At 70.1% G+C, this 115343-nt stretch carries 91 protein-coding genes and 1 riboswitch (1 of these 92 running past the window's edge); of the genes, 37 read left to right on the top strand and 54 right to left on the bottom strand.

Going from position 1 to position 115343, the window contains the following annotated elements:
- The 3 genes in view from ACH4YP_RS35555 to ACH4YP_RS35545 are tightly spaced (each overlapping or abutting the next) and all read left to right on the top strand, a layout consistent with a single transcriptional unit that may run on beyond the window.
- A protein-coding gene (locus tag ACH4YP_RS35555) for an ABC transporter permease subunit (protein ID WP_398495007.1) crosses the window boundary here: on the top strand, positions 1-233 show its 3' portion. The gene continues 1561 nt to the left of window position 1, outside the view; only the last 233 of its 1794 coding nucleotides appear in the window; its start codon lies beyond the left edge, outside the window; its stop codon occupies positions 231-233.
- Positions 230-1273 (top strand): ABC transporter ATP-binding protein, encoded by a 1044-nt coding sequence (locus ACH4YP_RS35550; RefSeq protein WP_398495005.1) that lies wholly within the window; start codon positions 230-232, stop codon positions 1271-1273. Before ACH4YP_RS35555 ends, ACH4YP_RS35550 begins: the two co-directional genes overlap by 4 nt.
- On the top strand, positions 1270-1959 hold the full coding sequence (locus tag ACH4YP_RS35545) for an ATP-binding cassette domain-containing protein (protein ID WP_398495004.1): 690 nt from the start codon (positions 1270-1272) through the stop codon (positions 1957-1959). Before ACH4YP_RS35550 ends, ACH4YP_RS35545 begins: the two co-directional genes overlap by 4 nt.
- On the opposite strand, the gene ACH4YP_RS35540 is transcribed toward ACH4YP_RS35545, so the two are convergent.
- Positions 1937-2587 (bottom strand): TetR/AcrR family transcriptional regulator, encoded by a 651-nt coding sequence (locus ACH4YP_RS35540; RefSeq protein WP_398495002.1) that lies wholly within the window; start codon positions 2585-2587, stop codon positions 1937-1939. The genes ACH4YP_RS35545 and ACH4YP_RS35540 overlap by 23 nt on opposite strands.
- Before the next feature lie 123 nt (positions 2588-2710).
- Here ACH4YP_RS35540 and ACH4YP_RS35535 point away from each other — a divergent pair, with 123 nt between their 5' ends.
- Entirely contained in the window at positions 2711-4258 is a 1548-nt protein-coding gene (locus ACH4YP_RS35535) for an MFS transporter (RefSeq protein ID WP_398495000.1), read from the top strand.
- 271 nt (positions 4259-4529) lie between these two features.
- Here the strand turns inward: ACH4YP_RS35535 and serA are convergent, their stop codons facing one another.
- From serA to ACH4YP_RS35505, 6 genes are all read right to left on the bottom strand, one after another.
- Positions 4530-6119 (bottom strand): phosphoglycerate dehydrogenase, encoded by a 1590-nt coding sequence (gene serA, locus ACH4YP_RS35530; protein WP_398494998.1) that lies wholly within the window; start codon positions 6117-6119, stop codon positions 4530-4532.
- Positions 6120-6413: 294 nt separating this feature from the next.
- A complete protein-coding gene (ilvC, locus tag ACH4YP_RS35525) occupies positions 6414-7412 on the bottom strand; it encodes a ketol-acid reductoisomerase (RefSeq protein WP_361070677.1) in 999 nt (332 codons plus the stop codon).
- 123 nt (positions 7413-7535) lie between these two features.
- Positions 7536-8063, bottom strand: coding sequence for an acetolactate synthase small subunit (gene ilvN / locus ACH4YP_RS35520; RefSeq protein WP_361070680.1), 528 nt, complete (start codon positions 8061-8063; stop codon positions 7536-7538).
- 25 nt (positions 8064-8088) lie between these two features.
- Positions 8089-9942, bottom strand: a complete 1854-nt coding sequence (locus tag ACH4YP_RS35515; RefSeq protein WP_361070683.1) for an acetolactate synthase large subunit — start codon at positions 9940-9942, stop codon at positions 8089-8091.
- Between the two features lie 240 nt (positions 9943-10182).
- Positions 10183-13155: a putative bifunctional diguanylate cyclase/phosphodiesterase gene (locus ACH4YP_RS35510; RefSeq protein WP_398494996.1), complete on the bottom strand. Its 2973-nt coding sequence runs from the start codon at positions 13153-13155 to the stop codon at positions 10183-10185.
- Between the two features lie 405 nt (positions 13156-13560).
- Entirely contained in the window at positions 13561-14502 is a 942-nt protein-coding gene (locus ACH4YP_RS35505; RefSeq protein ID WP_361070688.1) for a 2-hydroxyacid dehydrogenase, read from the bottom strand.
- Between the two features lie 75 nt (positions 14503-14577).
- Here ACH4YP_RS35505 and ACH4YP_RS35500 point away from each other — a divergent pair, with 75 nt between their 5' ends.
- Entirely contained in the window at positions 14578-15585 is a 1008-nt protein-coding gene (locus tag ACH4YP_RS35500; protein ID WP_361070691.1) for an aldo/keto reductase, read from the top strand.
- Positions 15586-15772: 187 nt separating this feature from the next.
- A complete protein-coding gene (locus ACH4YP_RS35495; protein WP_398495158.1) occupies positions 15773-16915 on the top strand; it encodes a PQQ-dependent sugar dehydrogenase in 1143 nt (380 codons plus the stop codon).
- A gap of 20 nt (positions 16916-16935) precedes the next feature.
- Here the strand turns inward: ACH4YP_RS35495 and ACH4YP_RS35490 are convergent, their stop codons facing one another.
- Together ACH4YP_RS35490 and ACH4YP_RS35485 are read right to left on the bottom strand one after the other, a co-directional pair.
- The gene (locus ACH4YP_RS35490; protein WP_398495156.1) at positions 16936-17205 is read right to left on the bottom strand and encodes a DUF6191 domain-containing protein; all 270 of its coding nucleotides are present in this window, start codon (positions 17203-17205) and stop codon (positions 16936-16938) included.
- Positions 17206-17309: 104 nt separating this feature from the next.
- Positions 17310-20360 (bottom strand): AAA family ATPase, encoded by a 3051-nt coding sequence (locus ACH4YP_RS35485; protein WP_398494993.1) that lies wholly within the window; start codon positions 20358-20360, stop codon positions 17310-17312.
- Positions 20361-20688: 328 nt separating this feature from the next.
- On the opposite strand from ACH4YP_RS35485, the gene ACH4YP_RS35480 reads away from it, so the two are divergent.
- Positions 20689-20898 carry a hypothetical protein gene (locus tag ACH4YP_RS35480; RefSeq protein ID WP_398494991.1) on the top strand — a complete coding sequence of 70 codons (210 nt, stop codon included), beginning with the start codon at positions 20689-20691 and terminating at the stop codon, positions 20896-20898.
- A 43-nt stretch (positions 20899-20941) separates the two neighbouring features.
- Here ACH4YP_RS35480 and ACH4YP_RS35475 read toward each other — a convergent pair whose 3' ends face one another.
- The 14 genes from ACH4YP_RS35475 to ACH4YP_RS35410 all read right to left on the bottom strand — a co-directional run bounded on the left by ACH4YP_RS35475 (position 20942) and on the right by ACH4YP_RS35410 (position 37060).
- The gene (locus tag ACH4YP_RS35475) at positions 20942-21136 is read right to left on the bottom strand and encodes a hypothetical protein (protein ID WP_361070706.1); all 195 of its coding nucleotides are present in this window, start codon (positions 21134-21136) and stop codon (positions 20942-20944) included.
- A 175-nt stretch (positions 21137-21311) separates the two neighbouring features.
- A complete protein-coding gene (locus tag ACH4YP_RS35470) occupies positions 21312-21923 on the bottom strand; it encodes a hypothetical protein (RefSeq protein ID WP_361069073.1) in 612 nt (203 codons plus the stop codon).
- 144 nt (positions 21924-22067) lie between these two features.
- Complete coding sequence (locus tag ACH4YP_RS35465) at positions 22068-22634, bottom strand: GNAT family protein (protein ID WP_361069076.1); 567 nt, start codon at positions 22632-22634, stop codon at positions 22068-22070.
- Positions 22612-24867: an MMPL family transporter gene (locus tag ACH4YP_RS35460; protein WP_361069079.1), complete on the bottom strand. Its 2256-nt coding sequence runs from the start codon at positions 24865-24867 to the stop codon at positions 22612-22614. The genes ACH4YP_RS35465 and ACH4YP_RS35460 overlap by 23 nt, the downstream gene beginning before the upstream one ends.
- A gap of 329 nt (positions 24868-25196) precedes the next feature.
- Entirely contained in the window at positions 25197-26708 is a 1512-nt protein-coding gene (gene gatB / locus ACH4YP_RS35455; RefSeq protein ID WP_361069083.1) for an Asp-tRNA(Asn)/Glu-tRNA(Gln) amidotransferase subunit GatB, read from the bottom strand.
- A 16-nt stretch (positions 26709-26724) separates the two neighbouring features.
- Entirely contained in the window at positions 26725-26967 is a 243-nt protein-coding gene (locus ACH4YP_RS35450; RefSeq protein ID WP_361069086.1) for a hypothetical protein, read from the bottom strand.
- Positions 26964-28469, bottom strand: coding sequence for an Asp-tRNA(Asn)/Glu-tRNA(Gln) amidotransferase subunit GatA (gene gatA / locus ACH4YP_RS35445; RefSeq protein ID WP_398494987.1), 1506 nt, complete (start codon positions 28467-28469; stop codon positions 26964-26966). The genes ACH4YP_RS35450 and gatA overlap by 4 nt, the downstream gene beginning before the upstream one ends.
- Before the next feature lie 5 nt (positions 28470-28474).
- Positions 28475-28771, bottom strand: coding sequence for an Asp-tRNA(Asn)/Glu-tRNA(Gln) amidotransferase subunit GatC (gatC, locus tag ACH4YP_RS35440; RefSeq protein ID WP_003966094.1), 297 nt, complete (start codon positions 28769-28771; stop codon positions 28475-28477).
- 264 nt (positions 28772-29035) lie between these two features.
- The gene (locus tag ACH4YP_RS35435) at positions 29036-31339 is read right to left on the bottom strand and encodes a putative bifunctional diguanylate cyclase/phosphodiesterase (RefSeq protein ID WP_398494985.1); all 2304 of its coding nucleotides are present in this window, start codon (positions 31337-31339) and stop codon (positions 29036-29038) included.
- A gap of 260 nt (positions 31340-31599) precedes the next feature.
- Positions 31600-33816: an NAD-dependent DNA ligase LigA gene (gene ligA, locus ACH4YP_RS35430; RefSeq protein WP_398494983.1), complete on the bottom strand. Its 2217-nt coding sequence runs from the start codon at positions 33814-33816 to the stop codon at positions 31600-31602.
- Positions 33817-33831: 15 nt separating this feature from the next.
- On the bottom strand, positions 33832-34851 hold the full coding sequence (locus ACH4YP_RS35425; RefSeq protein WP_398494981.1) for a methionine synthase: 1020 nt from the start codon (positions 34849-34851) through the stop codon (positions 33832-33834).
- Between the two features lie 94 nt (positions 34852-34945).
- Positions 34946-35644 carry an SDR family oxidoreductase gene (locus ACH4YP_RS35420; protein ID WP_361069101.1) on the bottom strand — a complete coding sequence of 233 codons (699 nt, stop codon included), beginning with the start codon at positions 35642-35644 and terminating at the stop codon, positions 34946-34948.
- 53 nt (positions 35645-35697) lie between these two features.
- Positions 35698-36237 (bottom strand): TIGR00730 family Rossman fold protein, encoded by a 540-nt coding sequence (locus ACH4YP_RS35415; protein WP_361069104.1) that lies wholly within the window; start codon positions 36235-36237, stop codon positions 35698-35700.
- Positions 36238-36265: 28 nt separating this feature from the next.
- Positions 36266-37060 carry a class I SAM-dependent methyltransferase gene (locus ACH4YP_RS35410; RefSeq protein WP_361069107.1) on the bottom strand — a complete coding sequence of 265 codons (795 nt, stop codon included), beginning with the start codon at positions 37058-37060 and terminating at the stop codon, positions 36266-36268.
- Positions 37061-37198: 138 nt separating this feature from the next.
- Between ACH4YP_RS35410 and ACH4YP_RS35405 the strand changes: the two genes are divergently transcribed.
- Positions 37199-37531 carry a DUF427 domain-containing protein gene (locus tag ACH4YP_RS35405; RefSeq protein WP_361069109.1) on the top strand — a complete coding sequence of 111 codons (333 nt, stop codon included), beginning with the start codon at positions 37199-37201 and terminating at the stop codon, positions 37529-37531.
- 37 nt (positions 37532-37568) lie between these two features.
- Complete coding sequence (locus tag ACH4YP_RS35400; protein WP_361069112.1) at positions 37569-38351, top strand: alpha/beta hydrolase; 783 nt, start codon at positions 37569-37571, stop codon at positions 38349-38351.
- Between the two features lie 45 nt (positions 38352-38396).
- Here the strand turns inward: ACH4YP_RS35400 and mnmA are convergent, their stop codons facing one another.
- On the bottom strand, positions 38397-39521 hold the full coding sequence (gene mnmA, locus ACH4YP_RS35395; RefSeq protein ID WP_398494978.1) for a tRNA 2-thiouridine(34) synthase MnmA: 1125 nt from the start codon (positions 39519-39521) through the stop codon (positions 38397-38399).
- 60 nt (positions 39522-39581) lie between these two features.
- Here mnmA and ACH4YP_RS35390 point away from each other — a divergent pair, with 60 nt between their 5' ends.
- On the top strand, positions 39582-40292 hold the full coding sequence (locus tag ACH4YP_RS35390) for a peptidoglycan recognition family protein (protein WP_361069119.1): 711 nt from the start codon (positions 39582-39584) through the stop codon (positions 40290-40292).
- Positions 40293-40421: 129 nt separating this feature from the next.
- Here ACH4YP_RS35390 and ACH4YP_RS35385 read toward each other — a convergent pair whose 3' ends face one another.
- The 3 genes from ACH4YP_RS35385 to ACH4YP_RS35375 all read right to left on the bottom strand — a co-directional run bounded on the left by ACH4YP_RS35385 (position 40422) and on the right by ACH4YP_RS35375 (position 42278).
- Positions 40422-41591, bottom strand: coding sequence for a cysteine desulfurase family protein (locus tag ACH4YP_RS35385; RefSeq protein WP_398494976.1), 1170 nt, complete (start codon positions 41589-41591; stop codon positions 40422-40424).
- Positions 41592-41710: 119 nt separating this feature from the next.
- Complete coding sequence (locus ACH4YP_RS35380; RefSeq protein ID WP_398494974.1) at positions 41711-41986, bottom strand: DUF4190 domain-containing protein; 276 nt, start codon at positions 41984-41986, stop codon at positions 41711-41713.
- Positions 41987-42065: 79 nt separating this feature from the next.
- A complete protein-coding gene (locus ACH4YP_RS35375) occupies positions 42066-42278 on the bottom strand; it encodes a hypothetical protein (RefSeq protein WP_361069131.1) in 213 nt (70 codons plus the stop codon).
- A 144-nt stretch (positions 42279-42422) separates the two neighbouring features.
- Here ACH4YP_RS35375 and ACH4YP_RS35370 point away from each other — a divergent pair, with 144 nt between their 5' ends.
- A complete protein-coding gene (locus tag ACH4YP_RS35370; RefSeq protein WP_361069128.1) occupies positions 42423-43040 on the top strand; it encodes a TetR family transcriptional regulator in 618 nt (205 codons plus the stop codon).
- A gap of 264 nt (positions 43041-43304) precedes the next feature.
- The gene (locus ACH4YP_RS35365; protein WP_361059931.1) at positions 43305-43517 is read left to right on the top strand and encodes a hypothetical protein; all 213 of its coding nucleotides are present in this window, start codon (positions 43305-43307) and stop codon (positions 43515-43517) included.
- 243 nt (positions 43518-43760) lie between these two features.
- Here ACH4YP_RS35365 and ACH4YP_RS35360 read toward each other — a convergent pair whose 3' ends face one another.
- The 10 genes from ACH4YP_RS35360 to ACH4YP_RS35315 form a co-directional block, all read right to left on the bottom strand.
- On the bottom strand, positions 43761-44621 hold the full coding sequence (locus tag ACH4YP_RS35360; protein WP_361059929.1) for a thioesterase family protein: 861 nt from the start codon (positions 44619-44621) through the stop codon (positions 43761-43763).
- Positions 44622-44698: 77 nt separating this feature from the next.
- Positions 44699-45361 (bottom strand): trimeric intracellular cation channel family protein, encoded by a 663-nt coding sequence (locus ACH4YP_RS35355; RefSeq protein ID WP_306937764.1) that lies wholly within the window; start codon positions 45359-45361, stop codon positions 44699-44701.
- A 63-nt stretch (positions 45362-45424) separates the two neighbouring features.
- Positions 45425-46723, bottom strand: a complete 1299-nt coding sequence (locus ACH4YP_RS35350; RefSeq protein WP_361059926.1) for a dipeptide ABC transporter ATP-binding protein — start codon at positions 46721-46723, stop codon at positions 45425-45427.
- Entirely contained in the window at positions 46720-47817 is a 1098-nt protein-coding gene (locus ACH4YP_RS35345) for an ABC transporter ATP-binding protein (RefSeq protein WP_361059923.1), read from the bottom strand. Before ACH4YP_RS35345 ends, ACH4YP_RS35350 begins: the two co-directional genes overlap by 4 nt.
- Positions 47814-48812, bottom strand: coding sequence for an ABC transporter permease (locus ACH4YP_RS35340; protein ID WP_361059939.1), 999 nt, complete (start codon positions 48810-48812; stop codon positions 47814-47816). The genes ACH4YP_RS35345 and ACH4YP_RS35340 overlap by 4 nt, the downstream gene beginning before the upstream one ends.
- Positions 48813-48929: 117 nt before the next feature.
- A complete protein-coding gene (locus tag ACH4YP_RS35335) occupies positions 48930-50720 on the bottom strand; it encodes an ABC transporter substrate-binding protein (protein ID WP_398494970.1) in 1791 nt (596 codons plus the stop codon).
- A gap of 61 nt (positions 50721-50781) precedes the next feature.
- Positions 50782-51795 (bottom strand): ABC transporter permease, encoded by a 1014-nt coding sequence (locus ACH4YP_RS35330; RefSeq protein WP_361059917.1) that lies wholly within the window; start codon positions 51793-51795, stop codon positions 50782-50784.
- Between the two features lie 384 nt (positions 51796-52179).
- Positions 52180-52971, bottom strand: a complete 792-nt coding sequence (locus ACH4YP_RS35325; protein ID WP_361059914.1) for an enhanced serine sensitivity protein SseB C-terminal domain-containing protein — start codon at positions 52969-52971, stop codon at positions 52180-52182.
- A gap of 211 nt (positions 52972-53182) precedes the next feature.
- A complete protein-coding gene (locus ACH4YP_RS35320) occupies positions 53183-53971 on the bottom strand; it encodes an enhanced serine sensitivity protein SseB (protein WP_398494968.1) in 789 nt (262 codons plus the stop codon).
- 116 nt (positions 53972-54087) lie between these two features.
- The gene (locus ACH4YP_RS35315; protein WP_361059907.1) at positions 54088-54774 is read right to left on the bottom strand and encodes an AAA family ATPase; all 687 of its coding nucleotides are present in this window, start codon (positions 54772-54774) and stop codon (positions 54088-54090) included.
- Between the two features lie 233 nt (positions 54775-55007).
- Positions 55008-55113, top strand: a riboswitch (glycine riboswitch).
- Positions 55114-55276: 163 nt separating this feature from the next.
- On the opposite strand from ACH4YP_RS35315, the gene gcvT reads away from it, so the two are divergent.
- The 5 genes from gcvT to ACH4YP_RS35290 all read left to right on the top strand — a co-directional run bounded on the left by gcvT (position 55277) and on the right by ACH4YP_RS35290 (position 62327).
- The gene (gcvT, locus tag ACH4YP_RS35310) at positions 55277-56404 is read left to right on the top strand and encodes a glycine cleavage system aminomethyltransferase GcvT (RefSeq protein WP_361059904.1); all 1128 of its coding nucleotides are present in this window, start codon (positions 55277-55279) and stop codon (positions 56402-56404) included.
- Positions 56405-56536: 132 nt separating this feature from the next.
- Complete coding sequence (gene gcvH, locus ACH4YP_RS35305) at positions 56537-56914, top strand: glycine cleavage system protein GcvH (RefSeq protein WP_398494966.1); 378 nt, start codon at positions 56537-56539, stop codon at positions 56912-56914.
- 13 nt (positions 56915-56927) lie between these two features.
- The gene (gene glyA / locus ACH4YP_RS35300) at positions 56928-58205 is read left to right on the top strand and encodes a serine hydroxymethyltransferase (protein ID WP_398494964.1); all 1278 of its coding nucleotides are present in this window, start codon (positions 56928-56930) and stop codon (positions 58203-58205) included.
- A gap of 140 nt (positions 58206-58345) precedes the next feature.
- The gene (locus tag ACH4YP_RS35295) at positions 58346-59713 is read left to right on the top strand and encodes an L-serine ammonia-lyase (protein WP_361059898.1); all 1368 of its coding nucleotides are present in this window, start codon (positions 58346-58348) and stop codon (positions 59711-59713) included.
- Between the two features lie 328 nt (positions 59714-60041).
- Positions 60042-62327 (top strand): ATP-binding protein, encoded by a 2286-nt coding sequence (locus tag ACH4YP_RS35290; protein WP_398494962.1) that lies wholly within the window; start codon positions 60042-60044, stop codon positions 62325-62327.
- 80 nt (positions 62328-62407) lie between these two features.
- Here the strand turns inward: ACH4YP_RS35290 and ACH4YP_RS35285 are convergent, their stop codons facing one another.
- Both ACH4YP_RS35285 and ACH4YP_RS35280 read right to left on the bottom strand, forming a co-directional pair.
- Positions 62408-64681 carry a LamG domain-containing protein gene (locus ACH4YP_RS35285; RefSeq protein ID WP_398494960.1) on the bottom strand — a complete coding sequence of 758 codons (2274 nt, stop codon included), beginning with the start codon at positions 64679-64681 and terminating at the stop codon, positions 62408-62410.
- A gap of 87 nt (positions 64682-64768) precedes the next feature.
- On the bottom strand, positions 64769-65809 hold the full coding sequence (locus ACH4YP_RS35280; RefSeq protein WP_398494959.1) for a hypothetical protein: 1041 nt from the start codon (positions 65807-65809) through the stop codon (positions 64769-64771).
- A gap of 258 nt (positions 65810-66067) precedes the next feature.
- On the opposite strand from ACH4YP_RS35280, the gene ACH4YP_RS35275 reads away from it, so the two are divergent.
- Complete coding sequence (locus ACH4YP_RS35275; protein WP_361059888.1) at positions 66068-66211, top strand: hypothetical protein; 144 nt, start codon at positions 66068-66070, stop codon at positions 66209-66211.
- Between the two features lie 323 nt (positions 66212-66534).
- Here the strand turns inward: ACH4YP_RS35275 and ACH4YP_RS35270 are convergent, their stop codons facing one another.
- On the bottom strand, positions 66535-68379 hold the full coding sequence (locus tag ACH4YP_RS35270) for a sensor histidine kinase (RefSeq protein WP_398494958.1): 1845 nt from the start codon (positions 68377-68379) through the stop codon (positions 66535-66537).
- A complete protein-coding gene (locus ACH4YP_RS35265; protein ID WP_361059881.1) occupies positions 68376-69092 on the bottom strand; it encodes a response regulator transcription factor in 717 nt (238 codons plus the stop codon). The genes ACH4YP_RS35270 and ACH4YP_RS35265 overlap by 4 nt, the downstream gene beginning before the upstream one ends.
- Before the next feature lie 108 nt (positions 69093-69200).
- On the opposite strand from ACH4YP_RS35265, the gene ACH4YP_RS35260 reads away from it, so the two are divergent.
- The 4 genes from ACH4YP_RS35260 to ACH4YP_RS35245 all read left to right on the top strand — a co-directional run bounded on the left by ACH4YP_RS35260 (position 69201) and on the right by ACH4YP_RS35245 (position 75619).
- Positions 69201-70469, top strand: coding sequence for an Ig-like domain-containing protein (locus tag ACH4YP_RS35260; RefSeq protein ID WP_398494956.1), 1269 nt, complete (start codon positions 69201-69203; stop codon positions 70467-70469).
- Positions 70466-71263 carry a L,D-transpeptidase family protein gene (locus ACH4YP_RS35255; protein WP_398495154.1) on the top strand — a complete coding sequence of 266 codons (798 nt, stop codon included), beginning with the start codon at positions 70466-70468 and terminating at the stop codon, positions 71261-71263. The genes ACH4YP_RS35260 and ACH4YP_RS35255 overlap by 4 nt, the downstream gene beginning before the upstream one ends.
- Before the next feature lie 168 nt (positions 71264-71431).
- Positions 71432-74848: a S8 family serine peptidase gene (locus ACH4YP_RS35250; protein ID WP_398494954.1), complete on the top strand. Its 3417-nt coding sequence runs from the start codon at positions 71432-71434 to the stop codon at positions 74846-74848.
- 213 nt (positions 74849-75061) lie between these two features.
- Positions 75062-75619 (top strand): glycoside hydrolase family 25 protein, encoded by a 558-nt coding sequence (locus ACH4YP_RS35245; protein ID WP_361059873.1) that lies wholly within the window; start codon positions 75062-75064, stop codon positions 75617-75619.
- Between the two features lie 67 nt (positions 75620-75686).
- Here the strand turns inward: ACH4YP_RS35245 and ACH4YP_RS35240 are convergent, their stop codons facing one another.
- The gene (locus tag ACH4YP_RS35240; protein ID WP_398495153.1) at positions 75687-76349 is read right to left on the bottom strand and encodes an NADPH-dependent F420 reductase; all 663 of its coding nucleotides are present in this window, start codon (positions 76347-76349) and stop codon (positions 75687-75689) included.
- 183 nt (positions 76350-76532) lie between these two features.
- Positions 76533-76745: an EF-hand domain-containing protein gene (locus ACH4YP_RS35235; protein WP_361059867.1), complete on the bottom strand. Its 213-nt coding sequence runs from the start codon at positions 76743-76745 to the stop codon at positions 76533-76535.
- 243 nt (positions 76746-76988) lie between these two features.
- Between ACH4YP_RS35235 and ACH4YP_RS35230 the strand changes: the two genes are divergently transcribed.
- Positions 76989-77627: a GNAT family N-acetyltransferase gene (locus tag ACH4YP_RS35230; RefSeq protein WP_398494952.1), complete on the top strand. Its 639-nt coding sequence runs from the start codon at positions 76989-76991 to the stop codon at positions 77625-77627.
- Between the two features lie 67 nt (positions 77628-77694).
- On the opposite strand, the gene ACH4YP_RS35225 is transcribed toward ACH4YP_RS35230, so the two are convergent.
- From ACH4YP_RS35225 to ACH4YP_RS35205, 5 genes are all read right to left on the bottom strand, one after another.
- The gene (locus ACH4YP_RS35225) at positions 77695-78342 is read right to left on the bottom strand and encodes an ADP-ribosyltransferase (protein ID WP_361059861.1); all 648 of its coding nucleotides are present in this window, start codon (positions 78340-78342) and stop codon (positions 77695-77697) included.
- A gap of 118 nt (positions 78343-78460) precedes the next feature.
- Complete coding sequence (locus ACH4YP_RS35220) at positions 78461-79069, bottom strand: ATP-binding protein (protein ID WP_361059934.1); 609 nt, start codon at positions 79067-79069, stop codon at positions 78461-78463.
- A gap of 284 nt (positions 79070-79353) precedes the next feature.
- Positions 79354-80121 (bottom strand): enoyl-CoA hydratase/isomerase family protein, encoded by a 768-nt coding sequence (locus ACH4YP_RS35215; RefSeq protein ID WP_398494951.1) that lies wholly within the window; start codon positions 80119-80121, stop codon positions 79354-79356.
- A gap of 131 nt (positions 80122-80252) precedes the next feature.
- Positions 80253-81500 (bottom strand): Ig-like domain-containing protein, encoded by a 1248-nt coding sequence (locus ACH4YP_RS35210; protein ID WP_361059856.1) that lies wholly within the window; start codon positions 81498-81500, stop codon positions 80253-80255.
- Between the two features lie 235 nt (positions 81501-81735).
- Positions 81736-82968, bottom strand: a complete 1233-nt coding sequence (locus ACH4YP_RS35205; RefSeq protein ID WP_398494949.1) for an Ig-like domain-containing protein — start codon at positions 82966-82968, stop codon at positions 81736-81738.
- A 202-nt stretch (positions 82969-83170) separates the two neighbouring features.
- Between ACH4YP_RS35205 and glgX the strand changes: the two genes are divergently transcribed.
- The 4 genes from glgX (at position 83171) to ACH4YP_RS35185 (ending at position 90282) form a co-directional block, all read left to right on the top strand.
- Positions 83171-85471 carry a glycogen debranching protein GlgX gene (glgX, locus tag ACH4YP_RS35200; protein WP_361059850.1) on the top strand — a complete coding sequence of 767 codons (2301 nt, stop codon included), beginning with the start codon at positions 83171-83173 and terminating at the stop codon, positions 85469-85471.
- A gap of 754 nt (positions 85472-86225) precedes the next feature.
- Positions 86226-86396, top strand: coding sequence for a hypothetical protein (locus tag ACH4YP_RS35195; RefSeq protein WP_361059847.1), 171 nt, complete (start codon positions 86226-86228; stop codon positions 86394-86396).
- A 112-nt stretch (positions 86397-86508) separates the two neighbouring features.
- Positions 86509-89556, top strand: coding sequence for an RHS repeat-associated core domain-containing protein (locus ACH4YP_RS35190; RefSeq protein ID WP_398494946.1), 3048 nt, complete (start codon positions 86509-86511; stop codon positions 89554-89556).
- A gap of 297 nt (positions 89557-89853) precedes the next feature.
- Positions 89854-90282 carry an RHS repeat-associated core domain-containing protein gene (locus tag ACH4YP_RS35185; protein WP_398494945.1) on the top strand — a complete coding sequence of 143 codons (429 nt, stop codon included), beginning with the start codon at positions 89854-89856 and terminating at the stop codon, positions 90280-90282.
- 422 nt (positions 90283-90704) lie between these two features.
- Here the strand turns inward: ACH4YP_RS35185 and ACH4YP_RS35180 are convergent, their stop codons facing one another.
- The 4 genes from ACH4YP_RS35180 to ACH4YP_RS35165 all read right to left on the bottom strand — a co-directional run bounded on the left by ACH4YP_RS35180 (position 90705) and on the right by ACH4YP_RS35165 (position 94483).
- Positions 90705-91385 carry a response regulator gene (locus tag ACH4YP_RS35180; protein WP_398494943.1) on the bottom strand — a complete coding sequence of 227 codons (681 nt, stop codon included), beginning with the start codon at positions 91383-91385 and terminating at the stop codon, positions 90705-90707.
- Positions 91375-92640, bottom strand: a complete 1266-nt coding sequence (locus ACH4YP_RS35175) for a sensor histidine kinase (protein WP_398494941.1) — start codon at positions 92638-92640, stop codon at positions 91375-91377. Before ACH4YP_RS35175 ends, ACH4YP_RS35180 begins: the two co-directional genes overlap by 11 nt.
- A 104-nt stretch (positions 92641-92744) precedes the next feature.
- Complete coding sequence (locus ACH4YP_RS35170; protein ID WP_361059831.1) at positions 92745-93524, bottom strand: ABC transporter permease; 780 nt, start codon at positions 93522-93524, stop codon at positions 92745-92747.
- Positions 93521-94483: an ABC transporter ATP-binding protein gene (locus ACH4YP_RS35165; RefSeq protein WP_361059828.1), complete on the bottom strand. Its 963-nt coding sequence runs from the start codon at positions 94481-94483 to the stop codon at positions 93521-93523. The genes ACH4YP_RS35170 and ACH4YP_RS35165 overlap by 4 nt, the downstream gene beginning before the upstream one ends.
- Before the next feature lie 182 nt (positions 94484-94665).
- On the opposite strand from ACH4YP_RS35165, the gene ACH4YP_RS35160 reads away from it, so the two are divergent.
- The 7 genes from ACH4YP_RS35160 (at position 94666) to ACH4YP_RS35130 (ending at position 107190) form a co-directional block, all read left to right on the top strand.
- A complete protein-coding gene (locus ACH4YP_RS35160) occupies positions 94666-96555 on the top strand; it encodes an ABC transporter ATP-binding protein (protein ID WP_398494938.1) in 1890 nt (629 codons plus the stop codon).
- The gene (locus ACH4YP_RS35155; protein WP_398494937.1) at positions 96552-98408 is read left to right on the top strand and encodes an ABC transporter ATP-binding protein; all 1857 of its coding nucleotides are present in this window, start codon (positions 96552-96554) and stop codon (positions 98406-98408) included. The genes ACH4YP_RS35160 and ACH4YP_RS35155 overlap by 4 nt, the downstream gene beginning before the upstream one ends.
- Before the next feature lie 94 nt (positions 98409-98502).
- A complete protein-coding gene (locus ACH4YP_RS35150; protein WP_398494935.1) occupies positions 98503-100284 on the top strand; it encodes an ABC transporter transmembrane domain-containing protein in 1782 nt (593 codons plus the stop codon).
- Positions 100281-102053 carry an ABC transporter ATP-binding protein gene (locus ACH4YP_RS35145; protein WP_398494934.1) on the top strand — a complete coding sequence of 591 codons (1773 nt, stop codon included), beginning with the start codon at positions 100281-100283 and terminating at the stop codon, positions 102051-102053. The genes ACH4YP_RS35150 and ACH4YP_RS35145 overlap by 4 nt, the downstream gene beginning before the upstream one ends.
- 446 nt (positions 102054-102499) lie before the next feature.
- Positions 102500-104539 (top strand): M4 family metallopeptidase, encoded by a 2040-nt coding sequence (locus ACH4YP_RS35140; protein ID WP_398494932.1) that lies wholly within the window; start codon positions 102500-102502, stop codon positions 104537-104539.
- Between the two features lie 376 nt (positions 104540-104915).
- The gene (locus ACH4YP_RS35135; protein WP_398494930.1) at positions 104916-106568 is read left to right on the top strand and encodes a M4 family metallopeptidase; all 1653 of its coding nucleotides are present in this window, start codon (positions 104916-104918) and stop codon (positions 106566-106568) included.
- Positions 106569-106677: 109 nt separating this feature from the next.
- Positions 106678-107190 carry a DUF1990 domain-containing protein gene (locus ACH4YP_RS35130; RefSeq protein ID WP_361072452.1) on the top strand — a complete coding sequence of 171 codons (513 nt, stop codon included), beginning with the start codon at positions 106678-106680 and terminating at the stop codon, positions 107188-107190.
- 48 nt (positions 107191-107238) lie between these two features.
- Here ACH4YP_RS35130 and ACH4YP_RS35125 read toward each other — a convergent pair whose 3' ends face one another.
- Together ACH4YP_RS35125 and ACH4YP_RS35120 are read right to left on the bottom strand one after the other, a co-directional pair.
- Entirely contained in the window at positions 107239-107919 is a 681-nt protein-coding gene (locus ACH4YP_RS35125) for a hypothetical protein (protein WP_398494928.1), read from the bottom strand.
- 178 nt (positions 107920-108097) lie between these two features.
- The gene (locus tag ACH4YP_RS35120) at positions 108098-110716 is read right to left on the bottom strand and encodes a glycosyltransferase family 1 protein (RefSeq protein WP_398494927.1); all 2619 of its coding nucleotides are present in this window, start codon (positions 110714-110716) and stop codon (positions 108098-108100) included.
- A gap of 566 nt (positions 110717-111282) precedes the next feature.
- Here ACH4YP_RS35120 and ACH4YP_RS35115 point away from each other — a divergent pair.
- From ACH4YP_RS35115 to ACH4YP_RS35105, 3 genes are all read left to right on the top strand, one after another.
- Positions 111283-112482 (top strand): S8 family peptidase, encoded by a 1200-nt coding sequence (locus ACH4YP_RS35115; RefSeq protein ID WP_398494925.1) that lies wholly within the window; start codon positions 111283-111285, stop codon positions 112480-112482.
- Between the two features lie 238 nt (positions 112483-112720).
- Positions 112721-114931 (top strand): maltotransferase domain-containing protein, encoded by a 2211-nt coding sequence (locus ACH4YP_RS35110; RefSeq protein WP_398494923.1) that lies wholly within the window; start codon positions 112721-112723, stop codon positions 114929-114931.
- Positions 114928-115343: alpha-amylase family glycosyl hydrolase (locus tag ACH4YP_RS35105; RefSeq protein WP_398494922.1), on the top strand; the 416-nt coding region annotated here is incomplete at its 3' end. The genes ACH4YP_RS35110 and ACH4YP_RS35105, both read left to right, overlap by 4 nt.

Raw genomic sequence — 115343 nt, 5'->3', positions numbered from 1 at the left:
CGCCCGCACCGGAGTGGGGACTCCTCCTGGACGAGTCACGGGCGTACGTGGAACGCGCCCCGTGGGCGGCCCTGGCCCCCGCGGTAGCCCTGGCCCTGCTGGCGGGCCTCGCGGTGTCGTCGGCGGCGTACGCGGAGGCCGGCCCCGGCAGAACGGCCGCGCCGCCCCGCTCCGGCCCCCGCTCCCGTGTCGCCTTCTACGCCATCCGCCCCCACAAGGAGCCGACCCGTTGAACCCCGAAGTCCTCCTCTCCGTCCGGGACTTGCACGTCTCCCTCGGCACGGTCGAAGCCGTACGCGGCCTCTCCTTCGACGTGCGGAGGGGTGAAGTCCTCGCCGTGGTGGGCGAGTCGGGCGCGGGCAAGTCCCTGACGGCCCGCGCACTGCTCGGCATGCCGCCCCAGGAGGCGACGGTGACGGGCAGCGTGCGGACGGGGTCGTACGAGCTGGTGGGCGCCCCCCGCTCCGTACGCGCCGCGCTCTGGGGCCGCCGACTCGCCCTCGTCCCGCAGGACGCGCTCTCGGCGCTCTCCCCCGTGCACCGGGTCTCCGACCAACTCGCCGCCGCCGTACGGTCCGTGGACGGGGTCTCCCGCAAGGAGGCGCGGGCCCGGGCGGTCGCCGCGCTGGAGGAGGTCGGCATCCCCACGGACCGGACGCGGGCCTACCCGCACGAGTTCTCGGGCGGTATGCGCCAACGGGCCGTCATCGCCATGGCGTTGCTCCACTCCCCCGCCCTCGTGATCGCCGACGAACCGACCACGGCCCAGGACCCGGAGACCCGGCGCCGGCTCCTCGACCTCCTGACCCACCGCACCGAGGCCACGGGCACGACGCTGGTCCTGATCACCCACGACCTCTCCCTGGTCCGCGAACACGCCGACCGAGTACTGGTCATGTACGCGGGCCGCCTGGTCGAGGAGGGCCCGGTGGAGGAGGTGTTCACCCGTCCCCGGGCGCCGTACACGGCGGGCCTACTGGCATCGGCGCCCCCCAAGGGGCTCGCGGCTGTGCCGACTTGCGGCTCCGCAACGAGGAGCGACCGGCCACAACGAACCCGCAGACGTCGACTCCCCTCGATCCCCGGCACCCCACCCAACCCCACCACCCTCCCCCCGGGCTGCGCCTTCGCGCCCCGCTGCCCGCTCGCGGACCCACACCGGTGCTCTACCGCTCACCCCGAGCCGGAGACGCACGACGACCACACCGTCGCCTGCCACCGCTGGCGCGAACTCCCCGACCACCCCGCCGAGTTGTTCCTGGAGTCGGTGTGAACCCCCTGCTGGACGTACGAGACCTGGTCGTCCGCCACGGCCTCCGCACCACCGTGGACCACGTCTCCTTCGACATCGCTCCCGGCGAGACCCTCGGCCTCATCGGCCCCTCGGGCTGCGGCAAGTCGTCCACCGCCATGGCCGTACTGCAACTGCGCCGCCCCGACAGCGGCGAAGTATGGTTCGACGGGCGCGAGTTGACCTCGCTGAACGAGAAGCAGCTACGCCCGCTCAGACCGGCGATGCAGCCCGTGTTCCAGGACCCGTACGGATCACTCGGCCCCCGGCACCGCATCCGCGACGCGATCGCGGAACCCCTGCGCGTGCAGGGGAGTTGGAACCGGACGACCGGCCCCGAGCGCGTGGCCGAGCTGCTGGAGCGGGTCGGCCTCGACCCGTCACTCGGCGACCGGCGTCCGCACGAACTCTCCGGCGGTCAGTGCCAACGCGCCGGAATCGCCCGCGCGTTGGCCTGCGAGCCGAAGCTCCTGGTGCTCGACGAACCGGTCTCCGCACTCGACCCGTCCCTGCGCGCCGGCATCCTCAACCTCCTGGCCGAGCTGCAGGAGCGCCTCGGCCTCGGCTACCTGTTCATCTGCCACGACATGGCGCTCGTACGCCATTTCTGCGACCGCGTGGCGGAGATGCGCGAGGGCAGGATCGTCAGGACGACTCCTCTGCCGTAGACCCGGCCGCCGAACCCGCCGCGGCCACCGAACCCAGCGCCCCCGTCCCCTCCCCCGCCTTCGCGAGGACCCGCCGCAACCCCTCGGTGAGTTCCTCCGCGCTGGCCGCGGTCTCGGGATCGAAGGTCCACTGCGCGATGAGCCCCATCATCAGGGTCATGTAGAACTTGCCCAGCGTGTCGACGTCCCGCTCCGGCACGTCCTCCTCCAGCCCGCCCATCAGCAGCGGGATGATGCCCCGCGCCCCTTCGCGCTGAGCCTTCACAAGGTGGTCGCGCACTCCGGGGACCTTGTCGCCCATGACCACGATCTCCATGCTGAGATGCCATATCGAACCGGGCCTCTGCATCGTCCCGATGACGTTCGACCACACCTCCTGGAACCGCTCCAGAGATCCGGGGTCGGTGCTCGCCGTGGCGCTCCCACCCGCGTCGAAGTCGTCGGACAGCCCCTCGACGATGGAGACGTACGCCTCCGCGAGCAGCGCGTCCTTCGACCCGTAGTGGTAGCCGATGGACGCCAGGTTCGTCCCCGACTCCTTGACGATGTCGCGGGCCGTCGTGCGCACGAAGCCCTTGTCCAGCAGGCAGCGCTTGGCGCCTTCGAGCAGATCCTCACGGTGTCCCATGCGGCTCAGCGTACCTCCGCGACAGACAAGCGTCCCAGACTGACGTCTAAGACAGTCGTCTTGTACGCCAGTTTTATACGCACGTACTAGACACTCGTTTAATACGCCCGTACATTCCTCGGCATGACGAATCCCAGCAGGCCCGCCCCGGGCGCTCCCACCCGTGCAGGACGCCGCGAATGGACCGCGCTCGGCGTCCTGATGCTGCCGCTGCTCCTGGTCTCCATGGATGTCTCGGTCCTCTACTTCGCGATCCCGCAGATCAGCGCGGACCTGGAGCCGACCGGCACTCAGCAGCTGTGGATCTTCGACATGTACGCGTTCGTGCTCGCCGGGCTGCTGATGACGATGGGCTCGCTCGGCGACCGCATCGGCCGCCGCAGGCTGCTCCTGGTCGGCGCCGCCGCCTTCGGCGCGGCCTCGCTGGTCGCCGCGTACGCCGACAGCGCCGAGACGCTGATCGCGGCCCGCGCGGTGCTCGGCATCGGCGGCGCGACGCTGATGCCGTCCACGCTGGCGATCATCCGTACGCTCTTCACGGACCAGGCCCAGCGCTCCAAGGCGATCGGCCTGTGGTCCGGCGTGATGACGGCCGGCGTCGCGCTCGGCTCGGTCATGAGCGGAGTCCTCGTGGAGCACTTCTGGTGGGGCTCGGTCTTCCTGGTGAACCTGCCCGCGATGGTGCTCCTGCTGATCCTCGGCCCGATCCTGCTCCCCGAGTCGAGGAACCCGGCGCCGGGCCGCTTCGACCTGCTGAGCGTGCCGCTGTCCCTGGCCGCCGTCCTGCCGGTGATCTACGGCCTCAAGGAGATCCCCTCGGAGGGCTGGAACGTCCGCTACGTCCTGTCGGTGACGATCGGTCTCCTGTTCGCCGCACTCTTCGTCCACCGCCAGCGCACGATCGAGTCGCCGATGATCCCGCCCTCGCTCTTCCGCGGCCGCGGCTTCGCACCGGCCGTCTCGCTGAACCTGCTGTCCTCGTTCGGGATGATGGGCTCGGCGCTCTTCACCACGCAGTACCTGCAGTCGGTGCTCGGCAAGAGTTCCATGGAGGCCGCGCTGTGGGGCCTGCTGCCCACCGTGCTGGTCGGCGTCGCCGCACCGGTCGCCGCACAGCTGGTCCAGCGGGGAGTCAACCGGGCGTACGTCGTCTCCGGCGGCTTCGTCCTCGCGGCCTGCGGTTACGGGATGCTGACGGCCGCCGGTACGGACTCGCTGTGGCTGGTCCTCGCCGGGGCCGGCGTCATCGCCGCCGGGATCGTCACCGTGATGTCCCAGATAATGGACCTCGCGCTGGGCACCGTACCGGTGGAGAAGGCGGGCACCGCGTCCTCGGTCCTGGAGACCGGCGCGGAGTTCGGCGGGGCGCTGGGCATGGCGCTCCTCGGCTCCATCGGCACCGCGGTGTACCGCCACGACATCCCGGACGCGGCTCCCGCCGCGGCCCACGAAACCCTCGGCGCGGCCCTCGCCGTCGCCCCGCAGCTTCCGGGCCGCGCGGGCGACGCCCTGGTGAGCGCGGCCCGAGAGGCCTTCACCAGCGGAATGCAGGCGGCCGCGGTCGCGGGCGCGGTGCTCCTTCTGGGCGCGGCGGTACTGGCGGCGGTGAGCCTGCGCCAGGTCCGCGTCCGGGAGGCGGAGACCGCCGAGCCGGAAAAGGTCTGCGTCTGACCCACAGGTTTCGCCCCCGCCGCCCCTACCCATTCCCGTCCCTTTTCAGGGGCTCCGCCCCCGAACCCCCGCTCCTCAAACGCCGGAGAGGCTGAAATGCGCAGTTCCCCGCGCCCCTGAATAGGGGCGCGGGGAACTGCGCAATCTTTTAACGCGACCAGCCACACCCAACCCGCAGCCGAAGAGCCTCTCAGCCCGTCCGGCGTTTGAGGACGAGGCCGCTAGGCCGAAGCGGGGGCCTGGGGGCGGCAGCCCCCAGTGGCGGGCATCCTCACACGAGGTTGACCGACCGGGCCTGAGTGGCCCCGATCTCCTCCGCCAGCTCCGTCAGCACCGTCTGCGGAACCGTGTCGTCCACGGTCAGCACGGCAAGCGCCTCGCCACCCACGTCCGCACGGGCGACCTGCATGCCCGCGATGTTGATACCCGCCTCGCCGAGGATCCGGCCGAGCGTGCCGACGACACCGGGACGGTCGGTGTAGTTGAGGACGACCATGTGGTCGGCGAGCGCCAGATCCACGTCGTACTCACCGACCGCGACGATCTTCTGGTGGTGCTTGGGCCCGGCGAGCGTGCCGGAGACCGAGACCTCCTGGCCGTCGCCGAGGGTGCCGCGCACGGTCACCACGTTCCGGTGGTCCGAGGACTCAGAGCTCGTGGTCAGCCGCACCTCGACACCGCGCTCCTGCGCGAACAGCGGAGCGTTCACGTACGACACGGTCTCGTCGACGACGTCCTCGAACACGCCCTTGAGCGCGGAGAGTTCGAGCACCTTGACGTCGTGCTGGGTGATCTCGCCGTACACCTCGACGTCGAGGCGGACCGCGACCTCGCCCGCGAGGGCGGTGAAGATGCGGCCGAGCTTCTCGGCGAGCGGCAGACCCGGCTTGACGTCCTCGGCGATGACGCCACCCTGGACGTTCACCGCGTCCGGGACCAGCTCACCGGCGAGCGCGAGGCGCACCGAGCGGGCGACGGAGATACCGGCCTTCTCCTGCGCCTCGTCCGTGGAGGCACCGAGGTGCGGGGTGCAGACGACCTCGTCGAGCTCGAAGAGCGGGGAGTCCGTGCAGGGCTCCTTCGCGTAGACGTCGAGGCCGGCGCCGGCGACGCGGCCCTCCTTGAGCGCGGAGTACAGCGCGGCCTCGTCGACGATCCCGCCGCGCGCGGCGTTGACGATCCGCACCGACGGCTTGACCTTGTGCAGCGCCTCGTCGCCGATGAGACCGACGGTCTCGGGCGTCTTGGGCAGGTGCACGGTGATGAAGTCGGAGACCTCGAGCAGCTCGTCCAGCGAGAGGACCTTGACGCCCATCTGCGCGGCCCGCGCGGGCTGTACGTAGGGGTCGTAGGCGACGACCTTCATGCCGAAGGCCGACATGCGCTGCGCGACGAGGGCGCCGATGCGGCCCAGACCCACGACACCGAGGGTCTTCTCCGCGAGCTCGACGCCGGTGTACTTGGAGCGCTTCCACTCACCGTTCTTCAGCGCGGTGTTGGCCTGCGGGATGTGGCGCGCGGAGGCCAGGAGCAGACCACAGGCCAGCTCGGCGGCGGTCACGATGTTCGAGGTGGGGGCGTTGACGACCATCACGCCGGCCTTGGTGGCGGAGGAGACGTCGACGTTGTCCAGGCCGACGCCGGCTCGTGCGACGACCTTCAGCTTGCGCGCCGTGGCGATGGCCTCGGCGTCGACCTTCGTCGCGGAACGGATCAGGATCGCGTCGACGTCAGCGATGGCGGGCAGCAGTTCGGCGCGGTCTCCGCCGTTGCAGTGCCGGATCTCGAAGTCCGGGCCCAGGGCGTCCACGGTCGCGGGCGACAGCTCTTCAGCGATGAGTACGACAGGTTTCGAGCTCACGTGAGTCCTCACAGGTCCAATGCGGACGGCCGTCCCGACGGCCGCATGCGGTGGAGGGGTTGCCGCGTGGAAGACGCACGACGCTGTGGGCCCGACGCGTATTTAGTGGAGCAGTCTAGTGGCGCGGCGGAGGTCGTCTTACGCCTCCGCGGAAGGATCACCCGCACGTGGATAATCCAGCCTCTCCGGCGTTTGAGGAGCGGGGTCCGGGGCGGAGCCCCGTGGCAGCACCCCGGGCAGACGGGCACGGCCGTGGCGCCGGGCAACCCCGGCACCACGGCCGAACCGACGGAGTCACTCGTCGTCGTTGACCCACGACATCAGCTTGCGCAGCTCCTTGCCGGTCGTCTCCAGGAGAGACTCGGCGTCCTGCTGCTTGTACTCGTTGTACTTCTTCAGACCGCCGTGGTACTCGTCCATCCACTGCTGGGCGAACGTGCCGTCCTGGATCTCGCCGAGGATCTTCTTCATCTCGGCCTTGGTGGCGTCCGTGATGATGCGGGGGCCGGTGATGTAGTCGCCCCACTCGGCGGTCTCGGAGACCGACCAGCGCATCTTCTCCAGGCCGCCCTCGTACATGAGGTCCACGATCAGCTTCAGCTCGTGGAGGCACTCGAAGTACGCGATCTCCGGCTGGTAGCCGGCCTCGGTCAGCGTCTCGAAACCGGCCTTGACCAGCGCGGCCGTACCACCGCAGAGAACGGCCTGCTCACCGAACAGGTCGGTCTCGGTCTCCTCGGTGAAGGTCGTCTTGATGACGCCCGCACGCGTGCCACCGATGCCCTTGGCGTACGAGAGCGCCAGCGGGAAGCCGCTGCCGGTCGCGTCCTGCTCGACGGCCGCGATACACGGAACGCCGCGGCCCTCCTCGTACTGGCGGCGGACCAGGTGGCCCGGGCCCTTCGGGGCGACCATGCAGACGTCGATGCCGGCCGGGGGCTTGATGAAGCCGAAGCGGATGTTCAGGCCGTGGCCGAAGAACAGCGCGTCGCCGTCGTTGAGGTTGTCCTTGATGGACTCCTCGTACACCTGGGCCTGGATCGGGTCCGGGACGAGGATCATGATGACGTCGGCCTCGGCGGCGGCCTCCGACGGGGTCACCACGCGCAGGCCCTGCTCCTCGGCCTTGGCCTTGGACTTGGAGCCCTCGTGCAGACCGACCCGGACGTCGACACCCGAGTCACGGAGCGACAGCGCGTGGGCGTGGCCCTGGCTGCCGTAGCCGATGACAGCGACCTTGCGGCCCTGGATGATGGACAGGTCGGCGTCGTTGTCGTAGAACAGCTCGGCCACTGGGTTCTCTCCTATGTGTGCTGGGTGTTGCGTCCCACCGTACGGCGGGAGGGGAAAGGGAGGTTTCGGGGTCTCGGAATACGGTCGCGTACGACTTCGCGTATCCGACTTCGTGTACGAGTCCTACGCGGAACGGTCAAGGGCGCGCAGGGAACGGTCGGTGATCGACCGGGCGCCGCGGCCGATGGCGATCGTGCCGGACTGGACGAGCTCCTTGATGCCGAACGGCTCCAGCATCTTGAGCATGGCCTCCAGCTTCTCGCTGCCGCCGGTGGCCTCGATGGTGACGGCCTCCGGGGAGACGTCCACGGTCTTGGCGCGGAACAGCTGGACGATCTCGACGATCTGGGAGCGCGTCTCGTTGTCGGCCCGCACCTTCACCAGAACGAGTTCGCGCTGAACGGCCGCGACCGGCTCCAGCTCGACGATCTTCAGGACGTTGACGAGCTTGTTGAGCTGCTTGGTGACCTGTTCGAGCGGCAGCGCCTCGATCACGTTCACCACGATCGTGATGCGCGAGATGTCGGGGTGCTCGGTGACGCCGACGGCGAGCGAGTCGATGTTGAAGCCGCGCCGGGAGAACAGGGCGGTGATCCGGGCGAGGACACCGGGCTTGTTCTCCACCAGGACGGAGAGCGTGTGCTTGGACATGATCTGCTTCCTTTACCTACGGCTCTCAGTCGTCTTCGTTGTCGCCGAAGTCGGGGCGGACGTCCCGGGCGAACATGACCTCGTCGTTGGAGGTGCCGGCGGCGACCATCGGCCACACCATGGCGTCCTCGTGGACGATGAAGTCGATCACGACGGGACGGTCGTTGACCGAGTTCGCCTCCTCGATGCACTTGTCGAGGTCGTCCGGGGACTCGCAGCGGATCGCGTAACAGCCCATGGCCTCCGACAGCTTGACGAAGTCGGGGACGCGGGTGCCGGCGCTCGGCTGCTTTCCGTCGGCGTCGGGGCCGGAGTGCAGCACGGTGTTGGAGTACCGCTGGTTGTAGAAGAGGGTCTGCCACTGGCGGACCATCCCGAGGGCGCCGTTGTTGATGATGGCGACCTTGATCGGGATGTTGTTCAGGGCGCAGGTGGTGAGCTCCTGATTGGTCATCTGGAAGCAGCCGTCGCCGTCGATCGCCCAGACCGTACGGTCCGGGGCGCCGGCCTTGGCACCCATCGCGGCCGGGACCGCGTAGCCCATCGTCCCGGCGCCGCCGGAGTTCAGCCAGGTCGCGGGCTTCTCGTACTGGATGTAGTGCGCGGCCCACATCTGGTGCTGGCCGACGCCCGCCGCGAAGATCGTGCCCTCCGGGGCGAGCTGTCCGACGCGCTCGATGACCTGCTGGGGTGAGAGCGAGCCGTTGTCCGGCTGGTCGTAGCCCAGGGGGTAGGTCTCGCGCCAGCGGTTGAGGTCCTTCCACCAGGCGGTGTAGTCGCCCCGGTGACCCTCGCTGTGCTCCTTCTGCACGGCCTGCACCAGGTCGGCGAGGACCTCGCGGGCGTCGCCGACGATCGGCACGTCGGCGGCCCGGTTCTTGCCGATCTCGGCCGGGTCGATGTCGGCGTGGACGATCTTGGCGTGCGGGGCGAAGCTGTCCAGCTTGCCGGTGACGCGGTCGTCGAAGCGGGCTCCGAGGGCGACGATCAGGTCGGCCTTCTGCAGCGCGGTGACGGCGGTGACCGCACCGTGCATGCCCGGCATTCCCACGTGCAGCTCGTGACTGTCGGGGAATGCGCCGAGCGCCATCAGGGTGGTGGTGACGGGCGCTCCGGTGAGTTCTGCGAGGACCTTCAGCTCGGCGGTGGCACCGGCCTTGAGGACGCCGCCGCCGACGTACAGGACGGGCCGCCTGGCCTGGGTGATCAGCCGGGCCGCCTCGCGGATCTGCTTGGCGTGCGGCTTGGTCACCGGGCGGTAGCCGGGCAGGTCCTGGGTGGGCGGCCACTGGAAGGTGGTGCGCGCCTGGAGGGCGTCCTTGGCGATGTCGACCAGGACCGGGCCCGGGCGGCCGGTGGAGGCGATGTGGAAGGCCTCCGCGATCGTCCGCGGGATGTCCTCGGCCTTGGTGACGAGGAAGTTGTGCTTGGTGATCGGCATCGTGATGCCGACGATGTCCGCCTCCTGGAAGGCGTCCGTACCGATCGCCTTGGACGCGACCTGGCCGGTGATCGCCACGAGCGGCACCGAGTCCATGTGCGCGTCGGCGATCGGCGTCACCAGGTTGGTGGCGCCGGGGCCGCTGGTCGCCATGCAGACGCCGACCTTGCCGGTGGCCTGCGCGTAGCCGGTGGCCGCGTGGCCCGCGCCCTGCTCGTGACGGACGAGCACGTGGCGCACCCGCCGGGAGTCCATCAGCGGGTCGTAGGCCGGAAGGATCGCACCGCCGGGAATGCCGAATACCGTCTCGGCCCCGACCTCCTCAAGAGAGCGGATGAGGGACTGCGCTCCCGTCACCTGCTCGGGGGCGGACTGCTGTCCTCCGGAACGGGGCCGCGGCTGCGGGTGGGCCCCGGTGGCCTGCTCGGTCATCGGCATTCTCTTCTCGATGCTGAGGGTTTTTGCGAGGTTTGTGCGGTGTTCAGTTGCTGCTCGGCAGGCACCGGTGCAACAAAAAACCCCTCGTGCCGTGAGGCAAGCGAGGGGAGCGCGCCGGGTGCGGTCGCCGGGAGTTCCGGATCATCGATCCGGTGCCTTCCCAGCTCAGCCGACGCGCTTTCCAAGTACGAGAATTCGGGTGCGCATGGCACAGACCCTCCCCCCGGCACACAGTGCGTGTCAAGTGGGTGGGACGGGAGTCTCATCATGTGAGCGGAGGGCCGTACCGGTTCCGTACGAGGCCGAGGACACTCCGGCCACGTACGCACTCGTGCTCCCACCTGTGTAGACACCGCTGCTGCCGCCTCCCACGAAGATCGGTTCGACGGGGCCGTGGGGCACGGGGTAGGCGCCTGCCGCGAGGGCGCGGCGCAGTCGGTACTCGTCCAGCGGTGCGGAGAACGCGTTGCCCTGTCCGTGTGTGCAGCCCATCGAGCGCAGGGCGACGACCTGCTCGGGCAGGTCCACTCCGGCGGCCACGGTCTGCAGGCCCAGATCGTTCGCGATACGCAGCAGCCCGCTGGTGATCTTGTGGAGCCGGGCGGACTCGACGACGCCTTCCACCAGACCGCGGTCCAGTTTCAGTATGTCGACGGGGAGGCGGCGCAGTGCGGTGATCGTGGCGTAGCCGTTGCCGAAGCCGTCCAGGGCGATTCGGACGCCCAGCCGCCTGAGTGCGTTGAGGCGGCGCTCCAGCTCGTCGAGGGAGATCTTGGGATCGGTTTCGGCCAGTTCGATCACGAGGGCACCGGACGGCAGGCCGTGCCGGGTCAGCAGGGCCTCGACGGAGCCCAGCGGCATGGACCGGTCGAGGAGCCGACGGGCGGTCATCCGGACGGCGACGGGCACGGCGAGCCCCGTGGCGGCACGCTCGGCGGCCTGCTCGACGGCCTCCTCCAGCATCCAGCGGCCCAGCTCGGCGGTGCGGTCGCTGTCCTCGGCGACGCGCAGGAACTCGGCGGGGGTGAACAGCACGCCCTGGGCCGAGCGCCAGCGTGCCTGGGCCGCGACCGCCGTGATCCGGCCGGTGTCGAGGGAGACCACCGGCTGGTGCAGCAGCGCGAACTCGCCGTCGTGCAGGGCGGCCCGCAGCCGGGTGGCGAGCTGGGCCTTCCGTACGACGTCCTGCTGCATCTGTGGCGCGTACAGCTCGACGCGGCCCTTGCCCGCGGCCTTCGCGCGGTACATCGCGAGGTCCGCGTTGCGCAGGAGCTCGCCCGCACCGAGGCCGGGCTCGGAGAAGGCGACACCGATGGAGGCGGCGACCCGGACATCGTTGCCGTCGATGGTGTACGGCTGCGAGAGGGTCACGCGCAGCCGGTCGGCGAGTTCGAAGATCTGGTGCTCGCGCGCGGTGCGGTCGCGGCCGCCGTCACCGACGATCAGGGCCGCGAACTCGTCGCCACCGAGACGGGAGGCGGTGTCGCTCTGCCGGACGGCGTCCTGGAGCCTGCGGGCGGCCTGGACGAGCAGCTCGTCGCCGGCCTGGTGCCCGATGGTGTCGTTGACGGCCTTGAAGCCGTCGAGGTCGATGAAGAGAACCGCCGTGTTGCTGAGGGCGGCGCGGTCGGAGGACCGGCGGCCGGAAAGTGCCTGTCCGACGCGCTTGGTGAACAGGGCGCGGTTGGGCAGGTCGGTCAGCGGGTCGTGCTCGGCGTTGTGCTGCAACTGCGCCTGGAGCCGGACCCGTTCGGTGACGTCACGGCTGTTGAAGATGAGGCCGCCGTGGTGGCGGTTGACGGTCGACTCGACGTTGAGCCAGCCTCCCGTACCGCCGGACTTGAAGCGGCACTCGATGCGGGTGGTGGGTTCGTCGCCGGGGCTGGCGGCGAGGAAGCGGCGCACCTCGTGCACCACGCAGCCCAGGTCCTCCGGGTGGATCAGCGAGGCCAGTTCGGAGCCGACGAGTTCCTCTGCGGGCCGTCCGTAGACCCCGGCCGCGGCCGGGCTGACGTACCGGAGGATGCCGCTCGGAGCGGCGATCATGATGACGTCGCTGGAGCCCTGCACCAGGGAGCGGAAGTGGTTCTCCTTCTGGGCCAGTTCCTGGGTGAGGGTGATGTTGTCGATGAGCATGATGCCCTGGCGCACGACGAGGGCGAGCACGACCGTGCCGCCGGTGACGAGCACCACGCGGTCGACGCTGCGGCCGTTGAGCACGTTGTAGAGGATGCCCAGTGTGCAGACGGCGGCGGCCAGGTAGGGAGTGAGTGCCGCCAGTGAACTGCTGATGGGCCGGCTGGCCGGATACCGACTGTGACCTCCTTCCTGGAGGGGCACGTGTGCCGGTTGTCCCTGTTGGGGCCTGGGCACGTAGCCGTACACCACGCGCGTGTGCCCCTCTTCTTCCGTGTGTCCGTGTCGTTGCCCCACCCAGGGGGCGTACGCGAGCAGTAGTGATCCGGCGAACCAGCCCGCGTCGAGCAGTTGCCCGGAGCGGTAGTCGTTGTGCATCAGGGGTGAGGTGAACAGGGCGTCGCACATGACCGTCAGGGCCAGGGCGCCGATCGCGGTGTTCACCGCGGAGCGGTTCACCGCCGAGCGCCTGAAGTGCAGTGCGAGCACCATGCTCACCAGGGCGATGTCCAGCAGCGGATACGCGAGCGACAGCGCGGTGTGCGGGACGCTCGGCCCCTCCGCCTTCGCCGCCTGGGCGAGCGCGAGGCTCCAGGAGAGCGTGAGCAGCGAGCCGCCGATCAGCCAGGCGTCCAGGCTCAGACAGACCCAGCCGGCCTTGCTCACCGGCCGTTTGGCGAGGACGAGCAGTCCCACGATGGCCGGTGGCGCGAAGCACAGGAAGAACACGTCGGCGTAGCTCGGGCTGGGCACCGGGGCTTGCAGTACGACCTCGTACCAGCCCCAGACGAAGTTGCCCGCCGCCGCCATGGCGGAGGAGAGCGCGAAGAGCAGCCATGCGGGTCGAAAGCGGCTGCGACGGGTGCGGGCGCAGAGGAAGCAGGAGACGGCCGCGGTGGCGGCCGCCGCGCTGAGCCCGAAGTCGCCCATGATCAGGGCGAGTCGGGGTGAGCCCCAGCCGAGCGCGGAACCGACGGCGTATCCCGCGCACACCAGGGCCAGCACGAGTTGCGGTACGACACCCACTCCGCCCCCGGGGACCGGACGGCGGGCCGGCAGTGCCGCCGGGGAGCTCACTGTGTCTCTCCGGACCGTGCCGCCCCCGAGTCCCTCTGGTCCCGGCGTGCCGGATGTGCGTGCCTCCTGCGGCCGCCGGGCCTTCGGTGCTGATGGCCGCCGTGACCGCGTCTGTGCGTCGGTACGCGCCAGGGTCGCCGTCGGCGGCCCCGCCGCGTCGGATCGTTGGTCCATAGACCGTGCATCGCCCGTCGCCCCCCTCGCTGTTGCTGTCTCTCGCTCCCCGGCGCCGAACGTGCGCGGCGCAGCCCCTGTCGGGACGATACACCAGTCTCGTCACTCAGGGACATAGTCTCTCTACGCTCCGTGACGACCAGCGGGAATGCGGCCACGGCCCGCATTCGGAGGACTGCGGAGGGTGCCCGTCGGGGTGCCCGCCCGGGCGCGGCCGAGGGTGGAGGAGGACTAGGAGCCCGTCGTAAGGACCACGTTCCGCAGCGGCTCCCGGTTCACAAACCGGTTCAACTGGTCACTCAGGAGCCGCTTGGCGCGCGGGAAGAACGCGGAGGTCGGGCCGCCCACGTGGGGGCTGATGAGGACGCCCGGCGCATGCCACAAGGGGTGCCCCGGGGGCAGCGGTTCGGGATCGGTGACATCGAGGGCGGCCCTGATGCGGCCGCTCTCCAGCTCGGCGAGGAGTGCCTTGGTGTCGACGACTCCGCCGCGGGAGACGTTCACGAGCAGGGCGCCGTCCTTCATCCGGGCCAGGAAGTCGGCCCCGGCCAGGCCTTTCGTCTGCTCGGTGAGGGGCGTGATGAGGACCACCACATCGGCCTCCGGGAGTAGTTCGGGCAAGGCGGTGATCGGATGCACGGGACCGCGCGCCGTCTCACGTGCGGAGCGCGCGACGCGCGCCACCCGCGCGAGCTCGAAGGGAACGAGCCGGTCCTCGATGGCCGAACCGACCGCTCCGTAGCCGACGATCAGTACGGACCTGTCCGCGAGCGCGGGACGGAATCCGGACCGCCACTCCTCGCTGTCCTGCCCACGCACGAAGTCGGGGATGCCTCGCAGCGAGGAGAGGATCAGGGTGAGGGTGAGTTCGGCGGTGCTCGCGTCGTGCACCCCGCGCGCGTTGCACAACTTCACGCCCTCGGGGAGCAGTTGCAGGCCCGGCTGTACGTGGTCGATACCGGCGGACAGGGTCTGCACGACCTGGACGGACGTCATTTCGGCCAGCGGCCGTACCGAGATGTCGCTGCTCTTCATGTAGGGCACGACATAGAAGGCGCAGTCGGCGGGATCGGCGGGAAAGTCCCGCTCACCGTTCCAGTAGCGGTAGTCGGGGCCGCCGGGAAGGCCGTCGAGGTCGTCTGCGTGAAAGGGAAGCCACACTTCGTACGTCATGGTCAGGAGGCTATGCGAAGCACCTGGGGACGCAGAGGTTAGTTTGGGGTGCCAGGAAAGGGAGGGCACGGCCAGGTGGAGCGCAGGACGATCGGGGCGGCGGCGCTCGAGGTGGGGGCTGTCGGCCTCGGGTGCATGCCGATGAGCTGGGCGTACTCGGGTTCGCGGCAGCGGGGCGACGAGTCGCTGCGGACCGTGCACACGGCCCTCGACCGGGGCGCGACGCTCCTGGACACCGCCGACATGTACGGACCGTTCACCAACGAGCTGCTGGTGGGACGGGCACTGAGGGAACGGCGTTCCGAGGCCTTCGTGTCGACCAAGGTCGGCCTCCTGGTGGGCGAACAGCACATCGTGGCCAACGGCCGCCCCGGCTATGTGAAGCGGGCGTGCGACGCCTCGCTGCGCCGCCTCCAGACGGACGTCATCGACCTGTACCAACTGCACCGCGCCGACCCGGAGGTGCCGGTCGAGGAGACATGGGGCGCGATGGCGGACCTCGTCTCGGCCGGCAAGGTGCGGGCGCTCGGGCTGTGCGCGGTGGGCGCGCGTGCCCACCGCCGTTCGGGAGCGAGCCTGCATGACGGAACGATTCGGCAGCTGGAGCGGGTGCAGCAGGTCTTCCCGGTGAGCACGGTGGAGGCCGAGCTGTCGGTGTGGTCGCCGGAGGCGCTGGAGGGTCTGCTGCCGTGGTGCGAGGCGCGCGGCGTCGGCTTCCTGGCGGCGATGCCGCTCGGCAACGGCTTCCTGACCGGGACGCTCACCCCCGGCGAGGGTTTCGAACCCGACGACGTACGGGCCCGGCATCCCCGCTTCACCGCCGAGATGATGGCCGCGAACCAGCCGATAGTCGCCGGTCTGCGGCGGATAGCCGCCCGGCACTCGGCGCGGGGAGCGGACGTCACTCCCGCGCAGGTGGCGCTCGCGTGGGTGCTCGCGCGAGGGCGGCACGTGGTGCCGGTGCCGGGGACCAAGCGGGAGTGCTGGGCCGCGGAGAACGCGGGGGCGGCCGGACTGCGGCTGACGACGGAGGATCTCGCGGAGGTGGCGGGTTTGCCTTCGGCACGGGGATCCTGGGACTGAGAGGGTCCCGCCCGGCACCGATCGGGGCACTTGGGACCCAATGGCACGGTTCGCGCGGCCCGGCGTTTCGGAGTTCGTCGCTTCGGGGTTCGGTGATCGGGAACCCATGAGGCGCGAGCGGTGTATGAAAAGTAGAACCTGCCGCGTCGAAGGGATCCAGATCGTGCAACGTCGAGCTGTGACGGCCATGTTGGCCGCGGCCACGCTCCTGGTGACGGCCGGGTGCTCCTCGGGGGACGGGGAGGAGTCGGGCGGCGGCAGAAGCACGCCTCCGGGCAGCTCGGAGTCCGGTGCCTCGGCCCCGGCCTCCGGGCAGGCCGCCGAGGAGACCCCGCCCGCCAAGGGCTCCGTGAAGGTCGTGCGGACCGTCACCGAGGGTCTGAAGAGCCCCTGGGGCCTGGCGCCACTGCCCGAGGGCGGCCTTCTGGTGTCCTCGCGGGACGAGGGGACGATCACCCGGGTCGACGAGAAGACCGGCAGGAAGACCGAGCTGGGCTCAGTGCCCGGAGTCGCCCCCGCCGGCGAGGGCGGCCTGATGGGCCTGGCCGTCTCTCCTTCGTACGCGTCGGACCACATGATCTACGCGTACTTCACCTCGGACTCGGACAACCGCATCGTGCGCATGCTGTACGACGCGAAGAAGCCGGCCGGCGAGCAGCTGGGCGCGCCCGACACGGTGTTCCGGGGCATCCCGAAGGGCACCAACCACAACGGCGGCCGGATCGCCTTCGGCCCGGACAAGATGCTGTACGTGGGCACGGGCGAGACCTACGTGACCGAGCTGGCCCAGGACAAGAAGTCGACCGGCGGCAAGATCCTGCGGCTGACCCCGGAGGGCGAACCGGCCCCGGGCAATCCCTTCAACTCGCCGGTCTACTCGTACGGCCACCGCAATGTGCAGGGCCTCGCCTGGGACTCCAAGCAGCGGATGTTCGCCTCCGAGTTCGGCCAGGACACCTGGGACGAGCTGAACCACATCAAGCCGGGCGACAACTACGGCTGGCCGGAGGCGGAGGGCCAGTCCGACGACTCCAAGTACCACAACCCGATCGACCAGTGGAGCACCGACGAGGCCTCCCCCAGCGGCATCGCCTACGCGGAGGGCTCGATCTGGATGGCGGGGCTGCGCGGCAAGCGGCTGTGGCGCATCCCGCTCAACGGCACGGAGGAGTCGGCGGACCCCCAGGCCTTCCTGGAGGGCGACTACGGCCGCCTGCGCACGGTGGTCTCGGCGGGCGGCAACAAGCTGTGGCTCATGACGAGCGAGACGGACGGCCGGGGGACCCCGGAGTCGGGGGACGACAGGATTCTGGAGCTGGAGGTCACATAGGACACCCGAAGCAGGGGCAGCTATTCGGGAGCTTCCGCGGGGGCGGGGGCTGGGTCCGGAGCCGTGGCCTGGTCCCGAGTCGGGGGCGGAGTGGCACCCGGGTCCGACTCCGCCTCGGGCCCGGGCTCGTCCCCGGGCTGCGTCGGCAGGCGGACGACCACCTTGCCGGACGCGAGGTCTATCGGGCCTCGTCCGGGGTCCCCGTCGTTCAGGTCGACGCGGGTCAGTTCCAGCCGCTTGCGTTCCTCGTCGGTGTGCTTGCGGCCTGGTGCGAAGAGCTCCTCGATCATGTTGAACACGGTGCCTCCCTCGACCCGGGGTCTCTTACAGCGTAGACCTCACGGCGTGGATCCCACTGGGCGGATCTGTCCACGCCGATCTGTCCGCGTGGATCTCACCCGGCCGTCCGGGCGCCGGCCTGGTGCGGCGGGAAGAGCCGCAGCCGGTGTGCGAGCGCGGCCGCCTCGCCGCGGCCCGAGACGTTGAGCTTGGCGAGGATGTTGGAGACGTGGACGCTGGCCGTCTTCGGGGAGATGAAGAGTTCCTCGGCGATCTGGCGGTTGCTGCGACCGGCGGCGACCAGTCGGAGGACGTCGCGCTCGCGGCTGGTCAGACCGAGTGCCTCGACCGGATCGGCGGGAGCGGAGGCGGACCGCTCGGAGGCGCGGGCGAGGGTGAGGCGGGCGCGCTGGGCGAGCAGGGCGACGGCGTCGGCGAGCGGGTGCGCGCCGAGGTGGTCGGCCACGGCGCGGGCCAGCCGCAGCAGTTCCGTGGCGCGATCCCGCTCCTCCTCGCCGCCTCCGGAGGCCAGCAGGGACTCCGCGAGCCGGTGCCGCACCCGGGCGAGGTCGTACGGGCGCTCAAGCGGCTCGAAGGCGGTGACGGCCTCGGACCACTCGTCCAGGGCGTCCCGGCCCTCGGCGCGCAGCAGTTCGGCGCGCACCCAGTGCTCGTGGGCCTGCCAGACGGGCACGTTCGTGGTGAGGGACTTGGCGGCCTTGCGCAGGCGTTCCAGGACATCGGCGCGGCCGTGTTCGGCGACGGGCAGTCCGCGGGCGTCGGCCTCCGCGGTCGCGGCGGCGAGCAGCAGGGGCCAGGCGTAGCGCTGGGTGCCCGGCGGGAAGCCGGTGTTCAGAGCCTCGTCCAGTTCGGCACGGGCGTCGAGGAGCCGGCCCTCGGCGGCGGCGATGCCGATCGCGAGGGTGGTCAGCGGCAGCGCGTGCTGGGGCACGGTGTCGTGGGTGCCGAAGTGCTCGCGGGCGGCGGCCAGTTGGCGGCCCGCCTCGGGCAGGTCGCCCCGGGCGCGGGCGAGATGGGCGTGGAGGGTGGTGCGGAAGCCGCGGGGCTTGGCGCTCTGGCCGACGCGGTCCGAGTTGAAGCCTGCCGCACCGGCCTCGTCCCAGCGGCCAAGTGAGAAGAGGGACTCGGCGAGATTGCCCCACACCCAGGCCTCGGTGTCCAACAGGCCCAGTCCGCGGGCCAGTTCGACCCCTTCCTCAAGGATCGGGACGGCGTCCCGGGAGCGGCCTATGCCCTCCAGATGGGAGGGCAGGTTCACATGGGCGCGGCCCACCACATAGGCGGCACCGACCTTCCCCGCCCGCTCCTTGACCTCGTGCACCTCGGCGAGCCCCGCCTCGATGTCGCCCGACTCGACGAGGAGGCCGCCCAGAGTGAGCCGCGCGTTCAGCTCGATGTCGCGGGCGCCCACCATCCGGGCGTACTCCACGGCGCGCTCGGCGGCCTGGAGGGCTTCCGGTCCCGGCCTGTGCGTCATCGACCAGTTGGCGACGTTGGCGAGGACGTCGGCGTGCACCTCGGACGGCGGCAGCCCCCGGACCAGTTCCTGGGCGGTGGCGAGTTCCTTCCACCCGTCACCGCGGGCGACCGCCTCGATGAGCCGGGAGCGCTGGATCCAGAACCAGGCCGCGCGCAGCGGATCGCCCTCGTCCCCCAGGAGGTGCAGGGCCCGCTTGGTGATCTTCAGGGCGCGCTCGCGCTCCCCGCAGAACCGGCCCGCGACGGCGGCCTCGGCCATCAGGTCGAGGTAGCGCAGCGGCGTGGTGGCGGGGTCGCAGCCGCACGGGGGATAGACCTCGGTGTAGTCGACGGGCCGCAGTTCGGCGCGTACGGACTCGGGGGCCGTGTCCCAGAGCTCCATCGCCCGTTCCAGGAGCCGCAGTTGCTCCGAGTAGGCGTGCCGGCGGCGGGCCGCGACTGAGGCGTCGAGGACGGCGGGGAGGGCCTTGGCCGCGTCGTGCGCGTGGTACCAGTGGCTGGCCAGGCGGGCGGCGCGCTCGTCGGCCGGGACGAGCGTGGGATCGGCTTCCAGCGCTTCCGCGTACCGGCGGTTGAGGCGGGAGCGCTCGCCGGGGAGCAGGTCGTCGCCGACGGCCTCGCGCACCAGGGAGTGGCGGAAGCGGTAGCCGTCCCCGTCGGGCGTCGCGAGCAGGATGTTGGCGCCGACGGCGGCCCGTAGCGCCTCGATGAGGTCGTCCTCGGAGAGCCGGGCCACGGCGGCGAGCAGCCGGTACTCCACGGTGGAGCCGCCCTCGGCGACGATCCGGGCGACCCGCTGGGACTCCTCGGGCAGGCTCTCGACGCGGACGAGGAGCAGATCGCGCAAGGAGTCGGTGAGGCCGGTGCGGCAGCCGTCGTGGGCGGCCACGGCCAGTTCCTCGACGAAGAACGCGTTGCCGTCGGAGCGCGTGAAGATCTCGTCGACCCGGGTCGGGTCGGGTTCGGAGGCGATGATTCCGGCGATCTGGCAGCCGACCTCCGCCCGGCTGAAACGGCCGAGCTCGATACGGCGGACAGTGCGCAGCCGGTCGAGTTCGGCGAGCAGTGGGCGCAGCGGGTGGCGGCGGTGGATGTCGTCGGCGCGGTAGGTGGCGACGACGACGAGGCGGCCGCTGCGGAGCGTACGGAAGAGGTAGGCGAGGAGGTGGCGGGTCGAGGCGTCGGCCCAGTGCAGGTCCTCCAGGAGGACGACGACCTGGCGGTCGGCGGCGACGCGCTCCAGCAGCCGGACGGTGAGTTCGAAGAGGCGGGCCATGCCGTCCTCGTCGTGCCGCCCGCGCGAGGTGTCGCCCAGCTCGGGCAGCAGCCGGGCCAGTTCCTCCTCCTGCCCCGCGGCCGCGGCGGCCAGTTCGTCGGGCAGGTGGCGGCGAAGCGCGCGCAGCGCGGTGGAGAAGGGCGCGAAGGGCAGGCCGTCGGCGCCGATCTCGACGCAGCCGCCGAGCGCCACGACGGCCCCCTCGCGACAGGCCGCGGCGGCGAACTCCTCGATGAGCCGGGTCTTTCCGACGCCGGCCTCACCGCCGAGCAGCAACGCCTGCGGCTCGCCCGCGGCGGCACGGGCGAGCGCGTCGTTCAGCACGCCCAGTTCGTCGGCCCTGCCGACGAAGACCGGACTGACGGACCTGGTCTCCACAACGCCGAGCATCGCACAGCGCTCTGACACAACGGCACTGGTTATCGAGGGCAGGCCCGCCACTTCGGACGTGCCGAGGACCTCAATCCTGCCCCGGGCCCCAGTCCTGCCCAAGGCCTCAATCCTGCCCAAGGCCCCAGTCCTGTCCGGTGTCTCGGACCTGCCCACGTCCGCGAGCCCACCGACGACCTCGGGCCTGCCCACGGCTGCGGCCCCGCCCACAGTCTCGGACCGGCCGACGGCGACGAGCCTGCCCACGGCCTCGGACCGGCCCGCCGCTCCGAACCTGCCCGCGTTCTCTGGCCCGTCCAAAGCCTCGGGCTCATCCACGACCTCGGAGGTGCCCACGACCTCGGACCTCTCAGCGGCCGCAGGCCCGTCCACCGTTCCGGCCCCGCCCACGCTCTCGGGCCTGCCCACGGTCCCGGCCCCACGCACCGCGTCAAGCCCGTTCAAGACCTCGGGCCCGGCCGCGGCTGCGGACGGGCCCGAGGGCTCGGAGGAGGTGTTCACGGCCGGGAGGGCGGTCACGGTGGTGCCGTCCCGGTGAGGGCGGCCGACCCCCGTACGGCCACCCTCACCCGCTCCGGCGCTCACGCGACGCGTGCGGACCGGGACCTGCGGTGGTGGCGGCTATGCACCCGCCCCTCGCTTTCGTCGTGGCCGGATCGCGCGGCCTCGCGCCTGGCGGCACGGCGGCCGCGGACGGCCTCGCGGGCCAGTCGGTAGTTGTCGGCCTCGCGGATCATCTCCGCGGTGCGGATCTGCTGGAGCTCGTACTCGAACATCTCGTACCCCTCGTGAAGTGTCGTTTCCGGCTTCGCTCTGTTGCGATGCCTCAACCTTCGTCTCCAAGGGGGGTGCGCCACATCGGGAGAGTTCCGCATCTTGAACGCAGGAAGGGCCTTAGTTCCGCCGTAAGTGGCTTACGGCGGAACTAAGGCCCCTCAGACGTGCGGTTCGTCAGCTCGGGGACGGCATGTCGAGCAGGATGTTCGAGTACTTGAGCACGGCCAGCAGCAGGCCGATGACACCGAGCGTGACACCCGCCCAAGCGACCGACTTGACCCACGGGGCCTGGGCCGGGATCCGGTCGGGGTTGCCGAACGCGGGCCGGGCCAGCACCACGACGCCGACGATCAGCGCGGTCAGCGCGAAGAGCCCGGCGACCAGCGCGTTGGCGTTCCAGGAGTCGGAGTAGACCTGCTTGATCTGCTCGGCCACACCGGCGCTCTGCGCGGTCTCCAGCTGGCCGAACAGCCCGTCGCGCGCCTGCGCGATGGTGCCGACCCAGCTGCCGGTGAGCGAGACGACGCCCAGTCCGGCGGACACGACGGCGGCGGCACCCAGGCCCACGCCGGAACCGCGCTCGGCCGCGACCACGGCCTCGTCGTCCTCGTCCTCGCCGATGACCTCGGAGTCGTCCTGGTCGTCAGCCGCCTCGGCGGCCCCGGCCTCCTCGACCTCCCCGATCGCGGCCGGCTGGTCGCCCTTGCTGAGCTCCACGGCCTCCTCGTCGCGCTTTACCTCGGTGCCGGTCTTGGCTCCGGCTTCGTCCTCTGTCTTGGTTCCCATGCTCCGCACCGTACGGACGCTGTCTGAGAATTTCTTTAAGATCCCAAGATCCTCACGCGCCGGGCGGCCTTCCGCCCTACTCGGCACCCGTACGCCATCGCCCCGACGGCCGACGTCATCGCCGGGAGGCCACCGGTACGGACGTCACTTCCAGGCACGCGCGCGTGCGGCACGCCACTCGGGCGCGAGCACCGACCACACTTCCAGGTTCTGGCGTACGCCCCGGTAGGGGAAGCTCTCCCTGAGCACCCCGTCGCGGTTCATGCCCAGCCGCCGCGCCACGTTGACGCTCGGTTCGTTGGCGGACGACGCCTGCCACTCCACGCGGTGGATGCCCCGCTCCTCGACCGCCCAGTCGATGATGATCCGCATGGCGCGCGTGACAAGGCCGCGTCCCACGCCGGACGGCTCCAGCCAGCAGCCGACCTCGCAGGTGCCCCGCTCGGCGTCGAAGTGGAGGAAGAGCACACCGCCGACCAGCTTCCCCTCCAGCCACAGCCCGTGCAGGCCGCCGGTGTCGGTGGCGCGCTTGTCGGCGTACGCCTGGAGGAGTTCCCTCGCGGAGTCGACGTCGACGGCCTTGGTCCCGAAGGGGATGTGCTGTCCGATGAACTCGCGCCCCCGGTCGAGATGCGCCAGGAACTCCTGCGCGTGCCACGGCTCCAGGGGCCGCAGTTCGGCGCCGTCGTCACCCAGGGATATCGCGTACATCCTGCTGTTGCTCCTTCACGAGAACCTCCACGAGCGCGTCCTCGCGCGCCCTCGGGATCCTCGCACGGCCCTCGGCGTCGACGGTACGGATTTCCGGCGGCTCGATGCTGATGCGCGGCAGGCGCCGGTCGAGCCAGCTCGGCAGCCACCAGTTGGCGCCGCCCAGCATGTGCATCAGGGCCGGCACCAGGAGCGTACGCAGCACGAAGGCGTCGAGGGCGACGGCCGCGGCGAGCGCTATGCCGAACATCGCGATGACGCGGTCGCCGCTGAGCACGAAGGCCAGGAAGACCGAGATCATGATCACGGCGGCGGAGTTGATCACCCGGCCGGTCTCGGCTAGGCCCACGCGGACGGCCCGCCGGTTGTCTCCGGTCTCCAGCCACTCCTCGTACATCCTGCTGACCAGGAACACCTGGTAGTCCATGGAGAGCCCGAAGAGTACGGAGACCATGATCACGGGCAGGAAGGGTTCGATCGGGCCCGCGCGGCCGAGGCCGAGGAGTTCGCTGCCCCAGCCCCACTGGAAGATCGCGACGACGACTCCGAAGGAGGCGGTGACGGCCGCGATGTTCATCGCGGCGGCCTTCAGGGGGATGCCGATGGAGCGGAAGGCGAGCAGCAGCAGGACGCAGCCGAGGCCGATGACGACGCCCACGAAGAGGGGCAGTTTGCCGACGATGACATCGGCGAAGTCGTCGTACGAAGCGGTCATGCCGCCGACCTGGAGGTCGAGCGTGGTCCCGGTCTCGGCCCGCGGCAGTACGTCGTCGCGCAGCCGGTCGACGAGGTCGCTGGTCCGCTCGGACTGCGGCGAGGACGTCGGTACGACACTGAGGTAGGCGGTGTCACCGGCGTTGTTGTACGTCACCGGGGTCGCCGCCTTGACGCCCTCGGTCGCCCTGAGCGTGGCGTCGAGGTTGTCGAGGGCTACCCGGTCCTGGGCCCCGCCGACGTGGGTGACGAGGGTCAGCGGCCCGTTCAGTCCGGGTCCGAAGCCGTCCGCGAGCAGGTCGTACGCCTGTCGTGTGGTGGCCGTCTCCGGGTTGTTGCCCTGGTCGGAGGTGCCCAGGTGCAGGGAGAAGGTCGGGATCGCGAGCAGGGCCATGACGGCCAGGGCGACGCCGCCGAGGAGCTTGGGGTGCTTCTCGACGAAGGCGGACCAGCGGGCGGCGAGCCCGGTGGGGATCTCCGGCTGGGGGCCGTGCTCCTCCAGGCGGCGGCGCTCTCGGCGGCTGAGGGCGCGCGTGCCGATGAAGGAGAGCAGCGCGGGCAGCAGGGTCACGGAGGCCGCGACGGTGAGGACCACGGTGAGGGACGCGGCGATCGCAACGCCGTTGAGGAAGCCGAGCCGCAGTATCAGCATGCCGAGCAGGGCGATACAGACGGTGGCGCCCGCGAAGACGACCGCGCGCCCGGTGGTGGCCACCGCGTTCCGTGCCGCCTCCTCGACGGAGAGTCCGCGTTTCAGGCCGCGTCGGTGTCTGGTGACTATGAACAGCGCGTAGTCGATGCCGACGCCGAGCCCGATCAGCATGCCGAGCATCGGCGCGAAGTCGGCCACGGTCATCGCGTGCCCGAGGAGCGCGATCCCGGCGTACGCCGTGCCCACGCTGACCAGGGCTGTGGCGATGGGCAGCAGCGAGGCGGCAAGGGAGCCGAAGGCGAGGAAGAGGACCACGGCGGCGACGATCACGCCGACGACCTCGGCGATGTGGCCGCCCGACGACTCGGTGAGGGCGACGGCCTGGCCGCCCAGCTCCACCTGGAGTCCGTCCGTCGCGGCGGCCTTCGCGGTGTCGACGACGGCCGTCGCCTCGCCCTGGTCGATGTCCTCGGCCGGGTCGTCGAAGGTCACGGTGGCGTAGGCCGTACGTCCGTCGCCGCTGATCTGGCCCGCGCCGTGTCCCTTGTACGGGCTGTCGACCGCGGCCACTCCGGGCAGGCGGGCGATCTCGTCGAGGGTGTGGCTCATGGTCTGCTCGACGTCCGCGGCACGGACCGTGCCGGAGGTGGTGTGCCAGACAACGGTGTCGCTGTCACCGCCGAGACCGGGGAAACCGTCCTGGAGGAGCTGACTGGCGCGGCCCGATTCGGTGCCCGGCGCCTCGTAGTCGTTCGAGTACGCGGTTCCGGTGACGGCAGCGGCGGCGGTGATCCCGCCGAAGGCGAGGAGCCAGAGCAGTACGGCGACGAGGCGGTGCTGGACACACCAACGTGCTAGAGCTGCCACGGACGAGCTCCCCTGGGTGTTTTGTGGATCTTTATCGGGAACTGCCCGCAAAGAACGCATGACCAATTCGTTATCACTCTTGCAGCCAAGAGTGATCGTTGGCCTCATTCGTGGGTTTACTCACAGGAATGCGAGGCAGTTCACACGACAATCCAATGAACTCTGTCGCCCCGCACGGCGTCCGCGGGCACGCCAATGGGGGGTACACCGTTCCCGATGCACCCCCCGATTGACCTACACGCGGTAGGAGCGAGCGGCCTCAGCCACTTGTACGCACAAGACCTCGGCGGCGTTCAGCTCGCCCCCTCGGCGAGGAGAAGAGCCGGGGCTCAGCCCTCGACGCCCAGCTTCTCCAGGATGAGCTCCTTGACGCGGGCCGCGTCGGCCTGCCCCCGCGTGGCCTTCATGACCGCGCCCACAAGGGCGCCGACGGCGGCGACCTTGCCGCCACGGATCTTGTCCGCGATGGCCGCGTTGCCGGCGATGGCCTCCTCGACGGCCGTCGTCAGGGCGCCCTCGTCGGAGACGACCTTCAGACCGCGCTTCTCGACGACCTCGTCCGGGGTGCCCTCGCCCTTGAGGACGCCCTCGATGACCTGGCGGGCCAGCTTGTCGTTCAGGGAGCCCTCGTTGACCAGGGCGGTCACCCGGGCGACCTGCTCGGGCGTGATGGCCAGCGCGTCCAGCGACACACCCGACTCGTTGGCCGTGCGCGACAGTTCGCCCATCCACCGCTTACGGGCGGAGGCCGCGTCGGCGCCCGCCGCGATGGTGGCGACGATCGGGTCGATGGCACCGGCGTTGAGGATCGACTGCATGTCGTGGGCGGTGATGCCCCACTCCTCGCGCAGCCGGTTGCGGCGGGCCAGCGGCTGCTCGGGCAGGCCCGCTCGCAGCTCCTCGACCCACTCGCGGGACGGGGCGACCGGCACGAGGTCCGGCTCGGGGAAGTAGCGGTAGTCCTCCGCCTCCTCCTTCACGCGGCCCGAGGTCGTGGACCCGGTGTCCTCGTGGAAGTGGCGGGTCTCCTGGATGATCGTTCCGCCGGAGTTCAGCACCGCGGCGTGCCGCTGGATCTCGAAGCGGGCCGCACGCTCCACGGAACGCAGCGAGTTGACGTTCTTGGTCTCGCTCCGGGTGCCGAACTTCTCGCGGCCGTGCGGGCGCAGCGACAGGTTCACGTCGCAGCGCATCTGGCCCTGCTCCATGCGGGCTTCGGAGACACCGAGCGCCTTGATGAGCTCGCGCAGCTCGGCGACGTACGCCTTGGCGACCTCGGGAGCTCGCTCGCCGGCGCCCTCGATCGGCTTGGTGACGATCTCGATGAGCGGGATACCGGCGCGGTTGTAGTCGAGCAGCGAGTGCGAGGCGCCGTGGATACGGCCGGTCGCGCCGCCGACGTGCAGCGACTTGCCGGTGTCCTCCTCCATGTGGGCGCGCTCGATCTCCACGCGGAAGACCTCGCCGTCCTCCAGCTGGACGTCCAGATAGCCGTTGAAGGCGATCGGCTCGTCGTACTGGGAGGTCTGGAAGTTCTTCGGCATGTCCGGATAGAAGTAGTTCTTCCGGGCGAAGCGGCACCACTCGGCGATCTCGCAGTGCAGCGCGAGGCCGATCTTGATCGCGGACTCGACACCGACCGCGTTGACGACCGGCAGCGCGCCCGGCATGCCCAGACAGGTCGGGCAGGCCTGCGAGTTGGGCTCGGCGCCCAGCTCGGTGGAGCAGCCGCAGAACATCTTGGTCTTGGTGCCGAGTTCGACATGGACTTCGAGGCCCATGACGGGGTCGTACGACGCCAGCGCGTCCTCGTACGACACCAGGTCAGTCGTGACAGTCACGGTGAAACTTTCCCTCTCAGCCCAGCAGGACGTCGTCGTCACCGAGGCGCTTGAGCTCCCGGTAGATGATCGCAACGCCGGTGACGATGGCGGCGGCGGATACGGCCGCGTCGATGAGCCTCAGGGTGTCCCCGTCGCTGCGGGCCAGCTTGGCCTGCTTGGCGACGCTGAGCGCGCCGAACGCCGCACTGCCGAGCGACAGGTACAGCCCCTTCTTCGACTTCTTGAAGTTCTTTGCCTTGTCGGCCCTGGTACTCACAGCGACGGAGCCTCCTCGATCAGCGGGTGCCCCCAGCGTTCCACGAACGCGGCTTCCACAGCAGCACCAACCTTGTAAAGACGGTCGTCCTGCATCGCGGGGGCGATGATCTGCAGGCCCACCGGGAGGTTGTCCTCCGGTGCGAGACCGCAGGGCAGCGACATCGCGGCGTTGCCCGCGAGGTTCGTCGGGATGGTGCACAGGTCCGCGAGGTACATCGCCATCGGGTCGTCGGCGCGCTCGCCGATCGGGAAGGCGGTGGTCGGCGTCGTGGGCGAGACGATCACGTCCACCTGCTCGAACGCCTTCTCGAAGTCGCGCGTGATGAGCGTACGGACCTTCTGGGCGCTGCCGTAGTACGCGTCGTAGTAGCCGGAGCTGAGCGCGTACGTGCCGAGCATGATGCGGCGCTTGACCTCGTCGCCGAAGCCCGCCTCACGGGTGAGGGCGGTGACCTCCTCGGCGGAGTGCGTGCCGTCGTCGCCGGTGCGCAGGCCGTAGCGCAGGCCGTCGAAGCGGGCGAGGTTGCTCGAACACTCGGACGGCGCGATCAGGTAGTACGCCGAAAGGGCCAGGTCGAAGGACGGGCAGTCCAGCTCGACGATCTCGGCGCCCAGTTCCTTGAGAAGCGAGACGGACTCGTCGAAGCGCTGCACGACACCGGCCTGGTAGCCCTCGCCGCGGAACTGCTTGACGACACCGACGCGCATGCCTTCGACGCTGCCGTTGCGGGCGGCCTCGACGACGGCCGGGACGGGCGCGTCGATGGAGGTGGAGTCGAGGGGGTCGTGTCCGGCGATGACCTCGTGGAGGAGGGCGGCGTCGAGGACCGTACGGGCGCAGGGCCCACCCTGGTCGAGGGAGGACGAGAACGCGACCATGCCGTACCGCGAGACGGCGCCGTACGTCGGCTTCACGCCGACCGTGCCGGTGACGGAGGCGGGCTGGCGGATGGAGCCGCCGGTGTCCGTGCCGATGGCGAGGGGCGCCTGGTAGGAGGCGAGCGCGGCGGACGAACCGCCGCCGGAGCCGCCGGGGATCCTCGTCAGGTCCCAGGGGTTGCCGGTGGGCCCGTACGCGCTGTTCTCGGTGCTGGACCCCATGGCGAACTCGTCCATGTTGGTCTTGCCGAGAATGACGACGTCGGCCACCTTCAGCCGCTTGGTGAGCGTGGCGTCGTACGGCGGGATCCAGCCTTCGAGGATCTTCGAGCCGACGGTCGTCGGGATGCCCTCGGTGGTGAAGATGTCCTTGAGCGCGAGCGGGACGCCGGCGAGCGGGCCGAGCTTCTCGCCCTTCGCGCGCTTCTCGTCGACGGCTCGGGCCTGGGCGAGCGCCCCGTCCCGGTCGACGTGCAGGAAGGCGTGCACCTTCTCGTCGACTGCCTCGATGCGCGCGAGGTGGGCCTCGGTGACCTCGACGGCGGTGAGTTCACCGGCGGCGATCTTCCCGGCGATCTCCGCGGCGGTGAGCTTGATGATGTTGACGTTGCTGTCCGTCATGGTGGTTAGTCCTCCCCCAGGATCTGCGGCACCTTGAAACGCTGCTGCTCCTGGGCCGGGGCGCCGGAGAGCGCCTGCGCGGGGGTGAGCGACGGACGGACCTCGTCCGCGCGCATGACGTTCGTCAGCGGCAGCGGGTGGGAGGTCGGCGGTACGTCTTGGTCGGCGACCTCGCTGACGCGGGCGACCGCGCCGATGATGTCGTCGAGCTGGCCGGCGAAGTGGTCGAGCTCTTCGCCCTTCAGCTCCAGACGCGCCAGCCGGGCGAGGTGGGCGACCTCCTCGCGCGTGATGCCAGGCATGCAGCGATCCTCAGGGGTGAGTGAGTGTGGTGTGGCCCAATCCTATGGGTCGCACGGGAATCCCCGTACATCGGTTTCCCGGGCACGGCTCGGTGGGGGACGCATGGGGGTGGTATGAGCCGTACGGGCTGTACGGGGCTTATACACCGCACGACGAACGGAGGGCCGCCGACGGCGAGTACCCCGACGGGAAACCTTCACGTGTCAGGTGTGCCAGAAACGGGTGGTGCGGGCGGGAAAGAAATAACTACCGACCGCACCCAACTACTCCTCAGCTGCCGCAGGCAACGCCGCGGGCAAGGCGGCCTTCGGCCGCTGCCACCCCCGAGACCCCCGCGCCAGCAGCCACGCCGTGGCCTCCTCCGGCGGCATCGCCGCCGCGACGAGCCACCCCTGAACCGCGTCGCACCCGAGATCCCGGAGCCGCTCCCACGTCTCGTCGTCCTCGACACCCTCGGCGACGACCACCAGCCCGAGCGAGTGAGCGAGATCGATGGTGCACCGGACGATCTCGGCATCCTCGGTGTCAAAGGCGAGCCGGGCCACGAAGGACCGGTCGATCTTCAGCTCGCTCACGGGCAGCCGCCGCAGATGCACCAGCGACGAATACCCGGTCCCGAAGTCGTCGAGCGACATCTTCACGCCGTGCCCGGTCAGCCCCGCCAGGGTGTCCGCGGCGCGCTGCGGGTCCTCGAGCAGCACGTGTTCCGTTATCTCCAGCTGGAGCGACCCCGCGGGAACCCCGTGCCGAGCGAGCCGCGCGGCGACCGACCCGGCGAACCCGGGCGTGTGCACGTCCCGCGGTGACACATTGACGGCGACCGGCACCCGCAGCCCCCGGGCCCGCCACCGCGCCACCTGGGCGAGCGCCGTCTCCAGCACGTACTCGGTGAGATGCGGCATCAGCCCGGACGACTCGGCGATGGCTATGAACTCGTCCGGCGGCACCTTCCCGCGCTCGGGATGCACCCACCGTACGAGCGCCTCAAGGCCCGCCACCTGTCCGTCGAAGCGGACCTTGGGCTGGTAGTGCAGTTCGACGTCTCCCGCGTCGAGCGCCCGCCGCAGGTCCCCCAGCAGTCCGAGCCGGTCGGGGGTGTTGGAGTCCCGCTTGGACTCGTACACCTCCACGCCCGTGCGGTCGCGCTTCGCCTGGTACATCGCGACGTCCGCCCGCCGCAGCAGCCCCTCCGCGTCCAGCGCGTGATCGGGGAAGACGGCGAGCCCGGCGCTGGCCTCCAGGACGAGCGTGAGTCCGTCGAGGTCGAGCGGTGACCCGAGCGTAGCCACGAGATTGCGGGCGACCCGCGTGGCGGACGTCGTCGAGTCGACGATGGGCAGTAAGACGGCGAACTCGTCCCCGCCGAGCCGCGCGGCCTCCGCCCCGCGCGGCAGCGCCACCCGCAGCCGGTCCGCTATCTGCAACAGCAGCCGGTCTCCGGCGAGGTGGCCGAGCGTGTCATTCACGGCCCTGAAGCGATCGAGATCGATCAACATCAGAGCGGAACGTGCACCGATTCGTTCGGCGTCGTCCAGCGCCCGCCAGGTCCGTTCGAGCAGCCACTGCCGGTTGGGCAGTCCGGTGAGGGGGTCACGCAGTTGCTCCTCGGCCCGCGCCCGCGCTATCCAGAGCGTGGAGTCGAGAGCGATGAGCGGGACCGCGAAGAGCGGCAGCAACACGGGGAGGGCGATCGCGACGACACAGATCAGCGGGGCGATGCCGAGCAGCGCGACGGCGACCAGCCCCTGTCTGACCAGGGCCGTTCGGGCCACGGTCGGCAGTCCGGCCGTACGCGGCGCGTGGAGGTACCAGAGCAGCGCGCGGGAGACCACGAGATACGCCCCTGCCACCAACACCACCGAAGGTGCCGTGTAAACAGTCCAAGTCTCCGGTTTCCAGGGCGTCTCGACGGACGGCACCCGGCCGAACACGGCGAGCACCAGCGCCCCGGCGCCGATGCCCAGGATGTCCACCGCGCCGTGCAGCACGCCCTGCCGCCAGCGATGACGACGGGCTATGCCGACGAGGACGACGACCGTGAGGCTGACCATCCCGGCGGGCACCCAGCCGTACAGCATCAGGACGGAGAGGGTGAGGGCCCCGCCGGAGCCCGTACCGCCCCACCAGCGGGAACGGCCGAGCGCCACCAGGTGGCCGACGATGACGCCGACCAGGACCGCGAGCGCCCAGCCGGTGGAGCCGGACGGAAAGAGCGCGTGGTTCCCGGTGAACGCCCGGTAGAAGCCCGCGCCCAGGACGAACGCCGCCGATGTGACGACCGTCGTGGGCAGCGCGGGCCAGGACACCTGCTTGTCGGACTCGTGGCCCGGCATGTGGGACGGGGATCCGGGGACGGAGGTGAGGCGGCCGGGGCCGTGCCCGGCCGCCGCGCTGTACTGTCCGGCGGCGCGCACCTGCCCGCCCGGACGCCCTGTCGGCCGTGTGACCCTGAGGCCCGCTCCGAACTCCCGGCTTCGCTCCAGCAAGGGGTGCCCCCATCGCCGCACGCCGGTCACCCAGCGCGGGCGCAGCCGTGAGTCCGGGGCGGCGCTCTCGGTCGGTTCCATTCCCGTCCCTCTCACAGCCGGCGGTGCCCACGCCACGCGGCCCGATGCCCGACTAACCCTCAACGGCACCGCGTCTGATAACCCTTCCCCAGAGCTCCTGAAGAGCAGGGGATGCCCCAACCGCAGCTGGGCACGGCAGGCGCACACCTCAACAGTAGGCCGCAGAAGGCTTCCACGGGCAGCGGTCGACGACGGTTGCCCGAATGCGACCCGGCCACCCGTATGCATCTGGTATGCGCCGAACGGGTGGTCTTCAACCGCTACTCCTCGATCGGAAGCGCGACTTCGGCCGCCGCCTCCGGTCCTTGTTCGAGCAGGACGGCGAAGCCCTCCTCGTTCAGAACCGGCACTTTGAGCTGCATTGCCTTGTCGTACTTCGATCCTGGATTGTCACCCACGACAACAAAAGCCGTCTTCTTCGAAACCGAACCGGTCACTTTCGCTCCCCGGCTCTGGAGTGCCTCTTTCGCTCCGTCGCGGGTGTGATGTTCCAGGGTGCCGGTGACGACGACGGTGAGCCCTTCGAGCGGGCGGGGTCCCTCGTCCTCGCCGGAGCTCTCCTCCTCCATACGGACGCCCGCGGCCTTCCACTTGCGGAGGATCTCCTGGTGCCAGTCCACCGTGAACCACTGCTTCAGGGAGGCGGCGATGGTGGGCCCGACGCCCTCCACGGCGGCCAGCTCCTCCTCCGTGGCCTGCTGGACGCGGTCGATCGAGCGGAACTCGCGGGCCAGGGCCTCGGCAGCGACCGGCCCCACGTGCCGGATGGACAGGCCGGTGATGATCCGGGCCAGCGGACGCTCCTTGGCGGCCGCGATGAAGTCCAGCATCGCGAGCGCGTTCTTCTTCGGAGCGCCCTCCTGGTTGGCGAAGACCGTGGCGATCTTCTCCTCGCCGGTCTTCGGGTCCCGCTTGGGCAGTCCGCTGTCCTGGTCGAGGACGTACGCCTTGATGGGCAGCAACTGCTCGATGGTGAGGTCGAAGAGGTCGCCCTCGTCCCTCAGGGGCGGCTCGGCCGGCTCCAGGGGCTTGGTGAGCGCGGCGGCGGCCACGTAACCGAAGTTCTCGATGTCCAGGCACTTGCGGCCGCCGAGGTAGAAGAGGCGCTCGCGCAACTGGGCGGGGCAGGTCTGGCCGTTCGGGCAGCGGAGGTCGATGTCGCCCTCCTTGGCGGGCGCCAGCGGTGTGCCGCACTCGGGGCACTCGGCGGGCATCACGAACTCCCGCTCGCTGCCGTCCCGCAGGTCGACGACCGGGCCGAGGATCTCCGGGATGACGTCTCCGGCCTTGCGGAGCACCACGGTGTCGCCGATGAGGACGCCCTTGGCCTTCACCACGTCCTGGTTGTGCAGCGTGGCGAACTCGACCTCGGAGCCAGCCACCGTGACGGGCTCCACCTGCGCGTACGGAGTGACGCGGCCCGTGCGGCCCACGCCCACGCGGATGTTGACCAGCTTGGTGTTGACCTCCTCAGGCGCGTACTTCCAGGCGATCGCCCAGCGGGGCGCGCGGGAGGTCGAGCCGAGGCGGCCCTGGAGGGGGATCTCGTCGAGCTTGACGACGACGCCGTCGATCTCGTGCTCCACGGAGTGGCGGTTCTCTCCGTAGTAGGCGATGAACTCCCGTACGCCGTCGAGGTCGTCGACCACCTTGCCGTAGCGGGTCGTCGGCAGGCCCCACGCGTGCAGCAGTTCATAGGCCTGTGAGAGGCGGCTCATGCCGTCGAAGCCCTCAAGGGCGCCGATGCCGTGGACGACCATGTGCAGCGGCCGGGTCGCGGTGATGCGGGAGTCCTTCTGGCGGAGTGAACCCGCCGCCGCGTTGCGCGGGTTGGCGAAGGGCTTGTCACCCGCCTCCACCAGACGGGCGTTGAGCTCCTCGAACTTCTCCATCGGGAAGTAGACCTCGCCGCGGATCTCCACGAGGTCCGGGATGCGGTCGCCGTGGAGGCGGTCGGGGATCTCCGTGATCGTACGGACGTTGGGCGTGATGTCCTCGCCCGTACGGCCGTCGCCGCGGGTCGCCGCGCGCGTGAGACGGCCCTGCTCGTACGTGAGATTGACCGCGAGGCCGTCGACCTTCAGCTCGCACAGGAAGTGGTACGTGGACGTGCCGACGTCCTTGGCGACGCGGTCGGCCCAGGCGGCCAGCTCCTCGTCGTCGAAGGCGTTGTCGAGGGAGAGCATGCGCGAGCGGTGCTGGACGGCCGAGAACGTCGTGAAATCGCCCGCGTACGCCCCCGCGACCTTCTGGGTCGGCGAGTCCGGCGTGCGCAGCTCGGGATACTCGTCCTCCAACGCCTCCAGGGCGCGCAGGAGTTTGTCGAAGTCCGCGTCGCTGATGACCGGCGCGTCATTCCTGTAGTACCGGAAGCGGTGCTCCTCGATCTGCTCAGCGAGCTGCGCGTGCTTCTCCCGAGCCTCGGCGGGCACGGGCCCCGCAGCCGAGGCCATCTGTGCGTCCTTGTCGCCGGCCACCGTTTCGTCCTCCCGTTACTCTGGGTTGTCCGCGAGGGATCTCGCCGCCCGGACGCAGTGGGCGAGTGCCCCGCGCGCGTACTCGGGGGAAGCGCCCGCGAGTCCGCACGACGGGGTGAGTGTGACCGCGTCCGTGAGAAGCCCCGGATTCAGCCCCAGCCTGCGCCACAGCGTCCTGACACCCATGACGCTACCGGCAGGGTCTGACAATGCGGCATCCGTCCCCGGGACGACACCGGCGAAGAGCTTGGTCCCCCCTTCCACCGCTTCCCCGATCGTGTCGTCGTCACGCTCGGTGAGGAGTGCGAAGTCGAAGGAGACGGCGCTCGCTCCGGCTCTGCGCAGCAGCGCGAACGGGACGTCGGGCGCGCACGAGTGCACGACGACCGGGCCGCCGGCCTGTACCGACACGACGTCCCGCAGTGTGGCCTCGACGAGCTGCCGGTCGACGGCCCGGTGGGTGCGGTAGCCGCTCGCGGACCTCACCCGGCCGCTCAGTACGGCGAAGAGGGACGGTTCGTCGAGCTGCAGGACGACGTCGGCGCCGGGCACGCGACGGCGTACCTCGGCGAGGTGGTCACGCAGTCCCTCGGCGAGCGATCCGGCGAGGTCCCGGCAGGCGCCGGGGTCGGAGAGCGCCACCTCGCCGCCCCGCAGCTCCAGCGCGGCGGCGAGCGTCCAGGGACCCACCGCCTGGACCTTCAACGGGCCTTGGTAGCCCTGGGTGAACTCCTCCAGGGCGTCGAGGTCCTCGCCGAGCCAGGACCTGGCCCGCTTGGTGTCCCGCCCCGGCCGGTCCCCGAGCCGCCAGCCGCTGGGCTCCACGCGCGCGTACAGCTCGGCGAGCATCCCGGCGGTCCGCCCGATCATGTCGGCGCCGGGGCCCCGCGCGGGCAGTTCCGCCAGGAACGGCATGCCCGTCTCGGGGCCCTCGAAGGTCCCGGCCACGGTCTTGGCGGCCTCCCGGGCGTCCCCGCCCGGCATCGACCCGACACCGGTCGCGGGGCCGGGCCTGAACTCGCTGTTTTCGCTCACCCGGGCAGCCTACGGAATGCCCGCGGAAGGGGACGCCACAGTCCGTGTCCGAGGTCGGTGCGGGGGCGGGTCCGGCTCCGGGTTCGGGTCCCGGTCAGCGGCCGGGGCGTACCGTCAAGTCGTTGATCTCGGCGTCCCGGGGCAGGTCGAGGGCCATGAGGATGCTCGTCGCGACGGACTCGGGGTCGATCCACTTCGAGGCGTCGTACTCCTTGCCCTCCTGATGGTGGACCTTGGCCTGCATCGGGCTCGCGGTGCGGCCGGGATAGACGGTCGTGACGCGGACGCCGTTCGCGTGCTCCTCGTTGCGCAGAGAGTCGGCGAGGGCCTTCAGACCGTGCTTGGAGGCGGCGTACGCGGACCAGCCGGCGGAGGCGCTGAGGCCGGCGCCGGAGTTGACGAAGATCACATGGCCCTGGGTGACGCGGAGTTGGGGCAGGAAGTGCCGGGTCAGCTCGGCGGGCGCGATCAGGTTCACATCGAGCTGGTGACGCCAGGTCTTGGGGGTCAGCTCGCCGACCGGGCCGAGGTCGACGACACCCGCGATGTGCATCAGCGAGTCGATCCGGTCCGGCAGCGTCTGGTGCGAGAACGCCCAGGAGAGCCGGTCCGGGTCCGCGAGGTCACCGACGAGCGTCCGGGACCCGGGGAACTCGGCAGCCAGCTCCTTCGCGCGGCCCGCGTCGCGCGCGTGCAGGACGAGTTCGTCCCCGCGCGCGTGGAGGCGGCGGGCGACGGCCGCGCCGATGCCGGAACCGGCCCCGGTGATCAGATGAGTAGGCATGCCCGCCATGCTCGCACGCGCGTGTCCCTCCCCCGCCGGGCCCTGTCGCCGCTGCCGACGGCTCACTGCGTGCCCTGGCTCTCCTCCAGGTAGGCCAGCGCTCCGACGGGCTCCTCGGCGAAGAACACGAGCTCCGTGAGGGGCAGCGGCAGGAAGCCCTCGTCCTCCATGCGGCGGAACTGCTCCTTGAGACCGTCGTAGAAGCCCGCGGTGTTGAGCAGGACGACCGGCTTGTCGGTGTGCCCGTGCTTCTTCAGCTCCAGGATCTCCGTCGCCTCGTCGAGCGTGCCCGTACCACCGACCATGATCACGACGGCGTCGGCCTTCTCCAGGAGCAGCGCCTTGCGCTCGGCGAGGTCGGCCGCGACGACCATCTCGTCGGCGCCCGCGCGCGCCTTGGCCGCCAGGAACTCCACGGAGACGCCCAGCAGCCGTCCTCCCGCCTCCTGCACGCCGTCGGCGACCACCTTCATGAGACCGACGTCCGAACCGCCCCACACGAGGGTGTGCCCGCCCTTGCCGAGCAGCTCGGCGAACTCGCGGGCGGGGCGGGTGTAACGCTCGTCGAGGTCGGCGGCCGAGAGGAAGACGCAGATATTCATGGCTCCACGCTACGACCCGGCACCGACATCACGGGCCCGGATCCGGCGTCGCCGTCACCCGCATCCTCGACTGGCGGTGGGGCAGAGCCTCCCAGTCGGCCATGAAGCGGGCCGACAGGCCGTGGGAAGCGGCGAGCTCGACGAGGGTCTCCGTGCGGTAGTAGAAGTCCTCGTGCAGGACCTGGTGTTCCCTGCCCTCGGTCCGGTCGAAGGTGAAGTCGAAGAAGCCGCCGGGAGCGAGGATCCGGCCGACGTGCGCGAAGCACTCCTCGATGAGGTGCGGCGGCGAGTGCGAGAACACGCTGTGCGCGTGCACCACGTCGAAGTGCGCGTCCGGCAGGAACGCGAACGTCAGGTCGTCGGTGAGCGTCAGATGCGGCAGCCGGTCCTGCAGCCCCTCCCGTACGAGGGTGTCCTGGGCCGCGATGAGGATGTCCGGCGAGATGTCGATCCCGTAGTAGTGGCCGCTCTCCAGGTGGTCGATGAACAGCCGCCCGGCGCGCAGGTTCCCGCAGCCGATCTCCAGCATCCGGTGCTCCGGCTTCAGCCCGTGCCCCACCAGGTAGTCGAACTGCATCCGGCCGATCTGCGTCCACCGGTCGCGTGACGGGTTGTGGCCGACGGCCGACTCGGCGCCGCGCGCGGTGTCCGAGGCCATCACGGCCCGGTAGTACGCGATGTGGTCGTGGCCGTACCGCAGCCGCAGCCAGGCGTCACGCGTGGCCCGGCGCGCGTGCGCGGGGACCCTGTCGGGATACCGCAGGGCGTAGCGCACCTGGTGGGCGAGGGTCTTGCGGTTGCGGGTCAGGCGTGTGGCTCCCATGAGGACCTCCGCCGGAGAGAAGCCGAAGAGAATGAGAAAGAAGAAGAGACGGACGAAAAGCCGGGGACGAAGGGGAAGAACACGACAGCAGCCTGCGCTGTAGAGGGCGAGACCGCTACCTGAGGAGGCCGAAAAGCCGTGACGCAAGGCCACCGCATCACCATCGAGCAGGGCACCGAGCACGTCCGTGTCGTGCGTGGCGGAGAGGTGCTCGCGGAGAGCACCCGCCCGCTGCTGCTGCGCGAGACGGGCCTGCCCGTGCGCTACTACCTCCCCGCGGAGGACGTACGCCTCGATCTGCTGACGCCGTCGGAGACCCGCACCCACTGCCCCTTCAAGGGTGACGCGTCCTACTGGTCGCTGCCGGACGCCCCCGACCTTGTCTGGACATACCCCGACCCCAAGCCGGAGGTCGCCGAGATCAAGGACCACCTGTGCTTCTACGAAGTAGAAGCGGTGGAAGCCGTCTGACCGATGAGTTCCGGGCCGTCCGGCAGTCCTCACAGGCATGGAGAAGAAGACGATCTCGCGCGACGGCACGCCCATCGCGTACGAAGTCAGTGGTGAGGGCCCGGCGGTCATCTTCGTGACCGGGGCGATGGCCACGGGCGCTTCCGACGCGCCCCTGGCCTCGCTCCTGTCGGACCGGTTCGGCGCGGTCGTGTACGACCGCAGGGGCCGCGGCGACAGCGGTGACACACAGCCCTTCGCGGTGGCCCGGGAGGTCGAGGACATCGCGGCTCTCATCGAGGCCATGGGCGACGGCAGCGCGGCCCTGTACGGCATGTCGTCGGGCGCCGCGCTCGCCCTGGAGGCGGCGGCGAGCGGGCTGCCGATCAGCAAGGTCGCTGTCTACGAGCCGCCGTTCGCCGTCTACGAAGGGGGCGAAAAACAGCGCGCGGAGTACACCGAGCGCCTCACCCAGCTGCTGGCGCAGGACAGGCGCGGAGACGCGGTGGAGCTGTTCATCGCCCTGACCGGGGCACCCCCCGAGGTCATCAGGGGCATGCGGCACTCCGCCGTCTGGCCGGCCCTGGAGGCGGTCGCCCCGACCCTCGCGTACGACAACGCCGTGATGGGCGACGGGCTGGTGCCCCGCAAGCGCCTCGCCTCCGTCCCCGTGCCCGTGCTGGCCCTGGCGGGCGGCGCGAGTCCCGAGTGGATGCGCGAGTCCGCCCGGGCCACCGCGGAGGCGGCGCCGGACGGGACGTACCGCGTGCTGGAGGGCCAGACCCACGTGGTGGATCCGGGGGTACTGGCTCCGGCGCTGGCGGATTTCTTCGCCGAGTAGCCGAGTAAGCCGTGCAGCCGCTGTGTCGGCCGGTGAGCGGCCGTCTCAGGCCAGTGCGGTCGCCGCGCGCGTGGTCGTCGCGATCGTCGCCGAGCCGACCACGCGGGTGTCGTCGTAGAGGACGATCGCCTGGCCGGGGGCGACGCCGCGGACGGGCTCGGTGAAGTGCACCCGGAGCTCGCCGTCGACGAGTTCGGCGGTGACCGTGGTCTCGCCGCCGTGGGCGCGGAGCTGAGCCGTGTACGTGCCCGGGCCGGCCGGAGCGGCACCGCACCAGCGGGGCTTGATCGCAGTGAGCGCGGAGACGTCCAGGGCGGCCGCCGGGCCGACCGTCACGGTGTTGTCCACGGGCGAGATGTCGAGGACGTACCGCGGCTTGCCGTCGGGGGCCGGGGTGCCGATGCGCAGGCCCTTGCGCTGGCCGATCGTGAAGCCGAACGCGCCCTCGTGGCTGCCGACGACCGAGCCGGACTCGTCGACGATGTCACCCTCCGCCTTGCCGAGGCGGTTCGCGAGGAAGCCCTGGGTGTCGCCGTCGGCGATGAAGCAGATGTCGTGCGAGTCCGGCTTCTTGGCGACGGCGAGGCCCCGCTGCTCGGCCTCCGCGCGGATCTCGTCCTTCGTGGTGAGCGTGTCGCCGAGCGGGAAGAGCGCGTGCGCGAGCTGACGGTCGTCCAGCACACCGAGGACGTACGACTGGTCCTTGGCCATGTCCGAGGCGCGGTGCAGCTCGCGCGTGCCGTCGTCGTTCACGATGACCTTGGCGTAGTGGCCGGTGCAGACCGCGTCGAAGCCGAGAGCGAGGGCCTTGTCGAGCAGGGCCGCGAACTTGATCTTCTCGTTGCAGCGCAGACAGGGGTTCGGGGTGCGGCCGGCCTCGTACTCCGCGACGAAGTCCTCGACCACGTCCTCGCGGAAGCGCTCGGCGAGGTCCCACACGTAGAACGGGATGCCGATGACGTCCGCGGCGCGGCGGGCGTCGCGCGAGTCCTCGATGGTGCAACAGCCACGCGCGCCCGTGCGGAACGATTGCGGGTTCGCCGAGAGGGCGAGGTGGACTCCGGTCACGTCATGCCCTGCTTGCGCGGCACGGGCGGCGGCGACGGCGGAGTCCACACCACCGGACATGGCGGCCAGTACGCGAAGGGGGCGCTGCGAGGTCTCAGTCATAACCCTTCCAGGGTACGGGTCCGCGGGAACCGGAGCCCACGAGTATCCGTTCGACTAGACATGCACGATCAGGGTGGGGACACGGCAAGGGACACGGACCGGCGCATCGGGCGCCGTGCGTTGCTGATCGGCGGGGCCACGGCCGTGGCCGGCGTGGGCACGGCCGTGCTGGCCCAGGACGAGCTGAAGCGCATGTGGTGGCGGCTGCCGAGCGTGGAGAAGCCGCGTGAGGAGGGTGCGGTCGACTTCCGGGGCGCGCGCTGGGTGGCGGCGTCCTCGTCGAACTGGCGGATGGCCGACCGGCCCGACGACTTCGGCATAGACCGCGTGATCATCCATGTCACACAGGGCAGTTACGAGAGCGCGGTGAAGGTCTTCCAGAATCCCGCGCACGGCGCCGCCACGCACTACATCGTCCGCCAGGACGGCCGCGTCACACAGATGATCCGCGAGCTGGACGTCGCCTTCCACGCGGGCAACCGCGATTTCAACGAGCGGAGCGTCGGCATCGAGCACGAGGGTTTCGTGGACCGCCCGAAGGACTTCACGGACGCGATGTACGAGGCCTCGGCCCGTCTGACGGCCCGTATCTGCGCCCGGTACGACATCCCGGTCGACCGGGAACACATCATCGGCCACGTCGAGGTACCGGGCACGGACCACACGGACCCGGGCCCGCACTGGGACTGGAAGAGATACATACCCATGGTGCGCGAGGCCGCCGTGCGGTCGGCCTCCCCGTCGGCCAAGCCGTCCACGCGCAGCGCGTAGGAGGGGCACGCCCCTTCAGGGGCGCGGGGCAGTGACATTGTGCGGCTCCGCCGCGCGGGCGCGACCAGCCACAGCCGGCCCGCGGCTGCGAGCGGCCCGCACCCGGGAACCGCACATCCAGCGGAGCGCTCAGCTCAGCCCCGCCGTCCGCGCCCTCTCCACCGCCGGCCCGATCGCCTTCGCGACCGCCTCGACGTCCGTCTCCGTCGAGGTGTGGCCGAGGGAGAAGCGGAGGGTGCCGCGGGCGAGGTCGGGGTCGGTGCCCGTGGCGAGGAGGACGTGGCTCGGCTGGGCCACGCCCGCCGTGCACGCGGAGCCCGTGGAGCACTCGATGCCCTGCGCGTCGAGCAGCAGGAGCAGCGAGTCCCCCTCGCAGCCGGGGAACGTGAAGTGGGCGTTGGCCGGCAGGCGGCCCCCGATCGCCGGGTCGCCGCCGAGGATCGCGTCCGGCACGGCCTGGAGTACGGCGTCTACCAGGTCGTCGCGCAGCCCGCCGATCTCGCGGACGAACCACTCGCGCTGCTCGGCGGCGGTCCGGCCCGCCACGGCGAACGCGGCGACGGCGGGCACGTCCAGGGTGCCGGAGCGTACGTGCCGCTCCTGGCCCCCGCCGTGCAGGACCGGTACGGGGCTGTACTCGCGGCCGAGCAGCAGCGCCCCGATGCCGTACGGGCCGCCGATCTTGTGGCCCGAGACGGTCATCGCGGCAAGGCCCGAGGCGCCGAAGTCGACCGGGAGCTGGCCGAAGGCCTGGACGGCGTCGGCGTGCAGCGGGATGTCGAACTCCCCTGCCACGTCGGCCAGTTCGCGGACCGGCATGACCGTGCCGATCTCGTTGTTGGCCCACATGACGGTCGCGAGGGCGACGTCGTCGGGGTTGCGCGCGATGGCCTCGCGGAGGGTGTCGGGGTGGACGCGGCCGTACCGGTCGACGGGGAGGTACTCGACCGTGGCGCCCTCGTGCTCACCGAGCCAGTGGACCGCGTCGAGGACGGCGTGGTGCTCCACCGGGCTCGCCAGGACCCGGGTGCGGGTCGGGTCGGCGTCGCGGCGGGACCAGTACAGGCCCTTCACTGCGAGGTTGTCGGCCTCGGTGCCGCCGGAGGTGAAGACCACCTCGCTCGGGCGGGCGCCCAGGGCGTCCGCGAGGGTTTCGCGGCCCTCCTCGACCGTCCGGCGGGCGCGGCGGCCGGCGGCGTGCAGGGAGGATGCGTTGCCGGTGACGGAGAACTGCGCGGTCATTGCCTCGACCGCCTCCGGGAGCATCGGGGTGGTCGCGGCGTGGTCGAGGTATGCCATGGTAGGCCCGATTCTAGGGCCCGCTATCTGGTGGGCTGGTCGGGCGGGGGTTGTTTGTACGGGGCCCGGGCCCCTTCCTCACCGGAGCTCCCACTCGGCCCGGTCGCGGCGTCGCAGTCTCAGAAGCTCCAGGACAGCGTGCTGTCCGCCGACATGAAGGCCAGTAGGACCAGGAGGTCGGCGATTCCCAGGGCGAGGCCGAGGAAGGCTCGGCCGCGGCGGGTGGTGCCGCGGTAGAGGGCGACCGAGGCGAAGGCGATGGAGATGGGGCCCAGGAAGATGTTCAGGGCCAGCAGGCCGACGAGGCCGAGGATGAACGACGCGACGGCCATGCCGTCGGCGTCACGGACGGTGCTCCGGCGCCGCGGGGCGGCGGTGGCGGTGGTGAGTTCCATGTGTCTGCTCCCAACAGGCGGTCGAACAGTCAGGTGATCGTGGGTGGTTGAGCGTGCGTGGTTGAGGAGTGCGGGCGGTTCAGCCCGACGTCTCGCGGCGCCGGCCGTGGCGCTCGCGGATCGCGAAGACGGCCAGCCACACGCCGATGACGGCCGCGGCGACGAGGGTGAAGGACAGCGGGGCGTGGGCCACGGTGCCGAGCATGAGGCCCAGCAGCAGGAGCGCTGCGACGAGGAACAGCATGAGATGCCTCTCGTGGAAGTCCGGCGAGCCGCCTTGTCCGCTCCGCACAGCTCCGTACGGTCCGGATGCCCCCGGATGTTTCCGGGACCCGACAACTCGGTGAACGCTTGTGGTTACAGTTGTTCACTGACTCCGTAGTCTAGCGCGCTGTACGACTTTCCCATTACGGAGAACAGTTGTTAACTACATGGCATGAGTCACACCCTCGGCATCCGGCAGGCCCAGAAGCAGAAGACCCGACAGGCGTTCCTGGACGCCGCGTTGGGCCTGCTGGAGGAGCAGAGCCTGAGCAGCCTGGGCCTGCGCGAGGTCACCCGGGCCGTCGGCGTCGCCCCGACCGCCTTCTACCGGCACTTCCACTCGACCGCGGATCTCGGAGTCGCCCTGGTCGAGGAGGCGTTGGGCAGCCTGCACCCGATGATCGCCGGCACGGTGTCGGCGGCCGGCGACAGCGACGAACGCATAGACCGTGCCGTCGCCCTGATCGCCCGTCACGTGCGTGAGCATCCCGCGCACATCCGGTTCATCGCCCGCGAGCGCAACGGCGGCGTGCAGAAGGTCCGGTCGGCCATCGCGGAGCAGATGGCCCGGTTCGCCGACGAGGTGAAGGCCGAACTGGCCAAGCAGCCCGAGTCCGCCGGCTGGAGCGACGACGACCTGCTGATGCTCGCCGGCCTGTACGTCGACCAGATGCTGATGACCGCCAGTACGTTCCTGGAGGCGGCCCCCGAGGAACAGGACCAGGTGGCCCGGGTGGCCACCCGCCGGATGCGGCTGATCAGCATCGGCCGCCGCCACTGGCTGGGCTGACACCCCGCGACACGACTCGGACCCGCACGCGCGAAGGGCGCGAAGGGCGCGTACGACAATGCCGTACGCGCCCTTCGCGCCCTTCACAGCCTTCACGGCCTTCACCACCGGCCGCGAGCGGGTCAGCCCTGGGCCTGCTGTCCCTGTCCCTGCTGGCCGCCCGTCCCGCAGCCTCCGCCCGGGCCGCCGCCCTGCCCGCCGCCAGGGCCTCCACTGGGCGCCCCCGACGGCATCCCGGAGGGCGCTCCCGACGGGGCCTTGCCCGTGGGGGCACCGGACGGCGCACCCGAAGGCGCCCCGGACGGCGCTCCGCTCGGCATCCCCGACGGAGCCCCGCTAGGTGCGCCCGAGGGCGCCTGGCAACCCTGCTGCCCCGAGGTGCCGTTGCCGTTGCCCGTGGACGACGAGGAGTCGTCAGAGCCGCAGGCCGTCAACAGGAGCGGCGACAGCGCCAGCAGGGCGATGGCGGGGACGTGACGTACGCGCGTCAGGCGGACAGGCTTCATGAGGGCAACTCCCGTTTGGATGAGCGGAATCTGAGAGCCGCATGCAACCAACCGCCCCTAGGCCCAGCTTGGGCCCGCGCTGTGGCCCGCCTGTGGCCCACGCAAAGACCATCTCAACAAACCCGCCCTGACCTGCACTTGCATCCGCCCGGCTCAACTCCCTCGCTGGTACAGGTCCGTGACAGAAGACAGGGGGCGGCCGACCTCGTACGGATCAGCCGAGCCGCACCCTGGCCAGCTGACGCGACTGGGCGACGAGCCGGTCCGCGCTGTCCCAGACCTCCGCGTCCTCCTCCAGGAAGCCGCCGGCGAGGTTGCGGGTGGTGATGGCGACGCGGAGCGGGCCCGGCGCCGGACGGCAGCGCACGTGCACGGTCAGCTCGACGGTCGGCACCCAGCCGGACAGGCCGAGTTCGAAGGCGGTCGGCGGCAGCGCGTCCACCGCTAGGAGCAGCGAGAGAGGGTCCGGGTCGCGGCCGTCGGCGAGGCCGAACCAGGACCGCATCTCGCCCTTGCCGGACGGCGATCCGAGGGCCCAGCCCAGGGTGGCGGGGTCGAGCTTGAGCATCAGCCGGTCGGCGATGGCGGAGCTGCCGGAGACGGGGGCGGGGCCGTCCTCGGGTCCGAAGCACTGGTCCATGGGCGGAATCGCGGGCGGACTGGCCGTCGTACGGACGTCGTCGGGCAGGCCGTCGAGGTCCCCGTACGAGGCGAGCACGCGGATCCGCTCGACCTCGCGGCCCTGGTCGTCGTACTGGAACAGGGACGCCTGGCCGGTGGAGAGGGTGCGGCCGGTGCGTACGACGTCGGTGCGGACGACCGCCGGGCCCGGCTGGGACGCGGTGAGGTAGTGCGCGGAGATCGTGAACGGGTCGGCGTGCGGCAGGGCGTCGGCGAGCGCGCGGCCGAGGACCGCGAGCAGGTAGCCGCCGTTGACGGCACTGATGATCGTCCACCCGGCGGACAGGTCGATGTCGTAGACGCCGGGTGCGCGACGGGTGACCGCGGTGTCGCGGTCGAACTCGCTGTCGCCGATCCTGGCCCGTACCGCGTGCACGGAAGCTGCTTCTGACATGCCTGAACGGTACAACAGGTGATTACTAAGCAGTAGCTTTTTCTGTTTCGATCATGTGAAACGCCTCGTGGTCCGCCTCACTCCGGCACCTCGACCGCCGTCGAGCGCCGGTGCCATGCGCGGGGCGCGCGCCAGTGGTATCGCATCGCGAGCAGCCGCAGCACGAAGGTCGTGACGACGGCGAGCGCGGAGGTGAACGTGTTCAGGGCGTCGTAGCGGATGCACAGGGCGACCATCGCGCTGCCGACGATGGCGGGCACGGCGTAGAGGTCGCGGTCCCAGCGCAGCAGCGAGGGGACCTCGTTGGCGAGGACGTCCCGCAACACACCGCCGCCGACCGCCGTCGCGAGTCCGAGGGTCGCAGAGGCGGTGAGGCCGAGCCCGTACTCGTACGCCTTCGTCGTGCCCGCGACGCAGAAGAGGCCGAGTCCGGCCGCGTCGAAGATGTTCACGCCGAGCTGGATCCGCTCCACCTCGGGGTGGAGGAAGAAGACCAGCAGGGCGGCGAGCAGCGGGGTGAGGAAGTACCCCAGATCCGTGAAGGCCGCGGGCGGCACGGCTCCGATGATCAGGTCGCGGAACAGCCCGCCGCCCAGCGCGGTGACCTCGGCGAGGACCGCGATGCCGAAGACGTCGAAGTTCTTGCGGACGGCCAGCAGGGCACCGGAGATCGCGAAGACGAAGATGCCGACCAGGTCGAGTGTGTGCTGCACGGACGGGGTGAAGAGTTCCTGAATCACCCGAACATTCTCGCCCAGCACTGAGCCCCTGCCTTCCAATGCAAGGCAGGGGCTCAGTGTTACTTACTTCTCCTTGGCGGGAGTGTCACCCTCGGAGGCTTCGGCAGCTTCAGGGGCGGCCTCGGCGGCAGCGTCCTTCGCCGGTGTCTCCTCGGAAGCCGGAGCCTCCGTGGCAGCCGCCACCTCGGCCGCGACCGCCGCCGACGTGGCCGCGGACTCCGCGAGCACCTCGTCGGCCACCAGCTCCGCCGCCTCCTTCGCGGCGGTCAGCAGCACGGTGTCCTGCGGGGCCTGGTCCTCGAAGTTCTCCGGGTGGTGGCAGGCCACCTGCTGACCGGGCTTCAGCTCCAGGAGCGGCGGCTCGGTCGTCGTGCAGATCTGCGTGGCCTTCCAGCACCGCGTGTGGAAGCGGCACCCGCTCGGCGGCGAGATCGGCGAGGGCACATCGCCCTTGAGCAGGATGCGCTCGCTCTTCGCCGACTTGCGCCGGGGGTCCGGAATCGGCACCGCCGACATCAGAGCCTTGGTGTACGGGTGCATCGGCGCCTTGTACAGCGACTCGCGGTCGGCCAGCTCGACGATCTTGCCGAGGTACATCACGGCGATACGGTCCGAGACATGGCGTACGACGGACAGGTCGTGCGCGATGATCACGTACGTGAGGCCCAGCTCCTGCTGGAGGTCGTCCAGCAGGTTCACCACCTGCGCCTGGATCGACACGTCGAGCGCGGAGACCGGCTCGTCCGCCACGACCATCTTCGGGTTGAGCGCGAGCGCGCGGGCGATGCCGATGCGCTGGCGCTGACCGCCGGAGAACTCGTGCGGGTAGCGGTTGTAGTGCTCGGGGTTGAGACCGACCACCGACAGCAGCCGCTGGACCTCCTTCTTGATGCCGCCCTCGGGCATGACGCCCTGGAGCTTGAAGGGGGCGCTGATGATCGTGCCGATCGTGTGGCGCGGGTTCAGCGACGAGTACGGGTCCTGGAAGATCATCTGGACGTCACGGCGCATCGGGCGCATGCCGGCGACGCTGAGGTGCGTGATGTCCTTGCCCTCGAACTCGACCTTGCCCGCGGTCGGTTCGAGCAGCCGCGTGATCAGCCGGCCCATCGTCGACTTGCCGCAGCCCGACTCGCCCACGACGCCGAGCGTCTCACCGGACTTGACCTCGAAGTCGATGCCGTCGACCGCCCGCACCGCACCGACCTGCCGCTGGAGCAGGCCCTTGCGGATCGGGAAGTGCTTCTGCAGGCCGGTCACCTTCAGCAGCGTCTCGCCGGGGGCGGCGTCCTTGGTGAGAGTCGCCGTGCCGTCGCTCTGCGCGGGGATGGCCACGGGTTTGTCCTCTGCTTTGTCGCTCACAGCTTCGGCGCAATCTCTTCGGTCCAGATCCGTTCCCGCTGCTCCTGCGTCATGTGGCAGGCGGCCCAGTGCTGGCTGCCGACCTGGGACAGCTCGGGGCGCACCGTGCGGGTGACGTTGTCCTTGGGTACGTCCGCGTACGAGCAGCGCGGGTTGAAGGCGCAGCCCGACGGGAGGTTGATCAGCGAGGGCGGGGAGCCCTTGACCGGGATCAGCCGCTCGGTCTGCTCACGGTCGAGCCGTGGCATGGAACCCAGCAGACCCCAGGTGTACGGGTGCCTCGGCTCGTAGAAGACCTTCTCGGCCGGACCCCGCTCGATGCAACGGCCGCCGTACATCACCAGGATGTCGTCGGAGAGCTCGGCGACGACACCCAGGTCGTGGGTGATGACGATGACCGCGGAGCCGAACTCCTTCTGCAGGTCCCGGATGAGGTCGAGGATCTGCGCCTGGACGGTCACGTCCAGGGCGGTCGTCGGCTCGTCCGCGATCAGCAGCTCGGGGTTGTTGACCAGCGACATCGCGATCATCGCGCGCTGTCGCATACCGCCGGAGAACTCGTGCGGGTAGCTGTCCACCCGCTTGTCCGGCTGGGGGATACCGACCCGGTCGAGCATCTCGACGGCCCGCTTGCGGGCCACCTTCTTGGCGACCTTGTGGTGGATCTGGTACGCCTCCACGATCTGCTGACCGATCGTGTAGTACGGGTGCAGCGCCGACAGTGGGTCCTGGAAGATCATCGCCATCTCGCGGCCACGCAGCTTGCGCACGTGGTCGGGGTCGGCGGTGAGCAGTTCCGTGCCGTCCAGCCAGATCTCGCCGGAGATCTGCGGCTTGCGCTTGCCGTACTGGCCGGTCGTGTGCAGGCCCATGATGCCGAGCGAGGTCACCGACTTGCCCGAACCCGACTCGCCCACGATGCCGAGGGTCTTGCCCTTCTCCAGCGAGAAGCTGAGCCCGTCGACGGACTTGACCAGTCCGTCGTCGGTCGGGAAGTGCACCTTCAGGTCGCGGACTTCGAGGAAGGCGGAGGGGGCGGGCGAGTCTTTGACGGGCTCGCTCACCGCGGCTCCACTCTTGCTGAGTTCGGTCATGAGAGCCTCACTCGGGGGTCGATCACGGCGTACAGCAGGTCCACCAGGAGGTTCGCGATGATCACCGCGAGCGAGGTGATCAGCGTGACGCCCAGGATGACGGGCAGGTCCTTGTCGCTGATCGCCGTGAGGACGGCCTGGCCGAGGCCGGGAAGACTGAAGGTGGTCTCGGTGAGGATCGCGCCACCGATCAGCGCGCCGAGGTCCATGCCGAGCATGGTGAGGATCGGCGTCATGGTGGAACGCATGGCGTGCTTGCCGATGACGACGGGTTCGGTCAGGCCCTTGGCGCGGGCCGTCCGGATGTAGTCCTCGCCCAGGACCTCCATCATGGTGGCTCTGGTGATACGGGCGTACATCGCGGCATAGAGGAAGGCCAGCGTGATCCAGGGCAGGATCATGCCGCCGATCCAGCCGGTGAAGCTCTCTTCGAGAGGCACGTACCGGCCGTCGATCCAGCCCAGTCCGTAGCTGAAGATCGCCAGCGACAGCATGCCGGTGAAGTAGATGGGGAGCGAGACGCCACCGAGGGCGATGATCATCGCGCCACGGTCCCAGAGGGAACCGCGCTTGAGCGCGGAGAGCACACCCGCCGCCACACCGAAGATCAGCCACAGTACGGCGGCACCGAGCGCGAGAGCCAGGGTCACTGGGAAGCGGTCGGTGAGCACCGGCCAGATGGCCTGCTCGTTGCGGAAGGAGTAGCCGAAGCAGGGAGCCGCGCACTCCGTGACGTCGCCGCCACCCGAGTACGTGCGGCCTACGAACAGGCCTTTGAAGAACTCCCAGACCTGGGCGAAGATCGGATCTGCCAGACCGAGCTTCTGCCGCACGGCCTCAATGGCCGCAGGGTCCGCCTGCTTGCCGACGAACATCGTGGCCGGGTCCACGCCCGCCCAGCGGGGGACGAGGAAGAAGATGCAGAAGACCACCAGAATGATGACCACCAGCATCACTGCGGCGGCGAAGAGCCGCCTGATGAGGTATGCGAGCACTGCTCTCGGCCCGACGGCGGTGCCGCGGGCCACCGGAGGTTGTCCGGTGGCCCGCGGGTCACGCCGCGCCGGCCTTCACCTGCCTTTCGTGCCGTATGGCGGGTGCGCCGGTCGGTGTTACTTCTTCAGGCCGAGGTTGACGAAGTCGTACTGACCGCTGTAACCGTCGGTGGTGTAGACGTTCGCCAGGTTGTTGGAACGCCAGTTGATGAACTTCTCGAAGACGAAGGGCAGGTAGTAACCGCCCTCCATGACCTTGTGGTTGATCTCCGTGGAGATCTCGGCCTTCTTCGTGTCGTCGAGCTCCTTCGTGTAGCTCTTGAAGAGGCCGTCGATCGTCTTGTCCTTGATCAGGGCGAAGTTGTTGTTGCCGCTCTCAAGGATGTAGTCGCTGCTCCACAGGGGCAGGCCGTAACCCTGGACGCTGGGGAAGTCCGGGCCCCAGCCCATGATGATGATGCCGTAGCCCTTCTTCTTCACGTTCGAGGGGCTACCGATGATGCCGGTGGTCTGGGCACCGTCGAACTGCTCGATGTCGACGGTGATGCCGACCTTCTTCAGCGAGGCCTGGAGGGACTCGGCCGTGGCCACCTCGACCGGCTTGTTGTTACGGACCGCGATGGTGGTCTTGAAGCCGTTCGGCTTACCGCAGGCCTTCAGCTCTTCCTTGGCCTTGGCGGCGTTGCCGTTCTTGTTCGTCGTGGCCGACTCGTACGGGTCGTACTTCTGACCCTCGGAGCCCGGGACCGACGGCGGCAGCATGTTGGTGCCGATCTCACCACCGGCGACCGGGCCGCCACGAGCGGTCTGGAGCGACTCGTGGTCAGCACCGTAGATCACGGCCTTGCGGCAGTGCTCGTTGTCGAACGGCTTGACGCTCTGCGGGAAGACCGCGTAGCGGATGTAGCCGGAGACCGGGTTGTCCAGGTTGGCCTTGTGCTGCTTCAGGGCGGTGGTGCGGCCCTGCGGGGAGAGACCGGTCTGGCCGATGTCCAGGTCGTAGTCGCCCTTGATCAGGCGCTGGTCCATGTCATTGGCGTTGGTGAAGAAGTCGACCGTGATCTTGTCCGGGTACGCCTTGCGGACCGGGTCCGAGGACTGCTTCCACTCCGTGTTGCGGACCAGCACGATGCCCTTGCTGGGCGTGTACGACTGGAACTTGTACGGGCCGGACGAGAACGGCTTCAGGCCGTACTTCGACTTGGTGTCCTTGTCCTGGCGGACCGGGGACGCCGAGGTCAGCGCGAGCATCTCCTCGAAGTCCGAGTTCGCCTCGGGAAGCTTGAAGACGATCGTCTTGTCGTCCGGCGTCTCGATGGCCTTCAGACCCAGCTTGTCCGCGGACTTGTCCTTGTAGGGGCCCTTGTACGTCTTCTTGGGGTCGAGCACCTGCTGGAGGTAGATCGGACCGCCGGAGAGCACGTCCTGCGCCCACGCGCGCTCGATGCCGTACTTGACGTCCTTGGAGGTGATGGGCTTGCCATCCTCCCAGGTCGACCCCGCACGCAGCGTGTACGTGTACGTCTTGCCGTCGTCCGAGATCTCCGCCGTCTTCTCGGCGAGGTCCGGCGTGACCTCGGCGCCCGTGGCACCCGGCTCCGTCTTGTTGGTCACGAGCTGACGGCTGTAGTACCGGGAGAAGTTCCACATGAAGCCGTAGTAACCGCGCGTGGTGTCCCACGAGTCGGCGTCCTGGGCGCCCGCGAACTTCAGGGTGCCGCCCTTCTTGGCGAGGGAAGCCTGGGCGACCTTGTTGTTCGCGGCGTTGAAGCCGGCCGCGCCGCCCTTCGAACCGCCCTCGTCGTCGTCGTTGCCGCCGCCGCACGCCGCCGTGGACAGCAGTGCAGCGACCACGGCTGCGGCGGCCACGGCCTGCTTGCGCCGCCCTGTGGTGCGTTGGGTACTCACTCGGATCCTCCGATATGTAGCGGCCCGTCGACAGACGACGGGACCCTGGGGGTACGGCAGTTCAGCGGGAGCCCTTCGGGTCGAGCGCATCGCGTACGCCGTCGCCGAAGAGGTTGAAGGAGAGCACCGTGATGAAGATCGCCACACCCGGGATCACCATGTACATGGGATCCGACTCGTAGTAGTCGATCGCGGCCGAGAGCATCTGGCCCCACGATGCGGTGGGCGGCTTGACGCCGACACCCAGGAAGCTGAGCGCCGCCTCGGTAAGGATGTTGGTCGGGATCATCATCGTCGTGTAGACGATGATCGGAGCGACCAGGTTGGGCAGCAGCTCCTTGAACAGGATGTAGAACCGTCCGGCGCCGAGACTGCGCGCGGCCTCCACGTACTCCCGCTCGCGCAGGGAGAGCGTCTGGCCGCGCACCACTCGTCCGACATAGGGCCAGCCGAAGAAGCCGATCACCAGGATCATGACGAACAGGCGCACTCCGGTGCCGGTCAGGCCCAGCATCTCGTTCGGCATGACCGAGACCAGCGCGATGATGAAGAGCAGCTGCGGGAAGGCCAGCAGGCCGTCCATCACGCGGCTGACGGCCGCGTCGATCCAGCCGCCGAAGTAGCCGGCGAGTACGCCGAGGATCGTGCCGAGCACCACGGCGACCAGGGCCGACAGGAAGCCGACCAGCAGGGAGATCCGGGCTCCGTAGACGATCCGGGCGAAGATGTCGCGGCCGCTGACGGGTTCGACACCGAAGAGGTGGTCCCCGCTGATGCCGCCGTAGGACCCGGTGGGAGTCGAGAAGAGCGGGTCGATCAGGTCCTCGTGGTGCGTCTCGGGGTCCTGTCCGACCAGGTCCGTGATCAGGGGCGCGAACAGCGCGATCAGGATCAGCACGAGCACGACGACGCCGCCCGTCAGGGCCAGCTTGTCCCGCTTCAGGCGCTCCCAGGCGATGCGGCCGAGGGAACGTCCTTGTACCGCCTTCGCCTCGGCGGATCCGGCAACGAGCGCCGCCTCCTCAGCCGCGCTCGGTGCGGCTTCGGTCGTCGGCTCGTGCAATGGTGCCGTCATCGTGGCAGGGACCCCTCTCAACCGGCGGTAGCCGGCCCACACTTGCCGCTGTAGCGGCGTGATCAGTCCGTCGTACACGGGGGCGAAACCCCCTGGACCGGGAGTCTTCAACGCCTCGGCGATCTGTTGCCAGACCTGACGGTGAATGGATGCGCAAACGTGATGCTGTCAAGAGGGTTCCGTTATCCGAACGCCGGGTAACGGGGGTCGGACGCGGGAGTTTTGGTGCGAAAGGGGCCTCGCAGCCCATTTACCCGCGTAGATCGGGACATACCGCCCACGAGTGATGCGGGAGGGAAGGCCGATGCTCCACAGGTTGGACTCGACCGGACCCGGATCGTCTCAACTGCTTCGACCGGATCGTCTCAGGTGCTTCGAATCGTCTCAGTAGGTGCCCGGGAATCCGTAACCGCCGGCCGCCGGCGCCTGGGCGGGCGCCGCGTGGGCCTCACGATCGTAGAACGGCCGCGAGTTGATCCGCAGCCACAGGGCCACCGGGTCGTACTCGTCGGACATCGCGACCGTCGACACCGGCAGACCGTCCGGGACCGCGCGGATGGACTGCTGCATCATCGCCCGCACCGAGTCCACCGCGGGCGGGCTGGTGTCGTACACATCGAGCCCGATGGCGAGATACGGCGCCCCGAGCGCGGGCTGCACCCAGGCGCGGCGCAGGGATCTGACGGCGGTGGTCCGGTGCGCGTTCTGCGTGAGCAGGGCGTAGAACTGCGGGATCTCGATGCCCGGCTCGGACAGCCTGAGCGGGCCCGCGGGCTGGCGCTCCAGGCCGGTGGCGATACGGCGCAGATCCAGCCAGGGGATGCCCACGCCGCCGCCCGGCGCGTGCGGGTTCAGCCACAGGCCGTAGTGGTCGGGGTAGAGGGTGCGGGCCACGTCGAGTCCGTCGACCACCTCGTACGAACGGTTCCAGCCACTCGCCGAGAGCTCCTGGGCCGAGGTCACGCAGGGCGCGTAGCCGAAGCCGTCGACCTCCATGTTCCCGTACTGGGCGTCGGGCGAGCCCGCCTGGCCGTGCCAGAGCAGCATCCAGACCTGGCCGGACGACGGGGTCGCGAGGGCACGCAGGAGCGCCTCGTAGGCGTCGTAACGCCCGGGCGTCACCTGGCGCAGCATGTGCTCGACCTGCCCGGCCGCGGCCGTGCCCGACGCGCTCACCTTCTACCGCCCCTTCGTGACATCCCTGACATACAGGTCCATTCGACGGGGCGTTGTGCTCGCTTGAACATGGCACCACCCCGTCCGAGCCATGAAACCAGCTTAAGTGGCGATCCCGACAGCACCGTTGCGCTCCGCTGGGTTTGGTGTTGGGGGGTTGGGACGTTCTGTGATCCACCGGCTGCGGGCCGTGTGTGGCCGCGCGCCCCTCCTAAGGAGTTCGGGTGTAGAAGGGCCGCACCTCGGCCCGTAGCCAGTCGCCCACCGGGTCCTGGGCCACGTCCAGGAAGACGAGGTTCACCGGGTGGGGCACGGGGACCCGGCCGAGGGCCCGGCCCACGGCGTCCAGAGGGAGGGTGCGGGCGTCGTCGTGCCAGTGGGCCAGCTCGACGCCGACGAACATCACGGGATCGCCGCCCTCGATGCTCGCCAGACAGCGGCGGGCGCTCAGGACGACGCCGGTCGCGGCGAACTCCGCGGAGGCGGCGGCCAGGAAGTCCACCGGCTCGTGCTGCCAGTCCGGCTGGAACAGCCGCACCCGGCCGCCGCTCGCCCGTCCGTCCAGCTCGGTACGCCCGGCCCGGCACAGCTCGGCCACGGCGGGCGGCGGCAGCGGCACCCCGACCGTGCCGTCCGGGTTCACCACGATGCCCACCTGCGGCGGCAGACCGCGCGCGAACTCGACGGCGGGCGCGACCGTGTACGACATGTGGTCGCCGACGACCTGGCGGAACTGCTGCTCCGAGCTGAAGACCGGCACGTACGCCTGTCCGCCGAACTCCATCGTGGGCAGGTCGAGCGGGCCGCTGTGCGGGCCGCCGCCCTCGGGCAGCGGGATCCAGAGGAAGCTGCGGCCCATGACCTCCACGATCCTGGCGCCCGCGGAGGGCGAAGCCGTGCCGAGGGAGGCGGCCAGTACCGCCTCCAACTCGTTGCCGGGCCAGCCGACATGAGGGTGTGGGTGTGCTTGCACCGGAATGTCCTGTGCCGGGAAGTCCATCTCTCTACCGCCTGCTCGAACCGCCGTCTGCGGCTGTCGAGATTACGCGTACGCGCCCTCCCCCGCCGCAGTCCGTCCGGTCGCCGGGACCTCGGTCCGTCCAGCTCACCGGGATCTCAGTCGCCGAAGTCGACCCGCCGCAGCACGTCCGCCGCCGCCCTGTCGACGAGGACCGCCGAACCGCAGCCCTCCGGCAGGTCGCCCTTCTCCACGGAACGCAGCAGCCGGCCGAACGCGCCGCGGTGGCGCGCGAACGCGTACCGCGAGACGCCGCGGCCCCGCTCACGCTGACCGTCCAGGGCCGTGCCGGGGTCCACGTCGAGCAGCAGCAGGTGCAGGGTGCCGCCGCGCCGCCGGGCGTCCCGGGCCAGCCAGCTGCGCACCCAGGCCTGCGTCCCGCAGTCGTGCACCACGACCCCCTCGCCGGACCGCAGGGCCCGGCGCAGGCCCGCGTAGTGCGCGGCGCGGACCAGGGGGCGGTAGACCGCGTACGGCAGGAAGCGGGCCAGGCGGCCGTCCCAGCGGTCGCGGGTGTCCTGGGAGTCGATGCGGCGGCCCGTCACCGCCCGGCGCATCAGGGTCGACTTGCCGCTGCCGGGCAGGCCCGTGACCACCACCAGGTCGGCCGTGCCGAAGCGGAGCCCGTGCGGGCTGTGCCCCGCGCGCTCGCGCAGATCGCGGACGACGGGCGCCGGAAGCGGGCCGCACGCCTCCCCGGCCGGGGCAGTGGGCTGCTTGGGCAGCGCGATGGCCGCGCTCGTGGCGTACGCCGTGGTCCTGTTCACCCTGATCGTCCTCCCCATGGGGTCGGGAGACCCATCCCCGTCGAGTGTAAAGAGAAGGTAATGCGCTGGTCGCCTCTTTTCTGTTCTCGTCCTGCCACAGCCCCGTCACAGATCGCTGTGGACGCCTGTGGACCCTGTGCGGACGCCGTGCGGCCGGGCCGCGACACCGTGCACCGCCCCTCACGAGGAGTCCCCTGCCGCGCCGCTCCGATGCGTGCAATGATGTGCCCGCCAACTGCATACCGGCCGCTTGAATCCGCGCGGGAGAGTTCCGGACACGTTTGTGTACGTGGTCCGGGCGCCGAAGGAGCAAGTCCCTCCCTTGAATCTCTCAGGCACCGTTACCGCGCGGGCGAGGCACATCTGAAAAGCGGGCCGTCTCCCTGTCAGCAGGGCGTCGGCTCCACCCAAGGTGCAAGTCAGTGACCGTCCCGGACGACCGGTGGTCACGGCGAACCTCTCAGGTTCCGATGACAGATGGGGAGGAACGACCTCGCCGTCATGCCTTGGGAGCCCCACCGTGAGCAGTAACGCCCCCGTTGAACCGCGTCACACCGCGCTCGACGCCCTCCATCGTTCGCTCGGCGCGACGATGACCGATTTCGCCGGCTGGGACATGCCCCTGCGCTATGGCTCCGAGCGCGACGAGCACCTCGCCGTACGGACGAAGGCCGGACTCTTCGACCTTTCCCACATGGGCGAGATCACCGTGACCGGGCCCCAGGCCGCCTCCCTGCTCGACTTCGCGCTGGTCGGCAACATCGGGGGCGTGAAGCCCGGCCGGGCCCGCTACACCATGATCTGCCGGGCCGACGGCGGCATCCTCGACGACCTGATCGTCTACCGGCTCGCGGAGACCACGTACATGGTCGTCGCCAACGCCTCCAACGCCCAGACAGTTCTGGACGCGCTCGTGGAGCGGGCCGAGGGCTTCGACGCCGAGGTCCGCGACGACCGTGACGCGTACGCCCTGCTCGCGATCCAGGGACCCGAGTCCCCCGGCATCCTCAAGTCCCTCACCGACGCCGACCTGGACGGCCTGAAGTACTACGCCGGTCTGCCCGGCACGGTCGCCGGCGTCCCCGCGCTGATCGCGCGCACCGGCTACACCGGCGAGGACGGCTTCGAGCTGTTCGTGGCCCCGGCCGACGCCGAGAAGCTGTGGCGGGCGCTGACCGACGCGGGCACCCCCGTCGGGCTCGTCCCCTGCGGCCTCTCCTGCCGGGACACCCTGCGCCTGGAGGCGGGCATGCCGCTGTACGGGCACGAGCTGAGCACCGCCCTCACCCCGTTCGACGCGGGGCTCGGCCGGGTCGTGAAGTTCGAGAAGGAGGGCGACTTCGTGGGGCGCGAGGCGCTGACCGAGGCCGCCGCCCGGGCCGAGTCGCAGCCCCCGCGCGTCCTGGTCGGCCTGATCGCCGAGGGCCGCCGTGTGCCGCGCGCCGGCTACCCGGTCGTCGCCGACGGCAAGGTCGTCGGCGAGGTCACCTCCGGCGCCCCCTCACCGACCCTGGGCAAGCCGATCGCGATGGCGTACGTCGACGCCGCGCACTCCGCGCCCGGCACGCCCGGTGTCGGCGTGGACATCCGGGGCAGCCACGAGCCGTACGAGGTCGTGGCGCTGCCGTTCTACAAGCGCCAGAAGTAGACCCTGGTCCAGCGAGCGCCGGACAGTGAACCCTGGTCCGCGAGCGTCATGAAGTGACCCTGAGCACATCCGCCCAGGTCACCCTCAGTCCCCCTGCATCAGCACTCCCCCGCGTACAGGAGAATTCAGGCCATGAGCAACCCCCAGCAGCTGCGCTACAGCAAGGAGCACGAGTGGCTGTCGGGCGCCGAGGACGGCGTCTCGACGGTCGGCATCACGGAGCACGCGGCCAACGCGCTCGGCGATGTCGTGTACGTCCAGCTCCCGGAGGTGGGTTCCGCGGTGGCCGCGGGCGAGACCTGCGGCGAGCTGGAGTCGACCAAGTCGGTGAGCGATCTGTACTCGCCCGTCTCCGGTGAGATCACCGAGATCAACCAGGACGTCGTGGACGACCCCGCGCTGGTGAACACCGCCCCGTTCGAGGGCGGTTGGCTGTTCAAGGTACGGGTCGCGGAGGAGCCGAAGGACCTGCTCTCCGCGGACGAGTACACCGAATTCTCCGGCAGCTAAGGACTTCTGACCGATGTCGCTTCTGAACCAGTCCCTCCACGAGCTCGACCCGGACGTCGCCGCCGCCGTCGACGCCGAGCTGAACCGTCAGCAGTCCACCCTCGAAATGATCGCCTCGGAGAACTTCGCTCCGGTCGCCGTCATGGAGGCCCAGGGCTCGGTCCTCACCAACAAGTACGCCGAGGGCTACCCGGGCCGCCGCTACTACGGCGGCTGCGAGCACGTCGACGTCGCCGAGCAGATCGCCATCGACCGGGTCAAGGAGCTGTTCGGCGCCGAGTACGCCAACGTCCAGCCGCACTCGGGCGCCTCCGCCAACCAGGCCGCGCTCTTCGCGCTGGCCCAGCCCGGCGACACCATCCTCGGCCTGGACCTGGCCCACGGCGGCCACCTGACCCACGGGATGCGGCTCAACTTCTCCGGCAAGCAGTTCAACGTGGTCGCCTACCACGTGGACGAGGCCGGCCTGGTCGACATGGCCGAGGTCGAGCGGCTCGCCAAGGAGCACCGCCCGAAGGTGATCATCGCGGGCTGGTCGGCGTACCCGCGGCAGCTGGACTTCGCCGAGTTCCGCCGCATCGCGGACGAGGTCGAGGCCTATCTGTGGGTCGACATGGCGCACTTCGCGGGTCTGGTCGCGGCCGGTCTCCACCCGAACCCGGTGGAGCACGCGGACGTGGTCACCTCCACCACCCACAAGACACTGGGCGGGCCCCGCGGCGGGATCATCCTCGCCAAGAAGGCCTTCGCGAAGAAGCTGAACTCGTCCGTCTTCCCGGGCTTCCAGGGCGGCCCCCTGGAGCACGTGATCGCGGCCAAGGCCGTCTCCTTCAAGGTCGCCGCCTCGGAGGACTTCAAGGAGCGCCAGCGCCGTACGGTCGAGGGCGCCCGGATCCTCGCCGAGCGGCTCACCGCGCCCGACGCCCGCGAGGCCGGCGTGAACGTCCTGTCCGGCGGTACGGACGTCCACCTGATCCTGGTCGACCTGCGCGACTCGGAGCTGGACGGCCAGCAGGCCGAGGACCGTCTCCACCAGGTCGGCATCACGGTCAACCGCAACGCCGTCCCGAACGACCCGCGCCCGCCGATGGTCACCTCGGGCCTGCGGATCGGCACGCCCGCTCTCGCCACCCGCGGCTTCACCGCCGAGGACTTCGCCGAGGTCGCGGACGTCATCGCCGAGACGCTGAAGGCCCCCGCGTCCTTCGGGGAGGCCGACGCCCAGGTGCTGAAGGCCCGGGTGTCCGCACTGGCGGAGAAGCACCCGCTGTACCCCGGTCTGGGCCGGTAGTCCCGTTTCACCGGGGCACCGCGCACACTGGGAAGTGTGCGCGGTGCCCGCCGCCCGTCACGCACCACCACCGCCCTGGTCGCAGCGCTTCGCTTCGCGCCTTTCGTTTTTCTGCACCACCCCCGCTTTGAGGAGTTCCCGTGGCCATCTCGGTCTTCGACCTGTTCTCGATCGGTATCGGCCCGTCCAGCTCCCACACGGTCGGCCCGATGCGTGCCGCGCGGATGTTCGCCCGCCGGCTGCGCACCGAGGACGTCCTGCCCTCGGTGACCTCGGTCCGCGCCGAGCTGTACGGCTCACTGGGCGCGACCGGCCACGGCCACGGCACCCCCAAGGCCGTACTGCTCGGCCTGGAGGGCGCCTCGCCGCGCACGGTGGACGTGGAGGGGGCCGACGACCGGGTGGAGGGCATCAGGTCCTCGGGACGGATCAGCCTGCTCGACGAGCACGAGATCGGCTTCTCCTTCGACGACGACCTGGTCCTGCACCGCCGCAAGACACTGCCGTACCACGCGAACGGCATGACGCTGTGGGCGTACGACTCCTCGGGCGCCGAACTGCTGTCGAAGACGTACTACTCGGTGGGCGGCGGGTTCGTCGTCGACGAGGACGCGGTGGGCGCGGACCGCATCAAGCTGGACGACACGGTCCTCAAGTACCCCTTCCGCACGGGCGACGAGCTGCTGCGCCTCACCCGCGAGACGGGCCTGTCGATCTCCGCCCTGATGCTGGAGAACGAGCGGGCCTGGCGCACCGAGGACGAGATCCGCGAGGGGCTGCTCGCCATCTGGCGGGTGATGCAGGCGTGCGTCTCGCGCGGCATGTCCCGTGAGGGCATCCTGCCGGGCGGCCTCCGGGTCCGCCGCCGCGCGGCCATGTCGGCCCGCCAACTGCGCGCCGAGGGCGATCCGTTGGCCCACGCGATGGAGTGGATCACGCTGTACGCGATGGCGGTGAACGAGGAGAACGCGGCGGGCGGCCGCGTCGTGACCGCCCCGACGAACGGCGCGGCCGGCATCATCCCGGCGGTCCTGCACTACTACATCAACTTCGTGCCCGGCGCCGACGAGGAGGGCGTGGTCCGCTTCATGCTCGCGGCCGGCGCGATCGGCATGCTCTTCAAGGAGAACGCCTCCATCTCCGGCGCCGAGGTCGGCTGCCAGGGCGAGGTCGGCTCGGCCTGCTCGATGGCGGCGGGCGCGCTGGCCGAGGTGCTCGGCGGCTCTCCCGAACAGGTCGAGAACGCCGCGGAGATCGGCATGGAACACAACCTCGGCCTCACCTGCGACCCGGTCGGCGGCCTCGTCCAGATCCCCTGCATCGAACGCAACGGCATGGCCGCGGTCAAGGCCGTCACGGCGGCCCGGATGGCCATGCGCGGCGACGGCTCCCACAAGGTGTCCCTCGACAAGGTCATCAAGACGATGAAGGAAACGGGCGCCGACATGAGCGTCAAGTACAAGGAGACGGCCCGGGGCGGGCTGGCCGTGAACATCATCGAGTGCTGAGGGGGTGAGGCCCGACCCGCGCGTTCGTGTCCCCGCAGAGTCCCTGGGGGAATCGCGCGGGATGGGCTTCTGACCTGGAGGTCGGGCGTCGCCGATCGAAGCCGCCCGACGACGCGTGCGATGCCTCGTCGGCCCGACCGGGGGTGAGCCGATCCGGTGCGGCCGTCGGTCGTCCGCCCGGGCTCCGCCATCCCTGCGGTGCGAGGGTCGGGGCTAGGCTGGGCACCGAGATCCTGTTTCACCCACCTTTGGGCAAGTTTCGGGCACTCGGCCGGTGGGTTTCGTCGGCGTCCGGCGCAGTTCAGGGCAGCCAGTAGGTGAGGGAAACGTGACCAGCCTGACCCGGGAAGCGGGAAACCTCCCCGTAGCCTTCACCACCTTCGTGGGCAGACGGCGCGACATCGCCGAGGTCCGCCGCATCCTCGGTTCGGCGCGACTGCTGACGCTCACCGGGGTGGGCGGCGTGGGCAAGACGCGGCTGGCGCTCGAAGCGGCCGTCGCGTCCGGCAAGGCGTTCCCGGACGGGACCTGGCTGGTCGACCTGGCCCCGGTACGGGACCCGTCGACCGTGGCGAGCACCGCCGCGACCGCGGTGGGCATGGTGGACCTGGGCGTCCGGCCCGCCCTGGCCCAGCTCGCGGCGCATCTGGCCGGGCGCCGGGCGCTGCTCGTGCTGGACAACTGCGAGCACCTGGTCGACGCCTGCGCCGAACTGGCGGGCACACTGCTGTCGGCCGGTCCCGAGCTGCGCATCCTGGCGACCAGCCGCCAGACGCTGGGCATCCCGGGCGAGCACGTCCTGACCGTGCCACCCCTGTCACTGCCGGACGAGGCGGTGGAGCTCCTGCGGGACCGCGCCACCGCCGTACGGCCGGGGTTCCGGATCACCGACGCGAACTGGGACGCGGTCACCCGGCTGTGCGAGGGTCTTGAGGGGTTGCCGCTGGCCATCGAACTGGCCGCTTCCCGGCTGCGTACGCTCACCGTCGAACAGGCCGTGGACCGGCTGGAGGACCGGTTCGCGCTGCTCACCGGGGGCAGCCGGACCGCACGGCCGCACCAGCGCACACTGCGCGCGCTGATCGACTGGAGCTACGAGCTGTGCGGCCCCGCCGAGCGGCTGCTGTGGAACCGCCTGTCGGTCTTCACCGGCGGCTTCGGCCTGGACGCCGCCGAGGACATCTGCGCCGGCGAGGGCGTCCCCCGGTACGAGGTGCTGGACCTCCTCGACCGGCTGGTCTCCCAGTCCGTGGTCCTCACCATCGAGTACGAGGGCCTGCCCCGCTACCGGCTGCTGGAGACCATCCGCCGGTACGGCCGGGAACGGCTCTCCGAGTCCGGCGAGGAACAGCGCCTGCTGCTACGGCACCGCGACTTCTACGCCACCCACGCGTCGCGCATCGCCGACGACTGGTACGGCCCCGGCCAGGAGGACGCCCTGGCCGCGCTGCGCGCCGAGCACGCCAACCTGCTGGCGGCACTGGACTGCGACGGCGACCCGCAGGTCACCCTCGCGCTGGCGGCGGCGCTGCGCTTCCACTGGTGCCACGGCGGATTCCTCGGCGAGGGGCGAAGACGGCTCGACCGGGCGCTCCTGGCCGCACCCGAGCCCACCCCTGCCCGGGCCCGGGCGCTGTGGACCGCCGGCTGGGTGGCACTGCTCCAAGGTGACCGCCCGACGGCCGACGAGTGGCTGGCCGAGGCCGGGGACCTGGTCGAGCGGCTGGCCGATCCGGTGGTCGGCGCGCACGTCACGGCCCTCCAGGGCTCATCGGCGGTGTTCCGGGGGCAACTGGCGGAGGCCGTGTCCCTGTTCGAGCGCGCGATCGCCGTTCACTCGGCGGCCGACGGCGGAGCCGAGGCGGTCTTCCCGCTGTTCCAGCTGGCCGTCACCCGGACCCATCTGGGGGACCCGCGCGCGGCGGAGACCGGCGAGCGGGCGGTCGCCCTGGCGGAGGCGCACGGCGAGCTGTGGGGCCGCGCGTACGCGCTGTGGGCGCTCGGTTACGACGCCTGGGTGCACGGTGACCAGCAGACGGCCCTGGCGCTGACCCGGGCCGGGCTGGAGATCGAGCGGGGCTTCAACGACCCGCTCAGTGCCGCGCTGATGCTGGAGACGCTCGCCTGGATCACCGCCTCCGGCGGCCACCACGAGCGGGCGGGCCGGCTGCTGGGCACCGTGCGGAGCCTGTGGCGGGACATCGGCACCGACATCTCCGCGTTCGGCCCGCAGATGGCCGGATACCACCTGCGGTGCGAGGAGTCGGTCGTACGAGTGCTGGGCCCGGCGGCCTACGAGCGGGCCCTCACCGCCGCCGGTGGCCACGACAGCCCCGCCCGTGCCATCGAACACGCCCTGAACTCCGCCACCGGAACCGACCCCGGCACCGAACCGGCGGTTCCGCCCGCCGCGCCGAGCCCGCTGACCCGCCGTGAGCGGGAGGTGGCCGCGCTGGTGGCCAAGGGCATGAGCAACCGTCGGATCGCCGAGGCGCTCGTCCTCTCCCGGCGCACGGTGGACGGCCATGTCGAGAACATCCGGGCCAAGCTCGGCTTCGGCTCCCGCGCCCAGATCGCGGGCTGGTGGGCGACCAACCAGCCACCGGCCCCGTAAAAGCCGCAGGGCGGGACCCGGGCAACCCGGGCCCCGCCCTGCGATCCGATCCACACTGATCCGATCTCGGCCGGTGTGAACTAGTTGGCGGGGAAGTCGCTCTGCAGCGAATCCCTTACCGAGGCCGGGGCGTTGGTGCTCACCAGTACCCGGTCGCTCATCCCGTCGTAGCCGACCGACACGAGGTAGGTTTCTTCGAGTTCGGGCGAGATCCTCGCGTAGGCCGCCGTGACGGCCTCCTTGATCTGGGCGGCGGTGAACATCTGGCTCTTCGCCGTGGTGACGGTGGGCCAGCTGGTCGGTTCCACTCCGTCGTGGTCGGTCCATGCTTCCGGCGTCTGCAGGTCGTCGATGTCTCCCTCGTAGTCCTTCGGGAAGACGATCACCGGCCCGATGACGGGGTCCATGAAGTACGCAAGCGCGCAGTTGTGGTCGGCCAGGGCCTGGATCTGCTCCCACTTCTTCTCGGGGTTGCCGGCGCGGTCCGCGACCTCGACCGGGGACAGGGCCCGGTCGTAGATACGGAAGTCCCGCATGCGGCCCTTGAAGTACTGGTCGTTGGAGTACAGCGACTTGCCGATGTAGTTCGCGGCCGTCGTCCCGCCGCCGATCTCACCCGGAGTGATGGTGACATTGGTGTTGCGGGCCTTCTCGACGCCGTTCTCGTACAGGACACCGGTGTGGCCGGTCTGTGTGTACGTCACGTGCTTCCACACACCGCGCGCCAGCCCGTAGTTGGTGTCCGACGGCTTGATGTCCTGCTTGGCCGTGTAGTCGGTCATCGACAGCGACGTCCGGAAGGCGCTCCCCGTGGTGAACAGGTAGCCGTTGCCCATGCTGCCGCTCGTGTTGCCGAGCCCGTAGAACATGTACGGCGTGCCCTGGGTGGGGTCGATCTGCACGTCGAAGTCGACCGTGATCGAGTCCATCCCCTTCATGATGTCGTTCGGCAGTCTGACGCTGGTGTCGGTGCCGTTGAAGCCCAGCCCGTTGTCACCGCCCAGGTCCCCGGTGCCGACGAGCGTGCCGTCGTTGCCGAAGCCCGAGGAGTCGTGGATGAAGTCACCCTCCGTCTCGTCCAGTTGGTAGTCCACCACCAGACCCTTGGTGGCGCCGGCCTGCGCCGGAGTGCACTCGGGGGCCGACGCGGGAAGGGTGCTGGACGCCTTGAGCGTGATCTTGCCGGAGTACGCGCCGGCCAGGGGGTCGGTGACCGAGGACGGAGCGTTGGTCTCCACCACCACCCGGTCGCTCATCCCGTCGTAGTGGACGGCCAGGGTGTATGTCGTCGTGTCGCCGTCGGGCTGTATCGCGTCGTAGGCCGCGTCCTGCACGTCACTGATGTCAGCGGCGGTGAACAGCTGGCTCTTCGCGGTGGTGGGGACGACCCAGAGCGCCGGGGTGTGCCCGGCGGAGTCCTTCCAGTCCGGCGGCTGCTCGACGTTGTCGATGTCCCCTGCGTAGTCCTTCGGGAAGATGAGGACCGGCCCGATCTTGGGGTCCTCGAACGCCAGGAGCGCCCTGTTGTGCTCGGCCAGGGCCTGCAGCTCTTCCCACTGCACGTCCACGTCGTTGTCCCGGTTCACCACCTCGCCCGAGGACAGGGCCCGGTCGTAGATGCGGAAGTCCCGGATCTTGCCCTTGAAGTACTTGTCCGCCGAGAAGAGCGAGCGGCCGATGTAGTCGGCGGTCGTCGCCCCGCCGCCGATCGAGCCGGGGGTGACCGTCACCGAGGTGTTGCGTCCCACCTCCACGCCGTCCAGGTACATGATGCCGGTGGTGCCCGTCTGGGTGTAGGTCACCTGCTTCCACGCACCACGGGCCAGAGCCGTGGCCTGGCCGGTCTTCTGCTCGTGTGCGTAGTCGCTCGACGTGATCGAGGTGTGCAGCGCGTTCCCGGTGTTGAACAGGTAGCCGTTGCCGTAGCCCGAACTGCTGTTGCCGAACCCGTAGATGAAGTAGTTGCCGGACTGGGACGGGTCGATCCACACGTCGTACGAGACGGTGATCGACGACAGGCCGGCCATGATGTTGTCCGGCACCTTGATGTGGGTGCTCGTGCCGTCGAAGGTCAGGCCCTCGTCGCCGCCCCAGGCCGCGGTGCCGACGACCGTACCGTCGTGGCCCTTGCCCGAGGAGTCGTGGACTACCGTGCCGGAGGTTTCGTCCAGCTGGTAGTCCAGCACCAGGCCGGTGGTGATGTCGGCCTGCGCGACGGAGGCGGTCGTCAGCAGCCCGGCACCGGCGATCAGTGCGAGGGAGAGCGCGGTGACGAGGCCGGCACGTATCGGTCGTCGACGTCGGCGCGGGGCGTCCGCCGGGACCTCCGCCCCTGGATCGTTGTTTCTCAGCATGTGCTGCCTTTCATTGCGGGGAGATCATCTCGCTTTGCCGGTCACTTCTCTGGCGGATTCCACCGGTGTGGGATGGCACTTCCGCGGTCAGTTCATGCCCGATCCCCCCGCACGGCCGAGAACTATATCCGCTACCGATATCGAATTACTCGATCGCGGCGGCGATGATGATGACGCACCCCTGCACCGAGTTATCGATGTGCAGAGCCGGTTGAAATCGGACGCGGAAACAGTCGGAGTGTGCAGGTCCGTATAGAAGTTCCACTGGGCTATCGGATCGTTTATCGGGTCGTAGGGGTGGTAATTCTGCATGGCCGCCAAGGTTTCCGCGTTGTACACGTTCCCGGCGTACCTCACGTAGTTGAACGTGAGGGTTTGCAGCATCATCCGGCCGGCACGATCGACCCTGGCCGTCATCTTGTAGATGCGGACGCCGGCGATCCCCTCTCTCTTGATCTTGCGGACGTAGGCCCACTCGTCCTGGCTCTTGTACTGGTTGTAGAGGGCCTTGTTCCCGCGGATCTGCTCGGGAACGTACAGTGCGTTCTTCGCCACAGTGGGGTTGATCACATAGACGTAGCTGTACGCGGTCACGATGTCGTTGACGCAGCTGGCGAGCAGGAAATTACCCACGAACGGGACGTACGAATACAGCTTCATCCGCCCCTGCGAGCAGCCCGGCTGCCTGATCGCGGAATCCAGGTTTCGCATTCCCTGGCTCTTCGCGAACGTCTCCGCCAGGCTCAGCGAGCCGGACGTCGAAATGTAGTTGCTGTTTCCCGCCCGGTCACCCTGGACATGTGACACCAGGTTGCTGTTGGTCCCCCGCGCGAAGAATCCCCTCTCGAAGATCTCGGCCGGCGATCGGGAGTCTCCGCGATACAGGTCCCTGGGAAACGCCCGCTGGTTGTTCAGGTTCTTGTTGCGCAGGTTGGGGCATTTTGCTCCAGCCTGTCCCGAGTAGGTTCCTCCCGGGCATTCGGTGATCGTGACGGCCTGCGCCGGCGTGACCGTCAGGAGCGGGGCGAACACCACCGCGACGACAAACGCGAAGAGCGCCACGAAGGTGGCTTTTCTTCTCCTGCTTCTCGTCTTTCCACGTACGTACACTGCGGTTCGCTTGAACATGTGTCCTCCGGGCTGAATTGGGGCGCGGGAGAGTACTGGGGACGCGGGGTGTGCGGGCCGGGTCGAGTCAGGCCGGCGCCAGCGGTTTGTCATGTACGCCGTGTCTGCGTCCACGCCGTAAGGATCACGGCACGGCCCGCCCCCAGCCCATGGGTATTTTTACGGGGTTTCTTACGGGGGCTTTATGGCCTGAGCGCCTGATTCGCCGCCCACCGGACCGCATTCCGGACTTCGGAGCAGAAATCGAGTCCGGTGCGAATGTTCTCGACGTGGCCGTCGACCGTGCGCGGCGACAGCGCGAGCGCGGCGGCGGTCTCCCGGTCGCGTACGCCCCGGGGCGGCTGGTTCGGTGTCGGCGGCGGTGCCCGGGCGCAGGGGACGGCCCGGCCGGGACTGCCGTGACCGCCTCCGCCGGAGAGCGCCTTCTCGTCCGCTGCCGGGCCCACGGCCAGAAGGAGCGCGCCGGCCGTTACGGCCCGCTGAGGGGCGCTCAGATCTGGTCGCGCAGGTCTCGGCGAAGAGGTGGAGGGCTGCCGGTGGGACAGTGGGGCGCGGGGGCCGGCGCCTGGGCATCGAGGCCGAGTTTCCGCGGGATCCCGCCGGCCACCACGTCGACTCGGTGCAGGCCACCGGCGCCCGTGGCGACGTAGGGCGGAGTCACCGCGAGCCAGTGACAGGAGACAACGGTCGATCGCGAACCGAGAGGGAGGAGGCCTGACGGCCTCTCATGGCTGCAGTTCCTCCGGCGCGGTCACGCGGGGCAGCCGGACGGTGAAGACGGCTCCGCTGCCGGGGGTGCTGTCGGCGGTGACGGTTCCGCCGTGTGCCTCGACGAACTGGCGCACGATGGACAGGCCGAGGCCGCTGCCCCCGGTGCGTCTGCTGCGGGACTTCTCCGCGCGCCAGAACCGTTCGAAGATGTGGGGCAGGTCTCCGGGGGCGATGCCGTCCCCGGTGTCGCGCACCGTCAGGACGGCCTCGTCCGCCGTCTGCCGGGCGCCGAGGGTGACCGTGCCCTGCACGGGGGTGTGCCGCAGCGCGTTGGAGACGAGGTTGCCCAGAACCTGTCGCATGCGCACCGGGTCGGCGTCCATCCACAGCCCGGGGTCGGCCTCCGCCCGCAGGTGTACGGCCGCCGCTTCGTAGCGGCTGCGGTGGGCGGCGGCGACCTGGCCGATCAGCTCGTCCGCGGCGAGCGGTTCCCGGTGCAGCCGCAGGGTCCCGGCGTCGCCCGCGGCGAGGTCGCGCAGGTCGTCGATGATGTACTGCAGTTGCAGCGCCTCGTCGTGCAGGGAGGCGATGAGGCCGGGGTCGAGGTCGAGCAGTCCGTCGCGGGTGACTTCGAGCCACCCGCGGATATTGGTCAGCGGGGTGCGCAGTTCGTGGGCGATGTCGCTGACCATGGCCTTGCGCTGGGCCTCCACCTGTTCCCGGCGCGCTGTGAGGTCGTTGAAGGCGGCGGCCAGGTAGCCCGTCTCGTCCTTGGTGGTGACGGCGACCCGTGCGTGTCGCTCGGGCGGCTGCCGGGCGGCGGCGGCCAGGGCGCGCAGGGGGCGGACGAGACGGACGGCGACGAGAGCGGTCAGGGTGATCGTGACGGCCAGGACGAGACCGGTGACTCCGATGATCTTTGTCTTGTTGGCGGGTGAGAGATCGAAGCCGGACCGCCGCTGGTCCCGGTCGCCGAGGTAGAGGGTCACCCGTGGGGCGACGTAGGGGTCGAGCTGGGTACGGCGCGCAGTGTCGAGACAGTTCTGCAACTGACGGTCGCCCACCGCGCCCGGCGCCTTGGCGGACATTCCGGGAACGACGTCGGCGCCGAACAGTTTCCGCATCTCGGGGTCCGCCTCGGCCAGCTGTTTCCAGTCGGCGGGGAGGCAGCCGGCCATCAGTTTCGCGAGGGCCGCCAGCCCCTTGCGCTCGGTCGGCATCGGCACGTTGTCCGTCCGGTCGGCGCACCGCGAGAACGCGGACCCCCTGGCGTCGTCGACGATGATCACCGTACGGCCGCTGGGCATCTGTCTGACGCGGCCGTCGCTGCCGAGCTCGGCCATGCACGCCGCCCGCCGCCGCATCAGTCCGCTCACCTCCCCGGCCTCTCCGGGAGTCAGCCGGTACGGTCCCACCGCCCGCGGGTCGATGCCGGCGAGCTGGGCGCCGGGCTCGGTGTAGGTGTCCGTACGCAGCGGGTCGACGGTGGCCGAGGCACGGTCGGGCAGCGCGGTGCCGGACGCGGCGGAGTCGGCGATGAGCTGTCCGCCCGTGGTGGTCAGGGCGATGCGCCGGTCGAGGCTGCGCGACAGCGCGTGCACGGTGGACCCGACGCCGACCCAGTCGGAATGGGTCGCGGCATAGCCGCTGAACCGGCGCAGGATGTCGGTGTCTTCGGAGAGCACCTGACCGCGCTCCTCCTGGATGGCCCGGGTGGTGAGCTGCACGGCCAGCCACGCGGTGGCGCCGACGGACAGCACCGCGATCGCCACGGAGGTGAGCAGCAGCCGTACCAGCAGACTCTTGTGCCAGGGGATGCGGGGAACGGGAACGGGCGTCCCGACCTGCCGACCGGTCATGAGGAACCCCGGCCGCCCGAGGAACCCCGGCCGTCGACGAGTTTGTAGCCGATTCCGAACACCGTCAACAGCCGTGCGGGCGTGCGCGGGTCGGGCTCGATCTTCTTGCGCAGATTCAGGATGTGCATGTCGATGGCGCGCTCGGTGGACGCCCGGTCGTGACCGCGGGTGTGTTCCAGCAACTGGCGGCGCGAGAAGACCCGTTCGGGCTCGGCGACCATCGCGTGCAGGATGGCGAACTCACCCGGGGTGCAGCCGACGGCCGCGCCGTCACAGGTGACCTCGTGCCGTACCGGGTCGACCGTGACACCCCCGGCACGCAGCAGTACGGGGGCGTCCTCCACGGGACGCAGGGTGCGGCGCAGCACGATACGGATGCGGGCCAGCAGCTCCCGGGGACTGTACGGCTTCGTCATGTAGTCGTCCGCGCCGAGGTCGAGACCGAGCAGCAGATCGTCCTCGGTGGAGCGGGCCGTGAGCATCAGCACCGGGATGTCCGCGTCCTGGCGGAGCACACGGCAGACGCCGAACCCGTCGAGGCCCGGCAGCATCACGTCGAGGATCACCAGGTCGGGCCGGCGGTCGCGGGCCTCGTCGAGAGCGACCCGTCCGTCGGTGACGACGACGGCCGTATGGCCTTCCCTGACGAGGAGCCGGCGGATCAGCTCGGCCTGCATGACGTCGTCCTCGGCGATCAGAATATATGCGCACACGCAGGTGACCTTAGGTGTGCTGAGACGTCGTCAGCGCGGCCCACGGCCCTCATGGGGTTCTTCCCACACCCTGACGACTTCCTGATATCCGTTCTCCACTCTGGCCCCATGCACAGCGGAGAATCCACACCTCACGCCGGCCCGCCCCGTCGCGTCCCGGCCCGTCGCGTCCCGGCCCGGTCCGCCCTGGCCCTGCTGTCCGTCTCGGTGTGTCTGCTGGCCGGTTGCGGCACCGGGGCGTCGGACGCGAAGAACCCCGCCGACGAGCCGGCGAAGGCACCGGCGCAGGCCGCCGGAGCGGCGAGCGGTGCCCGGCTGGAACTGCGCGCCACCGACGGGCAGGAGCATGTCCCGGTCGCCGCCGGCGGCCGGGTCACCGTCGAAGGGGGCACGATCACCCAGGTGTCCCTGTCCACCGCGAACGGTGAGGCGGTGCCGGGCGACCGGTCCCCGGACCGGAAGAGCTGGGCTCCCTCGGGCGAACTGAAGCACGGGACGACCTACCGGCTGACCGCCGTGGCCGCCGACGCGGGCGGCCGACGCACGACGAAGAGCGTGACGTTCACGACCCTTGCCGAGGCCGACCGGTTCACCGGCACCTACACCCCGCAGGACGGCTCCACGGTAGGGGTGGGCATGCCGGTCTCGTTCACCTTCGACAAGCCGATCACCGACAGGAAGGCCGTCGAGTCCGCCGTCGAGATCAGTACCGACGGCGGGCAGACCGTCGTGGGCCACTGGTTCGGCGGGCAGCGCCTCGACTTCCGGCCACGGGAGTACTGGAAGGCCAACTCCACGGTCACCGTCAGGATCCGCCTCGCCGGAGTGAAGGGGGCCGCCGGCGCGTACGGCGAACAGGACAAGACCCTCCGGTTCAAGGTCGGGCGCGGTCAGGTGTCCACGGTGGACGCCGCCGCGCACACCATGACGGTCGTCCGGGACGGCAGCACCGTGCGGAACATACCGATCACCGCGGGCGCCGCCTCGTCGCCCACCTGGAACGGGCAGATGGTCATCAGCGAGAAGCTCATCTCGACTCGGATGAACGGCGCCACTGTCGGTTTCGCCGGCGAGTACGACATCCCCGACGTCCCGCACGCCATGCGGCTGTCCACCTCGGGCACCTTCGTCCACGGCAACTACTGGGGCGCCGACTCCGTCTTCGGCAACTCCAACATCAGCCACGGCTGTGTGGGGCTCAACGACGCCAAGGGCGGCGGCGACTCCGGCCAGGACGCCGCCTGGTTCTACGACAACTCCCTCATCGGCGACGTGGTCGTGGTGAAGAACTCCGACGACAAGGTGATCGCCCCCGACAACGGACTCAACGGCTGGAACATGCCGTGGAGCGAGTGGACGGCGGGCTCGGCGCGATGAGGCGCCTCTTCTCCTCCGTGGGCTCCCGTCTGCCGGTTCCCGCCGCGGCCCTGACCCTGACCCTCGCCCTGGCCGGGTGCGGCGGCTCCGGCGCCGGGACGACGGTGGGGAGCGTCCCCTCGGCCACCGCCGGTGCGCAGGCCGTCCGGGCTGCCGCGCCCGGCACGGCCCACGCCGGATCCGCGTCCCCGAGCGCTTCCGCACCGGCCCGCCTGCCGGGCCTCGGCCCCCGGACGCTCGCCGAGATCCCCGACAACGCCCGGCAGGTCCTCATCGTCACCGGGAAGGGCAAGAACTCCCCGCAGTCGCAGGTGGTCCTGTACCAGCGCTCCGACGACGACGGCTGGGCCGTCGGGCAGACCTGGGCCGCCCACAACGCGCTCAAGGGCTGGACCGACCACCACTACGCGGGTGACCTGCACTCGCCCATCGGTGTGTTCACCCTCAGCGACGCGGGCGGACTGCTCGCCGACCCGGGCACGAAGCTGCCCTACGACCGGTCCGGCAGCTTCACCATCGGCGGCACCGGATTCGAGGGCGAGCCGCTCGCCGGCTCCTTCGACTACGTCGTCGCGATCGACTACAACCGCGAGCCGGGCACCTCCCCGCTCGACTGGACCCGCCCGCTCGGCGCGAACCGCGGCGGCGGCATCTGGCTGCACGTCGACCACGGAGGGCCCACCCACGGCTGCGTGAGTCTGGCACCGCAGCACATGAAGGAGCTGCTGCGCACGCTCGACCCGGCGCTGCACCCGGTGATCGCCATGGGGGACCGCACGTCCCTCGAACGGTGACGACCGGCACCACGACCAACACCACGACCGGTCGGTCGCGACCAAGCGATGACGACCGACCGATGACGACCGACCGATCACAAACCAAGAGAGAACGGAAATCGACGACCTGTGAGAGACCTGCGACCTGCAGTTCAGGTGGAGTTGGACGCGAAACGAAGAAGGGCGATGGTAGCGGCGGCGGGGTTGACCTCCACAGCCTTGCTACTGGCCGCCGCCCTCCCGGGCGGGGCCGCCCAGGCGGCCTCGGACGGTACGTCGGCCAGTACGCCGGTAACCGGACGTTCCGAAATCTCGGCCCAGGTCACGAGCGGCACCGGTAAGGCCGGTGCGCAGAAGTCGGTGACGCTGGTCACCGGTGACCGGGTCATGGTGGACGGTGCCGGGAAGGTCACCGGTGTGGTCCGGGGCGAGGGCCGGGAGAAGGTGCCGTTCTCCGTCCGGGAGGTCGACGGTCACACCCGGGTCGTGCCCGGTGATGCCGAACTGCTGCTGGCACAGGGCAGGTTGGACGCCCGCCTGTTCGACGTGACCCAGCTGGTCGCGGACGGATACGACGACGCGGGCCGTACCGACGTACCCCTGATCGTCACGTTCAAGGGGAAGAAGGCGCCCTCGATGTCCCCGTTCACCGGGGCCGGGGCGAAGATCGGCCGGGCGTTGCCGGTGGTCAACGGCAAGGCGATGCGCTCCGTGAAGAAGCGCGGCGCCGACTTCTGGAACACCGTCACCGGTAGTGGCGGAAAGTCCGACGAGGCAGCGGAGTTCACTTCCTCGACGGCCGTCGAGAAGGTGTGGCTGGACGGCAAACGCAAGGCGAGCCTCGACAAGAGCGTGCCGCAGATCGGCACGCCGACCGCCTGGGCCGCCGGATACGACGGCACCGGCATCAAGGTCGCCGTCCTCGACACCGGCATCGACACCACGCACGCGGACCTCGCAGGCCAGGTGACCGCCGAGCAGGACTTCAGCGAATCGTCGGGCCCCGGCGACAAGTTCGGCCACGGCACGCACGTGGCGTCCACCGTGTCCGGCACCGGCGCCAAGGACGGCGGCAAGTACAAGGGTGTCGCCCCGGGCGCGAAGATCCTGAACGGCAAGGTTCTCGGCGACGACGGCTCGGGCTCCGACTCCGGGGTCATCGCGGGCATGGAGTGGGCGGTGGCCCAGGGGGCCGACGTCGTCAACCTCAGCCTCGGCGGCGACGACATGCCCGGTGTCGACCCGCTGGAGGAGACGGTCAACCGGCTCTCCGCCGAGAGCGACACCCTCTTCGTCATCGCGGCCGGAAACTCGGGCAGGGCTGGTGAGAGCACGGTCGGTTCGCCCGGCAGTGCGGATGCCGCGCTCACCGTCGGCGCGGTCGACAAGGCGGACGCGCTCGCCGACTTCTCCAGCCGCGGCCCGCGCATCGGCGACAGCGGGGTCAAGCCCGACCTGACCGCGCCCGGTGTCGACATCACGGCCGCCTCGGCCCCTGGCAGCGTCCTGGAGAGGGAGTACCCCTCCGACATACCCGGCTACCTCACCATCAGCGGCACCTCCATGGCGACCCCGCATGTCGCGGGCGCCGCCGCGCTGCTGGCCCAGCAGCATCCCGACTGGACGGGTGAGCGTCTCAAGGCGGTCCTCACGGGCTCGGCCAAGCCCGGCGCGTACAGCTCCTTCCAGCAGGGCACCGGCCGCACCGACCTGGTCCGGGCACTGGACCAGAGCGTCGTCACCGAACAGCAGCCGCTCGACTTCGGTCTCCAGCAGTGGCCGCACGAGGATGACCAGCCGGTAACCAAGCAGGTCACCTACAAGAACCTCGGTACCGAACCGGTCACCCTGGACCTCTCCGTCGACGCCCGCTCGGTGGACGGCAAGCCCGCCGACCAGGGCATGTTCGCCGTGTCGCCGCAGCAGGTCACCGTCCCGGCGGGCGGCACCGCGAACGCCTCCGTCACCGCCGACACCCGCGCCGGCAGCGCCGACGGCTCCTTCGGCGGCTCGGTGCAGGCCACTTCCGCCGACGGCAAGGTCCAGGTGCGTACCGCTGTCGGTGTGAAACGCGAGGCCGAGTCGTACGACCTGACGATCAAGCACATCGACGGGAACGGCGTGCCGGCCGGCGACGCCGCCACCGTCGTCTCCGACCTCGGCTCGGAGTTCTACGCCGCATACGCCGACGAGCAGGACGGCGAGCTCACGGTGCGGCTGCCGAAGGGCGACTACGCCCTCAGGGGGATGATCCACCCGTCCTCCGAATCCGCCACCCGCTCCATCCTGGTGCAGCCGAAGCTGACCCTGGACCGGGACACCACCTTCACGGTCGACGCCCGGCAGGCGCGGCCGGTGGACATCACCGTGCCCGACCCGGCGGCCGAGAACACCGAAGCCACGGCCTACCTCAGCTACGCCAGGGGCAAGGGCCTGCGCCCGGGCGAAATGCAGTTCCTCCTGCCCACGTTCAAGGGCACGACCTTCGGACAGCTCGGGCCCGATGTGTCCGCCGACCAGGCGCCCGCCGTGTTCGCCGGCGACTGGACCCGTAAGGACGCCGAGGGCCGGCCGGTCACCTACCACCTGGCCTGGAACCGCCCCGATGGCCTGGACGGCTTCGCCGCCAAGGTCCGGAAGAACCAGCTCGCCAAGATCGATCTCCAGGCCGGCGCACCCGTCGCGGGGAGGAGTGTCCAGGTCGAGGTGTCTCCGCACACCGCCGACGGGAACCTGATCTACAGCGTGGACGCCCTGCACGCCGAGCTGCCGCTGAGCACCGTCGACTACGTTCTCGACAACGGGATCAAGTGGTCCCTCCGGACATGGCAGGTGTTCGGCGAGGGCCGCGAGGCGCACTTCGAGACCTTCCTGATGCGGATGCCGAGGATCTGGCAGGCCGGTCACAGCTACACCGAGCGGTTCAACGTCGGCGTCTTCGGACCGACCCTGCCCGCCACGGGTGACTCCGGACCGGAGCAGGGAGACCCCGGCATCATTCGGTACGGAAATGTCATCAGGGCCTATCTGCCGCAGTTCGGCGACGGCGCCGGACACTGGGGCGACAGCGGCTACACCTCGGTGACGAGCTCGCTCCAGGCCGACGGCAAGGAGATCCCCGACAACTACGGCCCGCCGATCGAGCTCACCGAGTACACCGTCCCCGCCCAGGACAGCGCGTACAAACTGACCGTGGACGCGTCCCGTGATCCCGCGGTGTACCCGGTCAGCACCCGCGTGCGTACCGAGTGGACCTTCCGCTCCGCCACCACCCCCGAGGACGACACGACACCGCTGCCGCTGTCGGTGATCCGCTTCTCACCCGACCTCAGCCTGTCCAGCACGGCGAAGGCCGGCAAGCGGTTCGACGTCCCCTTCACCGTCCAGGGCGCGGCGGCCGGCCAGCGGCCCGCCAAGCTCGCCTTCGAGGTCTCCTACGACGAAGGCACCACCTGGCAGCCCACCAAGGCCGTCGGCGGCACCCACCTCTCCCTGAAGCACCCGGCGAAGGCGGGCTCCGTCTCGCTGCGCGCCAAACTGACCGACAAGGCCGGCAACACCCTGGTCCAGACGATCGAACGCGCCTACCTCACCACCGGGTGACCTGACGCGGGACCTCGCAACCCATCTCGCCCGGGCCGGTGTTCGACCACCGCCCCGGGCGAGTTCGTCCCACCGCCCTCCCGGTGGGCCGGCCGGGAACATCGCCGAGGGCCGAGGATGGGACGGGCGAAGTGGGGGAAGAGCAAAGGAAGTTGCCCCCCACAGGCACCTCCAGTAACCAGTACCCGTCCCCCCACCGCACGGAGGAACCACATGCTGCGCGGCATCGACGTCAGCGGCTACCAGTCGTCCACGTACAGCACCGAAGGCCTGTCCTTCGTCTTCGTCAAGGCCACCGAAGGCCGCACGTACGTCAACCCGAAGCTGAGCGCGCAGACGAAGCGGGCCCGCGACGCCGGCTGCGTCGTCGGCTTCTACCACTTCCTCTGGCCGGGCAACCTCACCGCCCAGGCCGAGTACTTCGTCAGCAAGGCTCCGGAGAAGTCGGGCGACATCCTCGCCGTCGACTGGGAGACGACAGGCGACGGCACCCACGCTTCCAACGCCGAAAAGGACCGCTTCATCCGCAAGGTGAAGGAACTCCGGCCGAACAACCGGGTGATCCTGTACGCAAACCGCAATTACTGGCTGAACGTCGACACGACCTCGTATGCCGGTGACGGCCTATGGATCGCCGACTACGTCACCGCGGGCAAACCGCGGATCCAGGCCGAGTGGCGCTTCCACCAGTACACCGACGATCCGCTGGACAAGAACGTGGCGGACTTCTCCAGCAAGACCGCTCTACGCGAATGGGCCGAGAACGCCTGACGCGTCCAGAGACCTCTATTGGCTGAGGTTACGGCGGTCGGAGGTCGAGGCCGGCGGCGCCCGAGCCCTACGCCCGGAAGTCCGCCGGGCGCTCCCGGGGTGCCTCCGCCAGGGCCTTCGTCACCGCGTCCGCGCCTTCCTGGAGGCCGTAGACCGGGGTGCCGGGCTGCTGGCGCCAGGAGTCGTCGAGGGAGCCCGCGTCGACCGTGTCGAAGCCGAGTTCGTCGATGAGGTCGCGGACGACCTGCTTGGCGGACTCGTCGTCGGCGGCCACCGGAAGGGCCGTGCGGTCCGGGGCGCCGGCCGGGCGGTGGCGGTCGAGGAGGTCCTGGGCGTACGTGCCGTTGAAGGCCTTGACGACCGTGCGGCCGAGTTGCCGGGCCGTCCAGCGGCTCTCCGTCAGGCCCTCGTCCTCGATCCCGGCGATCCTGCCGTCCCGCTGCCGCGGGTAGTAGTTGCCGGTGTCGATGACCACGACCCCCTCGGCGGCCTCGTCGAAGAGCCCGGACGGCAGGCCGGGCACCGCCTTCAGGGGGATCGTGACGACGACGACCTCGGCGCCGCGCGCCGCCTCCTCGACCGGGACGGGCGTCGCGCCGGTCTCCTCGGCCAGTGCGGTGAGGGTCCCGGGACCCCGGGAGTTGGCGACGGACACGTCATGGCCGAGGGCGGTGAGCCGCCGGGTGAGGTTGCCGCCGATGTTGCCCGCTCCGATGATGCCGATCTTCATGGCTCGCGCGCCCTTCCGGGGGTCGATGACTCCGATGTGGAGCATCAACCTCCGGGGCAAGCGGACTATTCCAGCACAAGCAGGCTGTTCCGGGCCATCACCCGAAAGGCCGCACAGCGGATCGCACCCCGCATGGCAAAGGGGCGCCCCCGCCCGTCCGGCGGGAGCGCCCCTCGCGTTCGGCTACTTGTTCAGGTGGGACCAGAACTCGTCGAACGACAGCAGCTTGTCGCCGTTGAGATCCTGGGAGGCGATCACGGCCTCGGCCACCGACTCGGTGACGTTCCAGTCGCCGCCCTGGGCCAGGGCCTTCTTGAACTCGGCGGCGGTGATGTAGCCGTCCCCGTCCACGTCGATGCGCTCGAACGCCTTGCGTGCTTCCTCGATGTCCGCCACCGGACCCGCCCCTTCTGATGTGCCGTACTTGCCGAGGTCAGATTAGCTGCCGAGCCGAGCGCGGAGCGCGGCGACCACCCACGCGAACCCCTCCCGATGCGCGGGCAGCGGTTCGGCCCCCCGTACAAGCGCCAACAGCTCCCGGAAGCGGGCGAGTTCGGCATGAATCGTCGATCATGGGGTGGAGTCCGGGCCTTCCAGTGGGTGGAGACTCGGCTGACGGGCGAGGGAAGGGGCGGCGCGGTGGCCGGCACTCTGCGGGACATTCTCGACGCGGCGGCGCGGGGAGTCTTCCCGCCGCCGGACGGCGGTACGACGGTCGTGCCGCAGCACGCCCACCGGGACGCCGGGGTCATCGCCTTCACCGCGCACTCCGTCGTCTTCACCGACGAGGGGGAGGGGTGGGTTCGCGAAACGCTCGCCACAGCCGACTGCGATCCGCTCGCCGCGACCATGAACCCGCGGTTCCTGGCAGCGTTCATGGAACGTACGGGGCGTACGACGGACACGATCGACCTGCTGACGGTCGCCGCGCCGCTGGCCGGCCCGCCGCCACTGCGGCTGACGGAACTCGACGATCCTGGCCATCCCCGGGTCGCCCGGGCCCGCGAGCGGCGCGACGACGTGCGGGTGTGGGCCGCCGACGGGGGCGTACTCGTCCTGGGGCGCGGCGTCGCGGGGCGGCTGGAGGCCGCGATCGAGGTGGCCGAGGAGGTACGGCACCGGGGGCTGGGGCGGGCCCTCGCGGTGGCGGCCCGGCACCTGGGCGGGGGCGAGCCGGTCTGGGCGCAGCAGGCCGCCGGGAACGCCCGCAGCGTACGGGCCTTCCAGGCGGCCGGGTTCCGACCGGTGGGGGCGGAGGCACTGCTGATCGCCCGCTAGGACGGGAGCGCCTGGAGCGGCGGGCCGGCTTCAGGCCTCGTCGGAGGCCAGGACCCGCAACGAGGGCTCAGTGCCAGGGCTCGTAATACGGGTTGCTCTCGCAGTCGCTCATGATCTCCGTCTTGGTCTTCTTGTCGACCGGACAGACGCCGATGATGTACTTCCGCTCGATACCGCCGGGGAAGGCGACCTCGACCTGGTCGGCCCACTTGTGGGTGTCGCCGATGGTCTTGTTGACGTCCACGCCGCCGGGGGCGTCGATGTAGTAGTTGTAGCCGCTCTTCCACCACGTCTTGTAGAGGTCGTGGTCGTACGTCGTGGAGACGTACGGGGAGGGCTGGTTGACCAGGACGTACTGCTCGATGTCGTACTGGCCGTTGATGACGTCCCTGGGGTGGAGGCCCTGCTCGAAGACGACCGCGGGGCCGCGGCCGTCGCTGCGGTAGAGCGTGCCGCAGGTCTTGCGCCAGACCGGTTCGGGCGTGATGCGGTCGACCTCGACGCGGCGGTCCGCGGCGGCGTGGACCGGGTCGGCGAACTGGGGACAGGTGGGAGCGGCGGCCTTCGCGGCGAAGGGTGCCTTCGCGGGACCGGTGACGGGAGCGGGAACGGAGGCGGGCGCGGGGGCCGGAAGTGTCGCGGCGGACGTCGCGAGGACGGCCGTCAGGGACAGGACGACGGCAGCGGCCCGCCGCCGCAGGCGAGTTGTGATCATGAAGAGCACGATCCCGGTTCCGCGGGGGCGGCCCGTGGATCTTCACTCGTACGGCGGCGCGGCGCCGACGGGCGTTGCCGTTGCCGACTGGCTCGATCGGTAGGTGGGGGGCGAGAACCTAGCGGTCCGCCACCCTCATTTCGAACCACGTCGTCTTGCCGCGAGGCAGGAGATCGACGCCCCAGCGGTCGGAGAGTTTGTCGACGAGGAAGAGGCCTCGGCCGCTGACGTCCATTTCCTGGACCGGCATGAGGCAGGGAAGACCACGGGAGGGGTCACGCACCTCGACACGGATCCAGCCCCGGCGGCGCCGCATACGGAGCCCGAACACCCGCGCACCCGTGTGCCGCACGGCGTTGCCCACCAGCTCCGAGACGAGCAGGACCGCGTCCTCGGTCATCTTCGGCGAGAGCCCCCAGTGACGCAGCACCACGACCTGGGTGAGCCGACGCGCGGTGGCCGCGGACTCGGGCCGGGAAGGCAACGGCACCTCCCCCTCGGTCGGATTGCCGAACAACTCCAGCGCCTTGAGCGCGTGTTCGTCCTCGACCGCGGGCGACCAGCGCGCCGCGGTCGCACTCCCGTGCCGCCGCGGCTGTTCGATACCCTCCAGCCCCGCCATGCCCCCATCATGGCCGCCCAGAGGCCTCGTTGGGGGCGTTCCGGAGGAATACGCCCCCCGGAACCCCCCATTCCGCGCGATTCGATCGGCATATGCCAGTGGCAGTTCAGGAATGGCCACAACCCGCCCGGCCTGCGGAAACAACCTCGCCCGAGGCAATCGCCCACCGCCCCCGACAAGGCAGCCTTAAGGTTGCCTTAAGGCTCGGATAAACCGCCCCTTCGAGGGACGCGGGTAAGACATCGCGTCAACTGCAAGTGGATCAGCGGAATTCGGCGGGTGACTTTCACGGCACCCACGACCCCTTGCCCAGGACACCCGCAGCCCCTCGCCGCGGACACCCACAGCCCCTCGCCGCAGGCACCCACAACCCTCCGTCTCGGACCCGGTCAGAGGAACTTCGCCTTGCCCGGCCCCTCCTCCACGAAGCTCTTCATCCCCCGCGCCCGGTCCTCGGTGGCGAACAGCCCCGCGAACCAGTTGCGTTCGATCGCGAGCCCGGTCTCGATGTCCGTCTCCAGACCCGCGTCGACGGACTCCTTGGCGGCGCGCAGCGCGAGCGCCGGCCCCTGCGCCAGTTTCGCGGCCCACGCGTGCGCCTCGGCGTACACCTCGTCGGCCGGTACGACGCGGTCCACCAGGCCGAGCGACAGGGCCTCGTCGGCCTTGACCATGCGGCCGGTGAAGATGAGGTCCTTGGCCTTGGAGGGGCCGATCAGACGGGACAGGCGCTGGGTGCCGCCCGCGCCCGGGATCAGCCCGAGCAGGATCTCCGGCTGGCCCAGCTTGGCGTTGTCCGCGGCGATGCGGAAGTCGGCGCAGAGCGCCAACTCGCAGCCCCCGCCCAGCGCGTAACCCGTGACCGCGGCGACGACCGGCTTGGGGATGCGGGTCACGGCGGTGAAGGAGTCCTGCAAGGCCCGGGACCGTACGACCATCGCCGCATGGTCCATGGCCTGCATCTCCTTGATGTCCGCGCCCGCCGCGAACACCTTCTCGCCGCCGTAGAGGATCACCGCGCGCACGTCCTCGCGGCGCGTGGCCTCCTCGGCGAGCTCCTTGAGACGGTCCTGCGTGGCGACGTCCAGCGCGTTCATGGGCGGGCGGTCGAGACGGATCGTGCCGACACCTTCGGCGACTTCGAGATGCACAGTCATGAAGGCAGGTTAACGAAGGCTAACGGCGAAGGCCCCGGTGTGCTGCGTCACAGAGGAGCAGCACACCGGGGCCGTACAAGCCGCGACAGGGCGGGCAAGGGAGAAGCGCGGTCAGTGCCGCCCCCGGGCCGTCACGCCTTCCACTTCTCCCACGACATGTTCCAGCCGTTGAGCCCGTTGTCCGGGTCCACGATCCGGTCGTTGGAGTTCTTCACGACCACCACGTCACCGACGATCGAGCGGTCGAAGAACCACGCGGCCGGCGCACCGCGGTCGCCGCCGCCGCGCTGGTCACGCAGGCCGATGCAGCCGTGGCTGGCGTTGTAGTTGCCGAAGGCGTCGCCGCCCCAGTAGTTGCCGTGGATGAAGGTGCCCGACGTGGTCAGGCGCATCGCGTCCGGCACGTCCTTGATGTCGTACTCGCCGCCGTAGCCGACCGTTTCACCGTTCATCCGGGTCACCCGGAGGCGCTCGGTGATGACCATCTGGCCGTTCCAGGTCTCGTAGCCGGGCTTGCCGGTCGTGACCGGGATGGTCTTGATGACCTTGCCGTCGCGCTTGACCGTCATCTTCTTGGTCTTGACGTCGACGGTGGAGACCTGGCTGCGGCCGATCGTGAACTTCACGGTCTTGGCCTGCTCGCCGTAGACACCGGGCCTGCCCTCGACGCCGTCGAGGTTGAGCTTCACGGTGACCTTCGTACCGGGCTTCCAGTACTTCTCGGGGCGGAAGTCGAGGCGGTCGTTGCCGAACCAGTGGCCCTCGACGTCGACCGCCGGCTCGGTCTTGATGTCTATCGCCTTCTCGACGTCCTCGGGGTGTGTGATCCCCCGCGTGAAGTTGACCGAGAAGGTCGTTCCGACGCCGACCTTCGAGCCGTCCTCCGGCGTGAAGATGCCGACGAACGTGTTCTTCGGGGTCAGCGTGGTGAACGCGGACTCCTCCGCCGCCTCACGGCCCTCGGAGTCCTTGGCCACCGCGTGGACCTTGTACTTGGTGGACGCGGCGAGGTGAGTGTCGGGCGTCCAGGTCGCGCCCCCGTCGGTGATCTTCCCCTCGACCAGGTTGCCCTTGGTGTCCTCGACCTCGACCTCGGTCAGCTTGCCCTTGGCCGCGGTCACCTTGAGCGCGCCGCTGGTCTTCACGCCGCCGGCGCCGTCCTTCGGGGCCACGGTCACGACCGCCTGCGAGACCTTGGTGTCCGCCTGGCCGGAGTCCTTGTCCCCGCCCTTCCCCGAGTCGGACCCGGAACCCGAGTCCCCTCCCCCGCCGCAGGCGGTCACTACGAGCATCAGAGTCCCCAACGCGAGCGCCAGGGCCCCCTTTCCACGCCGTGTCCGCGCGCCAACCGACGCCCCCGATATCGGTCGCCCGTTCAAGTTCGTTCTCCCCTCGCACGGCCTGATCAAGGCCCGCACTCACCATCGATGGTCGCCCCGTGATGCCTGGGCCCATGGCGGGAGCCCGCAGCTCACAGCCACGTCCCACGCGTGTATCGCGCTAATTAATCACACCGGCAGGAGCGTTGACCTCCCGGGATTGTCACTGTTCAGTCCCAACTTCAACAGCCCGTGGCACCACCGGCGCACATCTTGTCCGTACCCCTATGTCGGTCTACTTCACCGCGGAGCCCGCTTTCCAGGCCTTCCAACCCATGTTCCACCCGCCGAGGCCGTTGTCAGGAGCGACCTTCTTGTCATTGCTGTTGACGACCTCGACGACGTCACCGATGAGGCTGCGGTCGAAGAACCAGCCCGCCGGGGTCGCGGAGCCTCCGCCCTTCACATCGCGCAGGCCCACGCAGCCGTGGCTGACGTTGGCGGTGCCGAAGACGTCCTGCGCCCAGTAGTTGCCGTGCAGGAAGGTCCCGGAGGTGGTGAGGCGCAGTGCGTGCGGCACGTCGGGGATGTCGTACTCGCCCTTGCCGTCGGCGTCGGTGAAGCCGACCGTCGCGCCGTTCATCCGGGTCACCTCCAGCATCTCGGTGACCACCATCTTCCCGTTGTACGTCGTGCTCTTGGGGGCGCCCGCGGTGATCGGCACGGTGGACAGGACCTCGCCGTCGCGGCGCACCTCCATGGTGTGGGCGGCGGCGTCGACGAGGCTGACCTGGCTGCGGCCGACCGTGAACGAGAAGGTCTTGTACTGCAGTCCGTACACGCCCGGGGCCGCCTCGACGTCACGCAGCCGCAGCGCCACGGTGACCTTCGTGCCCGGCTTCCAGTACTCCTCGGGCCGGAAGTCCAGCCGCTTCTCGCCGAACCAGTGCGGGGCGATCTCCGCCTCCGGCACGGACGTCACACGGACGGCACGCTCAACGGCCGCGCGGTTCTCGATCACGCGGTTGAAGTCCAGCGAAACGATCATCCCGGTGCCGACCGTGGAGCGGTTCTCGGGCATGACGTAACCGATGAAGCGCTCGTCGGGGACGTACGTCGTGAACGTCGCGTGCCGGGCCACCCGCCGGCCGTGGCCGTCGAGCGCGACCGCGTCGACCGAGTACTTGGCGGCCAGGGCGAGTTTCGGGTCGTCGGGGCGCCAGGTCATGCCGTCGTCGGCGATCCGGCCCGGCACCGGGAAGTCCTGCGCGTCCTGGGACCTGACGACCTTCACCGACTCCAGGCGTCCGGCCGGCACCCGTACCCGCAGGCTCTCCTCGGGGCGTACGGCCCTGCTGCCGTCGTCCGGCGAGACACGGATCGTGTTCTCGGGCGAACGGGGCTTGCCGAGCACCTTGTCCACGCCGTGCGAGGTGCATCCCGCGGCTCCGGCCAGCAGCCCGGCCCATGTCAGTACGGCGGCCAGCGCGGCCCCTGCGCGCGCCGCGCGCGTCTGTGCGTGCATCACGTGGGGCCCAACGACGAAGCGGCCCCGGGGAAGTGGGGGACGCCTCATCCGCCCGAGGCCGGTAAGCCCTCTCCTGGGGAAACGTGAGTGCGAGCCCGGCGCTGGGCAGAACAGTGGGAAGGACGACGCGACGGGGAGCCGTGGCCGGGACGCCATGGGCGTCTCCGCGCGTCGCTCCCATCGAGCCGCAGGAGGCCGTGAGGTGTCGAGCGCAGCCGAGCAGGAGGCAGTGCAGGAGGGGCGCGCCCCGGGCGCCGGGCTGCCCGCGCAGCCCGCCCCCGTGCTGAACGGCAGTCCGCGCGTCGCGCCGGCCGTCCCCGTGTGGCCCGGTGCGCCGACCCCGCTCGGGGCGCGCTTCCGGACCGGTCCCGACGGTGTCTCGGGCACCAACTTCGCGCTGTGGGCGGGCGGTGCCGAGTCCGTCGAGCTGTGCCTCTTCGACGACGAGGACGGCTCCTCGGGCGCAGGCGGCACGGAGGGCGGGGGCACCGAGATCCGGGTCCCGCTCACCGAGCTGACCCACGAGATCTGGCACGGCTTCGTGCCCGGCGTGCGGCCCGGGCGGCGGTACGGCTTCCGGGTGCACGGCCGCTGGGACCCGTGGACCGGCGCCCGCTGGAACCCGGCGAAGCTGCTCCTCGATCCGTACGCCCGTGCCGTGGACGGCGACTTCACGTTGCCGCCGGAGGTGTACGCGCATGTGCGCGACTGGCCCCAGCAGCAGGTCGCGGACACCGTGCGCGACGACCGGGACTCCGCTCCGTACGTCCCCAAGGGTGTCGTCGTCCACGACGACGCGCCCGACGACGAGTGGACGGACGACCGCCGTCCGAAGACGCCCTGGGCGGACTCGGTCATCTACGAGCTGCACGTGCGGGGCTTCACCAAGCTGCACCCGGACATCCCGGAGGAACTGCGGGGCACGTACGCGGGGTTGGCGCACCCGGCGGCGATCGAGCACCTGACCAAACTGGGCGTGACGGCGGTGGAGCTGCTGCCGGTGCACCAGTTCGCGCACGAGGACCATCTGCTGCGCCGGGGCATGAAGAACTACTGGGGCTACAACTCGATCGGCTACTTCGCGCCACACGCCGGGTACGCGGCCTCGGGGACGACCGGCCAGCAGGTCGGCGAGTTCAAGAGCATGGTGCGGGCGCTGCACGCCGCCGGTATCGAGGTCATCCTCGACGTGGTCTACAACCACACGGCGGAGGCGGGCGAGCTGGGCCCCACGCTGTCGCTGCGCGGCATCGACAACCGCGGCTACTACCGGCTGCAGAGCGACGCCCGGCGGTACACGGACTACACGGGCTGCGGCAACACGCTCCACGTCGTACAGCCGCACGTCCTGCGCCTGATCACGGACTCGCTGCGCTACTGGGTGACGGAGATGGGGGTGGACGGCTTCCGGTTCGACCTGGCCGCTGCCCTCGCCCGCTCGATGCACGACGTCGACATGCTGTCCCCGTTCCTGGCCGTCATCGCCCAGGACCCGGTGCTGCGCCGCGTCAAGCTGATCGCCGAACCATGGGACGTCGGCTCCGGCGGCTATCAGGTGGGCGCCTTCCCACCTCTGTGGACCGAGTGGAACGACCGCTACCGCAACGCCGTACGGGACTTCTGGCGGGGCGCGCTGCCTGACGTACGGGATCTCGGGTACCGGCTGTCGGGGTCGAGCGACCTGTACGCGTGGGGCGGGCGGCGGCCGTACGCCTCGGTGAACTTCGTGACCGCCCACGACGGTTTCACCCTGCGGGACCTGGTGTCGTACGAGCGCAAGCACAACGAGGCCAACGGCGAGGGCAACCGGGACGGCACCGACGACAACCGCGCCTGGAACTGCGGGACGGAGGGCGAGACGGAGGACGCCCGGGTGCAGGGCCTGCGGCGCCGCCAGCTGCGCAACCTCCTCACCACCCTGCTGCTGTCCACGGGTGTGCCGATGCTGGTCGCGGGGGACGAACTCGGGCGGACCCAGGGGGGCAACAACAACGCGTACTGCCAGGACAACGAGATCAGCTGGATCGACTGGACCCTGCTCGACGACCCCGACTGGCGTGCCCTCTTCGACCTGACCGCCCGCCTGATCGCCCTCCGCCACGCCCATCCCGTGCTGCGGCGGCGGGCCTTCTTCTCCGGCCGCGCCCACTCCGCCGACGGGCTCCGCGACCTGGCGTGGTTCACGGCGCGGGGTGCGGAGATGACGGAACGGGACTGGTACGCGCCCGCGGCGACGCTCGGCATGTACCTGTCCGGGCGGGACATTCCCGGGCGGGACGCGCGGGGCGTACCGGTGACCGACGACAGCTTCCTGGCCGTCCTCCACGCGGGGGACCGGCCGGCGAGCTTCGTCCTGCCGGGGGCGCCGTGGGCGGAGCGGTACGAGGTCGTCGTCGACACGTCGCGGGAGGAGCAGGGGGCTCCGCCCGGGGTGGTCCACCGGGCGGGGGCGGTGATCACCGTGCCGGCACGGGCGGTTCTGCTGCTGCGGGTGGTGGGGTAGGGCATTTTTCGCCGCCGCTGCCCCTACCCGTTCCCGTCGCTACTCGGGGGCCGGCCCCCGAACCCCCGCTCCCCAGAGGGGGTTTAGATATGTTCAGTAGCGATATTTCCACTTTGAGGTTGGCGGCTTACATGCCGCTTCATCCCATTTGGGAACATTCGCGCCCTCCGAGGCACCGATCGGGCCGCCCGTTTAGTCAGCGCATGCTGCTCGAATTCCGCGCCTCAGGCTATGCGCGTCGGTGATGAACTCAGGCAAAGCATGTTGAAACTGTCGGCGCGACGCGTATCAAACACCATTAAGCGCGCGGGGCAATATCCGAATATTTCATGCCGAATACTTGGACGAAAGTGGTGTCGATGTCGCCGGTCCGATCGACCTGGTCGAGGTTCCACTCGAAGGCGCGTGTTTGCCGAGCCGTGTCGGCGTCTGGGATCGTCGTGCGGCCCAGCCGTTACGACGGCAGGTGGTTCAGGCCAATCGGTGCTGGACGGCCAGTTGCGCAGGTGGCTCGGTGTGCAGCTCCATCAACCTGCAGTGACGGCAGCCCTTTTACCCTTCCTTGACTGTCTATTCGGGGCTGAAAACCTGGGCAACCGTCCACGGCGATGTGTGCGGTGACTGTGAGGCTCTGCATACCGTGCAGACAAACCCAGTGGCCATGGGGGCCACTGGGTTTGTCTGCATGAGGAGAAGCATGTCTTTACGCACCTCCGGTGTGTCGCTGAGACACGCCCGGAATCACGCAAGACGCATGGCCGTCGCGGCCTCGGTCGCCGTGGCACTCACGGTCGGAGTGGTCCCCGCCATGGCGGATCCGGCCCCGCAGAACGAGCCGGTCTCGGCCTGGGGCAAGGACGGCGAGAAGGCCAAGATGCCGCCGGGTCAAGGTCGGTACGGCCAAGGCCCCGGCACCGGTCGCTGAGAAGGCTCCGTCCACCGAACTGGCTCAGTGGCGGGCCGCGCAGAAGGCGCGGGCGCACGCCGGGAAGAAGGCCCCGCAGCCCAGCGCCAAGGCGCTCGCTGCCGTCGAGGCCGTGGTGCCCAAGGGGCAGGGGCAGGTGCCCTGGCACCAGATTTCCGACGTCCGGGTCACCGATTCCCTGGTGGCCCGCGTCAACTACTCCACCGGCAACCTGATGCTCGCTGCGACCGACTCCCAGGTCGCGGGCGCCGGGCAGTCGTTGCAGCTGACGCGGACGTACAACTCGATCGAGGCGCCGTGGGGGAAAATCTCGCAGCGTTGGTGGGTGAACTACGAGCGGTATCTGCAGATCGAGACCGCCAAGGCCACCCTCTACGACGCCACCGGCGGCTCGGTCTCCTTCACCAAGAAGGCCGACGGGACCTTCACCACGCCCGAGGGCTACCGCCTGGACCTGAAGAAGGAGTCCAACGGTGAGTACACGGTCACCGAGCGCGGCTCCGGCCAGAAGGACACCTACAGCGAGGCCGGAACCCTGCTGAAGACATCGGACCGCAACGGCGGGCAAATCCAGGTCGAGCAGCACGACGACGGCACCGAGCACAAGGGCTTCAAGCTCACCGACAGCCGCTCCGGCCGGTGGATCGACCTGCTCAAGACCGACGCCTCGCAGTGGCAGGCCAAGGACAACGTAGGGCGCACCATCGTCTACGACCTCAACGCGTCCGGAGACCTCGCCAAGACCACCGACGCCGAGGGCAAGGCCACCAACTTCGGCTACGACGCCGACCGGCGCCTGACGAAGATCACCACCCCGGAGGGGCGGGTCACGGTCTTCACCTACGACAGCCAGAACCGTGTCACGTCGATGAAGCGGGCCACCGCCTTCGACGGCTCCGGCGAGACCGGCCCCACCTACAACTACCGCTACTCGTCGGACACTCCGAACACCGCGGGCACCACCACCGTGACCGATCCGGTCGGTGACTCGACCACCTACACGTACGAGGCCGACGGCGAGATCACCAAGGTCATCGACGCGCTCGGGCACGCCCGGGAGCGCACCTACGACGCGAACCGGAACGTGACCACCGCCGTCGATGCCACGGGCGTCGGCAGTACACCGGGAAACGTGACGGCCTACGGCTGGGACGCACGCTCCAACCCGACCACGTTGAAGCTGCCGACCGGGGCCACGGCGTCGCTGACCGCGTATCAGACGATCGCGGGCGCCGACGTGTCAGGCAAGGTCACCTCCGCGGACGGCGAGTCCGTCAGCTACACCTACGACAGCGCGGGCAACACCACCAAGGAGACCGTCGCCGGAGCCGAGGGCGGAACCCGCACCTTCACCTACAACCCCTCGACACCCACGTGCGGCGGCTTCGAGGGCCAGCGCTGCGAGGTCAAGGACGCCAACGGCAAGGCGACCAAGTTCAGTTACGACGCCAAGGGCAACCTGATCAAGGTCACCCCGCCCAACCCGCTAGGCGAGATCACCTACACCTACGACGGACTGGGCCGGGTCGAGACGATGGTCGACGGGCGCGGCATCAAGACCGTCCATGTCTACGACAACCGCAACCGGATCACCAAGGTCTCCAGCACCAACGACACGGTCAGCTACACCTGGGACGGCGACGGCAACCTCAAGCAGCGCTCCGACTCCACGGGCATCGTCAAGTACGACTTCGACCCGCTCAACCGGGAGACCGTCCGTACCCTGCAGGACGGCTCGCAGACGGTGCTGACCTACACCGCGGACGGGAACGTCGAGACATACCACGACCCGAACGGTCTGATCCGCTACACCTACAGCAAGACCAACAAGCTGGAGTCGTTGACCGACAGCTTCGGACAGAAGACCGGCTACGAGTACAACGCCAACGACGCCCGCACCAAAATCAGTTACCCGGGTGGCACCGTGGTGTCCACCACCATGGACAAGTCGAACCGGGCCACGGCCATCAAGGCGACCTCACCCAAGGGCACCCTGATGGACCTGTCGTACTCCTACGCCTACACCAGTGGGACCACGACCAAGGACGGCACGAAGATCCGCACGCGGACCGACGCCGTCACCGGGCTCAAGCGTGCCTACACCTACAACTCTGCGGGTCGGCTGACGTTCACGAAGCAGACCAAGAACGGCGCGGACGACAACAGCTGGCTGTATTGCTACGACGGTGCGGGCAACCTGACCTCGCAGGGCATCGTCGCGGGCTGCCCGGGCGGCTCGACGTACACGTACAACGACGCCTCGCAGATCACCGGGAAGAACGGATCGACGGCCAACTGGTCCTACGACGGTGCGGGGAACGAGACCGCGGCTGCTCCGACGGCCGACCTCACCCGCACGGGCGGCCAGTGGAGCGACTACTCCCAGCTGACGTCGATCACCCAGGGCGGCACCACCTACAAGGGCCGCTACGCCAGCACCGACGGTTCCGAGCGCACTGAGTTCGGCGGCACGGTCTTCCACCACGGGCCGGTCGGCCTGTCCGCCCAGACTGCAGACGGCGTGGACACGAACTTCACCCGCGAGCCGGGCGGCACGCTCAACTCGTTCCGCACCAAGGACGCCACGTACTACTACCTCGCCGACGCCATCGGTACCGTCGAGGCCGTGGTCAACGCGGATGGCGAGAAGGTCAACACATACTCCTACAGCCCGCGCGGCGTTACCAACGCCACGGGCGAGAAGGTCCCTCAGCCCTACCGGTTCGCCGGTGGCTACCAGGACCCGACCGGCCTCTACCACCTCGGCGCCCGCTACCTCGACACCAACCTCGGCCGCTTCACCCAGCCCGACCCCTCGGGCCTGGAGACCAACCCCTACCTCTACGCTTCCGGCGACCCCACCAACATCATCGACCCGACGGGCCTGTTCGGCTGGGGCGATGCCCTTGAGATCGTCGGCGGTGCGGTCGGGGCCACGGCCGGACTCGCCTCCGTGGCCGTCATCTGCGGTGCTACTGCCGGCGTGGGTTGCGTCGTGGCCGGCGCTGTCGTCGGTGGACTGGGGGGCGCGTCGGGCGCGTCCATCGGTTCGGCGCTGGGCGGCGGCAGCACGGCGGACCGGAAGGACGCCTTCTACGGCGGATTTCTCGGCGCTGGGATCGGCCCACTCAGGTGGGGCTTCGGAAGGTACTTGCCGTAGTCCTGGGGACGGTTAGTCGCTGACCGTCCGGGGGCACCACCATGCATGGTGGTGCCCCCACTATCGTGACGTTCGAAGAGATAGAGAAGACATGGCGACCAAGTATTCCCGGAAGCGGGGCGCAGCCGCGGGCGCAGTGGCGGGTGCCCTGTTCGGCGTCGGACAACGACTTCTCGATGCGAGCTTTGACTGGAGCATTCCACTCGCCGCGGCGATCGGAGCCGTGGCCGGGGCCGCAGCTGGGTTTGTGTTTCCGCAGCTCTCGCGACCGGACAAGCCACCACGCTATGAGTGAACGTGAGCGGCGATGTCCCGGACTGTTCAAACCTGTCTTGGGGCAACCGGTCCAGAGAGGGCACGATCACGGGCGAGAAGGTCTCCCAGCTCTACAGGTTCGTCGTCGGCTACCAGGACCCGACTGACCTCTACCACCTCGGCGCCCGCTACCTCGACACCAACCTCGGCCGCTTCACCCAGCCCGACCCCTCGGGCTTGGAGACCGACCCCTACCTCTACGCTTCCGGCGACCCCACCAACATCATCGACCCCAGCGGCCTGTTCTCCTTCGGCAACTTCATGGGGGACTCGGGAGCGCGGTGGTGGCAGCTGGATCAAGCATCCTCACCCTCAGCACGGCCCCTGCGTGCGTCACCATCGCGGGGTACCACGATCGGTAGGTGGGAGTCTCGTATGAGTTCTTCAGGAACGCCTTCTAGTGAGCGGTGACGCCAAGAAGCGAGTCGTCGCCGGTGCCAGCATCATCGCTGTGGCTGGGGTGACATACGGCATCGCTGCACTTGTCGGGGCCAACCCCGGCTACGCCTTGATCGCTGTGGGGGGGGCGGGCGCGGTGTCGTGCTGTGGAACGTCGCGTAATTCGGCTCTGGCGACGATCACGTGACGTGGTCAAGGTGTCAGCAGCATTCGCATTCTGAGTGGGTGTTAGATGTAATTCGCGCCGACAGTTTCAACATGCTTTGCCTGGTTTTATCACCGACACGCATGACCCGAGATACCTGGAAGATCCCTGCCAATAGGGATCTTCCACCCCATCGCTAAACCAGACGGAATTCGAGCGGCATGCCCTCTCGAACGCCGGAGGGGCTGGAATTCAGCGGGGGCTGAGGGCGTCAGCCTCCCCCCGGGCCCTACCCGAGGATCCCCCGGTCGTACGCCGTCGCCACCGCCGCCGCCCTGTCCTTGACGCCCAGCTTGGCGTACAGGTGGGTGAGGTGGGTCTTGACCGTCGCCTCGCTGATGAAGAGTTCGTGGGCGATCTCGCGGTTGGACGTGCCCTTGGCAACCAGGGCGAGGACCTCACGCTCGCGGGCGGAGAGCGGCTCGTTGCCGGGGGCCCTGGGCGTGCGGACCGCGGAGACCAGGCGGGAGGCCACGGCCGGGGAGAGGACCGTACGACCCTGGGCGGCCGCCCGCACGGCGGTGAACAACTCGTCGCGGGGCGCGTCCTTGAGGAGGTAGCCCGTCGCGCCCGCCTCGATCGCGGGGATCGTGTCGGAGTCGGTGTCGTACGTCGTCAGGACGAGGACCTTGGCGCGGGCGCCCGCGCGGGTGAGGTGCGCGATGGCGTCGACCCCACCGCCGCCCGGCATGCGCAGGTCCATGAGGATCACGTCGGGGTCGAGCGCGGCGGCCTTCTCGACCGCCTCGACGCCGTTCGACGCCTCGCCGAGTACGCGGAATCCGGGCGCGGACTCGAACATGCCGCGCAGACCGTCCCGTACGACGGGATGGTCGTCCACGACGAGGAGGGAGATCGTCCCCTCTTCCGTGCGCTTTTCCGTGCCGTCGTCTGTCGCGTCATCTGTCATGGCGTAGCAACGGTACGCGAGCGGAGAGGGCCGTGCCGTGGCCCGGCTCGGACTCGATCGTGAGGGAGCCCGCGACGCGTTCGGCGCGGGCGCGCATGCCGTCGAGGCCGAAGCCGGCGGCGGTGGAGCGAGCGGGGACGGCGAGCGGGTCGAAGCCGCGGCCGTCGTCGCGGATGTCGAGGATCACCTCGTCGCCGAGGAAGGTCAGGGTGAGGCCGAGGCGGGTGGCGTGGGCGTGCCGGGAGGCGTTGGACAGGGCCTCCTGGGCGATGCGCAGGAGGGTCGCCGAGATCTCCTCGTGGAGCTGCTCGGCGGTACCGGTGACGGTGAACTCGGCGCGTACGCCCGTCCGTTCACCCCATTCGGCGACCGTCTTCTTCAGCGCCTCGGGCAGTCCGTCGTTCTCCAGGGCCACGGGGGCGAGGTTCTGCACGGAGCGGCGGGCCTCGCCGAGGCTGTGGCGGGCGAGGGCGGAGGCGCGGTCGAGATGGGTGCGGGCGGTGGGCAGGTCGGGGGCGCTCCCGACGACCTGGAGCTGGGCGATGATGCCGGTCAGGCCCTGGGCGATGGTGTCGTGGATCTCGGCGGCGAGGCGCCGGCGTTCGTCGGCGACCCCGGCCTCCCTCGCCTGGACGAGGAGTTGGGCGTGAAGGGCGGCGTTCTCGTCGAGGGCCTGCTGCAGGGCGGTGTTGGTGCGTTCGAGTTCGGCGATGGTCCCGGCCCGATCGCGGGAGCGCTGCTCCTCCTGCTCGGTGACGTGGGCGACGAGTGCCTGAAGGCCGAAGTTGGCGACCAGGAGCGCGGCGAACGCGGCCCACTGGGTCCCGCTCCCGAACGGCAGCCCGCCGGCCTGCGCACCGGCCACGGTGACCGCGCTGGCGAACAGCCCGAGCCGCCGCCACATGCCCGGGATCAGCTCGTCGGCGTCCATGTAGCCGGTGGCCGCGTAGAACGCGAAGAACGGGTTGATCCAGGTGAGCGCGAAGGCGATCGCCCAGCGGACGACGTAGTACGCCGTCCCTGCGCGGGACGGGGTCCGGCCGCGGTTCGCCCGGTGGGAGCGGGTGCCCTGCCACCAGAGCTGGAGCGCGAGCGCGGCGACGGCCAGGGCCCCGGCGGCCAGCCATTCGACGGGGCCTTCCATCAGATCGGCCGCGACGGCCGCGAGGACGGCACTGATGCCGAGCAGCCCGTACGGCCCCCAGGTGTGCAGCTGCTCCATGCGCCGGTCGAGCTGTGTGTCCGCCGCGGTCATGCATCCAGTCTGCACTCGGTCGTCCCCTCCCACCGTCCGCACTCGGCCGTCCACCGCCACCGTCCGTACTCGGCCGTCCACTCCCACAGTCCGTACTCGGTCGTCTACTCCCACCGGAACCAGCGGGACGCCGCGGCCGTCAGCAGTACCGTCCAGGCCGCGAGCACGCCCAGGTGGCCCCAGCCGGGCCAGTCGCCCGCCGCAGCCTGGTTCAGGGCCTCGGCGGCCGCGCCGAACGGCGTGCAGCCGACGATCCGGGCCAGTACGTCGGGCATCGTCTGCACCGGCATCCACACGCCCGCGCAGAACATCGACGGGAAGAAGACGGCGGACCCGATGGCGCCCGCGATCTTCGTCGTCCGGGACAGCGCGGAGATCACCGCGCCCATCGCGAGGGCGACCAGAACGGCCAGGACCAGGGCCACGGCGTATCCGAAGGGCTGCTCGGGCAGTCGTACGTCGAACGCGAGGCGGCCGACCGCCAGGGCGAGCAGAGCCGACGTCAGGGCGGCCCCGCCGTACAGCAGCATCTGCGCGGACAGCAGGGCGGCGGGCCGGACAGGGGTGGTGGACATCCGGCGCAGGATGCCGCGCTCGCGGTAGCCGGTGAGGGTCTGCGGCATCGCCTGCACCCCGCCGACGATCAGGCCGAGCAGCACGCTCACCGGGACGTAGGCGTCGACCGGGCGCAGCCCGCCGAAGTCCGGGTCGGCGTCCCGGAAGGCGGGGATCGAGCCGAGGATCACCAGCAGCAGGGTCGGGAACCCGAGGATCCAGAAGAGGCTGCCGGGTTCCCTGCGGAAGAGGCGGACCTCGCTCTTCAGTACGGCGGGATTGACGAGGGTGGTGTTACCGAGGGCGGTCTTGCCGAGAGCCGTGCTCATGCCGCTGCCTCCTTGGTGGCGCCCTGCGTGGCGTCCTTGGTGGTGCCTTGCGTGGTGTCCGCGGTGAGGTCGAGGAACGCGTCGTCCAACGTGGCGTCGGTGACGCGGAGTTGGTGGGCCGTGACGTGGGTGCGGGCGAGGAGGGTGATGACGGCGTTGACGGTCTCGTCGGTGCCGGACAGGGTGACGCGGCCGTCCTTGTACTCGACCGACGCGAGCGCCGGGAGCGCGTTCAGGTCACGGTCGTCGAGGGGTGCGGACGGGGTGAAGCTGATGACTGTGGCGCCCGCCGAGCGGCGGATCAGACCGGCCGGGGTGTCGAGCGCGGCCACCCGGCCCTTGTCGATCACGGCGATCCGGTCGCAGAGCCGTTGCGCCTCCTCCATGAAGTGCGTGACGAGCAGGACGGTGACGCCGTTCGCGCGAATGTCCTCGATGAGCTCCCAGGTGTCGCGGCGGGCCCGCGGGTCGAGGCCGGTGGTCAGCTCGTCGAGGACGACGATCCGGGGGTTGCCTATGAGGGCGAGCGCGATGAACAGGCGCTGTTTCTGGCCGCCGGAGAGCTTGGCGAACCGGGTGGTGAGCTTGTCGGTGAGGCCGAGGCGTTCGGCGAGGGGCCGCCAGTCGAGCGGGCTCGGGTAGAACGCGGCGTACAGCTCCAGGGCCTCACGGACGGTGAGTTTGGCCTGCAGCTCGCTCTCCTGGAGCTGCGCGCCGAGCACTCGGCGGGTGGCCGCGTGCTCGGTGACGGGGTCGAGGCCGGTCACCCGGACACGGCCCGCGTCAGGCACGCGCAGACCCTCGACGCATTCGACGGTGGTGGTCTTGCCGGCGCCGTTCGGGCCGAGGACGCCGAAGATCTCGCCCTCCTCGACCGTGAAGGAGACGCGGTCGACGGCGGGCCTGCCGCCGTACGACTTGCGCAGATCGGTCACTTCGATCACGGGTGTGGATGCCATGCTCCGAGGGTCCCGCCGGGACGGGGTCCGCCACATCGGCCGTCGCGCTCGAACACACATCAACCGATCGGTTGATGCCGTCGTACGACTCGTCGAACACGCAGGTCGTAGGACCAGCGGCGGATCCGGGACCGGCCAAAACTCGGTGGGCGTTGTCAGTGCCGATCCGTAGGCTCGCGTTGATGCCCACTACACCCGCGCCCGCCGCCGACACCCCTGCCGAGGAAGCCACAGAAACCGAACCGGCCAGGAGCCGTTCCGCCGTACGAAGCCTGCTGCGCCTGTGGCCGTACGTGCGGCCCGTGCGTGTCCGGCTCCTCACGGCGGCCGTCGTCGCGGTCGCCGCCTCGTGTACGGGGCTGGTGATTCCGCTCGTTCTGAAGTGGATCGTGGACGGTCCGGTGGCCGACCGGGACACGGGCGGGGTGTGGCTCGGGGCGCTGTACCTGCTGCTGCTCGGGCTCGCCGAGGCGGTGCTCTTCGGGCTGCGGCGATGGCTGGTGGCCCGGCCTCTCGCCGGGGTCGAGGCGTCGATGCGGGCGGAGCTGTACCGGCATCTGCAGCGGCTGCCGGTGGCGTTCCACGACCGTTGGCCCTCGGGGCAGTTGCTGTCGCGCGGCACGACGGATCTGATGCTGCTGCGCATGTTCCTCGCCTTCCCGCTGACGTTCCTGCTGGTCAACGGCGTGACGATTCTGATCGGCTTCGTCATCATGCTGGCCCAGGAGTGGACGCTCGGGCTGGTGCTGCTCGCGCCCGCCGTGCCCGTGATGATCGTCTGCTGGCTCTTCGAGAGTCGTTACTCGAAGGTGGCGCGGCAGGCGCAGGACCAGGTCGGTGATCTGACGACGCTCGTCGAGGAGAGCGTGCTCGGCATCCGGATCATCAAGGGCTTCGGGCGCCATCGCAGTCAGGCCCTCGCCTTCCGGGACCTCTCCCGCACCCTGCGCGGCACGGAGCTCGCCAAGGCACGACTGCTCGCCTGGATCTTCGCCGCGATCACGATCCTGCCCGAACTGGCCATCGGCGCGGCGCTCGTGCTCGGGACGGTGCAGGTGGCCGACGGCGAGCTGTCGACCGGCACGCTCGTCGCCTTCCTGTCCACCGCTCTCGCGCTGCGCTGGCCCATCGAGTCGATCGGCTTCCTGCTGGCGATGAGCCAGGAGGCGGCGACCGCGACGGAGCGGTACTTCGAGGTGATGGACGCGGAACCGGAGTCCGGCGCCAACGGCACCGCCACCTCCTCCGTCCTCCTTCCCTCTCCAGTCCCCAGCCCCAGCCCCAGCCCCAGTGGACTCCGTTTCCACGCCGTCCAGTTCCGTTACCCGGACGCCCCGGCCGACTCCTCTCCCGTACTCGACCGCATCGACCTCCACATCCGCCCCGGCGAGACGATGGCCATCGTCGGCGGCACCGGCAGCGGGAAGACGACGCTCACCGCGCTCGTCCCCCGGCTGCACGAGGTCACGGCGGGGCGGATCACCCTGGACGGCCAGGACATCACCGAGATGCCCAGAGAAACGCTGCGCGCCCTCGTGGCGGTCGCCTTCGAGGAGCCGACCCTCTTCTCCGCGAGCGTGGGGGAGAACGTCCTCATGGGCGCCGAGGCCCACGCGGGCGAGACCGAGCTGAACCGTGCCCTGGCCGTCGCGCAGGCGGATTTCGTCCACGCGCTCCCCCAGGACACGGACACCCAGGTCGGCGAGCAGGGCCTCAGCCTCTCCGGCGGCCAGCGCCAGCGCCTCGCCCTGGCCCGGGCCGTGGTCGGCAGACCCCGCTTCCTCGTCCTGGACGACCCCCTGTCGGCTCTGGACGTGCACACGGAGGCCCTGGTCGAGGCGGCCCTGCGCCGTGTCCTCGCCGACACGACCGCCCTCGTCGTGGCCCACCGCCCGTCCACGGTCATGCTCGCCGACCGGGTGGCCCTGCTCTCCGAGGGCCGCATCACCGCCATCGGCACGCACCACGAACTGCTGCGTACGAGCGCGGAGTACGCCTGGCTGATGTCCGGGACGACGGAGACGGCAGAGATGGCAGAGACGACAGCGACGAGCGAGGGGGACAACCGATGACGGCGCCCACGACCACCGCGCCGACCGACGAGGAGGACCGGCCGGCGCCTCCGCCCAGGAACGGCGACCCCTTCGACCGCGACTCCCTCCCCGCTCCCCCGCGCGCGACGGCCGGCCTCCTGCGCTCCCTGCTCGCGCCGATGAGGGCCCGCGTCGTCCTCGCCGCGGTCCTGCTGCTGCTCCAGCAGGCCGCCGTGCAGGCGGGCCCGCTCCTCGTCGCGTACGCCATCGACCGTGCCGTACCGGCCTTCCGCGGCGACGACCACGGTCCGCTGATCGCCGTGGCGGTCGCCTACGTCCTGGCGTCGGTGGCGGCCGGCACGCTCCAGTACGGCTTCGTCCGCACCTCCGCCCACGTCAACCAGGACGTCCTGCTCGACCTGCGCGGCAGGATCTTCCGGCACGCGCAGGCGCTCAGCGTCGACTTCCACGAGCGCTACACCTCGGGCCGGCTCATCTCACGCTCCACGACGGACGTCGAGTCGCTGCGCGAACTGCTCAGCGAGGGACTCCAGGAGCTCATCACCGTCATCCTGTCGTTCGTCTACATCTCGGCGCTGCTGCTCTGGCTCGACCTGGGCCTCGGCTCGGTCGCCGTGGCCTCGTTCGTGCCGCTGTACCTGCTCATCCGGCTCTACCGGCGCCGCGCCGGACGGATCTACAGCGTCCGCTCGACCGCCATCGCCTCCGTCATCGTGAAGTTCGCGGAGACGATGAACGGCATCCGGCCGGTGCGCGCGTTCCGCCGCGAGGCCGTCAACGACGCGGACTTCCACGTACTCAACAGCCATCACGAGCGCGTCAACGGCGACGCCATCCTGGAGATGGCCCGCTATGTCATCGGCTCCCGGCTCGTCGCCAACACGGCCGTCGCGGGGATCGTCCTGTGGGGCGCCTACCGGGTGGCCTCGGACACCCTGGCGCTGGGTGTGCTGGCCGCCGCGGTGCTGTACCTGCGCCGGCTGTACGACCCGATAGACCGGCTCGGCATGTTCCTCAACTCGTACCAGTCGGCGGCCGCGTCACTGGAGAAGATCGCGGGTCTGCTGGCCCAGGTCCCCTCGGTGCCGGAGCCCGTACGGGCGCGTGCGCTGCCGGAGCTCGTCTCCGAACACCCGGGCCGCGAGGTCGAGTTCATCGACGTCCGCTTCACGTACCGCACCGGCGGCGAGGTGCTCCCGCCCTTCTCGCTGACCCTCCCGGCGGGCCAGACCGTCGCCGTCGTCGGCTCCACGGGCGCGGGCAAGTCGACACTCGCCAAACTCCTGGCCCGCTTCTACGACCCCACGGACGGCCGGGTCCTCCTCGACGGCGTCGACCTGCGCGAGCTCTCGGTGCCCGAACTGCGCCGCGGGGTGGTGATGGTGACGCAGGAGGCGTTCCTGTTCTCCGGCACGGTCGCGGAGAACATCGCCATCGGCCGCCCCGACGCCTCCCGCGAGGACATCGAGCAGGCCGCGAAGGCCATCGGCGCCCACGACTTCATCACCGCCCTGCCGGACGGCTACGACACGGACGTACGCAAGAGGGGTGGCCGCATCTCGGCCGGTCAGCGTCAACTCGTGGCGTTCGCACGGGCGTTGCTCGCCGATCCGGCGGTGCTGATCCTGGACGAGGCCACCAGTTCGCTGGACGTGCCGGGCGAGCGGGCCGTCCAGCGCGCGATGGACACGGTCCTGCGCGGCCGGACGGCGGTCGTCATCGCCCACCGCCTGTCGACCGTCGAGATCGCCGACCGGGTGCTGGTCATGGAGCACGGCCGCATCGTCGAGGACGGCAGCCCGGCCCAACTCGTCGCGGACACGGGCAGGTTCGCGGACCTGCACCAGGCGTGGCGGGACAGCCTGGTGTAGGCGGGCAGCCTCGCGCGGCGGGGCGCGGGCGGCATCTGCGACGCCCGGAGAGGGCGGACGGGCACAGCACGGGATACGGCACGGGATGGGGCCAATGGTCGACGCGTATGAAGAACCCGGGACACCCGACTGCCGCGGTGGCGCGCGGTACCTCTGGTGGCTGGTCGCCAGGCAGCCGGGCCGGGCCGTCGCGGGGGCGGTGCTGGGCACCGTCTGGATGGTGCTCATGGCGCTGACGCCGTATCTGCTGTCCCGCGCGATCGACGACGGCCTCGAACCGGGCGACCAGGCGGTGCTGGCGGGCTGGTCCGCCGCGCTGCTGGGCGTCGGGGTGTTCAACTCCTGGGTGAGCATCATGCGGCACCGCACGATGACCAGGCTCCGGATGGACGCCAACTTCCGGTCGGTCAAGCTCGTGGTGGGGCAGGCGACCCGGCTGGGTGCCACGCTGTCGCGCCGCACGGGAGCCGGTGAGGTCGTCACCATCGGCGTCGGTGACGTGCAGACGATCAGCCAGTCCCTGACGGTGGTCGGCCCTGGTGTGGGCGCGGTCGTCGCCTACGCCGTCGTGGCCGGACTGCTGCTGTCGGTCTCGCTGCCGCTGTCCGCGGTGGTGCTGCTCGGGGTGCCGGTGATAGTCGTACTCGTCGGTCCGCTGATGGGGCGGCTGCGGGGCGCGGAGACGGAGTACCGCGAGCGGCAGGGTGTGCTGACGGCTCGGATCGGGGACCTCGCGGGCGGGCTGCGGGTCCTCAACGGCCTTGGTGGCAAAGGGCTGTTCGCCGACGCATTCCGCCGTGACTCGCAGCGGCTGCGGGTACAGGGGTACCGGGTCGGGTCGGTGACCAGCTGGATCCAGGCGCTCGGCATCGGGCTGCCGACCGTGTTCCTGGCCGTCGTTACGTGGCTGGCGGCCCGGCTCGCCGCCCAAGGGTCCATCACGATCGGCGAGTTGGTGTCCGTGTACGGCTATGTCGCGGTCCTCGTGGCGCCGGTGGCCTTCTTCGTCGAGTGCGGCTACCAGCTCAGCCGGGGTGTGGTGGCCGCCCGTCGCGTCGTACGGTTCCTGTCCCTGGAACCGATGGAGACGGGCCGCGCTTCCGTGGACGCGCCGGCCGAGCCCTCCGTGCTGCACGATCCGCGGTCCGGTGTCCGGGTGGCGCCCGGCAGGCTGACCGCGCTGGTCGGCGCCCGTCCGGCGGAGTCCGCCGCCGTGGTCGACCGGCTCGGCCGGTACACCGCGTCGGCGGCCACCTGGGGCGGCGTACGCCTCGACGCGATCGCCCTGCCGCAGGTCCGGGCACGCATCCTGGTCGCGGACAACGAGGCCGACCTGTTCGCGGGCAGCCTGCGCGACCTGGTCTCCGGCCGCGGGGATCCCGACGAGGAGACCGTCGCCGGGGCGGTGCACGCGGCCGTGGCGGACGACGTCGTGCTCGGGCTGCCGGACGGGCTCGACTCGGCCGTCGACGCGCAGGGCCGCAGCCTCTCCGGAGGCCAGCGACAGCGCGTACGCCTGGTGCGGGCGCTGCTCGCCGACGCCGAGGTGCTGCTCGCGGTCGAGCCCACCTCGGCGCTGGACGCGCACACCGAGGCAGCCGTCGCCGCCCGGCTGCGCGCGGCGCGATCCGGCCGTACGACCGTCGTGACCAGCACCTCGCCGCTCGTACTCGACCAGGTGGACACCGTGTACTACCTGGTCGACGGCAAGGTCGCGGCCGTCGGCCGCCACCAGGAACTCCTCGACGGGGAGCCGGGATACCGCGCGCTGGTGGCCCGCGACGCGGACGACCCGGACGCCGACGAGTCGGACCTGGGCGCACCATCGGGCCTGGCCGCGGCATCGGATCTGGACACAGAGGAGGCCGTGCGATGACCGCGCAGCTGCCGGTCGCCGAGCCGGCCGACGTACGCAGGGCCGCGGGCCGGCTGATCCGCGCGGACGGCCGCGCCTTCGCCGTCGTGCTCGTCCTGAACGCGCTGGCCGCCGCTGCCGGTCTGGTCGGCCCGTGGCTGCTCGGCCGCATCATCGACGAGGTCCGGGCCGGTGGCGGCGTGGCCGTCGTGGACCGCCTCGCACTGGTCATCCTGGTGTGCGCGCTGGGGCAGTTGCTGCTGGCGCGCGCCGCCCGGTACGTGGGGTACCGGTTCGGGGAGCGGACGCTGGCGCGGGTGCGCGAGGAGTTCGTCGAGCGGACGCTGACGCTGCCCGCCTCGGTCGTGGAGCGGGCGGGCACGGGCGATCTGACCGCCCGGGGCACCGCGGACGTCTCCACGGTGGGTACGACCCTGCGCGACGCCGGTCCCGAGCTGCTGGTCTCCTCCGTCCAGTGTCTGTTCATCCTCGGCGCGGTCTTCGCGCTCGACCCGCTGCTCGGCGGCTGCGCGGTGCTCGCCCAGGCCGGTATCTGGCTGGCGCTGCGCTGGTATCTGCGCCGGGCGCGCACCGGTTATCTCGCCGAGGGAGCCGCCACGTCGGAGGTCGCCGAGATCCTCACGGCGACCGCGTCGGGCGGGCGCACGGTGGAGGCGTTCGGACTCCAGCGGCGGCGGATCGCCGCGAGCCGGGACGCGCTGGAGACGTCCCGGCGCACCCGGTTCTACACCCTGTACCTGCGGACCGTGTTCTTCGTGACCGTGGAGATCTCGTTCGTGCTCCCCGTGTCCGTCGTGCTGCTGGTCGGCGGAGCCCTGCACGAGCGGGGCACGGTGAGCCTGGGCGCCGTGATCGCGGCGGCCCTGTATCTGCGGCAGCTGGAATCGCCGCTGGACCAGGTCCTGATGCGGGTGGAGCAACTGCAGGCCAGCAGCGCCTCGTTCGCGCGGGTGGAGGGGCTCGGCCGGGCGCCGCGGGCCGTCCCGTCCGGCTCCCCGGCCCCGGCGGACGACCGGATCGACGTGACGGATGTGCGCTACTCGTACGACCGCGGGGGCGAGGTCCTGCGCGGTGTGGACCTGACCGTGCGGCCCGGGGAGCGGCTGGCCGTGGTCGGGCCCTCCGGCGCGGGGAAGACCACGCTGAGCCGGCTGCTGGCGGGCATCGACGCGCCGCGCTCCGGCTCGGTGACGGTGGGCGGGGTGCCGATCGTCGACCTCGACCCGGAACAGCTGCGGCGGCAGGTCGTGCTCGTCACCCAGGAGCACCACGTGTTCCTCGGCACGGTCCGCGACAACCTGCTCATCGCCGAACCGGCCGCCGGTGACGCCGAGTTGTGGGCTGCCCTCGCGGCGGTCGGTGCCGACGACTGGGTCCGGGAGCTGCCGGACGGCCTCGACACCGGGCTCGGGCCCGAGAGTCCCCATCGCACGGACGGCTCGCGGGCGCAGCAACTGGCCCTGGCCCGGGTCGTGTTGGCCGATCCGCACACCCTGATCCTCGACGAGGCCACGGCGCTGCTGGACCCGGCGACCGCCCGCCACACCGAGCGCGCGCTCGCCGCCGTCCTCGAAGGCCGCACGGTCATCGCCATCGCCCACCGCCTGCACACCGCCCACGACGCGGACCGGGTCGCCGTGATGGAGGACGGCCGCCTGACCGAACTGGGCACCCACGACAGCCTGGTGGCCTCCGACGGCGCGTACGCGGCCCTGTGGCACTCATGGCACGGCGAGCGACCGGGGCTTCCCGGGCAACGGCCGTCATGAGCCTGGTCGTTCGCGGGCCCGAGCCGGCGTAAGCCTCAACCTGCGTAGGCCTGAGCCTGGGTGGGCCTGAGCCTGCGCGGGCCGGGCGCCCGGCAACGCGCCCGTCGGCAACGAGTCCGTATACCGAACATGACCACCCGGACAACGAACCGTTTCCAGCCAACTTCTTGATGCGCACCTGACAGAGAGCGCAATCTCCTGCCACTCTTCCCACGACCGCTCCACAGCAACCCCACATGTACCGCTGTGCCGTGGCGGCCCCCACGCACGACCGCACGTGCCCCATGCAAGTGGTTCCGCGTTCCGCCTTGTTCTGCCCGGACGGCCCCCAACCATCCGGTCCCCCCTGGCCGCGCGATCCGCGATCCGCGGCCACGCAGAAGGAGTCCGTGTTGAGACGCACCTCCCACAGACGCACCTCCCACGCCGCAGGTACTTCTCAGACCGTGGGTAGCTCCCGTTCCTCGTTCGCCTCCAGGTCCACCCGGCGCAAGGCCGCCGCCGGCGCGCTCGTCGCCGTCGCCGCCCTGCTCGCCGCGGCCGTCCAGACGAGCGCCGCCACCGCCGACACCGAACCCGCCCCGGGCAAGCTCGACAAGGGCTCCCTGGCCGTCAAGCTCTCCCCCGCCCAGCGCGCGGCGCTGATCCGTGACGCCGACTCGGCGAAGTCGGACACGGCGAAGGAACTCGGCCTGGGCGCACAGGAGAAGCTCGTCGTCCGCGACGTCGTCAAGGACGCCGACGGTACGGTCCACACGCGCTACGAGCGCACGTACGCCGGACTCCCGGTCCTCGGTGGCGACTTGGTGGTCGACACCGCCAGGTCGGGGAAGACCGAGGCCGTTACGCGCGCGGTGAAGGCCCAGCTCAAGGGCATCACCACCAGCGCGGCGGTGAAGCCCGCCGTCGCCGAGAAGCAGGCCCTGAAGGCCGCCTCGGCGGAGGGCTCGAAGAAGACCGAGGCGGACGGCGCGCGCAAGGTGATCTGGGCGGCCGACGGCACGCCGAGCCTCGCGTACGAGACGGTCGTCGGGGGCCTGCAGCACGACGGCACCCCGAACGAGCTGCACGTCATCACGGACGCGGCCACCGGCAAGAAGCTCTTCGAGTACCAGGGCGTCGAGACCGGCACCGGCAACACCCAGTACAGCGGCTCGGTGACGCTCGGCAGCGCCCAGTCCGGGTCGACGTACAACCTCACGGACACGACCCGCGGGAACCACAAGACGAACAACCTGAACCGCGGTACGTCGGGCACCGGCACGCTCTTCTCGGGCGCCGACGACGTCTGGGGCAACGGGGTCGCGTCGAACCTGGAGACGGCGGGCGCGGACGCCCACTTCGGGGCCGCGCTGACGTGGGACTACTACAAGAACGTGCAGGGCCGCAGCGGCATCCGCGGTGACGGGGTCGGCGCGTACTCCCGCGTCCACTACGGCAACAACTACGTCAACGCCTTCTGGCAGGACTCCTGCTTCTGCATGACGTACGGCGACGGCTCGGGCAACGCCAAGCCGCTCACGTCGATCGACGTGGCCGCGCACGAGATGACCCACGGCGTCACCTCCAACACCGCGGGCCTCAACTACAGCGGTGAGTCGGGCGGGTTGAACGAGGCGACCTCCGACATCTTCGCGGCGGCCGTGGAGTTCTACGCCGGCAACTCGCAGGACGTCGGCGACTACCTGGTCGGCGAGAAGATCGACATCAACGGCAACGGAACGCCGCTGCGTTACATGGACAAGCCGAGCAAGGACGGCTCGTCCAAGGACAGTTGGTACTCGGGCATCGGCTCGATCGACGTCCACTACTCCTCGGGCCCGGCGAACCACTTCTTCTACCTCCTCTCGGAGGGCAGCGGCACCAAGACCGTCAACGGCGTCTCGTACGACTCGCCGACCTCCGACGGCCTGCCGGTGACCGGCATCGGCCGCGAGAAGGCCGCGCTGATCTGGTTCAAGGCGCTCACCACGAAGTTCACCTCGACGACCAACTACGCGGCGGCCCGCACCGGCACGCTCGCGGTCGCGGGTGAGCTGTACGGCACCACGAGCGCCGAGTACACGGCGGTGCAGAACGCGTGGGCCGGCATCAACGTCGGCGCCCGGCCCGGCGGCGGGGGCGGCGGCGGTACGTCGTTCGAGAGCACGACGCCCGTGTCGATTCCGGACAACGGAGCCGCGGTGACGTCGTCGATCACCGTCTCCGGCCAGGCCGGCAACGCTCCCACGAACCTGGTCGTCACCCCGGACATCACGCACACGTGGCGCGGTGACCTGGTCGTCGACCTGGTGGCGCCGGACGGCACGAGCTACCGCCTCAAGCCGTTCAGCTCCTCGGACTCGGCGGACGACGTCAACGAGCCGTACACGGTGAACGCCTCCTCCGAAGTCGCCAACGGCACCTGGCAGTTGAAGGTCCAGGACCAGGCGGCGCAGGACACCGGCAGGATCAATGGCTGGAAGATCACCTTCCCGCAGGCGTAACCGATCCGGGTGAGCGCCGGCCGCGAGGCCTGCGCAGGACCGGACACGCAGGGCGCCGCCCCGGGGATCCAACTCCCCGGGGCGGCGCCTTTTTGCCATGCCATTGCCACGTCATTGCCGCATCGATGCTGCGACCTTGCGACGGCCGCCCCACCCTTTACCAGGCCTTTGCCGACGATCAAGTCCGCGATCCGTACGCGGATCTTCGGGCAACGGACGATTTCCGGCCAACCTTTATTCGCCCCGCTGACATGTACAGGACTCAACTGGCAACGTTCACCCCGCATCACCGCTTACGGCACACCCGCACCGCAACTTCACAACCGCCCGACCGGTCCCCCATGCCAGTCGGACACCCCCCCACGAAGGAGCTTGTGTGACCCCCCTCTACGCGCGTCACAAGCGCACAACTCTGGCCATCGCCACCGCGGTCGCGGCCGGAGCACTCCTCACGACCGGTCTGACCACCGGCGCCTCCGCCCAGTCCCCGGCCGAGCGGCCCGGCGGGACGACCCTCGCCGCGGCGCCGGTCCAACTGACCGCGGCAGCCCGTACGAGCCTCATCCAGAAGGCCGACGCCGCCACGGCGGACACCGCCGACGAGATAGGTCTCGGCGCCAAGGAGAAGCTGGTCGTCAGAGACGTCGTCAAGGACGCCGACGGCACCACGCACACCCGGTACGAGCGCACGTACGCCGGACTCCCGGTCCTCGGCGGCGACTTGGTGATCCACGAGACCAAGGCAGGCGAGACCGAGGGCGTGACCAAGGCGACCAAGGCCGCCATCAAGGTCTCCGACGTCACCCCGGACATCGCCAAGTCCACTGCCGAGAAGCAGGCGTTGAAGGCGGCGAAGGCCGAGGGCAGCAAGGAGTCGGCCGCCGACAAGGCACCCCGCAAGGTCGTCTGGGCGGCCGACGGCAAGCCGGCCCTGGCCTACGAGACGGTCGTCGGCGGCTTCCAGCACGACGGCACCCCGCAGCAGTTGCACGTCGTCACCGACGCGCAGACGGGCAAGAAGCTGTACGAGTGGGAGGCGATCCAGACCGGCACCGGCAACAGCCAGTACTCCGGCAAGGTCACCATCGGCACCTCGCTGTCGGGCTCGACGTACCAGCTGAACGACACGTCACGCGGCGCCCACAAGACGTACAACCTCAACCGGGGTACGTCCGGCACGGGCACCCTCTTCACCGACGCGGACGACACCTGGGGCACGGGCGCGGCCTCGAACACCCAGACCGCCGCCGTCGACGCGCACTTCGGCGCCCAGGCCACCTGGGACTTCTACAAGAACGTCCTCGGCCGCAACGGCATCAAGAACAACGGCGTCGCCGCCTACTCCCGCGTCCACTACGGCAACGCGTACGTGAACGCCTTCTGGGACGACAGCTGCTTCTGCATGACGTACGGCGACGGCTCGGGCAACAGCAAGCCGCTCACGTCCCTCGACGTGGCGGGCCACGAGATGACGCATGGCGTCACGTCGAACACCGCGGGCCTCAACTACAGCGGTGAGTCGGGCGGGTTGAACGAGGCGACCTCCGACATCTTCGGCACCGCGGTGGAGTTCTACGCGGCCAACGCCTCCGACGTCGGCGACTACCTCATCGGCGAGAAGATCGACATCAGGGGCAACGGCACCCCGCTGCGCTACATGGACAAGCCGAGCAAGGACGGCTCGTCCAAGGACAGCTGGTCCTCCAGCCTGGGCGGCATCGACGTCCACTACTCCTCGGGCCCGGCGAACCACTTCTTCTACCTCCTCTCGGAGGGCAGCGGCGCCAAGACGATCAACGGCGTCAGCTACAACTCCTCGACCTCCAACGGCTCGACGGTCACCGGCATCGGCCGTGACAAGGCCGTCAAGATCTGGTACAAGGCGCTCACCGAGTACATGACGTCCACGACGAAGTACGCGGGCGCCCGTACGGCGACACTGAGCGCGGCGTCGGCACTGTACGGCGGCACGGCGAGCACGGAGTACAAGGCGGTCCAGGCGGCCTGGTCCGGGGTCAACGTCAACTGACACTCGCGGAGTTGGCGGTAGGCAGTTGATTGCAGGCAGTTGGCTCTAGTCGGTCGGGGCGGTACCCGGAACGAAGGCATTCCCGGGTACCGCCCTACTCTTGGTTCCCATGCCCTACACGTACGAGGACGTGGGTGCGACCCGCGACGGCCGGTGCCCACCCGGCTTCCATCCCCTGCACGTCCGCAGCCGCATCGGCGAGGGCCAGGAGATCTTCAAATCCGCGTCCCAGGCGGTCCTGACCTGGGAACTCCACAGAGCGGTGGGCGTCACGATCACGACGGACGCCCCGCAGGCGACCCCGGGTGCCGACGTCACCGTCGGCCTGGGGCTGCTGAAGGCCCCCTGCCGCATCGTCTGGACGGTCGACGAACCCCGCCGAGCCGGCTGGGCCTACGGCACCCTCCCCGGCCACCCCGAATCCGGCGAGGAAGCCTTCATCGTCGACCGCACGGGCGACGGCACGGTCTGGCTGACGATAACCGCCTTCAGCCGCCCGGCGAAGTGGTACGCCAAGGCGGGCGGGGCGGCGACCCGAGGCTTGCAGCACGCGTACGCGCGGCGGTGCGGGGCGGTGCTGCGGAAGATGTGCGAGGACCCCAAGGGCGACTTCCTGAAGTAGCCGAGGGCGACCGATTCCGCCGGAGCAGACATCGGGAGGGGCGTTCGTCTAGTCCGCCGCAGCCCGGATTCTCTTCTCCTGCGCGATGGCGACGGATTCCGGCACGGGCCGCGGCTTGCCGTTCTTCGACGGCGGAAGAAGGTACGTGGCCAGTGTGGTGCCGGTGCGGACGACGGACATCACGTTGCCGCCCCCGCTCGGGTCGAGCACATTGGTGATCCGATAGCCGACCACGTCGTCTCCCATCCGCTCCAGGGGAACGGAGGCGACAGTGAAGTCGTACGTCCAGCCGCGCTTCGACGTGGCGGTGAACCGGGTGCAGTCGGCGACGGCTCTCTTCAGCCCGGCCATCCACTGCGCGGCGGTGTCGCCGTCGTGGCTCGTCAGGGTCAGAGTACCGGGCGGGGCCGACGCCGGGGAACCGTCCGCCTCGATCGTCGCCCAGACCATGGCCCGCCGGGGAAGCCGGGGACGCACGCTCATCATGTCCGCGATGGGACGACAGACCGCCTGACCTGTCGTCACAACATCCTTGGCCTCCAACAGCGGAAGACTCTGCCGCTCCGCACTGAAGCCGGGCAGGTCGGCACTCTCGGGCAGCACGCCGGTCAACTGGGCCTTGGTGAGCGGTCCTTGACCATCGGCGGAGGACTTCGGCTCCCCGTCCCCCGGCCCACCGCACGCCGACAGCACAACCGTCGTGCCGATCACCAGCACAACAGCCTTCATGGCACGCCGCGCACCGCTCACCACTGATCCAACCCCCACCGATCGCCGACCGGGTCCGCGGCGCCCTGTCCTTGGCTCGCCGGACCCGAGCGACAACCCTAGACCAGCTCCGATCACGAGGCGCGAGGGTTCCCCAACCCCTCTTCCGCGCCTCAAACAACCTTGAGCGCAGGCGACTTCACCGCATCAAAACCCCCGCCCCCTCCCTCAACTCCTCCGAAGGCACCGCCACCAACCCCAACTCCGCGCCGGATGCCAGTAGTCGGTGTGTGGGCAGGATGCGGACCGTGTAGCCGAAGGGGCCGGTGCGGTCCAGGGAGAGTGGGCCCTCGTAGAGCCAGCGGCCCTCCGGGTCGGGGCCGCCCACCGGTTTGAGGGGGGCCGCCGTGCCGTCCGTGATGCCGTCCTCCGAGTCGACGCGGCCCGAGACCGCCTGGACCTCGACGTCGTCAGGGGCCAGGTCGCCCAGGCCGACGCGGACGCGCAGGGAGAGTGTCGTGCCGAGTTCGGCCGTCGGAGTCCCCGCCGAGGTCTCCACGTGGTCGACCGTGACGTGTGGCCAGGCCGCCCGCACCCGGGACTTCCACACCGCCAACTCCCTTGCCGAGGAAGGGGACATGGCGCGGTGGGCGTGGGCCGCCGGGGTGTAGAGGCGTTCCACGTACTCGCGGACCATGCGGCCGGCCAGGACCTTCGGGCCCAGGTGGGTCAGGGTCTGGCGGACCATCTCGATCCAGCGGTCGGGCAGGCCGGCCTGGCCTCGTTCGTAGAAGCGCGGGGCCACCCGCTGTTCCAGGAGCTCGTAGAGCGCCGACGCCTCCAGTTCGTCCCGGCGGTCGTCGTCCACCGCCGTGCCGTCCGCCGTGGGGATCGCCCAGCCGAAGTCCGGCTGGAACCACTCGTCCCACCAGCCGTCCAGGACCGAGAGGTTGAGGCAGCCGTTCAGCGCCGCCTTCATCCCCGATGTCCCGCATGCCTCCAGGGGGCGGAGCGGGTTGTTGAGCCAGATGTCGCAGCCGGGATACAGCTTCTGCGCCATCGCCATGCCGTAGTCGGGGAGGAAGACGATCCGGTGGCGTACGCGCGGGTCGTCGGCGAAGCGGACCAGCTCCTGGACCAGGCGTTTGCCGCCGTCGTCGGCCGGGTGCGCCTTGCCCGCCACCACGATCTGGATCGGCCGCTCGGGATGCAGGAGCAGGTCCATCAGCCGGTCCCTGTCCCTCAGCATCAGCGTCAGTCGCTTGTAGGAGGGGACGCGGCGCGCGAAGCCGATCGTCAGGACGTCCGGGTCCAGCACGCCGTCGATCCAGCCCAGTTCGGCCGTGCCCGCGCCGCGCTGCCGCCAGGACGCGTGCAGCCGCTCCCGCACCTCCGTCACCAACTGCTCGCGCAGCACGCGGCGCAGGTCGTAGATGTCCTGGTCGGGGATCTCTGCGACAGCGTCCCAGCGGTCCGAGGCGCCGACCGTCATCGCGTCCTCGGTGCGCTGCGCGCCGATCTGGCGGGCGCCGAGGCGGAAGACCTCGGGGGCCACCCAGGTCGGCGCGTGCACGCCGTTCGTGACGGAGGTGATCGGGACCTCGTCCGGGTCGAAGCCCGGCCAGAGCCCGGAGAACATCTCCCGGCTGACCTGTCCGTGCAACAGCGAGACCCCATTGGCGCGTTGGCCCAGCCGCAGGCCCATCACCGCCATGTTGAAGAGGTTCGGTTCGCCGCCTGGATAGGTCTCCATTCCCAATCGCAGAATGCGTTCGACGTCGATGCGCGGGAGTTCCGCTTCGGGACCGAAGTGCCGGGCAACCAGCTCCCGGTCGAAGCGGTCGATTCCGGCGGGCACGGGGGTGTGGGTCGTGAAGACCGTGCCCGCCCGGACCGCTTCGAGCGCGGCGTCGAAATCCAGGTCGTCATAAGACAGTTCGTGAATTCGTTCCAGGCCGAGAAATCCCGCGTGCCCCTCGTTCGTATGGAACACCTCGGGCCGCGCGTGCCCCGTCAGCCGGCAGTACGTACGCACGGCACGCACCCCGCCGATGCCGAGCAGCATCTCCTGGAGCAGCCGGTGCTCGCTGCCGCCGCCGTAGAGCCGGTCCGTCACGCCCCGCTCGCCGAGGTCGTTCTCCTCTATGTCCGAGTCGAGCATCAGCAACGGGACCCGGCCGACCTGGGCCAGCCAGACACGGGCGTGGAGGGACCTCCCGCCGGGGAGGGCCAGGGACACCTGCGAGGGGGTGCCGTCGGGCTCGCGCAGCAGGGAGACGGGCAGTTCGTTCGGGTCCAGGACCGGATAGTGCTCCTGCTGCCAGCCGTCCCGGGACAGCGACTGCCGGAAGTAGCCGTGCCGGTAGAGGAGTCCGACACCGATCAGGGGTACGCCGAGGTCGCTGGCCGCCTTGAGATGGTCCCCGGCGAGGATGCCGAGGCCGCCGGAGTACTGCGGCAGCGCGGCCGTGATGCCGAACTCGGGTGAGAAGTAGGCGATGGCGGCGGGGAGTTCGGAGGGCTGGGACTGGTACCAGCGGTCTCCGCTCACATAGTCCCTGAGGTCGTCGGCGGCCTCGGCGAGTCGCCGCAGGAAGCGCCGGTCCTCGGCCAGCTCGGCCAGCCGACCGGGCGAGACGCTCCCCAGGAGGCGTACGGGATCGCATTCGGAGGCGGCCCAGTGCTCGGGGTCCACGGACTGGAAGAGGTCACGGGTCTCGGCGTGCCAGGACCAGCGCAGATTGCGCGCCAGATCACTGAGGGGGTGAAGGGCTTCGGGGAGTACGGGACGCACGGTGAATCTGCGGATGGCCTTCACGAGCTTCCACCTTCACGGAGGACGTACCAGGACGGCGTATCGGCGTTGCGATGGCTGGGTGCGTATCGACGTTGCTATGGCTGGGCGTATCGGCGTTGCGATGGCTCGGCGTTGCGATGGCTCCGACGGATCAGGGCGATCCAACGCATCAGGGCGGTCTGGCGGACGCACGTCACTGTGCGCACTTTGTCACCCATGACGGTAGCGGCGAGGGTGCCTCCGCAACTACGGCGCGAAGTGCTCGGCGGGATGTGCCGTACTGCGACCGGGGGCCGATCACCACTGGTCGCGCCCGCGCGGCGGAGCCTTCGGCGGCAGGAGCCCGCGCCCCCTCGGAAGGGCCGGAAATCGCCGCAACCTTTACATGTCCGCCACGGGCGATATGGCCGATTCCGCCCCGTCGTGCGGCCTTGTGGCGCTTCACACCGCACGAGAGGCTGCCAAGTGGCGATCCGGTCACGGCTTCTCAGGGCCCGTACGGGGACTTGCCAGGTCTGCCAGAGCCCCGTCGGGCCCGCGCGCGCCACCGGCCGGAGCACGCCGAGTCGAGGAGGGGAACTCACACCATGGCAGTGACGCGCGAGCGGCGGCTGCACTGGGCGGGAGGCCTGACCGCGGTCATGACGGCCGCGGTGCTTTCGGCCATCACCCTGCCCGCACACGCCGCCCCCGAGGGGCAGATATCCGGCGCGGGCGGAGCGGGTTCCGTCAGCGGCAGCTACATAGTGACGCTCAAGGGGGGAACGAAGGCTCCGTCGAAGGCGGGCAAGGACCTCGCCACCAAGTACGGAGCGAGAATCAGCCACACCTACAGCACGGCACTCAACGGCTATGCGGTGAAGGTCGACGAGAGGCAGGCCAGGCGTCTCGCCGCCGACTCCCGCGTGGCCTCGGTCTCGCGGGACGCCACCGTGGCCGTCGAGCACCGGCAGACGGACCCGCCGTGGGGCCTCGACCGCATCGACCAGCAGGATCTGCCGCTGGACAGCGGCTACACCTGGCCGGAGTCCGCGGGCCAGGGCGTGACGGCGTACGTCATCGACACCGGCGTACGCGTCACCCACAAGGACTTCGGCGGCCGGGCGAGCTACGGCTGGGACTTCGTCGACAACGACGCCACCGCCCAGGACGGCCAGGGCCACGGCACGCACGTGGCGGGCACGATCGTGGGCACGACGTACGGCGTCGCGAAGCAGGCGAAGGTCGTCGCCGTCCGCGTGCTCGACGACGACGGCGCCGGTACGCTCTCGCAGGTCATCGCGGGCATCGACTGGGTGACCAAGAACGCCCGGAAGCCCGCGGTCGCCAATATGAGCCTCGGCGGGCTCGCGGACCCGCAACTGGACGCCGCGGTCCGCAACTCCATCGCCTCCGGCGTCACCTACGCGGTCGCGGCGGGCAACGACGGCCTCCCGGCGAGCCTCTACTCACCGGCCCGTGTCAAGGAGGCGATCACGGTCGGCGCGAGCGACCAGAAGGACGCGAGGGCGGACTTCTCCAACTGGGGCGCGCGACTCGATCTGTTCGCGCCCGGCGTGGACGTCACCTCGGCCTCCAACGCGAGCGACACGGGCAGGGCGACCTTCTCCGGTACGTCGATGGCGTCGCCCCACGCCGCAGGCGCGGCCGCGCTCTACCTGGCCGACCACGCCTGGGCGACACCAGCCGATGTCAGCAAGGCTCTTGTCGAGCGGGCCGTCTCCGGGAAGATGTCCAACGCCGGGCTCGGCTCACCGAACAAGCTCCTGCAAGTCGACAACCCCTAAGTATTTGCGCATTCACCGACCGGCCTCGTCCCGCGAATCCCCAAGCGATCCTTTACGGATCCTTGGCGGATTCTCATCGGACGAGGCCGGTCTTGTGTGTAGACATACGCGCGAGTAGTTAACAAAGTGCCGGATTGCCCACCCGAAAAGAGTGGGAAGGCTCCACCGGTACGCCCAGCAGGACCCACCTCCCCACACCCTCATCCGCCCACCCACGTTGACGCGGACAGGAGCGGTCATGCCCGCCATGCACCACCAGCCGTCACCACCCCCGACGCCCAGCACCACCGAACCCCCCGGCCAGGGAGAGAAAGCCGACCGGCCACAGCCACCGAAGGCCAGGACCGCCAAGCCGGCCAAGGCAGCCAAGCCGCCCAAGCCGTCGACGACCACCCCCAAGAGCGCCACCCGCCGCACGCCCGCCCCCACCCCCGTCCCGGGAAGCGGCCCTCTGATCGGGCGCATCCCCGTCCTGGACGTGCGCCCCCTCGTGCAGGGCGGGCGCCGCCCCGCGAAGGCCGTGGTGGACGAGCTCTTCGAGATCTCCGCGACGGTCTTCCGCGAGGGCCACGACGCGGTCGCCGCGAACGTCGTCCTGCGTGGTCCGGACGGCCGCTCGGGCCCCTGGACCCCGATGCGCGAACTGGCCCCCGGCACCGACCGCTGGGGCGCCACCGTCTCTGTACCGCAGCCCGGCCGCTGGACCTACACGGTGGAAGCCTGGGGCGACCCGATCACCACCTGGCGCCACCACGCGCAGATCAAGATCCCGGCGGGCATGGACACGGAGCTGGTCCTGGAGGAGGGCGCGCTGCTGTACGAGCGTGCCGCGACCGGCGTACCGAAGAGCAAGGGCCGCCGTGACGCGATCCTCGCCGCCGTGGAGGCCCTGCGCGACACCGACCGGCCCGCCGCGGCCCGTCTCGCCGCCGCGCTCACGCCCGACGTGGACCACGTCCTCGCGCGCCACCCCCTGCGCGAACTGGTCTCGTCCGCCGAGCCACTGACCCTGCTGGTGGAGCGGGAGCGGGCGCTGTACGGCTCCTGGTACGAGTTCTTCCCGCGCTCGGAGGGCGCGGTGGTCGAGGACGGCAAGCCGCCGGTCACCGGCACCTTCAGGACCGCCGCGCGACGGCTGCCCGCGATCGCGGAGATGGGCTTCGACGTGGTGTACCTGCCACCGATCCACCCCATCGGCACGACCTTCCGCAAGGGTCCCAACAACACGCTCGACGCGGACCCGCACGACGTCGGGGTCCCCTGGGCGATCGGCTCACCGGAGGGCGGGCACGACGCCGTCCACCCCGACCTCGGCACGATCGACGACTTCGACGCCTTCGTACGGCGGGCGGAGAGCCTGGGTATGGAGATCGCCCTGGACTTCGCGCTCCAGTGTTCGCCCGACCATCCGTGGGTGGAGAAGCACCCGGAGTGGTTCCACCACCGCTCGGACGGCACGATCGCGTACGCCGAGAACCCCCCGAAGAAGTACCAGGACATCTACCCGATCGCCTTCGACAAGGACATGCCGGGCCTGATCCAGGAGACGCTGAGGGTTCTGCGGTTCTGGATGAGTCACGGGGTGCGGATCTTCCGCGTGGACAACCCCCATACAAAACCGGTCATCTTCTGGGAGCAGGTGATCGCGGACATCAACCGCACCGACCCCGATGTCATCTTCCTCGCCGAGGCGTTCACCCGCCCGGCGATGATGCACACGCTCGGCGCGATCGGTTTCCAGCAGTCGTACACGTATTTCACCTGGCGCAACACCAAGGAAGAACTGACCGAGTACCTCACCGAGTTGTCGGGCGAGGCAGCCGCCTATATGAGGCCCAACTTCTTCGCCAACACCCCCGACATCCTGCACGAGTTCCTTCAGCAGGGCGGGCGGCCCGCCTTCGAACTGCGGGCCGTGCTCGCCGCGACACTGTCGCCGGCCTGGGGTGTCTACAGCGGATTCGAGCTGTGCGAGAACGTCCCGGTGCGGGACGGGAGCGAAGAATACCTGGACTCGGAGAAGTACCAACTACGTCCGCGAGACTGGGAGTCGGCGGAGCGCGAGGGTCGTAGCATCGCCCCTCTGATTGCCGAACTCAACGCGGTCAGGCGCCGTAGTCCGGCCCTGAGGCAGCTGCGCGACCTGCACTTCCACCAGGCGGACCAAGAGGCGGTGATCGCGTACTCGAAACGAAGCGGATCGAACACGGTTCTGGTGGTCGTGAACCTCGACCCTCACCACACCCAGGAGGCCACGGTCTCGTTGGACATGCCACGACTCGGCCTCGACTGGCACGAGTCGTTCCCGGTGCGCGACGAGCTCACCGGCGAGACCTACCACTGGGGCAGGACCAACTACGTACGCCTGACGCCAGGCCACCGGCCCGCGCACGTACTGACCGTCCTGCGACCGTCCTCACCGCCAACCGGAGGGTCACCCACACCATGATCGTCAACGAGCCCGTCCCTGACACCTTCGAAGACACCCCGGCCAAAGACCGGGACCCCGAATGGTTCAAACGCGCCGTCTTCTACGAAGTCCTCGTCCGCTCCTTCCAGGACAGCAACGGCGACGGCATCGGCGACCTCAAAGGCCTCACCGCCAAACTCGACTACCTCCAATGGCTCGGCGTCGACTGCCTCTGGCTCCCCCCCTTCTTCAAATCACCGCTGCGCGACGGCGGCTACGACGTCTCCGACTACACGGCGGTACTTCCGGAGTTCGGTGATCTGGCCGACTTCGTCGAATTCGTCGACGCCGCCCACCAACGCGGCATGCGCGTCATCATCGACTTCGTCATGAACCACACCAGCGACCAGCACCCCTGGTTCCAGCAGTCCCGCAACGACCCGGACGGCCC

Source organism: Streptomyces sp. NPDC020747, assembly GCF_044334695.1.
In the GTDB taxonomy this organism is placed as follows: Bacteria; Actinomycetota; Actinomycetes; order Streptomycetales; family Streptomycetaceae; genus Streptomyces.
The sequence above is the reverse complement of the archived record's forward strand: the minus strand, read 5'-3'. Positions and strand labels throughout refer to the sequence as shown.

Excerpts from the sequence above, each read along its gene's own strand:
- ACH4YP_RS35540 (WP_398495002.1), bottom strand. The coding sequence starts at position 2,587 with ATGGGACACCGTGAGGATCTGCTCGAAGGCGCCAAGCGCTGCCTGCTG.
- ACH4YP_RS35535 (WP_398495000.1), top strand. The coding sequence starts at position 2,711 with ATGACGAATCCCAGCAGGCCCGCCCCGGGCGCTCCCACCCGTGCAGGA.
- ilvN (WP_361070680.1), bottom strand. The coding sequence starts at position 8,063 with ATGTCCAAGCACACGCTCTCCGTCCTGGTGGAGAACAAGCCCGGTGTC.
- ACH4YP_RS35515 (WP_361070683.1), bottom strand. The coding sequence starts at position 9,942 with ATGCCGATGACCGAGCAGGCCACCGGGGCCCACCCGCAGCCGCGGCCC.
- ACH4YP_RS35505 (WP_361070688.1), bottom strand. The coding sequence starts at position 14,502 with ATGACGTACGAAGTGTGGCTTCCCTTTCACGCAGACGACCTCGACGGC.
- ACH4YP_RS35495 (WP_398495158.1), top strand. The coding sequence starts at position 15,773 with ATGTTGGCCGCGGCCACGCTCCTGGTGACGGCCGGGTGCTCCTCGGGG.
- ACH4YP_RS35490 (WP_398495156.1), bottom strand. The coding sequence starts at position 17,205 with ATGATCGAGGAGCTCTTCGCACCAGGCCGCAAGCACACCGACGAGGAA.
- ACH4YP_RS35485 (WP_398494993.1), bottom strand. The coding sequence starts at position 20,360 with ATGCTCGGCGTTGTGGAGACCAGGTCCGTCAGTCCGGTCTTCGTCGGC.
- ACH4YP_RS35475 (WP_361070706.1), bottom strand. The coding sequence starts at position 21,136 with ATGTTCGAGTACGAGCTCCAGCAGATCCGCACCGCGGAGATGATCCGC.
- ACH4YP_RS35470 (WP_361069073.1), bottom strand. The coding sequence starts at position 21,923 with ATGGGAACCAAGACAGAGGACGAAGCCGGAGCCAAGACCGGCACCGAG.
- ACH4YP_RS35465 (WP_361069076.1), bottom strand. The coding sequence starts at position 22,634 with ATGTACGCGATATCCCTGGGTGACGACGGCGCCGAACTGCGGCCCCTG.
- gatA (WP_398494987.1), bottom strand. The coding sequence starts at position 28,469 with ATGACGGACAGCAACGTCAACATCATCAAGCTCACCGCCGCGGAGATC.
- gatC (WP_003966094.1), bottom strand. The coding sequence starts at position 28,771 with ATGCCTGGCATCACGCGCGAGGAGGTCGCCCACCTCGCCCGGCTGGCG.
- ACH4YP_RS35435 (WP_398494985.1), bottom strand. The coding sequence starts at position 31,339 with ATGGAACCGACCGAGAGCGCCGCCCCGGACTCACGGCTGCGCCCGCGC.
- ACH4YP_RS35420 (WP_361069101.1), bottom strand. The coding sequence starts at position 35,644 with ATGGCGGGCATGCCTACTCATCTGATCACCGGGGCCGGTTCCGGCATC.
- ACH4YP_RS35415 (WP_361069104.1), bottom strand. The coding sequence starts at position 36,237 with ATGAATATCTGCGTCTTCCTCTCGGCCGCCGACCTCGACGAGCGTTAC.
- ACH4YP_RS35410 (WP_361069107.1), bottom strand. The coding sequence starts at position 37,060 with ATGGGAGCCACACGCCTGACCCGCAACCGCAAGACCCTCGCCCACCAG.
- ACH4YP_RS35400 (WP_361069112.1), top strand. The coding sequence starts at position 37,569 with ATGGAGAAGAAGACGATCTCGCGCGACGGCACGCCCATCGCGTACGAA.
- mnmA (WP_398494978.1), bottom strand. The coding sequence starts at position 39,521 with ATGACTGAGACCTCGCAGCGCCCCCTTCGCGTACTGGCCGCCATGTCC.
- ACH4YP_RS35390 (WP_361069119.1), top strand. The coding sequence starts at position 39,582 with ATGCACGATCAGGGTGGGGACACGGCAAGGGACACGGACCGGCGCATC.
- ACH4YP_RS35385 (WP_398494976.1), bottom strand. The coding sequence starts at position 41,591 with ATGGCATACCTCGACCACGCCGCGACCACCCCGATGCTCCCGGAGGCG.
- ACH4YP_RS35380 (WP_398494974.1), bottom strand. The coding sequence starts at position 41,986 with ATGGAACTCACCACCGCCACCGCCGCCCCGCGGCGCCGGAGCACCGTC.
- ACH4YP_RS35370 (WP_361069128.1), top strand. The coding sequence starts at position 42,423 with ATGAGTCACACCCTCGGCATCCGGCAGGCCCAGAAGCAGAAGACCCGA.
- ACH4YP_RS35360 (WP_361059929.1), bottom strand. The coding sequence starts at position 44,621 with ATGTCAGAAGCAGCTTCCGTGCACGCGGTACGGGCCAGGATCGGCGAC.
- ACH4YP_RS35345 (WP_361059923.1), bottom strand. The coding sequence starts at position 47,817 with ATGACCGAACTCAGCAAGAGTGGAGCCGCGGTGAGCGAGCCCGTCAAA.
- ACH4YP_RS35330 (WP_361059917.1), bottom strand. The coding sequence starts at position 51,795 with ATGACGGCACCATTGCACGAGCCGACGACCGAAGCCGCACCGAGCGCG.
- ACH4YP_RS35320 (WP_398494968.1), bottom strand. The coding sequence starts at position 53,971 with ATGGACTTCCCGGCACAGGACATTCCGGTGCAAGCACACCCACACCCT.
- ACH4YP_RS35315 (WP_361059907.1), bottom strand. The coding sequence starts at position 54,774 with ATGGGGAGGACGATCAGGGTGAACAGGACCACGGCGTACGCCACGAGC.
- gcvH (WP_398494966.1), top strand. The coding sequence starts at position 56,537 with ATGAGCAACCCCCAGCAGCTGCGCTACAGCAAGGAGCACGAGTGGCTG.
- glyA (WP_398494964.1), top strand. The coding sequence starts at position 56,928 with ATGTCGCTTCTGAACCAGTCCCTCCACGAGCTCGACCCGGACGTCGCC.
- ACH4YP_RS35285 (WP_398494960.1), bottom strand. The coding sequence starts at position 64,681 with ATGCTGAGAAACAACGATCCAGGGGCGGAGGTCCCGGCGGACGCCCCG.
- ACH4YP_RS35280 (WP_398494959.1), bottom strand. The coding sequence starts at position 65,809 with ATGTTCAAGCGAACCGCAGTGTACGTACGTGGAAAGACGAGAAGCAGG.
- ACH4YP_RS35275 (WP_361059888.1), top strand. The coding sequence starts at position 66,068 with ATGTTCTCGACGTGGCCGTCGACCGTGCGCGGCGACAGCGCGAGCGCG.
- ACH4YP_RS35270 (WP_398494958.1), bottom strand. The coding sequence starts at position 68,379 with ATGACCGGTCGGCAGGTCGGGACGCCCGTTCCCGTTCCCCGCATCCCC.
- ACH4YP_RS35260 (WP_398494956.1), top strand. The coding sequence starts at position 69,201 with ATGCACAGCGGAGAATCCACACCTCACGCCGGCCCGCCCCGTCGCGTC.
- ACH4YP_RS35255 (WP_398495154.1), top strand. The coding sequence starts at position 70,466 with ATGAGGCGCCTCTTCTCCTCCGTGGGCTCCCGTCTGCCGGTTCCCGCC.
- ACH4YP_RS35250 (WP_398494954.1), top strand. The coding sequence starts at position 71,432 with ATGGTAGCGGCGGCGGGGTTGACCTCCACAGCCTTGCTACTGGCCGCC.
- ACH4YP_RS35245 (WP_361059873.1), top strand. The coding sequence starts at position 75,062 with ATGCTGCGCGGCATCGACGTCAGCGGCTACCAGTCGTCCACGTACAGC.
- ACH4YP_RS35240 (WP_398495153.1), bottom strand. The coding sequence starts at position 76,349 with ATGAAGATCGGCATCATCGGAGCGGGCAACATCGGCGGCAACCTCACC.
- ACH4YP_RS35225 (WP_361059861.1), bottom strand. The coding sequence starts at position 78,342 with ATGATCACAACTCGCCTGCGGCGGCGGGCCGCTGCCGTCGTCCTGTCC.
- ACH4YP_RS35215 (WP_398494951.1), bottom strand. The coding sequence starts at position 80,121 with ATGACTGTGCATCTCGAAGTCGCCGAAGGTGTCGGCACGATCCGTCTC.
- ACH4YP_RS35195 (WP_361059847.1), top strand. The coding sequence starts at position 86,226 with ATGGCCGTCGCGGCCTCGGTCGCCGTGGCACTCACGGTCGGAGTGGTC.
- ACH4YP_RS35180 (WP_398494943.1), bottom strand. The coding sequence starts at position 91,385 with ATGACAGATGACGCGACAGACGACGGCACGGAAAAGCGCACGGAAGAG.
- ACH4YP_RS35175 (WP_398494941.1), bottom strand. The coding sequence starts at position 92,640 with ATGACCGCGGCGGACACACAGCTCGACCGGCGCATGGAGCAGCTGCAC.
- ACH4YP_RS35170 (WP_361059831.1), bottom strand. The coding sequence starts at position 93,524 with ATGAGCACGGCTCTCGGCAAGACCGCCCTCGGTAACACCACCCTCGTC.
- ACH4YP_RS35165 (WP_361059828.1), bottom strand. The coding sequence starts at position 94,483 with ATGGCATCCACACCCGTGATCGAAGTGACCGATCTGCGCAAGTCGTAC.
- ACH4YP_RS35160 (WP_398494938.1), top strand. The coding sequence starts at position 94,666 with ATGCCCACTACACCCGCGCCCGCCGCCGACACCCCTGCCGAGGAAGCC.
- ACH4YP_RS35155 (WP_398494937.1), top strand. The coding sequence starts at position 96,552 with ATGACGGCGCCCACGACCACCGCGCCGACCGACGAGGAGGACCGGCCG.
- ACH4YP_RS35150 (WP_398494935.1), top strand. The coding sequence starts at position 98,503 with ATGGTCGACGCGTATGAAGAACCCGGGACACCCGACTGCCGCGGTGGC.
- ACH4YP_RS35145 (WP_398494934.1), top strand. The coding sequence starts at position 100,281 with ATGACCGCGCAGCTGCCGGTCGCCGAGCCGGCCGACGTACGCAGGGCC.
- ACH4YP_RS35130 (WP_361072452.1), top strand. The coding sequence starts at position 106,678 with ATGCCCTACACGTACGAGGACGTGGGTGCGACCCGCGACGGCCGGTGC.
- ACH4YP_RS35125 (WP_398494928.1), bottom strand. The coding sequence starts at position 107,919 with ATGAAGGCTGTTGTGCTGGTGATCGGCACGACGGTTGTGCTGTCGGCG.
- ACH4YP_RS35115 (WP_398494925.1), top strand. The coding sequence starts at position 111,283 with ATGGCAGTGACGCGCGAGCGGCGGCTGCACTGGGCGGGAGGCCTGACC.
- ACH4YP_RS35110 (WP_398494923.1), top strand. The coding sequence starts at position 112,721 with ATGCCCGCCATGCACCACCAGCCGTCACCACCCCCGACGCCCAGCACC.